Annotated in this window: 108 protein-coding genes and 1 pseudogene (2 of these 109 running past the window's edge); 64 read left to right on the top strand and 45 right to left on the bottom strand. The window is 70.3% G+C overall.

Features of this window, described 5'->3' with window-relative positions:
* The 8 genes from OG984_RS08935 to OG984_RS08900 form a co-directional block, all read left to right on the top strand.
* A protein-coding gene (locus OG984_RS08935; RefSeq protein ID WP_328531236.1) for an endo-alpha-N-acetylgalactosaminidase family protein crosses the window boundary here: on the top strand, positions 1–1,184 show its 3' end. The gene continues 2,662 nt to the left of window position 1, outside the view; only the last 1,184 of its 3,846 coding nucleotides appear in the window; the start codon falls outside the window, past its left edge; its stop codon occupies positions 1,182–1,184.
* A 38-nt stretch (positions 1,185–1,222) separates the two neighbouring features.
* On the top strand, positions 1,223–2,008 hold the full coding sequence (locus OG984_RS08930) for a DeoR/GlpR family DNA-binding transcription regulator (protein ID WP_328531235.1): 786 nt from the start codon (positions 1,223–1,225) through the stop codon (positions 2,006–2,008).
* Positions 2,009–2,061: 53 nt separating this feature from the next.
* Positions 2,062–2,982, top strand: coding sequence for an SIS domain-containing protein (locus tag OG984_RS08925; RefSeq protein ID WP_328531234.1), 921 nt, complete (start codon positions 2,062–2,064; stop codon positions 2,980–2,982).
* Positions 2,982–3,893, top strand: a complete 912-nt coding sequence (locus OG984_RS08920) for an ROK family protein (RefSeq protein ID WP_328531233.1) — start codon at positions 2,982–2,984, stop codon at positions 3,891–3,893. Before OG984_RS08925 ends, OG984_RS08920 begins: the two co-directional genes overlap by 1 nt.
* Entirely contained in the window at positions 3,890–4,801 is a 912-nt protein-coding gene (locus OG984_RS08915; RefSeq protein ID WP_328531232.1) for a 1-phosphofructokinase family hexose kinase, read from the top strand. The genes OG984_RS08920 and OG984_RS08915 overlap by 4 nt, the downstream gene beginning before the upstream one ends.
* Position 4,802: 1 nt before the next feature.
* Positions 4,803–5,654, top strand: coding sequence for a class II fructose-bisphosphate aldolase (locus OG984_RS08910; protein WP_328531231.1), 852 nt, complete (start codon positions 4,803–4,805; stop codon positions 5,652–5,654).
* Positions 5,655–5,714: 60 nt separating this feature from the next.
* A complete protein-coding gene (locus OG984_RS08905) occupies positions 5,715–9,317 on the top strand; it encodes a TIM-barrel domain-containing protein (RefSeq protein ID WP_328531230.1) in 3,603 nt (1,200 codons plus the stop codon).
* 86 nt (positions 9,318–9,403) lie between these two features.
* Positions 9,404–11,536, top strand: a complete 2,133-nt coding sequence (locus OG984_RS08900) for a hypothetical protein (RefSeq protein ID WP_328531229.1) — start codon at positions 9,404–9,406, stop codon at positions 11,534–11,536.
* On the opposite strand, the gene OG984_RS08895 is transcribed toward OG984_RS08900, so the two are convergent.
* From OG984_RS08895 to OG984_RS08880, 4 genes are all read right to left on the bottom strand, one after another.
* Positions 11,533–12,240, bottom strand: a complete 708-nt coding sequence (locus OG984_RS08895; protein WP_328531228.1) for a hypothetical protein — start codon at positions 12,238–12,240, stop codon at positions 11,533–11,535. The two genes, OG984_RS08900 and OG984_RS08895, sit on opposite strands and share 4 nt — an antisense overlap.
* Positions 12,241–12,348: 108 nt before the next feature.
* Positions 12,349–12,765 carry a GIY-YIG nuclease family protein gene (locus OG984_RS08890; protein WP_328531227.1) on the bottom strand — a complete coding sequence of 139 codons (417 nt, stop codon included), beginning with the start codon at positions 12,763–12,765 and terminating at the stop codon, positions 12,349–12,351.
* Positions 12,762–13,391: a DUF6642 family protein gene (locus tag OG984_RS08885; protein WP_328531226.1), complete on the bottom strand. Its 630-nt coding sequence runs from the start codon at positions 13,389–13,391 to the stop codon at positions 12,762–12,764. Before OG984_RS08885 ends, OG984_RS08890 begins: the two co-directional genes overlap by 4 nt.
* A 188-nt stretch (positions 13,392–13,579) precedes the next feature.
* Positions 13,580–14,236: a FadR/GntR family transcriptional regulator gene (locus tag OG984_RS08880; protein ID WP_328531225.1), complete on the bottom strand. Its 657-nt coding sequence runs from the start codon at positions 14,234–14,236 to the stop codon at positions 13,580–13,582.
* Positions 14,237–14,284: 48 nt separating this feature from the next.
* Between OG984_RS08880 and OG984_RS08875 the strand changes: the two genes are divergently transcribed.
* Together OG984_RS08875 and OG984_RS08870 are read left to right on the top strand one after the other, a co-directional pair.
* A complete protein-coding gene (locus tag OG984_RS08875) occupies positions 14,285–15,481 on the top strand; it encodes a CynX/NimT family MFS transporter (protein WP_328531224.1) in 1,197 nt (398 codons plus the stop codon).
* A gap of 85 nt (positions 15,482–15,566) precedes the next feature.
* A complete protein-coding gene (locus tag OG984_RS08870) occupies positions 15,567–16,193 on the top strand; it encodes a hypothetical protein (RefSeq protein ID WP_328531223.1) in 627 nt (208 codons plus the stop codon).
* 3 nt (positions 16,194–16,196) lie between these two features.
* On the opposite strand, the gene OG984_RS08865 is transcribed toward OG984_RS08870, so the two are convergent.
* A complete protein-coding gene (locus OG984_RS08865) occupies positions 16,197–16,850 on the bottom strand; it encodes a TetR/AcrR family transcriptional regulator (RefSeq protein WP_328531222.1) in 654 nt (217 codons plus the stop codon).
* 99 nt (positions 16,851–16,949) lie between these two features.
* Between OG984_RS08865 and OG984_RS08860 the strand changes: the two genes are divergently transcribed.
* The 3 genes from OG984_RS08860 to OG984_RS08850 are packed head-to-tail and all read left to right on the top strand — an operon-like array spanning position 16,950 to position 22,032.
* Entirely contained in the window at positions 16,950–18,434 is a 1,485-nt protein-coding gene (locus OG984_RS08860; protein WP_328531221.1) for an aldehyde dehydrogenase, read from the top strand.
* 29 nt (positions 18,435–18,463) lie between these two features.
* A complete protein-coding gene (locus tag OG984_RS08855) occupies positions 18,464–19,978 on the top strand; it encodes an APC family permease (RefSeq protein WP_328531220.1) in 1,515 nt (504 codons plus the stop codon).
* Positions 19,975–22,032, top strand: a complete 2,058-nt coding sequence (locus OG984_RS08850) for an oxidoreductase (RefSeq protein WP_328531219.1) — start codon at positions 19,975–19,977, stop codon at positions 22,030–22,032. The genes OG984_RS08855 and OG984_RS08850 overlap by 4 nt, the downstream gene beginning before the upstream one ends.
* A gap of 226 nt (positions 22,033–22,258) precedes the next feature.
* Here OG984_RS08850 and OG984_RS08845 read toward each other — a convergent pair whose 3' ends face one another.
* Positions 22,259–23,518, bottom strand: a complete 1,260-nt coding sequence (locus OG984_RS08845; RefSeq protein WP_328531218.1) for a flavin-containing monooxygenase — start codon at positions 23,516–23,518, stop codon at positions 22,259–22,261.
* Between the two features lie 169 nt (positions 23,519–23,687).
* On the opposite strand from OG984_RS08845, the gene OG984_RS08840 reads away from it, so the two are divergent.
* The 5 genes from OG984_RS08840 to OG984_RS08820 are packed head-to-tail and all read left to right on the top strand — an operon-like array spanning position 23,688 to position 28,351.
* Positions 23,688–24,137, top strand: a complete 450-nt coding sequence (locus tag OG984_RS08840; protein WP_328531217.1) for a RidA family protein — start codon at positions 23,688–23,690, stop codon at positions 24,135–24,137.
* Positions 24,134–24,802, top strand: coding sequence for a DUF1028 domain-containing protein (locus tag OG984_RS08835; protein WP_328531216.1), 669 nt, complete (start codon positions 24,134–24,136; stop codon positions 24,800–24,802). The genes OG984_RS08840 and OG984_RS08835 overlap by 4 nt, the downstream gene beginning before the upstream one ends.
* Before the next feature lie 5 nt (positions 24,803–24,807).
* The gene (locus tag OG984_RS08830; RefSeq protein ID WP_328531215.1) at positions 24,808–25,950 is read left to right on the top strand and encodes a M20 family metallopeptidase; all 1,143 of its coding nucleotides are present in this window, start codon (positions 24,808–24,810) and stop codon (positions 25,948–25,950) included.
* Positions 25,947–27,413, top strand: a complete 1,467-nt coding sequence (locus OG984_RS08825) for an aspartate ammonia-lyase (protein WP_328531214.1) — start codon at positions 25,947–25,949, stop codon at positions 27,411–27,413. Before OG984_RS08830 ends, OG984_RS08825 begins: the two co-directional genes overlap by 4 nt.
* A 20-nt stretch (positions 27,414–27,433) precedes the next feature.
* Entirely contained in the window at positions 27,434–28,351 is a 918-nt protein-coding gene (locus tag OG984_RS08820) for a LysR family transcriptional regulator (protein WP_328531213.1), read from the top strand.
* 33 nt (positions 28,352–28,384) lie between these two features.
* Here the strand turns inward: OG984_RS08820 and OG984_RS08815 are convergent, their stop codons facing one another.
* Positions 28,385–29,776: a purine-cytosine permease family protein gene (locus OG984_RS08815; protein ID WP_328531212.1), complete on the bottom strand. Its 1,392-nt coding sequence runs from the start codon at positions 29,774–29,776 to the stop codon at positions 28,385–28,387.
* Positions 29,777–29,976: 200 nt separating this feature from the next.
* On the opposite strand from OG984_RS08815, the gene OG984_RS08810 reads away from it, so the two are divergent.
* The 10 genes and pseudogenes from OG984_RS08810 to OG984_RS08765 all read left to right on the top strand — a co-directional run bounded on the left by OG984_RS08810 (position 29,977) and on the right by OG984_RS08765 (position 41,193).
* A complete protein-coding gene (locus OG984_RS08810; RefSeq protein ID WP_328531211.1) occupies positions 29,977–30,987 on the top strand; it encodes an iron ABC transporter substrate-binding protein in 1,011 nt (336 codons plus the stop codon).
* Between the two features lie 5 nt (positions 30,988–30,992).
* Positions 30,993–32,534: an ABC transporter permease gene (locus OG984_RS08805; protein ID WP_328531210.1), complete on the top strand. Its 1,542-nt coding sequence runs from the start codon at positions 30,993–30,995 to the stop codon at positions 32,532–32,534.
* On the top strand, positions 32,531–33,568 hold the full coding sequence (locus OG984_RS08800) for an ABC transporter ATP-binding protein (RefSeq protein ID WP_328531209.1): 1,038 nt from the start codon (positions 32,531–32,533) through the stop codon (positions 33,566–33,568). The genes OG984_RS08805 and OG984_RS08800 overlap by 4 nt, the downstream gene beginning before the upstream one ends.
* A complete protein-coding gene (locus tag OG984_RS08795; protein WP_328531208.1) occupies positions 33,565–36,024 on the top strand; it encodes an AMP-binding protein in 2,460 nt (819 codons plus the stop codon). Before OG984_RS08800 ends, OG984_RS08795 begins: the two co-directional genes overlap by 4 nt.
* A pseudogene (locus tag OG984_RS08790) lies at positions 36,021–36,497 on the top strand (O-acetyl-ADP-ribose deacetylase); the annotation flags it as partial. The gene OG984_RS08795 and the pseudogene OG984_RS08790, both read left to right, overlap by 4 nt.
* Complete coding sequence (locus OG984_RS08785) at positions 36,477–36,953, top strand: DUF6508 domain-containing protein (protein WP_328532341.1); 477 nt, start codon at positions 36,477–36,479, stop codon at positions 36,951–36,953. The pseudogene OG984_RS08790 and the gene OG984_RS08785, both read left to right, overlap by 21 nt.
* 549 nt (positions 36,954–37,502) lie before the next feature.
* On the top strand, positions 37,503–38,777 hold the full coding sequence (locus tag OG984_RS08780; RefSeq protein ID WP_328531207.1) for an HNH endonuclease signature motif containing protein: 1,275 nt from the start codon (positions 37,503–37,505) through the stop codon (positions 38,775–38,777).
* Positions 38,778–38,832: 55 nt separating this feature from the next.
* On the top strand, positions 38,833–39,507 hold the full coding sequence (locus OG984_RS08775) for a flavin reductase family protein (RefSeq protein WP_328531206.1): 675 nt from the start codon (positions 38,833–38,835) through the stop codon (positions 39,505–39,507).
* 78 nt (positions 39,508–39,585) lie between these two features.
* Entirely contained in the window at positions 39,586–40,845 is a 1,260-nt protein-coding gene (locus OG984_RS08770; RefSeq protein WP_328531205.1) for an extracellular catalytic domain type 1 short-chain-length polyhydroxyalkanoate depolymerase, read from the top strand.
* Positions 40,846–40,881: 36 nt separating this feature from the next.
* Complete coding sequence (locus OG984_RS08765) at positions 40,882–41,193, top strand: hypothetical protein (RefSeq protein WP_328531204.1); 312 nt, start codon at positions 40,882–40,884, stop codon at positions 41,191–41,193.
* Between the two features lie 30 nt (positions 41,194–41,223).
* On the opposite strand, the gene OG984_RS08760 is transcribed toward OG984_RS08765, so the two are convergent.
* The 4 genes from OG984_RS08760 to OG984_RS08745 all read right to left on the bottom strand — a co-directional run bounded on the left by OG984_RS08760 (position 41,224) and on the right by OG984_RS08745 (position 44,309).
* On the bottom strand, positions 41,224–42,174 hold the full coding sequence (locus OG984_RS08760) for a sigma-70 family RNA polymerase sigma factor (protein ID WP_328531203.1): 951 nt from the start codon (positions 42,172–42,174) through the stop codon (positions 41,224–41,226).
* Positions 42,171–43,379: an NAD(P)/FAD-dependent oxidoreductase gene (locus OG984_RS08755; protein ID WP_328531202.1), complete on the bottom strand. Its 1,209-nt coding sequence runs from the start codon at positions 43,377–43,379 to the stop codon at positions 42,171–42,173. The genes OG984_RS08760 and OG984_RS08755 overlap by 4 nt, the downstream gene beginning before the upstream one ends.
* 80 nt (positions 43,380–43,459) lie before the next feature.
* A complete protein-coding gene (locus tag OG984_RS08750) occupies positions 43,460–43,852 on the bottom strand; it encodes a nuclear transport factor 2 family protein (protein ID WP_328531201.1) in 393 nt (130 codons plus the stop codon).
* 37 nt (positions 43,853–43,889) lie between these two features.
* The gene (locus tag OG984_RS08745; protein WP_328531200.1) at positions 43,890–44,309 is read right to left on the bottom strand and encodes a hypothetical protein; all 420 of its coding nucleotides are present in this window, start codon (positions 44,307–44,309) and stop codon (positions 43,890–43,892) included.
* Positions 44,310–44,419: 110 nt separating this feature from the next.
* On the opposite strand from OG984_RS08745, the gene OG984_RS08740 reads away from it, so the two are divergent.
* Positions 44,420–45,133, top strand: a complete 714-nt coding sequence (locus OG984_RS08740; protein WP_328531199.1) for a polysaccharide deacetylase family protein — start codon at positions 44,420–44,422, stop codon at positions 45,131–45,133.
* Between the two features lie 12 nt (positions 45,134–45,145).
* On the opposite strand, the gene OG984_RS08735 is transcribed toward OG984_RS08740, so the two are convergent.
* Positions 45,146–46,429, bottom strand: a complete 1,284-nt coding sequence (locus OG984_RS08735; protein ID WP_328531198.1) for an endo-1,4-beta-xylanase — start codon at positions 46,427–46,429, stop codon at positions 45,146–45,148.
* Between the two features lie 102 nt (positions 46,430–46,531).
* Between OG984_RS08735 and OG984_RS08730 the strand changes: the two genes are divergently transcribed.
* Together OG984_RS08730 and OG984_RS08725 are read left to right on the top strand one after the other, a co-directional pair.
* Positions 46,532–47,644, top strand: coding sequence for an FAD-dependent oxidoreductase (locus OG984_RS08730; protein ID WP_328531197.1), 1,113 nt, complete (start codon positions 46,532–46,534; stop codon positions 47,642–47,644).
* A 31-nt stretch (positions 47,645–47,675) separates the two neighbouring features.
* On the top strand, positions 47,676–48,428 hold the full coding sequence (locus OG984_RS08725; RefSeq protein ID WP_328531196.1) for a DoxX family protein: 753 nt from the start codon (positions 47,676–47,678) through the stop codon (positions 48,426–48,428).
* A 7-nt stretch (positions 48,429–48,435) separates the two neighbouring features.
* Here OG984_RS08725 and OG984_RS08720 read toward each other — a convergent pair whose 3' ends face one another.
* Genes OG984_RS08720 through OG984_RS08710 form a run of 3 tightly spaced genes read right to left on the bottom strand, consistent with a single transcriptional unit; the run spans position 48,436 to position 50,589 of the window.
* Positions 48,436–49,083 (bottom strand): GNAT family N-acetyltransferase, encoded by a 648-nt coding sequence (locus tag OG984_RS08720; RefSeq protein ID WP_328531195.1) that lies wholly within the window; start codon positions 49,081–49,083, stop codon positions 48,436–48,438.
* Between the two features lie 40 nt (positions 49,084–49,123).
* Complete coding sequence (locus OG984_RS08715; protein ID WP_328531194.1) at positions 49,124–49,318, bottom strand: hypothetical protein; 195 nt, start codon at positions 49,316–49,318, stop codon at positions 49,124–49,126.
* Positions 49,319–49,335: 17 nt separating this feature from the next.
* Positions 49,336–50,589, bottom strand: coding sequence for an aspartate aminotransferase family protein (locus OG984_RS08710; RefSeq protein ID WP_328531193.1), 1,254 nt, complete (start codon positions 50,587–50,589; stop codon positions 49,336–49,338).
* Between the two features lie 107 nt (positions 50,590–50,696).
* Here OG984_RS08710 and OG984_RS08705 point away from each other — a divergent pair, with 107 nt between their 5' ends.
* Positions 50,697–52,163 carry an NAD-dependent succinate-semialdehyde dehydrogenase gene (locus OG984_RS08705; RefSeq protein ID WP_328531192.1) on the top strand — a complete coding sequence of 489 codons (1,467 nt, stop codon included), beginning with the start codon at positions 50,697–50,699 and terminating at the stop codon, positions 52,161–52,163.
* A 20-nt stretch (positions 52,164–52,183) separates the two neighbouring features.
* Here the strand turns inward: OG984_RS08705 and OG984_RS08700 are convergent, their stop codons facing one another.
* The 4 genes from OG984_RS08700 to OG984_RS08685 all read right to left on the bottom strand — a co-directional run bounded on the left by OG984_RS08700 (position 52,184) and on the right by OG984_RS08685 (position 55,974).
* Positions 52,184–52,840, bottom strand: a complete 657-nt coding sequence (locus OG984_RS08700) for a GntR family transcriptional regulator (RefSeq protein WP_328531191.1) — start codon at positions 52,838–52,840, stop codon at positions 52,184–52,186.
* A 166-nt stretch (positions 52,841–53,006) separates the two neighbouring features.
* Entirely contained in the window at positions 53,007–54,377 is a 1,371-nt protein-coding gene (locus OG984_RS08695) for an MFS transporter (protein ID WP_328531190.1), read from the bottom strand.
* Positions 54,378–54,547: 170 nt separating this feature from the next.
* Positions 54,548–55,267, bottom strand: coding sequence for a maleate cis-trans isomerase family protein (locus OG984_RS08690; RefSeq protein ID WP_328531189.1), 720 nt, complete (start codon positions 55,265–55,267; stop codon positions 54,548–54,550).
* A complete protein-coding gene (locus OG984_RS08685; RefSeq protein WP_328531188.1) occupies positions 55,264–55,974 on the bottom strand; it encodes a maleate cis-trans isomerase family protein in 711 nt (236 codons plus the stop codon). The genes OG984_RS08690 and OG984_RS08685 overlap by 4 nt, the downstream gene beginning before the upstream one ends.
* 95 nt (positions 55,975–56,069) lie before the next feature.
* On the opposite strand from OG984_RS08685, the gene OG984_RS08680 reads away from it, so the two are divergent.
* From OG984_RS08680 to OG984_RS08655, 6 genes are all read left to right on the top strand, one after another.
* Positions 56,070–57,065 (top strand): D-2-hydroxyacid dehydrogenase, encoded by a 996-nt coding sequence (locus tag OG984_RS08680; RefSeq protein ID WP_328531187.1) that lies wholly within the window; start codon positions 56,070–56,072, stop codon positions 57,063–57,065.
* Positions 57,062–58,483 (top strand): amidase, encoded by a 1,422-nt coding sequence (locus OG984_RS08675; RefSeq protein ID WP_328531186.1) that lies wholly within the window; start codon positions 57,062–57,064, stop codon positions 58,481–58,483. Before OG984_RS08680 ends, OG984_RS08675 begins: the two co-directional genes overlap by 4 nt.
* Positions 58,480–58,992 (top strand): DUF3830 family protein, encoded by a 513-nt coding sequence (locus OG984_RS08670; protein ID WP_328531185.1) that lies wholly within the window; start codon positions 58,480–58,482, stop codon positions 58,990–58,992. Before OG984_RS08675 ends, OG984_RS08670 begins: the two co-directional genes overlap by 4 nt.
* 66 nt (positions 58,993–59,058) lie before the next feature.
* On the top strand, positions 59,059–59,973 hold the full coding sequence (locus OG984_RS08665) for a glucosyl-3-phosphoglycerate synthase (RefSeq protein WP_328531184.1): 915 nt from the start codon (positions 59,059–59,061) through the stop codon (positions 59,971–59,973).
* Positions 59,973–60,833 (top strand): dihydropteroate synthase, encoded by an 861-nt coding sequence (gene folP / locus OG984_RS08660; protein ID WP_328531183.1) that lies wholly within the window; start codon positions 59,973–59,975, stop codon positions 60,831–60,833. The genes OG984_RS08665 and folP overlap by 1 nt, the downstream gene beginning before the upstream one ends.
* Positions 60,830–61,336 (top strand): hypothetical protein, encoded by a 507-nt coding sequence (locus OG984_RS08655; RefSeq protein WP_328531182.1) that lies wholly within the window; start codon positions 60,830–60,832, stop codon positions 61,334–61,336. The genes folP and OG984_RS08655 overlap by 4 nt, the downstream gene beginning before the upstream one ends.
* Here OG984_RS08655 and OG984_RS08650 read toward each other — a convergent pair.
* The gene (locus tag OG984_RS08650; protein ID WP_328531181.1) at positions 61,300–61,938 is read right to left on the bottom strand and encodes a TetR/AcrR family transcriptional regulator; all 639 of its coding nucleotides are present in this window, start codon (positions 61,936–61,938) and stop codon (positions 61,300–61,302) included. The genes OG984_RS08655 and OG984_RS08650 overlap by 37 nt on opposite strands.
* A gap of 114 nt (positions 61,939–62,052) precedes the next feature.
* Here OG984_RS08650 and OG984_RS08645 point away from each other — a divergent pair, with 114 nt between their 5' ends.
* Complete coding sequence (locus tag OG984_RS08645; protein WP_328531180.1) at positions 62,053–63,048, top strand: hypothetical protein; 996 nt, start codon at positions 62,053–62,055, stop codon at positions 63,046–63,048.
* A gap of 10 nt (positions 63,049–63,058) precedes the next feature.
* Entirely contained in the window at positions 63,059–63,925 is an 867-nt protein-coding gene (locus OG984_RS08640; protein WP_328531179.1) for a CHAD domain-containing protein, read from the top strand.
* Here the strand turns inward: OG984_RS08640 and vanX are convergent.
* From vanX to OG984_RS08625, 3 genes are read right to left on the bottom strand one after another with little or no spacing between them, the layout of a single operon-like run.
* Positions 63,901–64,515: a D-Ala-D-Ala dipeptidase VanX gene (vanX, locus tag OG984_RS08635; RefSeq protein WP_328531178.1), complete on the bottom strand. Its 615-nt coding sequence runs from the start codon at positions 64,513–64,515 to the stop codon at positions 63,901–63,903. The two genes, OG984_RS08640 and vanX, sit on opposite strands and share 25 nt — an antisense overlap.
* Positions 64,512–65,576 carry a D-alanine--(R)-lactate ligase gene (gene vanA / locus OG984_RS08630; RefSeq protein WP_328531177.1) on the bottom strand — a complete coding sequence of 355 codons (1,065 nt, stop codon included), beginning with the start codon at positions 65,574–65,576 and terminating at the stop codon, positions 64,512–64,514. Before vanA ends, vanX begins: the two co-directional genes overlap by 4 nt.
* Positions 65,569–66,549: a D-isomer specific 2-hydroxyacid dehydrogenase family protein gene (locus OG984_RS08625; RefSeq protein WP_328532340.1), complete on the bottom strand. Its 981-nt coding sequence runs from the start codon at positions 66,547–66,549 to the stop codon at positions 65,569–65,571. The genes vanA and OG984_RS08625 overlap by 8 nt, the downstream gene beginning before the upstream one ends.
* A gap of 222 nt (positions 66,550–66,771) precedes the next feature.
* Here OG984_RS08625 and OG984_RS08620 point away from each other — a divergent pair, with 222 nt between their 5' ends.
* The gene (locus tag OG984_RS08620; protein ID WP_328531176.1) at positions 66,772–68,106 is read left to right on the top strand and encodes a UDP-N-acetylmuramoyl-tripeptide--D-alanyl-D-alanine ligase; all 1,335 of its coding nucleotides are present in this window, start codon (positions 66,772–66,774) and stop codon (positions 68,104–68,106) included.
* Here OG984_RS08620 and OG984_RS08615 read toward each other — a convergent pair.
* A complete protein-coding gene (locus tag OG984_RS08615; protein WP_328531175.1) occupies positions 68,056–68,799 on the bottom strand; it encodes a MerR family transcriptional regulator in 744 nt (247 codons plus the stop codon). The genes OG984_RS08620 and OG984_RS08615 overlap by 51 nt on opposite strands.
* A 69-nt stretch (positions 68,800–68,868) precedes the next feature.
* Here OG984_RS08615 and OG984_RS08610 point away from each other — a divergent pair, with 69 nt between their 5' ends.
* Positions 68,869–69,342 carry a DUF6194 family protein gene (locus OG984_RS08610; protein ID WP_328531174.1) on the top strand — a complete coding sequence of 158 codons (474 nt, stop codon included), beginning with the start codon at positions 68,869–68,871 and terminating at the stop codon, positions 69,340–69,342.
* Positions 69,343–69,380: 38 nt separating this feature from the next.
* Here the strand turns inward: OG984_RS08610 and OG984_RS08605 are convergent, their stop codons facing one another.
* The gene (locus OG984_RS08605) at positions 69,381–69,956 is read right to left on the bottom strand and encodes a VanZ family protein (protein WP_328531173.1); all 576 of its coding nucleotides are present in this window, start codon (positions 69,954–69,956) and stop codon (positions 69,381–69,383) included.
* A 28-nt stretch (positions 69,957–69,984) separates the two neighbouring features.
* Positions 69,985–71,130, bottom strand: a complete 1,146-nt coding sequence (locus OG984_RS08600) for a lipid II:glycine glycyltransferase FemX (RefSeq protein WP_328531172.1) — start codon at positions 71,128–71,130, stop codon at positions 69,985–69,987.
* Positions 71,131–71,215: 85 nt separating this feature from the next.
* Here OG984_RS08600 and OG984_RS08595 point away from each other — a divergent pair, with 85 nt between their 5' ends.
* Both OG984_RS08595 and OG984_RS08590 read left to right on the top strand, forming a co-directional pair.
* Positions 71,216–71,881, top strand: coding sequence for a response regulator transcription factor (locus OG984_RS08595; RefSeq protein WP_328531171.1), 666 nt, complete (start codon positions 71,216–71,218; stop codon positions 71,879–71,881).
* 10 nt (positions 71,882–71,891) lie between these two features.
* Complete coding sequence (locus OG984_RS08590) at positions 71,892–72,977, top strand: sensor histidine kinase (protein WP_328531170.1); 1,086 nt, start codon at positions 71,892–71,894, stop codon at positions 72,975–72,977.
* 8 nt (positions 72,978–72,985) lie between these two features.
* On the opposite strand, the gene OG984_RS08585 is transcribed toward OG984_RS08590, so the two are convergent.
* Positions 72,986–73,456: an Lrp/AsnC family transcriptional regulator gene (locus OG984_RS08585; protein ID WP_328531169.1), complete on the bottom strand. Its 471-nt coding sequence runs from the start codon at positions 73,454–73,456 to the stop codon at positions 72,986–72,988.
* A gap of 119 nt (positions 73,457–73,575) precedes the next feature.
* On the opposite strand from OG984_RS08585, the gene hppD reads away from it, so the two are divergent.
* A complete protein-coding gene (gene hppD / locus OG984_RS08580; RefSeq protein ID WP_328531168.1) occupies positions 73,576–74,781 on the top strand; it encodes a 4-hydroxyphenylpyruvate dioxygenase in 1,206 nt (401 codons plus the stop codon).
* A 68-nt stretch (positions 74,782–74,849) separates the two neighbouring features.
* Here hppD and OG984_RS08575 read toward each other — a convergent pair whose 3' ends face one another.
* The gene (locus OG984_RS08575; protein ID WP_328531167.1) at positions 74,850–76,649 is read right to left on the bottom strand and encodes a bifunctional sugar phosphate isomerase/epimerase/4-hydroxyphenylpyruvate dioxygenase family protein; all 1,800 of its coding nucleotides are present in this window, start codon (positions 76,647–76,649) and stop codon (positions 74,850–74,852) included.
* Between the two features lie 82 nt (positions 76,650–76,731).
* On the opposite strand from OG984_RS08575, the gene OG984_RS08570 reads away from it, so the two are divergent.
* From OG984_RS08570 to OG984_RS08560, 3 genes are all read left to right on the top strand, one after another.
* Entirely contained in the window at positions 76,732–77,355 is a 624-nt protein-coding gene (locus OG984_RS08570; protein WP_328531166.1) for a TetR/AcrR family transcriptional regulator, read from the top strand.
* A 133-nt stretch (positions 77,356–77,488) separates the two neighbouring features.
* Complete coding sequence (locus tag OG984_RS08565; protein WP_328531165.1) at positions 77,489–78,349, top strand: shikimate dehydrogenase; 861 nt, start codon at positions 77,489–77,491, stop codon at positions 78,347–78,349.
* 73 nt (positions 78,350–78,422) lie between these two features.
* Positions 78,423–79,763, top strand: a complete 1,341-nt coding sequence (locus tag OG984_RS08560) for an MFS transporter (protein ID WP_328531164.1) — start codon at positions 78,423–78,425, stop codon at positions 79,761–79,763.
* A gap of 44 nt (positions 79,764–79,807) precedes the next feature.
* On the opposite strand, the gene OG984_RS08555 is transcribed toward OG984_RS08560, so the two are convergent.
* The gene (locus OG984_RS08555; RefSeq protein WP_328531163.1) at positions 79,808–80,755 is read right to left on the bottom strand and encodes an RNA polymerase sigma-70 factor; all 948 of its coding nucleotides are present in this window, start codon (positions 80,753–80,755) and stop codon (positions 79,808–79,810) included.
* Between the two features lie 91 nt (positions 80,756–80,846).
* On the opposite strand from OG984_RS08555, the gene OG984_RS08550 reads away from it, so the two are divergent.
* On the top strand, positions 80,847–81,686 hold the full coding sequence (locus tag OG984_RS08550) for an RCC1 domain-containing protein (protein ID WP_328531162.1): 840 nt from the start codon (positions 80,847–80,849) through the stop codon (positions 81,684–81,686).
* 1 nt (position 81,687) lies between these two features.
* Here OG984_RS08550 and OG984_RS08545 read toward each other — a convergent pair whose 3' ends face one another.
* The 5 genes from OG984_RS08545 to OG984_RS08525 all read right to left on the bottom strand — a co-directional run bounded on the left by OG984_RS08545 (position 81,688) and on the right by OG984_RS08525 (position 87,043).
* Positions 81,688–82,542 (bottom strand): phosphatidylinositol-specific phospholipase C/glycerophosphodiester phosphodiesterase family protein, encoded by an 855-nt coding sequence (locus tag OG984_RS08545; RefSeq protein WP_328531161.1) that lies wholly within the window; start codon positions 82,540–82,542, stop codon positions 81,688–81,690.
* A gap of 97 nt (positions 82,543–82,639) precedes the next feature.
* Complete coding sequence (locus OG984_RS08540) at positions 82,640–83,011, bottom strand: DoxX family protein (RefSeq protein ID WP_328531160.1); 372 nt, start codon at positions 83,009–83,011, stop codon at positions 82,640–82,642.
* Complete coding sequence (locus OG984_RS08535; protein ID WP_328531159.1) at positions 83,008–84,207, bottom strand: NAD(P)/FAD-dependent oxidoreductase; 1,200 nt, start codon at positions 84,205–84,207, stop codon at positions 83,008–83,010. Before OG984_RS08535 ends, OG984_RS08540 begins: the two co-directional genes overlap by 4 nt.
* Positions 84,208–84,304: 97 nt before the next feature.
* Positions 84,305–86,347 (bottom strand): family 20 glycosylhydrolase, encoded by a 2,043-nt coding sequence (locus OG984_RS08530; protein WP_328531158.1) that lies wholly within the window; start codon positions 86,345–86,347, stop codon positions 84,305–84,307.
* 123 nt (positions 86,348–86,470) lie between these two features.
* The gene (locus OG984_RS08525) at positions 86,471–87,043 is read right to left on the bottom strand and encodes a TetR/AcrR family transcriptional regulator (RefSeq protein ID WP_328531157.1); all 573 of its coding nucleotides are present in this window, start codon (positions 87,041–87,043) and stop codon (positions 86,471–86,473) included.
* Between the two features lie 167 nt (positions 87,044–87,210).
* On the opposite strand from OG984_RS08525, the gene OG984_RS08520 reads away from it, so the two are divergent.
* The 3 genes from OG984_RS08520 (at position 87,211) to betT (ending at position 92,665) form a co-directional block, all read left to right on the top strand.
* A complete protein-coding gene (locus tag OG984_RS08520; RefSeq protein ID WP_328531156.1) occupies positions 87,211–88,713 on the top strand; it encodes an aldehyde dehydrogenase family protein in 1,503 nt (500 codons plus the stop codon).
* 5 nt (positions 88,714–88,718) lie between these two features.
* On the top strand, positions 88,719–90,455 hold the full coding sequence (gene betA, locus OG984_RS08515) for a choline dehydrogenase (RefSeq protein ID WP_328532339.1): 1,737 nt from the start codon (positions 88,719–88,721) through the stop codon (positions 90,453–90,455).
* A 71-nt stretch (positions 90,456–90,526) separates the two neighbouring features.
* Positions 90,527–92,665, top strand: coding sequence for a choline BCCT transporter BetT (gene betT, locus OG984_RS08510; RefSeq protein ID WP_328531155.1), 2,139 nt, complete (start codon positions 90,527–90,529; stop codon positions 92,663–92,665).
* Here the strand turns inward: betT and OG984_RS08505 are convergent.
* Positions 92,646–93,215: a Uma2 family endonuclease gene (locus OG984_RS08505; RefSeq protein ID WP_328531154.1), complete on the bottom strand. Its 570-nt coding sequence runs from the start codon at positions 93,213–93,215 to the stop codon at positions 92,646–92,648. The two genes, betT and OG984_RS08505, sit on opposite strands and share 20 nt — an antisense overlap.
* A gap of 39 nt (positions 93,216–93,254) precedes the next feature.
* On the opposite strand from OG984_RS08505, the gene OG984_RS08500 reads away from it, so the two are divergent.
* Positions 93,255–93,608, top strand: coding sequence for a type II toxin-antitoxin system PemK/MazF family toxin (locus OG984_RS08500; protein WP_328531153.1), 354 nt, complete (start codon positions 93,255–93,257; stop codon positions 93,606–93,608).
* Between the two features lie 21 nt (positions 93,609–93,629).
* On the opposite strand, the gene OG984_RS08495 is transcribed toward OG984_RS08500, so the two are convergent.
* A complete protein-coding gene (locus OG984_RS08495; protein ID WP_328531152.1) occupies positions 93,630–94,025 on the bottom strand; it encodes a hypothetical protein in 396 nt (131 codons plus the stop codon).
* A 103-nt stretch (positions 94,026–94,128) separates the two neighbouring features.
* Here OG984_RS08495 and OG984_RS08490 point away from each other — a divergent pair, with 103 nt between their 5' ends.
* From OG984_RS08490 to OG984_RS08470, 5 genes are all read left to right on the top strand, one after another.
* Entirely contained in the window at positions 94,129–95,328 is a 1,200-nt protein-coding gene (locus tag OG984_RS08490; protein WP_328531151.1) for a homogentisate 1,2-dioxygenase, read from the top strand.
* Complete coding sequence (fahA, locus tag OG984_RS08485; RefSeq protein WP_328531150.1) at positions 95,328–96,527, top strand: fumarylacetoacetase; 1,200 nt, start codon at positions 95,328–95,330, stop codon at positions 96,525–96,527. Before OG984_RS08490 ends, fahA begins: the two co-directional genes overlap by 1 nt.
* Positions 96,524–96,913, top strand: coding sequence for an acyl-CoA thioesterase (locus tag OG984_RS08480; protein ID WP_328531149.1), 390 nt, complete (start codon positions 96,524–96,526; stop codon positions 96,911–96,913). Before fahA ends, OG984_RS08480 begins: the two co-directional genes overlap by 4 nt.
* Positions 96,914–96,962: 49 nt before the next feature.
* Entirely contained in the window at positions 96,963–97,493 is a 531-nt protein-coding gene (locus tag OG984_RS08475; RefSeq protein WP_328531148.1) for a pyridoxamine 5'-phosphate oxidase family protein, read from the top strand.
* Between the two features lie 91 nt (positions 97,494–97,584).
* The gene (locus OG984_RS08470; RefSeq protein WP_328531147.1) at positions 97,585–97,836 is read left to right on the top strand and encodes a hypothetical protein; all 252 of its coding nucleotides are present in this window, start codon (positions 97,585–97,587) and stop codon (positions 97,834–97,836) included.
* Positions 97,837–97,855: 19 nt separating this feature from the next.
* Here OG984_RS08470 and OG984_RS08465 read toward each other — a convergent pair whose 3' ends face one another.
* From OG984_RS08465 to OG984_RS08455, 3 genes are read right to left on the bottom strand one after another with little or no spacing between them, the layout of a single operon-like run.
* Positions 97,856–99,469, bottom strand: a complete 1,614-nt coding sequence (locus OG984_RS08465; RefSeq protein WP_328531146.1) for an AMP-binding protein — start codon at positions 99,467–99,469, stop codon at positions 97,856–97,858.
* Positions 99,470–99,479: 10 nt separating this feature from the next.
* Positions 99,480–100,613: a DUF5938 domain-containing protein gene (locus OG984_RS08460; RefSeq protein WP_328531145.1), complete on the bottom strand. Its 1,134-nt coding sequence runs from the start codon at positions 100,611–100,613 to the stop codon at positions 99,480–99,482.
* Positions 100,614–100,615: 2 nt separating this feature from the next.
* Positions 100,616–101,398 (bottom strand): SDR family NAD(P)-dependent oxidoreductase, encoded by a 783-nt coding sequence (locus OG984_RS08455; protein WP_328531144.1) that lies wholly within the window; start codon positions 101,396–101,398, stop codon positions 100,616–100,618.
* A 150-nt stretch (positions 101,399–101,548) separates the two neighbouring features.
* Between OG984_RS08455 and OG984_RS08450 the strand changes: the two genes are divergently transcribed.
* Positions 101,549–102,184 (top strand): TetR/AcrR family transcriptional regulator, encoded by a 636-nt coding sequence (locus OG984_RS08450; protein ID WP_328531143.1) that lies wholly within the window; start codon positions 101,549–101,551, stop codon positions 102,182–102,184.
* A 3-nt stretch (positions 102,185–102,187) separates the two neighbouring features.
* On the opposite strand, the gene OG984_RS08445 is transcribed toward OG984_RS08450, so the two are convergent.
* On the bottom strand, positions 102,188–103,054 hold the full coding sequence (locus OG984_RS08445) for a hypothetical protein (RefSeq protein ID WP_328531142.1): 867 nt from the start codon (positions 103,052–103,054) through the stop codon (positions 102,188–102,190).
* Positions 103,055–103,145: 91 nt separating this feature from the next.
* Between OG984_RS08445 and OG984_RS08440 the strand changes: the two genes are divergently transcribed.
* Entirely contained in the window at positions 103,146–103,685 is a 540-nt protein-coding gene (locus OG984_RS08440; RefSeq protein ID WP_328531141.1) for a DoxX family protein, read from the top strand.
* Here the strand turns inward: OG984_RS08440 and nhaA are convergent.
* Complete coding sequence (gene nhaA, locus OG984_RS08435; RefSeq protein WP_328531140.1) at positions 103,682–105,565, bottom strand: Na+/H+ antiporter NhaA; 1,884 nt, start codon at positions 105,563–105,565, stop codon at positions 103,682–103,684. The two genes, OG984_RS08440 and nhaA, sit on opposite strands and share 4 nt — an antisense overlap.
* Before the next feature lie 425 nt (positions 105,566–105,990).
* On the opposite strand from nhaA, the gene OG984_RS08430 reads away from it, so the two are divergent.
* Positions 105,991–106,704 (top strand): TetR/AcrR family transcriptional regulator, encoded by a 714-nt coding sequence (locus tag OG984_RS08430; RefSeq protein ID WP_328531139.1) that lies wholly within the window; start codon positions 105,991–105,993, stop codon positions 106,702–106,704.
* Between the two features lie 50 nt (positions 106,705–106,754).
* The gene (locus tag OG984_RS08425) at positions 106,755–107,171 is read left to right on the top strand and encodes a VOC family protein (protein WP_328531138.1); all 417 of its coding nucleotides are present in this window, start codon (positions 106,755–106,757) and stop codon (positions 107,169–107,171) included.
* On the opposite strand, the gene OG984_RS08420 is transcribed toward OG984_RS08425, so the two are convergent.
* The 3 genes from OG984_RS08420 to OG984_RS08410 form a co-directional block, all read right to left on the bottom strand.
* Positions 107,160–108,041: an NAD(P)-dependent oxidoreductase gene (locus OG984_RS08420; protein ID WP_328531137.1), complete on the bottom strand. Its 882-nt coding sequence runs from the start codon at positions 108,039–108,041 to the stop codon at positions 107,160–107,162. The two genes, OG984_RS08425 and OG984_RS08420, sit on opposite strands and share 12 nt — an antisense overlap.
* Positions 108,042–108,124: 83 nt before the next feature.
* On the bottom strand, positions 108,125–108,943 hold the full coding sequence (locus tag OG984_RS08415) for a sulfurtransferase (RefSeq protein ID WP_328531136.1): 819 nt from the start codon (positions 108,941–108,943) through the stop codon (positions 108,125–108,127).
* Between the two features lie 25 nt (positions 108,944–108,968).
* The gene (locus tag OG984_RS08410; protein ID WP_328531135.1) at positions 108,969–109,862 is read right to left on the bottom strand and encodes a LysR family transcriptional regulator; all 894 of its coding nucleotides are present in this window, start codon (positions 109,860–109,862) and stop codon (positions 108,969–108,971) included.
* Positions 109,863–109,956: 94 nt separating this feature from the next.
* Here OG984_RS08410 and OG984_RS08405 point away from each other — a divergent pair, with 94 nt between their 5' ends.
* Positions 109,957–110,652, top strand: a complete 696-nt coding sequence (locus OG984_RS08405) for a type 1 glutamine amidotransferase domain-containing protein (protein WP_328531134.1) — start codon at positions 109,957–109,959, stop codon at positions 110,650–110,652.
* A gap of 75 nt (positions 110,653–110,727) precedes the next feature.
* On the opposite strand, the gene OG984_RS08400 is transcribed toward OG984_RS08405, so the two are convergent.
* Positions 110,728–111,288 carry a MarR family winged helix-turn-helix transcriptional regulator gene (locus tag OG984_RS08400; protein WP_328531133.1) on the bottom strand — a complete coding sequence of 187 codons (561 nt, stop codon included), beginning with the start codon at positions 111,286–111,288 and terminating at the stop codon, positions 110,728–110,730.
* 158 nt (positions 111,289–111,446) lie between these two features.
* Here OG984_RS08400 and OG984_RS08395 point away from each other — a divergent pair, with 158 nt between their 5' ends.
* Positions 111,447–112,168: the 5' portion of an MFS transporter gene (locus OG984_RS08395; RefSeq protein ID WP_328531132.1), read on the top strand. 655 nt of this gene lie beyond the right edge of the window; 722 of the gene's 1,377 nt are visible here — the first part of the coding sequence; the start codon lies at positions 111,447–111,449; its stop codon lies off the right edge, out of view.

The raw sequence follows: 112,168 nt of genomic DNA, 5'->3' as shown, positions 1-112,168 counted from the left end.
GGAACGGGAAGGTCACCGACGACGTTATCAGCGGCGACTGGTCGCTCAAGTCGCACGCCGAGAACGGCGGCCTCGTCTATCGCACCGTCCCGCAGACCGTACGTCTCGAGCCCGGCCACCGCTACCGGGTCTCCTTCGACCACCAGACCGAGCGGGCCGACGACTACGAGTGGGTGACCGGCTACGACTCGGTCGCGAGCGGTGAGCCGCGCTCGGTCGAGGTCGCTGCCCGCCCGATCGGCAGGCAGGTGGAGACGGCCCGGTTCAGCGAGGAGTTCGTGGCCGGTGGCTGCGGCGACTACTGGGTCGGCCTGCGCACCGTCGACGACAGCGGGGCGAACGGCGACATCAGCATCGACGACTTCACCGTCGAGGACCTCGGCGCGGCCGCCGACCTGCCCGCCTGCGCGACCCTCGCCGTCGACGCCGGTGAGGAGAAGCTGCTGCCCGGCGCGGCCGCCGAGGTCACCACCACGCTGACCAGCGACGAGGCGTCGGCGACCGGCGCCGGGTCGATCGACCTCGACGTCCCCGACGGCTGGACAGCGGAGGCCACCACGCCGGCCGCGTTCGACTCGCTCGCTCCGGGGGAGAGCCACGCGGTGACCTGGAAGGTCACCCCTCCGGCCGATGCGGCCGAGTCGAGCCACCAGCTCGACGGGATCGCGACGTACGACATCGGAGGTGCGACGCGCACGGTGACCCGGTCGGCCACCGTGCAGACCGCACCGCCTCCGCCGACCGCGGACACCTACGCCAGCGATCTCGGCTGGATCTCGGCCACCAACGGCTGGGGGCCGGTCGAGCGCGACACCAGCGTGGGGGAGAACGCCGCCGGCGACGGCGGTCCGATCACGCTGGCCGGCAAGGTCTACGCCAAGGGGCTGGGCGCGCACGCGGTCTCGAAGGTCCGCTACTACCTGGCCGGCAACTGCGCCTCTTTCACCGCCGACGTGGGGGTGGATGACGTACAGACCTCGCGGGGATCGGTGCGGTTCTCCGTCGTCGCTGACGGGCGGACGGTCGCCGAGACCGGCACCCTCGGGCCGGCCAGCGCGACCGCGTCGATCACCGCCGACGTCACCGGCGCCGACTTCGTCGACCTGGTGGTGGGCGATGCCGGCGACGGGAACGGCAACGACCACGCCGACTGGGCCGACGCGACCTTCCACTGCGGAGGGTGAGATCTGCGTAGGCTGTCCGGGACCCAGGAAGGGGGCCCATGAGGCAACAGCGACTCAACCAGCTGCTCGAGCTGATCAGCGAGCACGGGCACGTCTCGATCGCGGAGGTGGAGAGCGCCCTCGGTGTCTCGGCGGCGACCGCCCGCCGCGACATCGGGCACCTCGCCGACCAGCGGCTGGTCACCCGGACACACGGCGGTGCCACGGCGCTCGGCTCGGCGTACGAGCTGCCCTTGCAGTACAAGATCGGCCGCCAGGCCGAGGCCAAGCGGGCGATCGCGGCCGCGGTCGCCGACCTGCTCGTGCCGGGCGAGACCGTGGCGCTCAACGGGGGGACGACGACCAGCGAGGTGGCCCGCTCGATCGGACGCCACCCCGACCTGGCCGAGGACGACAGCATCACGGTCGTCACCAACGCGCTCAACATCGCCTACGAGCTCTCGATCCGGCCCAACGTCAACATCGTGGTGACCGGCGGGGCCGCGCGCACTCAGTCCTACGAGCTGGTAGGCCCGTTGAGCGAGGGTGTGCTGTCGAAGATCCACATCGACACCGCGATCCTCGGCGTCGACGGCATCAGCACACGTGCCGGGCTCACCACGATCCACCCGGCCGAGGCCCAGATCAGCGCCGACTTCATCGCGGCCGCGCAGCGCACCATCGTCGTGGCCGACAGCACGAAGCTCGAGCACCCGACCTTCGCGCGCATCCGCGACCTCGACTGCGTCTCCATGCTCGTCACCGACCGTGCGGTGCCCGAGCCGCTCGCGAAGGCGCTGGCCGAGCACGGAGCGGAGATCGTGATCGCTGCTGAGCGAAAATGATCAGTTGGACACAAATATTGACATAAACGATCAACCCGTTGGATGATTCAGATATGACCGCATCCGCACCGACGACGCATCTCGCTGCCGAGATAGCGACCCAACCCGCCAACTGGATGGCCGCCAGGAGCACCGCCGAACACTTTGCCGACGCCCTGCCGCGGCCGGGGGAGAAGGTCGCGGTCGTCGGCTGCGGCACCTCGCTCTACATGGCGCAGGCCTACGCCGCGCTCCGGGAGGAGCAGGGCCAGGGCGTCACCGACGCCTGGACGCCGACCGAGGCTCGGATCGACCGGGGCTACGACCGGCTGGTCGCCATCACGCGGTCCGGGACCACGACCGAGGTCATCGACCTGCTCACCCGCGTCGAGGGCACGATCCCGGCATCGGTGATCTCCTCCTCGCCCGGCACCCCGGCGCTCGAGCTGGCGGAGCCGATCCTGATGCCCGAGGTGGACGAGAAGTCGGTGGTCCAGACCCGCTTCGCGACCACCGCGCTCGCCCTGTTGCGATGGCACCTCGGCCACGACCTGAGCCTGGCTGCCGAGCAGGCCCAGCGGATCATCGACGCCGGTGTCAGCGGGTTCGGTCCGGCGCTGACCGCCGACCAGCTCACCTTCGTCGGCCGCGGCTGGACCAACGGCGTGGCCCAGGAGGCGGCCCTCAAGCTGCGGGAGTCCGCGCAGCTGTGGACCGAGTCCTACCCGATGATGGAGTACCGCCACGGTCCGCTCTCGATCAGCGCTCCCGGCCGGGTCGTGTGGGCCTTCGGCGACCTGGTGCCCGGGTTCGCCGAGGACGTCGCGGTCACCGGCGCGGACCTGATCCACGACGAGGTCGACCCGCTCGCCGAGCTGGTTCGCGTGCACCTGCTCTGCGTCGAGCGGGCCCGGCGAGCCGGGCTCGATCCCGACGCGCCGCGCAACCTCACGCGCTCGATCATCCTCGGCCCGGCTGCCGCCCCTCCAGCGTGATGCCGGCGCTCGCCCTGGCCTTCGACGTCGGCGGCACCTCGGTGCGCGGAGCGGTGGTCGGCGCCGCCGACGTGGTGCTCGCCGAGTCGCGGGTGGCCACCCGGATCGGTCCGGCGGTGCTCGATGACATCGCGCGGATGGGTGAAGGACTCCTCGCCGGCCTGAGTCCGGCGGCTCGGGCGGAGGTCGCCGCGGTCGGGGTCGCCTTCCCCGGACTCGTCGACACCGAGGCCGGCATCTCCCGCAGGGCGGTCAACCTCGGTCTCGTCGACACCCTCGTGGCGGCCCCGCTCGCCGAGCACCTGGGCCTTCCGGTCACGGTGGCGCACGACACGGCCGCTGCCGCCGGTGCGATCTGGGAGGACGCGGGCTCGCCGGCCTCCGCGTTCGTGGCCGTGCTCGGGACGGGTGTTGCTGCGGTGACGTACGTCGGGGGTCGGGCGATCCTCGGCGTCTCGGGGCAGGCCGGCGAGATCGGCCACCTGGTCGTCGACCCGGCCGGACCGCGGTGCGGCTGTGGGCTGCGCGGCTGCGTGGAGGCGTACGCGGGTGCGCGCGCGATGCTGGAGAGGTACGCGTCGCGGGGCGGCGACACCAGGGTCTCCGGCGTCGCCGAGCTGGTCGCGCGGGCCGAGTACGACCGCCTCGCCGCCGAGGTCTGGTCCGAGGCGATCACCGCCCTCGCCGACGGGTTCCTCGCGGTCGGTGCTCTGCTCGCACCCGGCGAGATCATCCTCGGCGGCGGCGTCGCCGAGGCCAGGAGAGCGCTGCTCGACCCGCTGCAGGCCCGGATGCGCGAGCGGGCCGGCGTGACAGCCGTCCCGCCCGTACGTCTCTCCACCCTCGGCGGCCGCGCCGGCCTGATCGGTGCCGCCCGGCTGGCCCTGGCCGCGGTGAGGACGAACCCATGATCATCACCGTCACGCTCAACCCGGCGATCGACGTGACCTACCGGCTGCCCCGGCTGACCGTGGGCGAGGTCCACCGGGTCGCCGAGGTCACCAGCCGCCTCGGCGGCAAGGGCGTCAACGTCGCCCGGGTGCTGCACCAGCTGGCCGAGCCGACGCATGCCGTCGGTCTCGCCGACGAGGCCTTCGCCGAAGCCCTCGCGAGCGAGCTGCCCTCGACCTTCCTGCCCGAGCTCGAGGAGGTACGCCGCACCGTGGTCGTCGCCGCCGCCGAGTCGACGACCTCGCTGTGGGAGCCGGGCCGGCAGGCCGCGCCCGGCGCCGACCTGCGGCTGCTCGACCTCCTCGAGGACTGGGTCGTGGACGCGACGGCTCTCACCGTCTCCGGCAGCCTGGCGCCCGGCGTGCCCGTCGACCTTCCGGCGCGGATCGCGCGGCTCGCCGCGGCCGCCGGCGTCCCGGTGCTCCTCGATCTCGACGACGCGGCCCTCGCGGCCGCGGTCGGAACCGGCGCCGTCCTGACGCCCAACGAGGACGAGGCCGCACGCCTTCTCGGGGACGCCCCGGACGATCCCGTCGTCGCGGTGAAAGAGCTCGCCACCCGCCACGGGGGACCGATCGTGCTGACCCGGGGACGCCTCGGGTCTATCGCATGTGCCGACGGCGCCTGCTGGGAGGTGAGCCCGCCCGCCGGGATCGCCGGAAATCCGACCGGGGCCGGCGACGCCACCGCCGCGGGGATCGTCCGCGGCCTCGCCCACGGCAGGCCGTGGCCGGAGATCCTCCGCGATGCCGCCGCGCTGGGCGCCGCCGCGGTGGCGGCGCCGGTGGCCGGCGAGATCGACACCGAGACGTACGCCTCGGTCCTGGCGGGTGTCAGGGTCGAACGGATCGACCACGAGGAGCCCTGACATGCCCCTGGTACCGATGTCGCTGCTGCTCGACAACGCCCGCGGGACCGGCCGCGGGCTGGGCGCGATGAACGTCATCCAGCTCGAGCTGGCCGAGGCGATCGTGGCCGGCGCCGAGCAGGCCGGGCGCCCGGTCGTCCTGCAGATCTCCGAGAACACCGCCGACTACCGCGGCGGCCTCGCGCCGCTGCTGGGGGCCACTCTCGCGATCGCCGAGCGCGCGACCGTGCCGGTGTGCGTGCATCTCGACCACGCGACCCGGGTCGAGCTCGTCGAGGAGGCCGTCGAGCTGGGCTGTCCCTCGGTGATGTTCGACGCCTCCAAGCTCGACTACGACTCGAACGTGGCGGCCACGGCCAAGATCGCGGCCTGGTGCCACGAGCGCGGTGTCTCCGTCGAGTCCGAGCTCGGCGAGGTGGGCGGCAAGGACGGGGTGCACGCGCCGGGGGTGCGCACCCGGCCGGACGAGGCCGCGGCGTACGTCGAGGCCACCGGTGTCGACGCGCTCGCGGTCGCGGTCGGCTCCTCGCACGCGATGACGACGCGTACGGCCTCGCTCGACAACGAGCTCATCGCCCGGCTCGCCGATGCCGTCGACGTGCCCCTCGTCCTCCACGGTTCGTCCGGGGTCCCCGACGAGGGCATCGTCGCGGCGATCGTCGCGGGGATGACCAAGGTCAACATCGCGACCCATCTCAACGCGACGTTCACCCGGGCCGTACGCGCCGCGCTGGCGGACGAGACGAAGGTCGACCCGCGCAAGTACCTCGGCGCCGGTCGCGACGCGGTCGCCGGCGAGGCCGCGCGCCTGCTCGCGCTGATCGGTGGACCGAGGGTGGACCGGGCTGTGTGACCTACGTTACAGTCGCCCTCGACTTCGATTGATTCTGACTAATTAGGGCGTGATGCGATCATGTTCAATCAATCACTCAGACGGTCTCTGGTCGCGGCAGTCGCGTTGGCCGCGGGCCTGGTCGCACTCAGCCCGGTGGGCTCGGTCGCGGCCGAGGCGACGAGCGAGCTCGGCGACGTCACCGGCTTCGAGCGCGACGGCGACAGCTACACCTTCGAGTCCGGTGAGGCCGCCCTGCGGGTGACCTTCGAGGACGCCGACATGGTCCGCGTACGGCTCGCCCCGAACGGCGAGTTCGACGACCCGGCCAACGAGGACCCCACCGACCCTGGCGCTCCGGACGCCGACATCGTCGTCAAGCGCGACTACCCCGGCGGGCGGTCGCAGGTGAAGGAGAACGACGCTGCGTACGTCATCAGCAGCGGCGAAGCCGTGCTCACGGTGACGAAGCGGCCGATCACCCTGCGTCTCACCGACCCGAGCGGCCGCGTGCTGATGGCGGAGTCCTCCCCGCTGTCCTGGGACGACAAGGGCACGGCGCAGCACCTGGAGCGCGGTGCCGAGGAGCAGTTCTTCGGCGGCGGCATGCAGAACGGCCGGTTCAGCCACCGCGGCGAGACGATCAAGATCTCGCGCGACTTCAACTGGAACGACGGCGGCAACCCCAACGCGGTGCCGTTCTACGTCTCCTCCCGCGGCTACGGCGTGCTGCGCAACACCTTCGCCCCCGGCAGCTACGACTTCGGTGCGCCGACCACGACGACCCACGCCGAGCAGCGCTTCGACGCCTACTACTTCGTCGGTGATGCCAAACGCGTCATCGACTCCTACACCGAGCTGACCGGGCGGCCGGTCGCGGTCCCGATGTACGCCCTGGAGATCGGCGACGCCGACTGCTACCTCCACAACGCCAATCGCGGCGAGCGCGAGACCCTGCGCGACTCCACCGCGATCGCCGAGGGCTACGCCGAGCACGACCTGCCGCTGGGCTGGATGCTGGTCAACGACGGCTACGGCTGCGGCTACGAGGACCTGGCCGAGACCGGCGACATGCTGAACGACCACGGCGCCGAGCTGGGCCTGTGGACCGAGGACGACCTCACCGAGCAGGAGAGCGAGGTCAAGGCCGGCGTACGCGTCCGCAAGACCGACGTCGCCTGGGTCGGTCCGGGCTACCGCTTCGCACTCGACGCCTGCGAGCAGGCCCGCGACGGCATCGAGACCAACAGCACCGACCGCTCGACCGTCCTCACCGTCGAGGGCTGGGCCGGCACCCAGCGCTGCGCCGCGGTGTGGAGCGGTGACCAGTCCGGGAGCTGGGACTACATCCGCTGGCAGATCCCGACGTACGCCGGTTCCACCATGTCCGGCCAGCACCTCGCCACCGGCGACGTCGACGGCATCTTCGGCGGCAGCGCGGAGACGTACGTCCGCGACATGCAGTGGAAGATGTTCCTGCCGATGACCTATCTGATGAGCGGGTGGGCGGCCTCCGACAAGCAGCCGTGGCGCTACGGCGAGCCGTACACCTCGATCAACCGCAAGTACCTGAACCTGCACGAGCGGCTGCTGCCCTACTTCTACACGCACACGATGCGGGCGAACCGCAACGGTGTCGGCGCGGTCAAGCCGCTCTACCTCAACTACCCCGACGACCCGAAGACCTGGGGCGACGCGGTGAAGTACGAGTTCCTCGCCGGCGACGACTTCCTGGTCGCCCCGGTCTACGAGGACGCCACCACCCGCGACGGGATCTACCTGCCCGAGGGCACCTGGGTCGACTACTGGAGCGGCCGGGTCCACCAGGGACCGACCACCATCGACGGCTACAAGGCTCCGCTGGACACGCTGCCGCTGTTCGTACGCGCCGGTGCGGTCGTGCCGCAGTTCCCCGAGGGCACGCTCGACTGGCAGCGGGGCAAGAAGTCGGGCCGCCTCGACCTGGACATCTACCCGCAGGGCTCCTCGTCCTTCGTGAACTACGAGGACGACGGGCGCAGCCAGGCGCACGCCTCCGGCGAGTCCGCCACGCAGGAGTTCGAGGTCGACGCCCCCGAGCAGGGTCGCGGCCGTGTCGTGGTGCGGCTGGGCGAGGTCGACGGCTCCTACGCCGGCAAGCCGGCCTCGCGCGAGTACGGCCTCGCCGTGCATGCCGATGCCGAGCCCGGAAGCGTGGAGCTGGACGGTGAGGAGCTGCCGCAGCGGGGCTCCGCCGCCGAGCTGGAGGGAGCCGCGACCGGGTGGTTCCACGATGCCGCGACGGGCATCACGTCGGTCAAGACGGGGAAGCTGTCCACGTCGGCGGCGGCCGTGGTCTCGCTCAACGGCTCCTCGGCCGTCGGCGGCGGCCACCCGGGCGATCGCGACGTGAGCCTGGATGCCACCACCTCCGCGATCGCGGTCGCCGGTGAGGAGGCCGAGGTCAGCGCCACCTTCACCAACGACACCGGCTCCCGTGTGCAGCTCGAGTCGATCACGGCCACCGCGCCCGAGGGCTGGGACGTACGTCCGGCTGCTGGGGTCTCCGGTGGGCTCGCGCCGGGTGCCTCCCGCACCGCGACCTTCGGCGTCACCCCGCCGGCGGACGCCGAACCCGGACGCGTCCGGATCGAGGTGAGCGCGACGTACGTGACCCACCACCGGACGTACGCGGTGACCGACTCGGCCACCACCACCGTCGCGCACCCGGATCTCGCCTCGGCGTTCAACAACGTGGGGGTCACCAGGGCCGAGGACCCGGCGCCGGGTGACATCGACGGCGGAGGCAGCAGCTTCCTCGCCGGCAAGCTCGCCGAGAAGGGAGTCACGCCCGGGGCGACGGTGAGCGCGAACGGCTTCGACTTCACCTGGCCGGGCTCGGAGCCGGGCACGAAGGACAACACCGCGTCCGGCGGCGAGACCATCCGGATCAGCGGCAAGGGCAACGCGCTGGCGTTCCTGGGGACCGGCACCAGCCTGTCGGCATCGGGGAAGGCGACGGTGCACTACGCCGACGGCACCTCCTCGACGGGGACGCTGGGCTTCCCCAACTGGTGCTGCGCGGCGACCGACAGCTACGGCGCCAAGGTGGCCGTCACCACGCTCGGGAAGAACACCCCGAGCGGCCCGGCCTACCCGACCGTCTCCTACCGGCTGTTCACCAAGACCCTGCGCACCGACCCGGCCAAGGAGATCGCGGCGGTCACGCTGCCCGCCAACGCGGCGGTGCACGTCTTCGCGATGACGGTCGGTGACGAGGAGATCGTTCCGCCGGCGCTGGCGGACGGCCAGTACTCGCTCGGCAACGTCGGCTCCGGGCTCGCGCTCGACGCCGCCACGGGGGCGAGCAACGGTCAGCTGACCACCTCCGCGGTCGGGGTGGCGGCGTCCCAGAAGTGGGTGGTCACCCGGAACGAGGACGACGGGAGCTACCAGCTGAAGAACGCCGGCACCGGTCTGTGCGCCGACGTCGCCTACAGCTCGAGGACGAGCGGCGACCCGGTCGTCGAGTACACCTGCACCGGCACGCCCAACCAGCGATGGGTGATCGCGGCCGACGGTGCGGCCCTGAAGATCTCCGCCAAGCACAGCGGTCTCAGTCTGGCGGCCGGCGCCGACGGACTGGTGATCCAGCAGACCGACTCCGCAGCCGGCTCGCAGCGCTGGCGCGCCACTCCGAACTAGACCGGTGGCGGGCGACCCGGTCGCACTGCTTACATGACCCTCGATGAGCGCCGCGCTGTGCGGTGACCGAGGAGGGGCGGTGAGCGGTGCGGCCGGGAAGTCGTGGTGAGGTCGTGCTGTGCGCCGTCCTGGTGCTGATCGCCCTGGGCTGGATCGTCACCGGGCTGCGTACCGATTCCGGTGAGCTGCACGAGGCGCCGGTCGTGCTGGTCGGTCCCGACGTCGTCACCGCGCCGCTCGTGAAGCAGGTCAACGCGGTACCCGGGCACCCGTTCACGGCCGGCGGGGTCGACGACCCTGCCGAGGCGGCGGATCTGCTGGAGAGCGGCGACGTCGTCGCGGCGCTCCATCTGGACCTGTCCGGGACGCGCGACGAGCTGCGGATCGCGGCCGCCCACCGGCCCGAGCTCGCGCGGGAGATCCATGCCGAGGTCACGCGGATCGAGAAGACCCGCGGTCGGACGGTCGCGCTCGCCCCGACCGATGACCGGCACGAGGAGCGGTCGTGGGGCCCGCTCACCTTTGCGACCGCGCTGGCCGGCTTCCTGCTGGTGTGCATCGTCTCGCTCGTGTGGGGGCCGCTGGCACGTACGCTGCCTCGGCTCCTGGCCCGGCTGACCGCGCTCGCCGCCCTGGCGGTGGGAGCGGGCGTCTGGGGCTGGCTCCTCGCTGCGCCCACACCGGCAGGGGAGCGGGTGCTCACCGCATCGATCCTCGCCGCCACGGTGCTCGCCGCGGGGGCGCTGACCTTCGCCTGCGAGGTCATCGGTGGGCTGCCGGGTCTGCTTTTCGCGGCAGCGGTGATCGTCGCGGGGCCTGCACCCCTGGTCGTCGCCGGCGACCGGCTGCTGCTCTCGGGAGCATGGGCGATCGGATCCCGATGGACCATCGCCGGGGCGGCCGAGTCGCTGCTGTGGGCCGTCGAGACTCGCACCGGCATCGCTCAACCGGTGGTGACCATCGTTGGTTCCGCACTGCTCGGGCTGGTCGTGCTGGTGGCGACCCGATGGCTGGTCCGAGGCCTCGTCGCGCCCGATGGAGAACGTGTCTCGGTGAGCGGGTGGCGGACGACCCTCGGCCTGGTTCTGGTCTCGGCCACCTGCCTGACGGTGCTGGCGACCGCGCTGACCTCAGCGCTGCACGCCGAGACCGTGCCGCGACCGCTGCCCAGTCTCGCCTCGACCACCCAGTGCGTACCGTCGGGTCCCGTCGAGGACGTGGACGACCTCAACCGGATCACCAGGCTGCGGGCCGAGCCGGCCCTGCAGGGCGGTGACGTGGGGGTCAGCGCGACCCTGGCCGACGGGCGGAGCATCTGGATGTTCGGCGACACCCTGAGAGCCAAGGAGCTCCCCGGCGCAGGTTTCGTACGCAACTCGATGCTGCTCGTCGAGCCCGACTGCCTGCGCGTCGTCCTGCCGGAGTCCGGCGGCGCCATCATCCCCGACCGCGGCGACGGCGTGGGCTACTGGCCGATGTCGGTGACCACGCTCGACAAGCCCGGCTACGCGCTCGTCGTCGTGGCCGCCCAGCGGGTGCGTACGACCTCGAAGGACGTGTTCGGGTTCGAGGCGCTCGGCCCGGCGATCGCCCAGTTCGTCGTCCCGGACGGTGGCGTCCCGCAGCTGATCGCCGTGACCGACGTCGGTGCCGACGACGCGGACACCCGCCGGCCGATGTGGGGAGCCGCGGCGGCGGTGTCGGGGGAGTGGCTCTACCTCTACGGCACCGCGCGCGAGCCCGACCCGGAGCTCGGCACCGGCTTCTCGCTCCGCGTCGCCCGGGTCGAGCCGGACCACGTCGCGGACCCGGATCGCTGGACCTACTGGGACGGCGCCGGCTGGGGCCGCCGGCCGGGTGCCGCGAGCGAGCTGATCCCCGCGGCCGACGGCGTCTCCCAGACGCTGAGCGTCTTCGAGCGCGACGGTCGCTGGTACGCGTTCAGCAAGAGCGGCGAGTTCCTGGGCGACGACCTGGTCTTCTGGACCTCGCCGTCACCGACGGGACCGTTCCGGGCACAGCCTCCGGTCGGCACCCTGCCCTCCGGGGTGGCACGGGGCGAGCTGCGCTACATGCCGCTGGCCCACCCAGACATCCTCGAGGAGCCGGGCTCGGTGATCGTGTCCTACAGCCGCAACAGCACCGACTTCGGCGCGGTGCTGCGCAACCCGCTCCTGTACCGGCCGAAGTTCATCCGCGTCGATCTCCCTCGCGGTTAGCGGAGACGGCGTTTGCTGAGACGCGGGTCGCCCGCCCGGATCAGGATGTCCTGGATCGTGAAGTTGGCCGCGATCGCCTCGCGCACCTTCTCCAGGCTCTCGCGGATCGCCCGCATCTCCTCCCGCGGCTGCCGGCGCTCGAGATAGAGCCGGATGCGGCGTACCTCGTCTTCTCGGGTGGGGTTGTCCCCGCCGAGCTCTCCGCTCAGATTGCGGCACACCAGCCAGCGGGCCTCGTGGGTCGGCCGGATCTTCGGCCATCGGATCCCCTCGTCGTCGACCTCGATGCTCGTCATTCCCAGCGGGAGGTGGTCGAGGGTGAGCGCATGCGAGAGCAGGTCCAGCGCCGAGAGCTTGCGGTCGAGGAGGAAGTCGATGGTGAGAGAGGACTGGCCGTCGAGCACCTGGAGCTCCCAACGCAGGCGCTCGAGACCCTCTGCGATCACCCGGATGTCGGCGATCTGATCCGGCACCAGCCGGAGCAGCGCCCCGCGTGCGGTGGCGAGCTCGAGATCGGCCGCCCCGTCGTAGCGCTCCATCTCGGTGACGATCTGCTCCGCCCGCACGAGCACGTCGTTGATCTGTACGTAGAGCAGGAACAGGTCCGCCCCGAGCTGTGCCGCCCGGTCCCGCTCGTTCCTGCTGACGATGCCCGGGACGGCCCTGAGGACCACGTCGACGATCAGCTTGACGAACTCGATCATGCGGCGATGGTAGGGCGCTCCGCTCTCATGCGGACGGAAACGCCGCCGCAGATGCGTATGTCCGGGACGCCTGTCGATCGGTCGATCCCGTCCTTGATGTTTCGGAGGTCAGATCCGGTTCAGACTGGGCATCCAACTCTTCCGAAGTCGACCTTCCAGGGCGTCTGCCTCGTCGCGCGTCTTGCACTCGAGCCAGTTGACCTCGGTAGCTGCGAACCACGCGGTCACGACATCGACTTGCTCTGGTGTCAAGACGGTCGGTCGGCTCCGGGCGTGCTTGCGGGTGATTCCCAGCGTCGTGACCGCGATCGACGCACGAAGAGTGCTTCGGCTCAGGTCCAAGGAGGTGCTGAGGTGCTTGCCGATTCGCCTCCGCAGGTTGCTGGCTTTGCCTACGTAGACACACTCGCCGTCCTGAAACCAGGCGTACACGCCCGGTGAGCGCGGGATCTCACTGCGCGACAACGTGACGGTGGTGAAGCGGGTCGCGGATAGCAGCGTTGTCCATTCGGAGCTCGTGCTCATGGAACCAGGTCAGCTACAGAGCTCTTGCCACGTGACCAGTCCTGGCCTCGCAGGGTTCCGTCGGCAGTGATCATGACGAACTTGAGGCGCCGAGCGAGGTCGCTCTGCAGACCCATGACGGTGTTGAACAAGGTATTGGTTGTTCGCCTGGTAGGCGCGTACTCGGCAAGCGTGGGCAGAAGAAGCGTCTCGAACGCTGCTGATTCGACCCATTCGACCTCGGCGCGGTAGCCGAGCAGGGCGCGCACACCGGTTCTCTCGACGAAAGCACGCGCCTCTTTCTCGTTGAACAGCGTCAGACACGAACCCAAGTGGACATAGCACCCAACGGCGCTCTCGCCGAGGATCTCCGCGAGATCGTCGAGGCTGGTGTCGTTGCGGCTCGACCAACTCAGCCACCCTCTGTCGCCATGAGCTGCGAGATATAGAACTGGGTAGTCGTCGTATCGGGCCTGGCGCCACAGGTTGAGGTAATGCTCGACCTCACCAGTGGTCGCGACCTTTCGATGGATCACCTTGATCGCGCAGAGCCGTTCCAAGAGATCGAGGACGGGCAGGACACTGGTGCGTCTGCGCAGGTCTGCATCCCACTCGCCTTCCAGGCAGAAGACGCCATTCATCGACATCGGTCCCTCCTCCAAGTCGTGGCGACTCTAGGGGGACCGACGCGAGTCAACGTGGGTTCCGAGGCACGTACCCCGCATTCGGTAGATCGCGAGTTCTGGGACCGACCTCGATCAGAGCGAACCTGGGGAGGGCTGTCCGAACCTGGTTCGGACAGCCCTCCCCAGGTTGATCGGCATTGGTTCAGGCCTCAGCGGGCGAGTGTGTGGAGCAGGCCGGTGACGGCGGCCGCGGCGGCGTCTGGGTCCTGGGCGCGGATCGCGTCGAAGACGGCGACGTGCTCGTCGGCGATCTCGGCGGTCTCGTCGTCGAGGTGGATGGTCGCGCGCAGGGTGTCCTCGAAACCCGCATAGAGCTCGATGAGGAACGGGTTGTGGGTCGCGGTGACCACGCCGAGATGGAACTCCGCGTCGGCCGCGGCGAAGGCCTCGGCGTCGCCGGCCGCGACCGCCGCGGTACGCCGATCCATGACGGCGGTCAGCGCCCGCAGGTCGTCGTCGGAGCGTCGCTCCGCGGCCAGCGCCGCCGCCCGGGTCTCGATCGCGTGGCGAACCTCGAGGACGTGCCGCATGTCGACGCGGCCGACCTGGCGCCGCATCATCGCCGCGACCTCGTTGGCGGCGGCGACGTACGTCCCGTCCCCGCGCCGCACCTCCAGCACGCCGGTGTGGGCCAGCGCCCGCACCGCCTCGCGCACGGTGTTGCGGCTGACGCCGAGCGCCGCGGCCAGCTCGGGCTCCGGCGGGATGCGGGCGCCGACGGCCCACTCGCCGTCGGCGAGCAGCGCGCGCATGCCGTCGATCGCCTGGTCGACCAGGGAGCGAGGCGTGGTGGTGGAGAGCGGCACGATGCCGTCCTTTCATCCAATCATCCGATGTCTGGCATCCTAGGGCGTGTGACCTCCCGACTCCAGTCCCGCCCCGATGCTCCGCCGTCGAACCTGCGGTCGACGGTGTGGCTCCTGGTCGCGGTCCTGCTGGTGGCGGCGAACCTGCGCGGCGGCATCACCTCCCTCGGTGCGCTGCTCGACGGCCTCGACGGACTCTCGGCCGGGACCAGGTCGTTCCTGACCTCGCTGCCCGTGCTGTGCTTCGCCGTCGTCGGTGCGACCGGGATGACGCTCGCGCGCCGGCTCGGCGTGCATCGCGACATCGGCGTCGCGTTCGGCCTGCTGGTGGCCGGGCTGCTGGTCCGGGTGATCGGCGACCCCTGGCTGCTGCTCGTCGGCACCTTCGTCGCCTGCGCGGGCATCGCGCTCGCCAACGTACTGCTGCCGGCCGTGGTCAAGGAGGGCTTCCCGAACCGGGTCGGCGCGGTCACCGGTGCCTACAGCGCGATCATGTCGCTGGGCGCGGCGATCGCCGCCGGGGTCACGGTGCCGATCGCCGAGGCGGCCGGAAGCTGGCGGGTCGGTCTCGGCGTCTGGGCGCTGCTCGCCGCCCTGGCCCTGCTCGCGTGGGTGCCACATCTGCGCGACCACGGCCACCGCCGCGGAGCCACGACCCGGGTCTCGCTGTGGCGCGAGCCGGTGGCATGGGCCGTGACGATCCTCTTCGGCACCCAGTCGCTGTTCGCGTACGTCGTGATGAGCTGGCTGCCCAGCATCTACGCCGACGCCGGCTTCAGCCACGCGACGGCCGGGCTGCTGCTCGCGGTGAGCATCCTCGTCGGCGTACCGGTGTTCTTCCTGGCGCCATCGCTCGCGATCCGGGCATCGTCGCAGGGCCACCTGGTCGCGGTCCTGACCGCGTTCCTCGCGATCGGGTTCGCCGGGCTCTGGGTCGCACCCGTCGCCGGCGCCTGGGTCTGGGCGGTGCTGATCGGCATCGGCGGTGCGGTCTTCCCGGTCGTCCTCACCCTGTTCAGCATCCGCACCGCGACCACCGCCGGCACCACCGCGCTCTCCTCGATGGGGCAGAGCATCGGCTACCTGCTCGCTGCCGGCGGCCCGTTCCTCGTCGGGCTGCTGCGCGAGTCCACCGGATCGTGGTCGGTCCCGATCGCGCTGCTGCTGGGCATCGCGGTGGTCCAGCTCTTCGCCGGGTACGTCGCCGGCCGCCCAGTCGTCATCGGGGACCGCGCCGAGGACTGATCATCCGGCTCGCCGTGTCACGGAATGACCGACACGGCGGTCCTCTACCGCCGCGTACGTCGGCGAACCCGCAATACTGCTGGGCATGACGACAACCGCGGAGCGGACGAATCGGGTCGGACTTTCGGTGGTGGCGGCAGTGGTCGTCGCGGCGGCAGAGGCCCTGCGGCTGGTGCTGCTGAGCCGGCTCCAGTGGGAGATCGGCTATCCCGAGATCTACGCGTTCCAGGGGGTGCTGTTCACGCTGGTCTACCTGACGTACGCAGCAGTGCTGGTCTGGCGTGGACGAACGCTCCTTCGTCGGATGACGGCGCCGCTCCTCCTGCTCGTGCCGTGGTTCTTCGACTCGTTCTGGCTGATGGCGAACTTCCTCCAGGCACGCGGGTCGTTCGATCTGCCGCACGGTGAGTGGTGGCTGTGGCTGATCCGGCTCCAGATGGTGGTCACGGTGCTGTGCCTCGTGGCTGCTTGGGGCATCGCGCGCCGCCAGGGCTTCCTGTGGCTGGCCGGGCTGATCGTCCCTGCGGTGCTGATGATGGTGTGGATCACCTGGTCGGGGAGGGTCTGGGAGTCGATGGTCGGCGACACGTTCGTGACCGACCTCTTCATGATGGTGTCGAGCGTGGCCATCCCGCTCGTCGGCTGCCTGGTCTGCTGGGGGATCGAGGCGCTGTCGCGGACCGCGCGGCCGGCCCAGGTCGCGACTGCCTGACCGCTACCTCGCAGCCGGCGGATTCTTTGCGTTCTTCGGCAATTCCGGGTCGATCGGGGCGACCCGGACACCGAGCGCGGAGTGGGCGTAGCTGGCCAGCTGCTGCTCGGCGCGCTCCAGGCTGAGCGAGGAGTTGTGGGCGAGCAGGTGGAGGCCGAAGGCGTCCTCGAGGGCCACGAAGTTGCGAGCGATCGCCTCGGCCGAGTCGGTCAGCGAGAACGCGCCGGTCGCGCGTCCGACCTCGAGCACCGCGGTGTAGAGCGAGACCTCGCGGTCGAAGAGCAGCGTCATCAGGGTGGCGTGCATCGGGCTGCGGCTCGCGTTGACCGAGATCTCGTCGAGAACCTGGCTCAACAGCAGGTCCTCGCCGCGCGGAAGGCCCGAGTACATCAGGCGGCCGAGCTTCTCGGCGGGGGACAGGTCGCCTTCGATCGCACGCTGCCGGGACCAGTAGTAGCGGTCGGTCGCGGCCTGGTGAGCGGCCTCGATGAGGCCGTCGAGCTCGGGGTAGTAATAGGCGATCAGGCGCGGCGAGATGCCGGCCTCGGCGGCGATGTTCTTCATCGTGGCGCCGGCCAAGCCGTGGGCGGCGATCACGGTCAGTGTTGCCGCGGTCAGGTGTTCGCGCCGTGCGGCCTGGTCCTTGCGTCGAGCCATGCTCAACCGTAACGCGTATGTGAAATCTGTGGGCGGACGATTGACACCTGGTGTGGCGCGCCTCATATTTGCGGTGAAGCGCAAAGAAAGGACTTGCTTGTGCGTACCCACCAGGACTGGCGAGAGATCGCCGCCGAGGTCCGCCCCCGGACGCGAGCGTTCGTGGGCGGCCGTTCCGTCGACACCGCGGACGGCTCCTTCGAGAACCGGAACCCCGCGTCCGGGGCCCTGCTCGCCGAGGTCGCCGACGCCGGCCCGGCCGGGGTCGACGCCGCCGTGCGGGCGGCGCGGGCTGCGTACCAGGACGGGGGCTGGTCGCGGGCGGGAGTCGCCTTCCGGCGGGAGCGGATGCTCCGCTTCGCCGACCTTCTCGCCGACCACGCTGCCGAGCTCGCGGTCCTGGACTCGCTCGACATGGGCAAGCGGGTGGTGGACGCCTACGACCTCGACCTGCCGTTCTCGGTGAACCTGTTCCGCTACTACGCCGAGGCGATCGACAAGATCAACGACGAGGTCGCGCCCACCCCGCCGGGCACGACCGCGCTGATCCGCCGCGTCCCGCTCGGCGTCGTCGGCGCCGTCGTCCCGTGGAACTACCCGGTCGACATGCTCGCCTGGAAGGTCGCCCCGGCGATGGCCGCCGGCAACAGCGTCGTCCTCAAGCCTGCCGAGCAGTCGCCGTCCTCGGCCCTGCGGATCGCCGAGCTCGCCGCCGAGGCCGGGATCCCCGACGGTGTCCTCAACGTCGTCCCCGGCCTGGGAGAGACGACCGGCAAGGCGCTCGGCCTGCACCCGGACGTCGACGTGCTCGCCTTCACCGGCTCGACCGAGGTCGGTGCGTACTTCCTGCAGTACGCCGGCCGGTCCAACCTCAAGCAGGTCTGGCTCGAGTGCGGCGGCAAGAGCCCGCACGTCGTCTTCGCCGACGCTGAGGACCTCGCGGCCACCGCCAAGCAGACCGCCTTCGGCATCTGGTTCAACCAGGGCGCGGTCTGCTCGGCGCACTCCCGTGTCCTGGTTCAGCGCGAGGTCCACGAGGAGTTCGTCGACCTCGTCGCGAAGGAGGCGGAGGCGTACGCCCCGGGTGACCCGCTCGACCCGGCCGCCGGGATGGGCGCGATCGTCTCGCCCGAGCAGACCGACCGGATCATGCAGTACGTCGACGAGGCCAAGGGTTCCGGCGCGCGCCTGGTCACCGGCGGTGAGCGGATCACCCGCGACGGCAGCGACTGCTACGTCCAGCCGACCGTCTTCGATGGCGTCGACCCGGCCTCCACCCTCGCCCGCGAGGAGGTCTTCGGACCGGTCCTGGCGGTCACCCCCTTCGACACCGAGGACGAAGCCGTCGCGCTCGCCAACGACACCGCGTACGGCCTGGCCGCCTCGGTCGCGACCGGCAGCCTGAGCCGCGCCCACCGGCTCGCCGAGCGGATCCACGCCGGCACCGTGACCGTGAACGGCGTCGACGCCTTCAGCGCCTGGACGCCGTTCGGCGGGTTCAAGGGCTCGGGCTTCGGGCGCGACCTCTCGCTGCACGCTCTCGACAAGTACGTCGGTCTCAAGACCGTCTGGATCAACCACTGACCGCCGGCCCCACACACCAGGGACACACCATGACGCAGACCAACCAGCCGACCGCGCTCGCGGCCGAGCAGCAGTCACATCTCCGCAAGACGCTACGACGCTTCGACATCGTCTTCCTGCTCATCGCCGCCGTCGTCGGCCTCGAGACCCTCGGACAGGTCTCGCTCTACGGCGCCGAGGCGTTCACGTGGGCGCTCGTGCTCGCGGTGTTCTTCCTCGTGCCGTACGGCCTGATCTTCGCCGAGACCGGGGCGGCGTTCAGCGAGGAGGGCGGGGCCTACACCTGGGTCCGGGACGCCTTCGGCCGACCGGCCGCCGCGGTGGCGGCGATCCTCACCTGGATCACCCAGCCGGTGTGGGTCGGCGGCTCGATGGCCTTCCTCGCCGCCGAGACCGTCAGCACCTACATCACCCCGCTCGAGCACGGCTCCTTCGGTGACTACGTCTTCAAGATCGTCTTCATCTGGATCACCGTGGTCGCGGCGATCGCCAGCCTGGCCAAGGGCAAGTGGCTGCCGACCAGCGGCGCGATCCTCAAGGTCGGCCTGCTCGCGTTCTTCGTGCTGACCACGATCGTCTACGCCGCGCAGAACGGTGTCGTCGGCCTCAGCGCGGGCGACTTCAGCCCGACGCTGCTCGGCCTGTTCGGCTCGGTCCCGATCCTGCTCTTCGCCTACCTCGGCTTCGAATCCTCCAACAGTGCCGCCGGCGAGATGGAGAACCCGGCCCGCGACGTACCGGTCTCGATCTTCCGCTCCTGCGCGACCGCCGCGGTCTGCTACCTGGTGCCGATCTTCGCGATCCTGCTCGTCGTCGCCAGCGACGAGATCACCGGCATCGGCGGACTCCTCGACGCCGTCGGCACGGTCTACTCGGTCTACGGCACCGCGGCCGAGCCGCTGCTCACGCTCACCGCCGTCGTCTTCGTCTACATCCTGATGAGCCAGGGCGCCGCGTGGATGATCATCTCCGACCGGATGCAGGCGATGACCGCCGCCGACGGTGCCTTCTTCGGCGGGTTCTTCGGACGCTTCCACGAGGGCCTCGGCACCCCGGTGCGGGTCAACATGCTCTCCGGTGTCGTGGCCACGGCGTTCCTTCTCGTCGCCATGCAGGTCACCGGCGACGGTGCCTCGATCTTCGGGGTCGTGCTCACGATCTCGATCTCGACCTTCCTGCTCAGCTACCTGCTGGTGATCCCGGCCGCCATCCGGCTGCGCACCCGCTACCCCGACCGTGCGCGCCCGTTCCGGGTGCCCGTCTCCGACCGCGGCTTCGCGGTGCTCGGCTGGCTGGCCTTCGCCTGGATCCTGCTCGGGTCCTGGGTCGCCGTCTTCCCGGGCACCCTCGAGCGTCTCTTCGGCGAGACGTACCCGTTCGAGGAGATCTGGGGTGTCAGCCAGGTGACCTTCGAGGTCTTCACCCTCGGCACCCTCGGCTTCCTGCTCCTGCTGTGCGCCGTCGGGTACGCCCGGGGTGCCCGCGTCCGCGCCCAGGTCGGCGCCCCCGTCCCGTCCGTCCCGACCGAGGAGCCCACCCGATGACCGCAGCTCCGTACGACCTCCTCTTCGAGCCCGTCCAGATCGGGCCGTTCACCACCAAGAACCGCTTCTACCAGGTGCCGCACTGCAACGGCATGGGCTACCGCGACCCCAGCGCCCAGGCGGCGATGCGCAAGATCAAGGCCGAGGGCGGCTGGTCGGTGGTGTGCACCGAGCAGGTGGAGATCCACGCAACCTCCGACATTGCGCCGTTCATCGAGCTGCGGATCTGGGACGACCAGGACCTGCCCGCGCTCAGGCGGATCGCCGACGCGATCCACGAGGGCGGCGGCCTGGCCGGCATCGAGCTCGCCCACAACGGCATGAACGCGCCGAACCAGCTCAGCCGCGAGACCCCGCTCGGCCCCGCGCACCTCCCGGTCGCGCCCGACACGATCGCGCCGGTCCAGGCGCGAGCGATGTCGCTGCAGGACATCGAGGACCTGCGCCGCTGGCACCGCAATGCCGTACGCCGCTCGCTCGAGGCGGGCTACGACGTCGTCTACGTCTACGGAGCCCACGGCTACGGTGCCCCGCACCACTTCCTCTCCCGGCGCTACAACAACCGCACCGACGCGTACGGCGGCTCGCTGGAGAACCGGATGCGGCTGCTGCGCGAGCTGCTGGAGGACACGATCGAGGAGGTCGCCGGGCGCGCCGCCGTGGCCTGCCGGATCACGGTCGAGGAGGAGGTCGACGGCGGCATCACCCGCGAGGACATCGAGGGTGTGCTGCGCGAGCTCGGCGAGCTGCCGGACCTGTGGGACTTCGCCATGGGCAGCTGGGAGGGCGACTCGGTCACCTCGCGGTTCGCTCCGGAGGGCCGCCAGGAGGAGTTCGTCGCCGGGCTGAAGAAGCTGACCAGCAAGCCGGTGGTCGGCGTCGGCCGGTTCACCTCGCCCGACGCCATGGTGCGTCAGGTCAAGGCCGGCATCCTCGACCTGATCGGCGCCGCCCGCCCGTCGATCGCGGACCCGTTCCTGCCCAACAAGATCCGCGACGGTCGGCTCAACCTCATCCGTGAGTGCATCGGCTGCAACATCTGCGTCTCCGGCGACCTCACCATGTCGCCGATCCGCTGCACCCAGAACCCGAGCATGGGGGAGGAGTGGCGTCGCGGCTGGCACCCGGAGACGATCCGCGCGAAGGAGACCGACTCGCGCGTGCTGATCGTCGGCGCAGGTCCGTCCGGTCTGGAGGCCGCGCGCGCCCTCGGTTTGCGAGGCTACGACGTCGTGCTGGCCGAGGCCGGGCGCGACCTCGGTGGACGGGTCACGCAGGAGTCCGCGCTGCCAGGGCTCTCGGCGTGGGGCCGGGTCAAGGAGTACCGCGAGGCCGTCCTCGCCGACCTCCCGAACGTCGAGATCTACCGCGAGAGCCCGATGGCGGCTGCGGACATCGTCGAGTTCGGCTTCGAGCACGTCATCACCGCGACCGGCGCCACCTGGCGTACGGACGGCGTCGCCCGCTTCCACACCACTGCGATGCCGATCGCCGAGGGTGCGCAGGTGCTCGGGCCGGACGACCTCTTCGCCGGTCGGCTTCCTTCGGGGAAGAAGGTGGTCGTCTACGACGACGACCACTACTACCTGGGCGGTGTCGTCGCCGAGCTGCTCGCGCAGAAGGGCTACGACGTCTCGATCGTCACCACCGGCGCGCAGGTCTCGTCGTGGACCAACAACACCTTCGAGATCAACCGGATCCAGCGCCGCCTGATCGAGAACCGCATCACCCGGGTGACCGACCACGCGGTCGTGTCGGTCGGGGCCGGCGGTGTCCGGGTCCAGGACGTCTACGCGGGCATCGAGCGCGACCTCGACTGCGACGCCGTCGTCATGGTGACCGCCCGGCTCCCGCGCGAGGAGCTCTACCTCGACCTCCTCGCTCGCCGCGACGCCGGTGAGATCGCCTCCGTACGCGGAATCGGCGACTCCTGGGCGCCGGGCACCATCGCGGCCGCCGTGTGGTCCGGCCGCCGCGCGGCCGAGGAGTTCGACGCCGTCCTGCCGTCGAACGACGAGGTGCCGTTCCGGCGCGAGGTCACCCAGTTGGCCTGAGGCGCAACCAGCCGGCTGGCGCCCGGTGTGGAGGGGACCTCCCCTCCACACCGGGCTTTCTCGTTGGTGATCGGCCGGTGAGCTGGGTACGACGGGGAGTTCTGCAGGGGTTACGGGCTGGTAACCCCTGCAGAACTCCCCGTCGTAGGTTGGGTTCGGACAATGCCGAAGGCCCGGACCCCCGTAGGGATCCGGGCCTTCGACCGGTGCGGCTGTGCGCCTGTGATCAGCCGCGCGCCTGACGGTCGTACGCCGCGTAGCTCCGCTGCGTCGCGATGTGGCCGGCGACGTGCTTGGCGTCGTGCCAGACACCCCAGATGAAGCTCGAGCCACGGCGGGAGAGCCAGGGGAGGCCGACGAAGTAGACGCCGGGCTCGGTGGAGACGCCTCGGCGGTGGGCCGGGCGGCCGTTCTCGTCGAGCGCGTCGACTCGGAGCCAGCTGTAGTCGGTCGCGAAGCCGGTCGCCCAGATCACCGTGGTGATGCCGGCCTCGGCGAGGTCGACGGACAGCAGGGGGGTGGTCGCAGCCGAGGGGGCGGGGCCGAGATCACGGGCCGAGGGCTCCTCGGGGAGGTCGATGCCGTTGCGGGCGACGTACTCGTCGGCGGCGTCGAGGAGGGCGAGGTAGTTGGCGTCGCCCCGGGCGATGTTCTCGGCCAGGTCCTCGCGGAAGCTTAGTGTGCCGGCGTCGAACCGGTCGGTCATGCCGACGAGCTGGATCCCGCCCGCCTCGAGGGTGCGGAAGTCGACGGTGTGGCCGCCGCGGGCGCCGCTGACGGCGATGGTGACGTGTTCCGCGCCGGCGGCCGGGGTCTCCAGGTCCCACAGACCGAGGACGCCGAGCCACCAGCAGAAGTCGCGGCCGCGGTAGCTGCGCGGGGGACGGTCGTGCGGCCCGACGGAGAGGTGGACCTGGCGGCCGGAGCGCTGCAGCTCGTCGGCGATCTGGACGCCGGAGGAGCCCGCGCCGACGACGAGGACGTTGCCCTCGGGGAGCTGGTCAGGGTTGCGGTAGTCGCTCGAGTGCAGCTGCAGCTGTACCGCGTCCTCGGGGACGATCGGCGGGTAGACCGGCTTCTGGAACGGGCCGGTCGCGGCGACGACGAAGCGCGCGTCGATGACGCCGTCGGAGGTCTCCACCCGGAAGCCCGGACGGCCCTCGTTGCGGGTCACCGAGGTCACCTCGACGCCGGTCCTGATCGGAGCGGCGATCTTCTCGGCGTACGCCTCGAAGTAGGCGGCGACCTGGTCCTTGGTGGCGAACGCGTCCGCGTCGACGTCCTGGAACTCCAGACCCGGGAAGCGGTCGTGCCAGGCGGGGCCGTTGGCGACGAGCGAGTCCCAGCGCATCGTGCGCCAGCGCTCGGCGATCCGGTCACGCTCCAGCACGAGATGGGGTACGCCGTTGTCGCTCAGGTGCTCGCTCATCGCCACCCCGGCCTGACCTGCGCCGACGACGAGGACCTCGATGTCTTCGTTTGCCATGCCGAAATCCTCGGCCGCCGTCCTTGGTCATGTCCAACAGATGTTGTTGGCCTTACCCATCGGATCGGCTGATGCAAGCACGCCTGACGCCATTGCATCTGTTTCGTTGACGACAGTCCTCGGAAACATCTGTTGGACACATGCACGGGGACGAGGTGGACTGGACGTCGTGGAGACCAACAAGAGCAGCATCGTCGTCGGCGGACACACCCGGATCCGCCCGTTCAACACCAGCGTCACCTATCCCGAGCAGAACCTCGACAACGACCTGTGCCAGGCCGTCGTCGCGGGCAACACCGTCTACGTGCGCGGTCAGATCGGGCAGGACCTGGACACCAGCGAGTCGGTCGGCATCGGCGACGTCGAGGCGCAGACCGAGCAGGCGATGGCCAACATCAAGATGCTGCTCGAGGAGGCCGGTGCCGAGATGGAGCACCTGGTCAAGCTCACGATCTACATCGTCGACCCGCGCTACCGCGAGGTCGTCTACCGCACCATCGGCCGCTGGACGAAGGGCGTGCACCCGATCTCGACCGGCCTGGTGATCTCCGCCCTGGCCCGCCCGGAGTGGCTGGTCGAGGTCGACGCGATCGCCGTGATCCCGGAGGCGTCGAAGTGACCTTCTCCGTTCTCGCCACCGACGGCAAGGGCGCCGTCGGCATCGCCGTGACCTCCTCCAGCCCGGCCGTCGCCGCGCGCTGCGTCCACCTGCGCCCCGGCGTCGGTGGCGCCTCCTCGCAGAACATCACCGACCCGCGCCTGGGCATCGAGCTGCTCGACGCGCTCGCCTCGGGGCTCGACGCCCGGGCCGCACTGGCCGCGGTCACCCAGGGACGCGAGCACATCGAGCACCGTCAGCTGACCGTGCTCGGGCTCGACGGGGCCGGTGCCGCGTACAGCGGGTCCGGGTCCCTCGGTGTCCACCGCCACGTCGTCGCCCCGCAGGTCGTCGCCGCCGGCAACCTGCTGTCCGGCACCGAGGTCGTCGACGCCGTCGTGGCGGGTTTCGAGGCCGGGACCGGAGAGCTCGAGGATCGGCTGCTCGCCGGGCTCGAGGCGGGACTGGCGGCCGGCGGCGAGGCCGGGCCCCTGCACTCGGCGGGCCTCTCGGTCGTACGCGACGTCGCCTGGCGGGTCACCGACCTCCGCGTCGACTGGAGCGAGCGCCCGATCGAGGAGCTCCGCGATCTGCTGAAGGTCTGGCTGCCGCAGCGCGACGACTACGTGACCCGCGGTCTCGACCCCACCACCGCACCGTCCTACGGCGTGCCCGGGGACGAGTGACCTCGATGCCCACCACCGCGAAGCAGGACGCCGCCGCGACGGTCAGCAGCGACTCCGAGCGCCTGATCCGGCTCTCCGAGCAGCTGCACGCCCACCCCGAGACCGCCTGGGAGGAGCACCGCTCCTCGCGCTGGGTCGCGGAGTCGCTCGAGGAGGCCGGGTTCACCGTGACCCCGGCCCTCCTCGGCCTGGAGACCGCGTTCCAGGCGAGTTTCGGCAGCGGCCCGTTCCGGCTCGGCCTCTGCGCTGAGTACGACGCGCTCCCCGGCCTCGGCCACGCCTGCGGCCACAACCTGATCTCCGCGATCACCGTCGGTGCGGCCCGCGCGCTGGCCCCGCTCGCCGACACGGCGGGGCTGACCATCGAGGTCTACGGCACCCCCGCCGAGGAGGGCGGTGGCGGCAAGATCGAGCTGCTCGAGCGTGGCGCCTTCGCCGGGCTCGACCTGGCCATGATGGCTCATCCCGCACCCGTCGACGTGGCCGAGGCGGAGCCGTTCGCGGTCTCGCACTCGCACGTCGAATACCAGGGCAAGGCCGCCCACGCGGCGGCCTACCCCGAGCAGGGCGTCAATGCCGCCGACGCCTTCACCATCGCCCAGGTCGCCATCGGCCTGCTCCGCCAGCAGCTGCCGCCGACCGTACGTGTCCACGGCGTGATGACCAACGGGGGAGAGGCACCCAACGCCATCCCCGCCCGCACCGAGGGCCGCTGGTACGTCCGTGCCGAGAGCCTCGCCCAGCTCGCCGAGACCGAGGAGAAGGTCTGGCGCTGCTTCGAGGCCGGTGCCCTCGCCACCGGCGCGACGCTCACCGTCGAGCCGGAGAGCAAGCCGTACGCCGAGTTCCGCACGTTCGCGCCCGCGCTGGCGGCGTACCGGCGCAACGCCGAGGAGATCGGCCGGGTCTTCGATCCGGGCACGCCGGCGCGCCGGATGAACCGTGCCTCCACCGACATGGGCAACGTCTCCCAGGTCGTGAATGCGATCCACCCCTACGTCGGCATCAACTCCGGGAGCGCCCTCAACCATCAGCCCGAGTTCGCCGCGCACTGCGTCGGCGGGGATGCCGAGAAGGCGCTCCTCGACGCCGCCACCGCGCTGGCCTGGACCGCGCTCGACGTCGCCGAGGAGGCGGCCGGACGATGACCGCCGTCGACGCACCGTCCACCCGCACCGAGCACGACTCGCTCGGCGCCTTCGAGGTGCCGGCCACCGCATACTGGGGCGTGCACACCGCCCGCGCGCTGCGGAACTTCCCGGTCAGCGGCACCACGGTCGGCAGCCACCGCTCGCTCGTCGCCGCTCTCGGCGCGGTCAAGCTCGCCGCGGCCCGGACCAACCACGAGCTCGGCCTGCTCGACGACCGCCGCCACGCGGCCATCGCCGCCGCCGCACGGGACGTGCGTGACGGAAAGCTCGACGAACAGTTCGTCGTCGACGTGATCCAGGGCGGCGCCGGCACCTCGACCAACATGAACGCCAACGAGGTCGTCGCCAACCGCGCCCTGCAGATCCTCGGCCTGCCGTTCGGCAGCTACGACGAGATCCACCCGCTGGACCACGTCAACCGCTGCCAGTCCACCAACGACGTCTACCCGACCGCGGTCCGCCTCGCCCTCGTCGGTGCGATCGACCGCCTGGCCGAGGCGACCGAGGCCCTGGCCGACTCCTTCGCCCGCAAGGCGACCGCGTTCCGCGCCGTCCCCAAGATCGGACGTACGCAGCTCCAGGACGCCGTCCCGATGACGGTCGGCCAGGAGCTCGGTGCCTTCGCCACCACGCTGCGCGAGGAGCTGGCCCGGCTGGCCGACTCCCGCGTGCTCCTGTGCGAGATCAACCTCGGGGCCACCGCGATCGGCACCGGCATCACCGCCCACCCCGACTACCCGCGGCTCGCCGTCGCGCACCTCGCCGAGATCACCGGCCTGCTGGTGGTCGGCGCCGGTGACCTGGTCGAGGCGACCAGCGACACCGGCGCGTTCGTGCAGGTCTCCAGCGTGCTGAAGCGGATCGTCGTCAAGGCCTCCAAGATCTGCAACGACCTGCGGCTGCTCAGCTCGGGTCCGCAGGCCGGGCTCGGCGAGCTCCGCCTTCCTGCCCGCCAGGCGGGGTCGAGCATCATGCCCGGCAAGGTCAACCCGGTGATCCCGGAGATGGTCAACCAGGTCGCCTTCTGGGTGATCGGCAACGACCTCACCGTCACGATGGCGGCCGAGGGCGGTCAGCTCCAGCTCAACGCGTTCGAGCCCGTGATGGCGCACGGCCTGCTCCAGGGATTCACCTGGACCGCCGCCGCCTTCGACTCGCTGCGGGAGCTGTGCGTCGAGGGGATCACCGTCGACGCCACGAAGCTCGCCGCCGCGGCCGCCACCAACGCCGGCCTCGCCACCGCGTTGACGCCGCTGCTCGGCTATGCGAAGTCCGCCGAGATCGCCAAGGCGGCACTCGGCGGCGCCGGAGCGGTGCGCGATCTCGCTCTTGCCGCCGGCGGACTCGACCCGGCCGTCCTCGATGCACTGCTGCGTCCCGAGACGCTCGCCGACCTCGACGCGACCGGCGTGAACGGCGCGACCGGCGCGACCGGCGCGAACGGGGCGAATCGGGAGTGAGTTCCGGCAGGATGGCCCGTATGGCCGAGCCGTCCTTCACCCTGACCCAGCTGCGCTACTTCGCCGCAGCTGCGGAGCTGGGCTCCATGACCGCCGCTTCGCGGCAGCTCGTGGTCTCGCAGTCGGCCGTCTCGACGGCCGTCGCACAGCTCGAGAAGGAGCTGGGCGTCCAGCTGCTGCTGCGCCACCACGCGCGCGGCCTGACCCTCACGGCGGCCGGGGAGGAGTTCTACCGCGAGCTGCGCAGCTATCTGGTGCACACCAGCGAGCTGGTCGAGGTCGCCCGCTCCGCCGGCCAGGCGCTCGTCGGCGACCTCACCATCGGCTGCTTCACCACCCTGGGCCCGTTCGAGCTGCCGCGGCTGCTGGCCGCCTGCGAGCAGGACCACCCGGGCATCCACGTCTCGGTCCTCGAGGACGAGCACGCGGCGCTCAAGCACGCGCTGCGTTCGGGCCGCTGCGAGCTGGCGCTCATGTACGGCTACGACCTCGACGACGACATCGACCACGTCCGGGTCGGCCTAGCCGCGCCGTACGTCCTCGTCGGGAAGGGCCACCGGCTGGCCCGCCGGAAGAAGGTCGCGCTCGCCGAGCTCGAGAAGGAGCCGATGGTGCTCCTCGATCTGCCGCACAGCGGCCAGTACTTCGAGCGGCTGGTCGAGTCGGCCGGCTTCCGCCCCGAGATCCGCCACCGCAGCGCCGGCTTCGAGACCGTCCGCGCGATGGTCGCCAACGGCCAGGGGTGGTCGGTGCTCAACCAGCGTCCGGCCAGCGCCACGACGTACGACGGTGCCGAGATCGTGACGTTGGAGATCAGCGATCCGGTCGAGCCTCTCGAGGTCGTGCTGGCCTCGATGAAGGGCGTGCGCCTCACCGCCCGTGCCCAGGCCTTCGTCCGGTCCGCGGGCCGCGCAGCACGACGGCGGGAAGGCCGCTGAGGCGACCTTCCCGCCGAGGAAGTGCTGGGTGGCTCAGACCTGCGGGGCGAGCGCGACCTCGCTCGGGGCGAGCTTGCGGCCGCGTGCCAGCAGGTAGTAGATCGGCGCGGTCGCGACCAGGCCCAGGATCCAGCTCAGGTCGGCGCCGTCGAGCTTGTCCGCGACCGGCCCGGTGTAGAGCGGCGTCGCCATGAACGGGATCTGGACGAGGATGCCGATCACGTAGGCGAGGATCGCCTGGCCGTTGAAGCGGCCGTAGATGCCGCCGTCAGCCGCGAAGATCGAGTCGAGGTCGTAGTTGCCGCGGTGGATCAGGTAGAAGTCGATCAGGTTGATCGCGGTCCACGGGACCAGCACGACCAGCAGCGCGAGCACGATGTCGACGAAGTACGAGATGAAGTTGCCCGAGACGCCGATGGCGAAGTACGTCGAGGCGGCCATCACGATCAGCGACAGCACCACGCGGCTGCGTGCCGTCGGGATCCAGGTGGCGACGAACGTCTGCACGCAGGTGATGACCGAGAGCACGGTCCCGTAGAGGTTGAGCGCGTTGTGGCTGATCACCGAGAGCAGGAACAGGACGAGGAGCGGGGTGCCGAACGCGCCGGTGGTGTCCCGGACGCCGGTCATGACCTCGATGCCCGGCTTCATCGCCAGTGCGACGATCGCACCGAAGGCGAACGGCAGGATCGAGCCGAGGGTGCAGCCGAGATAGGTGGCGGTGAAGGTGGCCTTCACCCCGACGCCGGCCGGCAGGTAGCGGGAGTAGTCCGAGACGTACGGAGCGAAGGCGATCTGCCACAGCGCACCCAGCGAGACCGTGGCCAGGAAGCCGGCGGTGCTGTACCCGCCCTGCGTCCAGAAGCCCGCGGGCAGGCCGGCGACGAAGATGGCGACGGTGCCGAGCACGATGCCGATGCCGAGGACCCAGGTCGCGATCTTGTTGAGCGAGTGGATGACCTTGTAGCCGATCACCGCGATCAGGCCGGAGCCGAGCGCGCCGATGACGATGCCGGCCTCGACCGGGATCGGCTCGGCGATGCCGTGCAGCGACTGGCCGGCCAGGACGATGTTGGAGGCGAAGAAGGCCAGGTACATCACCGCCGCGATCACCACGACGATCAGTGCCCCGTACGAGCCGAACTGGCCGCGGCTCTGGATCATCTGCGGGATGCCCATCTGTGGGCCCTGGGCCGAGTGCAGCGCCATGAAGACGCCGCCGACGAGGTGGCCGACCACGATGGCGACGAGGCACCAGAAGAGGTCGAGGCCGAAGACGGTGACGCCAGCGGCACCGGTGACGACGGGCAGGGGAGCGATGTTCGTCCCGAACCACAGGGTGAAGAGGTCGCGCACCTTGCCATGGCGGTCCTCGGGCGGGACGTAGCCGATGGTGTGCTTCTCGACGACTGGTTGGTCTGGCATGTTCGTTCTCCAAAGGGTGTGAGGCGCACCACCCATGGTCGTGACCCTTACATTCCTCTGGCAAACGAATCCTTTTGGCATAAGACATCGCCAAAATCGATGCAGGTCGCCCCGCGAGCTGGTGCGAGCCGCGTGCATGGCACCCTTGCGCTCGCATTCTTAGGTAAACCTTTCTAAGGTCAGCCTTACCAAATGAAAGGATGGCCGTGAAGCCTCTCTCCGCTGTTGTGGTCTCGGTCTCGGTTGCCCTGCTCGGGGCAACGCTCACCTCCTGCTCCTCCGGCGACGCGCTGGTCGTCTACAACGCCCAGCACGAGCAGCTCATGGAGGAGCTGGTGCCGGCGTTCGAGAAGGAGACCGGCATCGACGTCGAGCTGCGCAACGGCAAGGACCTCGAGCTCGCTGCCCAGCTCGTCGCGGAGGGCAAGAAGTCGCCGGCCGACGTCTTCCTCACCGAGAACTCGCCGGCGATGGCCGCGGTCGAGCGGGAGGGCCTGCTGGCCACCCTGCCCGACGACGTGACCGCGCCGATCCCCGAGCAGTACCGACCGACGAGCAACGCCTGGACCGGGTTCGTGGCCCGCTCCACCGTGCTGGTCTACAACACCGACCAGATCACCGAGGCGGAGCTGCCCGCCTCGTTGCTCGACCTGGCCAAGCCGGAGTGGAAGGGCAAGGTCTCCTTCTCGCCGACCGGCGCCGACTTCCAGGCGATCGTCGCCGGGGTCCTGGCCACGGAGGGCGAGGAGGCCACCAGGAAGTGGCTCGAGGGGCTCAAGGCCAACGGCACCGTCTACGACGGCAACAACGTCGTGCTGGAGTCGGTCAACGCGGGCGAGATGCCGGTCGGGATCATCTACCACTACTACTGGTACCGCGACCAGGCCGAGTCCGGTGAGGTCAGCGACAACTCCAAGCTCCACTTCTTCGGCAACCAGGACCCCGGTGCCTTCGTCAGCGTCTCCGGGGCGGGCGTGCTGGCCTCGGCGAAGCACAAGTCCGATGCCGAGAAGTTCGTCGGCTATCTCACCGGCAAGACCGGCCAGCAGGGCCTGGCCGACAGCTACGCGCTGGAGTACCCGCTGAACCCCGAGGTCCAGCTCGACCCGCCGGTCAAGAAGTTCTCCGAGCTCGCGCCGCCCGCCGTGGCGGTCTCCGACCTCGACAGTGCTGCGGTGGTCGACATGATGACGGAAGTCGGTTTCCTCTGAGCAGCGTGCATCTCGGCACGTTGGACACCGTCCGGTACGGGCGGTGGCTGGTCCCGGTGCTGGCCGGCGCGATCGTCGCGGCCTGCCTGATCCCGGTCGGGTACGTCCTGTGGTCGGCCGCGTCGGTCGGCCCCTCCGAGGCGTACGACTTCCTGGTCCGGCCGCGGATCGGGGAGCTGCTGTGGAACACCGGACGGCTGGTGGTCGCCGGGGTCCTGCTCTCCGTCGTGTTCGGCGTCTGCGGGGCGTGGGTGGTCGAGCGGACCTCGCTGCCCCTGGCCGGATGGTGGCACGGCGCGCTGTGTGCGCCGCTGGCCATCCCGGCCTTCGTCAACGGCTACGCGTGGGTGGCGACCACCCACGCGGTGCAGTCCTATCCCGGGACGGTGCTCGTCGTCTCGCTGTCCTACTACCCGCTGGTCTACCTGCCCACGGTGGCCGCGCTGCGCCGCCTCGATCCCTCCCTGGAGGAGGTCGCGGCGGCGCTCGGCCGACGGCCGCGGGAGATCTTCTGGCGCGTGGTGCTGCCGACCCTCGCCCCGGCCGTCCTGGGCGGTGCGCTGCTGGTCGGGCTGCACCTGCTGGCCGAGTACGGCGCCCTGCAGCTGCTCAACTATCCGACCCTGACGACGGCGATCCTGCAGCAGTACGGCACGGCCTTCAACGGTCCCGCCGCGACCCTGCTGGCCAGCGTGCTGCTGCTGGCCTGCCTCGGGCTGCTCGCCCTGGAGATGCTCGTGCGCGGGCCGGCCCATCGCGCCCGGGTCGGCAGCGGCACCGCCCGCCCGGCGCCGAGGACGCGGCTCGGCCGCTGGACCGCGCCGGTCATGGTGGGGCTCGGACTCTTCGTGGCGCTGGCCGTCGGTCTTCCCGCGGCCAGCCTGGTGCGCTGGCTGGTCCGGGGCGCCTCGGCCGAGCTCGACCTGACCCGGCTGCTCCCGGCGGCCGGCACCAGCATCGGTCTCGCCGCCGTCGCCGGCCTGGTCGCGACGGCCGCGGCGCTCCCGGTCGTCTGGCAGGCGGTGCGCCACCGGTCCAGCTGGTCGCTGGGTGTCGAGCGGGCGGCGTACACCACCAGCGCGCTGCCGGGCGTCGTGGTCGCGCTGGCCCTGGTCACCGTCGCGATCGGTTGGCTGCCCGGGGTCTACCAGACCCTGCCGCTGCTGGTGGCGGCGTACGTCATCCTGTTCCTGCCGCGGGCGCTCGTCGCGGTGCGCGGGGTGCTGGAGCTGGTGCCGCCGCGGCTCGAGGAGGTCGCGCTGAGCCTGGGCCAGAGCCGGGCCGGGGCGATGCGGCGGGTCACGCTGCCGCTGCTCCTGCCTGGGCTGGCCACGGCCACCGCGCTCGTCGCGCTCGCGGTCTCGACCGAGCTGACCGCCACGCTGCTGCTGGCCCCGATCGGGACCACGACGCTGGCCACCGAGTTCTGGAGCGAGGCCTCCGCGGTCGCCTACGGGGCCGCGGCGCCTTACGCGCTCGCGCTGGTGCTGCTCGCGATCCCGGCGACGGTGCTGTTGGGACGTTCGTCGAGAGGATTGGCACGATGACGGTGGCACTGCAGGTGAGCGGGCTGCGCGCCGGACACAGCCGGCGCCAGGTGCTCGACGGGCTCGACCTGACCGTCGAGGACGGCGTGACCGCCGTGCTCGGGGCCTCCGGCTGCGGCAAGACCACCTTGCTGCGCTGCGTGGCCGGGTTCATCACGCCCACCGCCGGGGAGATCCGGATCGGCGGGCGCTCCGTCGCGGGGCTGGCGCCGCGGCGCCGCGGGATCGGGTACGTCCCGCAGGAAGGCGCGCTCTTCCCGCACCTCGACGTGGGCGGCAACATCGCCTTCGGGCTGGGGCGCTCGGTGTCCCGGGCCGAGCGGCAGGAGCGGGTGGCCGAGCTTCTCCGGCTGCTCGAGCTGCCCGCGGAGCTGGCCGACCGGCATCCGCACGAGCTCTCCGGCGGCCAGCAGCAGCGGGTCGCGGTGGCCCGTGCGCTCGCACCCCGGCCGGGTCTGGTGCTCCTCGACGAGCCGTTTTCCTCGCTCGACGCGGGGCTGCGGGAGGAGTCGGGGCGCGCGGTCGTGCGGGCGCTGCGTACGGCTGGCGCGGCAGCGCTGCTGGTCACCCACGACCAGGGCGAGGCGCTCTCGCTGGCCGACCAGGTGGCCGTGATGTCCGCCGGGCGCTTCCTGCAGGTCGGCTCCGCGGTGGACGTCTACCTGACCCCCGAGCATCCCACGGTGGCAGCCTTCCTCGGCTCGGCGACGCTGCTCCCCGGCGAGGCCGCCGGTGACGGGCGCGTCGACTCGCCGCTCGGCGAGGTCAGGCTCGCGGCGCCGCTGCCGGCCGGGCCGGTGACGTTGGTCGTGCGCTCCGAGCAGGTGCAGGTCTCGGCCGATGCCACCTCGGGGACCAAGGGCGTGGTCGAGGAGGTCTCCTTCTTCGGCCACGACGCCACCATCCGGGTGCGGCTGAGCGACGACGTACGCGTGACCGCCCGGGTCCCGGGCACCGGGATCCCGGACATCGGCGCCACGGTCTCGCTCGAGGTCCTCGGGCCGCTGGTCGGCTATCCCGGGGATGAGCGATGAGCTCGACGATCGCCACCGGGACCCATCTGCTCCTGAAGGGGCGGCCGGGGGATCCGGCGGTGATCACCGCCGAGTCGACCCTGACCTACGCCGAGCTGGAGCAGGCGGTGACGGACCGGGTGGCTGCGTACGGTCCCTCGCACGGGGTCGTGCTGCTCGAGGCCGGCAACGACCTGGACTCGGTGATCGGCTACCTGGCCGCGCTCGCCGCTCGGCGGCCGGTGCTGCTGACGCCGCCGGGCAGCGACCTCGGTGAGCTCCGGGCGCGCTACCGGGCCGCGTTCGAGGGCTCGGCGGAGCTCCACCCAGATCTCGCCCTGCTGCTGTCGACCTCGGGGTCGACCGGGTCGCCGAAGCTGGTCCGGCTCTCCCGGGACAACCTGGCGGCCAACGCGGCCAGCATCGCGGCCTATCTCGGGCTCACCTCCGCCGACCGGGCGATGAGCTCGCTGCCGCTGCACTACTGCTACGGCCTCTCGGTACTCAACTCCCACCTCAGCGCCGGGGCCGCGGTGATCCTCACCGACCTCTCGGTCGCCGACGAGTGCTTCTGGGACGTCGCCGCCCGCAACGGCGCCACCTCGTTCGCCGGGGTGCCCTACACCTTCGACCTGCTCGACACCTCGGGCTTCGCCGAGCGCTCGCTGCCGTCGCTGCGCTACATCACCCAGGCCGGCGGCAAGATGCCGCCCGAGACGGTCCGTCGCTATGCGGCGCTGGGGGAGTCTCGTGGCTGGGACCTGGTCGTGATGTACGGCCAGACCGAGGCCACCGCCCGGATGGCCTACCTCCCGCCGGACCTGGCCGCGAGCCGGCCCGAGGCGATCGGCATCCCGATCCCCGGCGGGCACTTCCGACTCGATCCTGTCGACGGTGTGGGCGAGGGCGTCGGCGAGCTGGTCTACACCGGGCCGAACGTGATGATGGGGTACGCCGAGAGCGTCGGCGACCTCGCCCGCGGTCCCGAGCTCACCGAGCTCCGCACCGGCGACCTCGCCCGTCAGGCCGACGACGGGCTGTGGGAGATCACCGGTCGGCGCAGCCGGTTCGGCAAGGTCCTCGGGCTGCGCCTCGACCTCGACCGGATCGAGTCGGAGCTCCGTCCTGGGGCGGTCCGCGCGGTCGCGCCGGGTGGCCGCCTGCATCTGTTCACCGCCGATCCAGCGTCAGTGGGTCGGCTGCCGGAACGCGTCGGCGGCATCGTGGCACTGCCGCGCGCGGCGGTCCAGGTCCACCGGATCGACGAGGTGCCGCGTACGCCGAACGGGAAGGTCGACTACGCCACCCTCAACGCCTGGGCGAGCGTGGCCGACGCGGCCGGGCCGCCGGACACCGGGTTGGCTGCGGGTGCGGACGCCGAGGCGCTGCGTACGGTCTACGCCACGGTGCTGGGGCGGCCCGACGCGACCGTGTCCGACAGCTTCGTCTCGCTCGGCGGCGACTCGCTCTCGTTCGTCGAGATCGCGACCCAGCTCGGCGAGCGGCTCGGCACGCTGCCCACGGGCTGGCAGCACCGCAGCATCACCGAGCTCGCGGCGAGCGCGCGGAGTCCGCGGCGCTGGCTGCGGCCCGTCGAGATCCCGGTGCTGCTGCGCGCGGTGGCCATCGTGGCCATCGTCGGCAGCCACGCGGACGTCTGGACCCTCCTCGGCGGCGCGCACATCCTGCTCGCGGTGGCCGGCTTCAACCTCGCCCGGTTCGGGCTCACCGCTGCGACACGGACTCTGCGCGCCCGTCGGCTGCTCCGGGGCGCGGCGGCGGTCGCCCTCCCGGCCGGTCTCTGGGTCGCCGCGGTGGCCCTGGTCAGCGACCGTTACCACTGGCCGACCGCGTTGGGGCTCAACCAGGCGTTCGGCAGCGACGGGTGGACGCGTGACTGGCAGCTGTGGTTCCTGGAGGTCATCACCTGGTCCTTCGCCGGGCTCGCCCTCCTGCTCCTGGTGCCCGTCCTGGACCGGTGGCAGCGGCGTCACCGGTTCGCCTCCGCTGTCGTGGTGGTCGGTGCAACCCTCGCCGTGCGGTACCTGTGGGTCGGCCTCGAGGCCGGCGCGACCGAGCGTTACACGATCGGCTGTGTCCTGTGGTGCGTGGCGCTGGGGTGGGCAGCGGCCGAGGCGGAGCGGCCGTGGCAGCGTGTCCTCGTCTCGGTGATGGTCGTGGTGGGGACGTACGGGTTCTTCGGGGATCCGGTCCGCGAGGCGACCGTCGCTCTCGGCATCCTCGTCCTGCTGGTCCCGTGGCCCGCCCTGCTGCCCTGGCCGCTGTCCCGGGTGACCGCCGTGCTCGCCGCCTCGTCGCTGTGGATCTACCTCGTCCACTGGCAGATCTATCCGGGGCTCGAAGCCGCCGGGCTGGGGTGGCTCGGCGTCCTCGCCTCCCTGGCTGCCGGGGTGGCTGTCGCGCTCGGGCCTGCCGCATGGGTCGCTCGAGCCCGGGTCGCTAGATTGACCGCGTGAGGATCACGGTCGTACGCGGGGACATCACCGAGCAGCCGGTCGATGCGGTCGTCAACGCCGCCAACTCGTCCTTGCTGGGCGGGGGAGGAGTGGACGGGGCGATCCACCGGCGCGGCGGCCCGGCGATCCTCGAGGAGTGCCGGCGGTTGCGGGCGGGACATCTCGGCGGCGGCCTGCCGGTCGGACAGGCGGTCGCGACGACGGCGGGGAACCTGCCCGCGCGGTGGGTGATCCACACGGTCGGCCCCGTGTTCGGCGACTACCAGGACAACGTCGGTCCGCTGGCCTCGTGCTTCCGCGAGTCGCTCCGGATCGCCGACGAGCTCGGAGCGCGCACCATCGCGTTCCCGGCGATCTCCACCGGCGTCTACCGCTACCCGCTCGAGGAGGCCGCGTACGTCTCGCTGTGGACCCTCGCCCGGACGCCGACCTCCGTCGAGGAGGTGCGCCTGGTGCTCTTCGACCAGAAGGCGTACGACGCCTTCGACCGTGCCCGCGAAGCCCTCGACCCGTCGGACGCCCAGATCGAGGCCGAGCTGCGGGGCGTGCCGGAGCAGAAGTGGCGTGAGCTCTTCGAGGTCGCCGACGGCCTGACGGCCGAGGACCGCGAGTTCACCTGGGGCGGTGGCGAGAAGAACGATGCCGGCGTGATCCAGTGGCCGTATCCGAAGTACAGCGACCGGCTGCGCCAGCTCTACGTCGCGCTCCCGAGCGCGAACGCCGACTGGATGAAATGGATGAACGGCAACCCGCTGCGCACCGAGCCTGCTCGCCTCGCCGCAGCGCCGGTCGCCGACGCTGCGCGGCTGGCGACTGTCTATGTTCGGGGTGAGCGGTTCAACGACGGGGTCTTCGGGCGTGCGTTCCAGGACGGCTCCATGGACGCGATCATCGCTCGGCTGCGTACGTGGGTCGACGCCGAGCGCTGAGATCATGACTCTTGTCTCGGGACGAGGTTTGGCGCGGCGCTCCGAGTGATGCCTTCGTGGTCGAGCTTGTCTGCTCCGGTGGTCGAGCTTGCCTGCTCCGGTGGTCGAGCTTGTCGAGACCACGTGTCGCGGACCAGCGATGCCCCGGTGGTCGAGCTTGTCGAGACCACCCTGTGCGTAACCGTTCTTCGTGGCGGATCTGGGCCGCCGACCCTTTCCTGAGGGTCTTCTCGATCTGCTCCGGCGTCAAGGACGGGCCTTCGGCCCGCCGGCTTCGCCGGCCGCTTCGCGGTCCTGGACTCCGGACCAGATCGAGAAAAGATCTGGCTGGCTATCGGGGCGGCGGCCCGGGTGTGGCGCAGCGAGATTCTTGTACGGGATCGGGATGCTCCGGGTGTAAGGGTGGCCCTTCGGGCCACTTACCGTCCACAGGAACGACGATGTTTGCTGACCGCGAAATGGGCTTTGACCTGGGGAAATAGGTGGATCGATCGGCCTGGAGGAGGTAGAATGAGACCCATCACAGCACACCTCTGAAGGAGGATCGTGATGAGTCTCGGGCGCGAGATCGACCACTGGGGAGCCAACCCCGGCGACGCGATCGACGCTGCCTTGAGCGCTATCGAATCCTCCCTCCAGGACCTCTTCGCGAGTGACCCTGTCTATTGGCGGACTAGTCAGAAGAAGGACGTGCTCGAGCGGTTGGAGAAGCTCCAGGCCCAGCAGGCTGCGTTGAAGCTGCGGGTGCTCGCATCGGCTGGTGACATCGCTGAAGAGACCGGCGCGAAAGACGCCTCGGGGTGGATGCGGGCCGAGCTGCTCGTCGACACGGCGGTGGCCCGCTCGCAGATCAAGCTGGCTGCCAGTGTCGCGAAGTACGAGTGCGTCGCCGTCGGGCTGGCTGAGGGTGTGGTGTCCCTGGACAAGGCTCGGGTGATCACCACGGCGCTGGACAAGATCGGCGCTGATCCGGTCGCCAGTGCCGAGGACCTGATCCTGGCCGAGAAGCTGCTGGTCGACCACGCCACTAGGTTGACCGCCCACGAGCTGCGGATCGTCGGGCGACGGATCCTGGCCGAGATCGACCCCGCCCGGTTCGAGGACGCCGAAGCCAAGGCACTGTTGGCGGAGGAGGAGCGTGCCCAGCAGAAGACCGGCCTGCGGGTGTGGGACAACCACGACGGCACGATCGGGTTCGACGGTGTTCTGCCGGTCTCGGTCGGGATGCGGTTCAAGCGGTTGGTCGAGGCCTACGCCCAACCCCGCAAACAACAACTCCTCGACAAGCAGGCCCCGTTGCCGCCGTGGGAGCGGTTGATGGGTCAAGGCTTCGCCCGGCTCCTGGAGACCATCGACCCGGCCGCCCTGCCCCGCCACGGCGGGGATGCCACCACCATCAACGTGGTGATCAGCCTCGAGGAGCTCCGCAAAGACCTCGGGATCGCGACCCTGGGCTACGACGAGGCCAACGGCACCACCATCAGTGCGGCCGAGGCCCGCAAGCTGGCGTGCAACGCCACCATCATCCCCTGGGTGCTGGGCGGAGACGGCGAGGTCCTCGACGCCGGCCGATCCAGCAGGCTATTCCAGCCCATCCAGCGCAAAGCGCTCCGGCTGCAGCACAAGTGCTGCCAGGCCGAAGGCTGCGACATGCCACCCGAATGGTGCGACGCCCACCACCTCGACCCCTGGGCAACCGGCGGCACGACGAATCTCAAGAACGGCGCCCTCCTGTGCCCACATCACCATCGCCTGGCGCACAGCCCTGCCTATGTTCATGAGCGGTTGCCGGACGGCACCATCCGATTCACTCGCCGCCCCTGAGTGCTCCGTCGGATACCCGCCGGAAGTGTCCGGTGGCTCGCCCTAGGTTCTGGGCATGGGTACGCATGTGGACATCGATCCGGCCATCCTCTACTTCGGCACGCCGGTGGTGGTGCTTTCGACGCTCAACGAGGACGGCAGCACGAACCTGATGCCGATGTCGTCGGTGTTCTGGTTGGGACGTACGGCGGTCCTCGGGATGGGGGCCTCGTCGCAGACGGCGCGCAACCTGAGGGAGCGGCCCGAGATCGTCCTCAATCTTCCCAGCGTCGACCTGGTGACCCAGGTGGACCGGCTGGCGCTGACGACGGGCAATGCGGCGATGTCGGCGGCGAAGGCGGAGCGTGGGTACGTGCACGTGGCTGACAAGTACGCGCACGCCGGGCTGACCGCGTACGGATCCGACACGGTGCTGCCGACGTCGGTCGCGGAATGCCCGGTGCACATCGAGGGGACCATCTCGGCGATCCACGAGCTCGGGGAGCCGAAGCTGCTCGCCGTGGAGGTCGCGGTGACGGCGGTGCGGGTCATGCCTCGTACGCCTCGAGGGTCATCCCAACCGGATCGATCCGGATCGGTGGCGGCCGCTGGTGATGAGCTTCCAGCAGTTCTACGGGCTGGGGGAGCGGGTCCACCCGTCGCGGTTGGCGAGCATCGACGAGGAGCTCTACCGCTGACCGGCGCCGGATCGATACATCCGGGCGGCGGAATGTGGGTCGGGTCGACATAGACCTGTGGCGGGCGCCACATCTACCGTCGATCTGCCCGCCGGGAGGCGGCGGGCGGGTCTCGCTCAGGAGGATCGGTCATGCGTCTCGGGTCACGGATCTCATCCAGGTTCAAGCACCGACGGATCGGTGCGGCGCTCGCGGGCCTCGGCCTGGTGCTCGCCGGTGGAGCGGCGCTCGCGGTCGCGCCCTCCGTAGAGCCTGCGGCGGCCGCAGGCACGTGGACGGCACGGACGGCGGGCGGCATGACCACCCAGCTGTACGTCCCCAGCACCCCTCCGACGCTCGGCACCGGGCGCGCGCTCATGGTCAGTCTGCACGGCTGCGTCCAGACCTCGGCCAACCTGCGCGACGGCGGCAACTGGACGGCGACCGCCGACGCCCGCGGCATGGTCGTCGCGGTCCCCGCGGCCCCGAACGGCGGCGTCATCCTCGGCTGCTGGGACTACTACGACAGCAACCACTCCCGGACCTCGCCGAGCCGGCATGATGACAACCTGCTCCAGCTGGTCAGCGACCTGCTCGCGGATCCGGCGCTGGACATCGACCCCGATCAGGTCTATCTCTCCGGGCTGTCCTCCGGTGGTGGCGAGACGATGGTGATGGGGTGCCTCGCGCCCGACGTCTTCGCCGGGATCGGGATCAACGCCGGACCGTCGGTCGGGACGACCTCGGGGCAGATCGGGTCCGTGGCGGTGACCCAGTCCCAGGTCACCAACACCTGCCGGACCTTCGCCGGCTCCGCCTCGTCAGGTTTCGGCAGCCAGGTCACCTCGGTGATCTACGGCTCCAACGACACCACCGTCGCGCCCGGCTACAACACCCTGAACGCTCAGGTCATGGCCGGGATCTACGGTGCCTCCTCGCAGTCGTCGTTCTCGCTGTCGGGCCTGGCCGGCAACAACACCGCCGGCTCGGGCACGCTCTGGTCGGACGGCAGCGGCCCGCGGGTCTCGCTGATCCAGAACACCGGCATGGGACACAACTGGCCGGCCGGCGGTGGCCCCGGTGGCTCCTACATCACGACGAACTCGATCGACTACCCGGCGTACGTCACGGACTTCTTCTTCGACAACAACCGCCGCGTCGATCGGAGCACCGAGCCGACCGACCCGCCGACCGAGGAGCCCACCGACCCGCCGACCGAGCCCGGCCTCTACTGCGGCTCGGCGACCAACGCCCAGCACCAGGCCGCCGGGCGAGCCCACTCCTACGGGACCAACCCCTACAACCCGTACTACGCCGATGTCTCGGAGGACTACATGGGCCAGGGCGACGCCACCGTGACGACCCTCCAGGAGTCGGCGGGCGGCCGCTTCGACGTGGTCACGACCTGCTGACGTAGGCTTCGTCTCCCGACGAGAACGAGGTGCAGCATGACAGCGAGCAGGTCCGCTCGGGAGCGGAAGGCAGCCTCGCAGGCCGGGCCGCTGGCCACGGTGAAGATCGATCTCGACGCGCAGGATCAGTTCGTCTACAAGATCACGTGCACGGAGTGCGTCGTCCGGGACAGGATCAAGTGGGCGACCTATCGTGCCGGTGAGGACAACGGCTTCATGGCGGCGATGGACCGATGGATCTTCCACCTCACGCAGAAGCACCCCGAGGCGGACGCGCCGTGCCTGAAGTTCCTGCCCGAGGCGCAGCAGCGGCAGCAGGAGCGGCGGGAAGGGCGTTCAGCAGGCTGACATGATCGACGTTGTCGACAGATCGCGGAGTCACCACTCGGCGATGATCGGCGAGTCGTGCTCCTGCTGCCTCCATACGGCGTCGATGTGTGCCAGCCGCTGGGGGGAGGCGATCCCGCGTACCGTGGAGATCTTCCCGCTGAGGACGTCGAACGCGACGACTCCGGCGACGCGGTCGTCCACGACGGCCAGGATCGCGGGCGCGCCGTTCACGAGTGCGTAGTGGATCACCGGCACGCCGCCGGCGATTCGCCGTTTCGCGGGCGACGGCCGGAAGCCTGCTCGGGCGATGGCTGCGACCTTGCCAGGAGTGTCGTAGCGCAGGATCCGCTCGCTGAGGCCGGCTCCATCGGTGATCGCGGTGGCATCGTCGGTGAGCAGCGTCACCAGTCGAGCGGTGTCGCCTGTCGACGCCGCCTCGAGGAATGCCTCGACGGTCCGGCGGGCCGATGCCGCATCGACGTCGACGAGCCCGCGGCGTCGGCCGGCAGCCACTCGTCGTCGAGCTCGATGCAGGTGCTGCTGGCTCGCAGCCTCGCTGATCTCCAGGATGTCGGCAATCTCGGCGTGGGTGTACGAGAAGGCCTCACGAAGGACGTAGACGCCGCGCTCGACGGGCGCGAGCCGCTCCATCAGCGCAAGCACGGCCAGCGAGACCATCTCGCGCTGCTCGACCGTCTCGGCGGGACCGAGCATCGGGTCGCCGTCGAGGACGGGCTCCGGCAACCAGGCGCTGGCGCGCTCCTTGCGCTTGTGCGCCGAGCGCAAGCGATCGAGGCTGAGGTTGGTGACGACCTTGGCCAACCACGCCTCGGGCACCTCGATCCGCTGGCGGTCGGCCGTCTGCCACCGAAGGTAGGCGTCCTGAACTGCGTCCTCGGCGTCGGACGCCGATCCCAACAGGCGGTACGCCAGCGAGGCCAGCCGGTCACGGCTGGCCTCGAAGCGATCCGCATCGAAGCGGTCGATGACGTCGCTCACGCTGCGACACGCTCCGCGACCGGCTCCGACGAGGTCGCCAGGCGCAGCCGGCGCCGGGGCAGACCGAAGGTGGGGTGCGCGACGGCCCACAGCGCGATCCTGAGGACGGCTGCCTTGAAGCGTACGGCCCGACGGCCGCCCACATACCTGGGCTTGGGTCGTCCCTGCTCGTCGACCATCTGCAAGATGGCGTCCTTCCGTCCGAGACTGATGTGGTTGCCGGGGTAGACGAGCTTTGTGGTCGGGATGTCGCGACCGGTGAGCTCGCCGATGATCGCCTCGATGGCCTGACGGCAGGTGTAGCCGGCCGATCCGCACGACATCGGTAGCGGCTTCCCGTTGTCGCCGATCGCGTGCGCGCTGTCTCCGACGGCGTAGACGTTGGGGTGCGAGGTCGACCGCATCATCCGGTCGACGACGATCTGGCCCGAATCGGTGACGTCGAGGCCACTGGCAGCGGCGATGGGGCTGACCGCGAACCCTGCCGTCCACGCGGTGGCGTCAGCAGGCAGCACCGTGCCGTCGGAACAGAGGACGCGGGTGTCCTCGACGGACTCGACCCGCGCGTGCTCGACCACGGTGACCCCCAGCCGGTCGTAGGTCCGGTGCAGATGGCGCCGGGCACCGGCCGAGAGCCGGGCGCCGAGCTCACCGTGGGCGACCAGGGTCACCGCCAGCTCCGGCCGGGACTCGGCGATCTCCGCGGCCGTCTCGATGCCGGTCAACCCGTCGCCGACCACGACCACCTCTCCGCCCCGTCCGCTCCTGCTCAGCGCCTCGAGGCGACGACGGAGCCGGAGCGCGGCCGGCCGGCTCGCGATGTCGAAGGCGTACGTGTCCGCGCCGGGCACCTGGAAGGCGCCGCTGCTGCCCAGCGCGTAGACCAGGGTGTCGTACCCGATCTCCTCACCGCCGTCGGCGTCGGCGACACCGACGATCTGACGGGTCGGGTCGATGTCGAGGACTCGTGCCAGACGCAGGTTGATTCCGGTCCCGGCGAAGACGTCGGTGAGCTTCGGCGCCTCGACCTCCTGTCCGGCGGCGAGCTGGTGCAGCCGCAGACGCTGGACGAAGTCCGGTTCGGCGTTGACGACGGTGATCTCGACGTCGTTCGGCGACAGCCGGCGGGCGAGGATGCCGGCTGCGTACGCTCCGGCGTAGCCGGCTCCGAGCACGACGAGGCGGTGTCTGCGTGACTCGTTCATGGCGATGCTCCTTCTCTCTGATGTGCAGGCGAGAGATGAGCGAGGAAGCGGGCTGTTTCCTGACACCCGAGCAGTGTGATCTAGGACACATTCGCCTCGGCGGTGGCCTTGATCTCCTCGAACTGTGCGCCCATCCGGGCGGCGAGGGCCTCGGCGGCCCGCAGCGGGCGGACCATCACCTTGAAGTCGACGATCTTCCCCTCCTCGTCGTAGGTGAGGAAGTCGCAGCCGTTGAGGTCGAGGCCGTCGACCTTGGCGGTGAACTCGTAGGCGTGGTGGGCGCCGTCGTGGATCTCGCGTACGTAGGTGAAGTCCTCGAACACCTTCACGACCGCGCGCAGGATCGCGGCGGTGATCGCCCGGCCGGGGTAGGGCTTGAACGCGACCGGGCTGGTGAACACGACGTCGTCGGCCAGCATCGACTCGACGGCGTCCATGTCCTTTGCCTCGATCGCCTCGCGGAAGGTGGTCATCTGTGGCTTCCTCCTGGGTCGGTTGGTGGAAGAGAGCCTAGAGGGACGGCGGATGCGGCGTGCCGTTCCTCACCGTCCCGCCGCCGTTGCCGAGCGCGTAGCCGATGCCGATGCCCACCGCGGCAGGGACGAGGACGAGACCGGTGAGGAACGGGGTCAGGCTCCAGAAGTCGCTCCACAGCACGCCGAGGTCACGATCCCCTTCGAACCAGATCCGGATCGGGCCGCTGAGGCCGACCGCGCCGGCGACCAGCGCCCACCGCACGAACACGGGCGCGAGACGCTTCGCGTGGAATCCGTCCCACAGGCCCCAGAGTCCGGAGACGGTGAGCAGCAGCGCGAAGTAGAGCAGGCCGGCGCCGATGGTGGCGTCGTCGGTACGGAAGAGGATGTCTGTTGCGACCGAGAACAGGACGCTGCCGCCGACCATCGCGGCCAGCCGTACGAAGAGCTTCATGTCTTCAGGATCCTGGATCGAAGGCACGAGGCGCATGAGCGCGGGTACTCAGGTCCGGGGGAACGGCTCGGGGCTTGACAGCCGCCGAGAGGGGAGCCAAGGTCACGACGGTGGAAGCGAGCAGCGACCGGCAGACCAGCCGGGACCCCGGCTTCGTGCCGGGAGGCGCGGTCCGTGCGACGACGATGCCGCTCGCCGCAGCCAGGGGCACGGGCAAGATGGCCGCCCTCACCATCGACGACGGGCCCAACCCCGGCGAGACCGATCGCTTGCTGGACATCCTCGCGGCCCACGAGGTGACCGCGGTGTTCTGTGTCATCGGCCAGAACATCACCGCCACCGGCGGCGCCGACATCCTGAGGCGCATCGTCGCCGAGGGCCACACGCTGTGCAACCACTCCACCTCCTACGCCGACATGGGCACCTGGACACGCTCCCAGGTCGAGCGGGATCTCTTGGACAACCTCGCGACGATCCGGGAGGTGCTGGGAGACCCGGCTCAGGAGGTGCCCTACTTCCGGGCGCCGAACGGCAGCTGGGGTGCCACCGGAGAGGTTGCCGCGTCCCTCGGTATGCAGCCGCTCGGGCTGGGCAACGTGATCTTCGACTGGGACGGCAACGACCTCTCCGAGGAGACCCTGACGAACAACCTTCGTGCGGCGATCCAGCCCGGCGCGGTGGCCCTGGCCCACGACGGGGGCGGCAACCGCGAGAACACCGTCCGCGCGGTCGCGACGGTGCTCCCGGAGAAGCTCGCCGAGGGCTACATTTTCACCCTGCCTCGGGGCGGCGTCCCGGACGCGGACTGGACGCCGGAGCCGTAGACCGCCCGGCCGTCACCGCGTGACGGTCACCTCGGTTCGCGAGCTGCCTGGCTCGAGCTCGAACGCCGCGGTCGAGTCCTCGACGCTGACCCGGTAGTCGCCCGCCCAGCCTTGCACCTTCACGCGCCCCTCGGAGTCGGTGCGTAGGTGCGTCGGCCCAGTCCACCACTCCTGCTTCACCAGGCGGTGGAGCGCGTCGTACGCCGGTTTCGGTGTGCCGTCGGCGCGCACCAGCCCCGCGGGTGCTCCGAGCCAGGACCCGAGGTCCGTGAGGCCCCAGTAGGTGACCGCCTCGACCGACGGGTGGGAGAGCAGGGTGCGGTAGTGGCGTACGAGCTCGTCGGCCTGCCGCTCCTCGCCCTCGGGAGTCGAGGGCCAGCTGGGCACCTGGTGGTCGTTGAGGTCCTCGATGTCGGCCGGCATCAGGTCGCCGGAGAGGAGCGTCGTCTCGCTGAGGTGGAGCGGGAGGCCGAAGCGGGCGAACCGCTCAAGGACCTCCAGGGTCCGCTCCTCACCCCAGTAGCCCTGATGCATGTGGCTCTGCAGCCCGATCGCGTCCACCCGGATCCCCGCCTCGAGCACGCCTTCGATGAGGCACTCGTAGGCCGTGGACATGTTGAAGTCGTTGAGGACGAGACGTACGCCGGGATCGGCGTCCCGCGCCTCGTCGAAGGCCAGGCGTGCCATCGGGATGCGGCCGAGCTGCCGGCACAGCCGGGTGATGGCGTTCTCGCGCTCCTCGTTGTCGAAGACGGGCATGATCACCAGCTCGTTGATCGCGTCCCAGGTCTCGACCAGCCCGTCGAACGCGGTGACCTCGCGGTGGATCCGGGCGCGGAGTACCTGCTCGACCTCCTCGGTCGGTGCGTCGAGGAGCCAGGCGGGGGAGAGGGTGTGCCAGGCCAGCGGATGCCCCTTGAGGGACACTCCGCGGTCGCGGAACCAGCGTGCCGCGGTGAGAAGTCGCTCGGTCTCCGGCTCGCCCCGTACGGGCTCGAAACCCGACCAGTAGAACGGGAGCGTCGCCGTGTTGAACACCGCCAGCCAGAGATCCACGAGCCGCTCGGCCGTCTCGGGGTCGGCGCCGCCGAAGACCGCGCCTGGAGCCTCGGCCGTGTCGGCGTTGGCGAGACCGATGAAGTCGAAGCCGATGTTGCCGAAGGCGAAGGCGTGGCGGGTCTGCTCGACGACCACCTCGGTGTCGGCGTAGGCGCTGCCGTCGGGGCGGCGCAGCGTCAGCATCGTCTCGTGGGAGCGGTGGCGGAGAGTGGGGTCGGGGGAGAGCAGCTGGTTCACGGGAGACCTTCGGGGGTGAGGTTACGCGGGTGTAAATCGTTATCGACAACGATTGAAGAGCGCAAGGGTTTGCTCGAGCAGAGGTCGGCTAGATTGCGCGTCATGAGTGGATCGACGAGCAACCGGAGTGCCCTGGTGGTCGGTGCGGGGATCGGCGGGCTCACCGCAGCGCTCGCGCTGTCGCGGACGGGTTGGCAGGTGACCGTCCTGGAGCGGGCTCCGGAGCTCGGCGAGGTCGGTGCCGGCCTCTCGATCTGGCCGCGGGCGTGGGGGATCCTGTCCGACCTCGGGGTCGCCGACCGGCTCGTCGACGGGACCCGCCCGGCGATCCAGGCGGGGTTGCGCCGACCTGACGGGCGCTGGCTGGTGAAGGTGCGTGCCGATGCCGTGGAGCGCACCCCGGTCATGGTGCATCGGGCGCGGCTGCACTCGGCGCTGGTGGCGACGCTGGCGGAGCGCGACGGGGTCGAGGTACGCACCGGGGTGGCCGTCACCGGCCTGGCCGGCCTCGACGACTTCGACTCCCGTGGCCCGGCCGATCTGGTGGTCGCCGCCGACGGCATCCGCAGCGTGATCCGGAAAGAGCTGCACCAGCGGGAGGACGTACGTCATGCCGGCTACACCGCCTATCGCGGCGTCACCGCGGAGCCGGTGCCGGGCGAAGCCTCGAGCACGGGCGGAGAGACCTGGGGGACCGGGGTGCGGTTCGGCCACGTCCCGCTGGTGGACGGCCGGACCTACTGGTTCGCAACCGCCAACCGGCCCGCCGGGGAGACCAGCGGCGATCACTACGCCGACGTCACCGCGTTGGTCGGTGACTGGCACGACCCGATCCCGCAGCTGCTGGCCGCGACCCCTGCCGGCGCGGTCATCCGTGGCGACATCTGCGACCTGCGGCTCCCGCTGAGGCGGTTCGACCACGGCCGCGTCGTGCTGCTCGGCGACGCCGCGCACGCGACCACACCCAACCTCGGCCAGGGCGCCTGCGCCGCCATCGAGGACGCCGCCGTCCTGGCCGCCCAGCTCGCCGGTCACGCTCGCATCGACAGCGCGCTGGTCGCCTACGACCGCACCCGGCGCCCCGCGACCCAGCGGCTGGTGCGGGCCTCCCGGCTGGTCGGTGCGCTCGGCCAGATCGAGAACGGGCCGGTCGTGGCTGCCCGCGATGCCGGCCTCGCCGGGCTGGGGGCGATCGCGGGGCTGCTCAGCAGGTAGCCGTCACAGGCATGGGGCGACCGGTGTCTGGATGACCATGACGGCTACCTATCTCGCTCTGACCTTCGTCGCCTCGGTCGCCGCCCTCGGCGGGGCGGTCCTCAATCTGACCGGCCACCGGATACCTGTGACCGAGGCCCAACGGCTCTCGGTGCCGTTGGAATGGTTGAGCTTCCCGATCGGGGTGTCCTACGCGCTGGGCTTCCTCGGTCTGCTGGTCGGCGTGGCGGTGCCGGCGGTCGGGATCGTCGCGGCCGCCGGGTTCGTGGCTTTCTTCGTGCTCGCGATCGGCGCGCACCTGCGGGTGGGCGACCGGAGCCTGGGGCGCGCCGGGGCCGGTCTCGCGCTGGCGGTGGCCACCCTAGTCGTCACCGGGATGTACGCCGCGGGGCAGGACGATCTCGGCGGGGCCGTGTCGGCGTACGTCAGTGATCTGCCGGACCCGTGGTGGCCGGTCGTGCTGCTCGCGGTGATCCAGATCGGCGACGCGGTGATGTGCTTCAAGCCGGTCGGGTTCATCGCCCGGTGCTTCACCGATGTCGGGCTGCCGCGGGCGCTGTGGCCGGTGATGCCGTGGGTCAAGGTCGCCGCCACCGTCGGTCTGGTCGCCGGGCTGTGGGTGCCGTACGTCGGTGCGCTGACCAGTGCGGCCCTGATCGTCTACTTCGTGTGTGCCGTGGCCGCACACATCCAAGCCCGGGACATCGGCCGCAACCTCTTCCTCAACGCCACGCTGTCGCTGGTCCTGTGCATGGCCGTGTTCGTGTTCTGCTTCCTGCGCTGAGCCGTGTCTAGGCCGCACCGAACAGGGGCAGGCACGGCTCCACGCCGCTGACTTCGACGCCGCTGCGGTCGTTGCGCTCCCACCGTTCCCGGCCGAGCCGGAGGCGGTGGGAGACCAGCACCTCGCCGTCGCGTACGTCGCGCGAGATGCCGTCGGGCTCGTAGCCGAGCTTGCTGGACACCCCGACGGAAGCGGCGTTGTCGGGGAAGGCCTCGGAGGTGGCGTAGGCGGTGCCGAGGATGTCGAAGGCCAGGGTGAGCGCGCCGAGACGGGCCTCGGTGCCGAAGCCGCGGCGGTGGTGGGGCAGGCCGAGCCAGGAGGTGGTGCTCACCTCGCGGCGCTCGGCGAACTCGGTCGCCGAGACCCACACGACGCCGATCGGACGTGCATCGAGGAAGACGGTGAGGCCGAGGCTCCAGTCGCCGGGCCGCCACTCGGCCCGGCTGCCCCAGGCTCCGCGCAGCACGTGGCGGGCGCGTTCCAGCGGCGGCTGCTCCGCCCAGGGCGTCAGGAACGGCCGTTCGTTCGGCTCGTGCACGCCGTCCGCCGCGACCTGGGCCAGGCGCGCGAGCTCGTCGTCGGTCGGCAGCCGCAGCTCCAGCCGCGGGGTCCGGATCACCAGGCCGAACAGCGGCCACACCTCGGTCAGGGTCATCGGGCCATCATCGAGACTGGCCGGTGCCGCGGGCAACCGCTTATCCCCGCTCGGCGGCGCCGGCGTCCCGCACGTACTCGAGAAGGTCGGGAGCCGCCGAGGTGTAGCGGTCGACCTCCTCGCCGCTGTCGCAGGTGCACAGCACGATGGTGACCTCGCCGGCACGTGGCCAGATCGCCTCCCAGGTCGCGCCGGCCTGCTCCCAGCGGAGCAGTCGCTCGAGATCGTCTGTCATCGTTCTGGGTCGGGTGGTCAGCCGAGGACGGCGTCGACGGACTGGGCCCAGAGGCCGGCGGCCTCGTCGATGTCAGTGGAGTCGACCACCAGGGCCGGGATGAACCGCACGACCTGGCCCCAGGCGCCGCAGGTGAGCAGCAGCAGGCCGCGCCTGGCCGCCTCCTGCTGGGCCGCGGCGGCGGTGGCGCCGTCGGGCTCGCCGTCGGGCGTGCGGAACTCGTTGCCGAGCATCAGCCCGAGGCCGCGTACGTCGGTGATCGCCTCGTGCTTGCTCGCGACCTGCTCCAGGGCGGAGCGGAGCTCGGCGCCGCGCTCGGCGGCGTTCTTCACCAGGTCCTCCTCCTCGATGACGTCGAGGGTGGCCAGGGCCGCCGCGCACGCGACGGCGTTGGCACCGTAGGTGCCGCCCTGGGAGCCCGGCCAGGCCTTCGACATCAGCTCCTCGCTCGCCGCGATCGCGGACAGCGGGAAGCCGGAGGCCAGGCCCTTGGCGGTCATGATGATGTCGGGCCGGGAGTTGAAGTGGTCGTGTCCCCAGAACTCGCCGGTGCGGCCGAAACCGGTCTGGACCTCGTCGATGACGAGCAGGATCCCGTGCCTGTCGGCACGCTCGCGCAGACCGTCGAGGAAGGCCCGGTCAGCGGGTACGTAGCCGCCTTCGCCGAGGACCGGCTCGACGAGGAACGCGGCGGTGTCGGCCGGAGCGCTCTGGGTCTGCAGGGTGTAGTCGAGCTGGCGCAGCGCGAACTCGGTCGCCTGCTCCTGCGGCCAGCCGAAGTGGGGCGCGTCGGGGAAGGGGGAGACCACGACGCCGGGCATCAGCGGGCTGAACCCCGCGCGGAACTTGGTGCCCGAGGTGGTCATCGAGGCGGCTGCGACGGTGCGGCCGTGGAAGCCGCCGTGGAAGACGATGATGTTGGGCCGGCCGGTGGCCTGGCGGGCCAGGCGGACCGCGGCCTCGGCCGCCTCCGAGCCGGAGTTGGCGAAGAAGAGGCTGTCGAGGCCGTCGGGGAGCACGGACCCGAGCCTGTCGACCAGGTCGAGGAGCGGTCGGTGCCTGACCGTCGTGTACTGCCCGTGGATCAGCTTGGCGATCTGGCGCTGCGTCGCCTCGACGACCTTCGGATGACTGTGGCCGGTGCTGGTCACGCCGATGCCGGCGGTGAAGTCGAGATAGCGGCGATCGTCCTCGTCGAAGAGCTGGACGCCTTCGCCGCGAGCCGCCACGACCGGAGTTGCCTGCTTGAGGACGGGGGAGAGCTTGGCCACCGTGGACTCCTGTCGATTGTTGACAATCTGACCCGCTACTACACTAGGCCAGCGTCCGCCGGCTGTCAGCCGGACGGCCGGATGCCGACCTGGGAGGCTGATGCGTGATGGGCGGAGAACCGAACGAGGCACGGGTCGTGGCAGAGGTGCCGAAGGGGCTCCTTGTCGCAGGTCAGTGGGTGGATGCCGGCGACGGCGGCACCTTCGACGTACTCGACCCGTCGACGGGGGAGGTGCTCTGCGCGGTCGCCGACGCGACCGCCGAGGACGGGCGGCGCGCGCTCGATGCTGCCGCGGGTGCGCAGAAGGAGTTCGCCGCGACCGCGCCGCGGGCCCGGGCGGACATGCTCATGGCCGCCTTCGATCTCCTGCACGAGCGCATCGAGGACCTCGCGCTGCTGATGACCCTCGAGATGGGCAAGCCGCTGGCCGAGGCGAAGGGCGAGATCGCGTACGCCGCGGAGTTCTTCCGCCACTTCGCCGAGGAGGCCGTGCGGATCGAGGGCGGCTACCAGACCGCGCCCGCCGGCGGCTCCCGCTTCCTGATCACGAAGCAGCCGGTCGGCCCGGCGCTGCTGATCACCCCGTGGAACTTCCCGATGGCGATGGGGACGCGCAAGATCGGGCCGGCGATCGCGGCCGGCTGCACCAGCATCATCAAGCCCGCCCAGCAGACGCCGCTCTCGATGCTGGCGCTGGGGGAGATCCTGCGTGAGGCCGGTGTGCCCGACGGGGTCGTCAACATCCTGCCGACGACCCGGCCCGGGGAGCTGACCGAGCCGCTGCTGAGCTCCGGGGTGATCCGCAAGCTCTCCTTCACCGGATCCACGGCGGTCGGGCGGGTGCTGCTCGCCCAGAGCGCGGAGAAGGTGCTGCGTACCTCCATGGAGCTCGGCGGCAACGCCGGCTTCGTCGTCTTCGAGGACGCCGACATCGACGAGGCGGTCGCGGGTGCGCTGGCTGCGAAGATGCGCAACACGGGGGAGGCGTGCACGGCCGCCAACCGGATCTTCGTGCAGCGCTCGGTCATCGACGAGTTCGGCGAGCGGCTCGCCAAGGCGATGTCCGAGCTGCCCGTCGGCCGCGGGGTCGAGGAAGGCGTACGCGTCGGGCCGCTCATCGACGAGACCGCCAGGGAGAAGGTGCAGACCCTCGTCGACGACGCGGTGGCCGGTGGCGCGCGGGTGCTGACCGGAGGCACCGCCCCGGACGGGCCCGGCTACTTCTACCCGCCGACCGTGCTGACCGGCGTGCCGGTCTCCGCGCGGATGGCCAGCGAGGAGATCTTCGGCCCGGTCGCGCCGCTGACCCCGTTCGACACCGAGGACGAGGTCGTCGCGGCGGTCAACGACACGGAGTACGGCCTGGTGAACTACGTCTTCACCAACGACCTGCGCCGTGGGCTGAGGGTCGCCGAGGCGCTCGAGTCCGGGATGGTCGGGCTCAACCAGGGTGTGGTCTCCAACCCCGCCGCGCCCTTCGGTGGCGTCAAGGCCTCGGGGCTGGGGCGGGAGGGCGGGCGTACCGGGATCGAGGAGTTCCTCGAGACCAAGTACGTCGGGATCGCGATGTGACCGGGACCTGATCCGGGCGGCTAGACGTAGCCCGGGTCGTTGTCCTCGGCGTGGATGAGGCGCCGTAGCGCCTCGTCCATGTGCTGCTCGACGCGCTTGAGGGTCAGCTTCACGTCGCCGGCCTCGATGGCGTCGACGATCTGGTTGTGCTCCTCGACGAGCTCGAGCGGCTGCTGGTAGGTGCCCTCCAGCGCGGTCAGGCACATCCGGGTCTCGACGATCAGGGTCTGGTGCATCCGGGCCAGGCGTCGGCTCCCGGAGCACTGCACCAGCACGTCGTGGAAGTGGAAGTCGGCGTCGCTCAGCGCCGCCGGGTCACCCAGCTCGAGGGACTTGGTCATCGCCTCGCAGGCCGCGCGGAGCTCGCGCAGCGCCGCGGGAACCTGCGCCCGGGCGATCATCGTGGCGGCGGCACCCTCGACCGCGGCCCGCGCCACGTAGATGTCTCGGATGTCGGCTTCGTCGAGCTCGATCACGAAGAGCCCACGGTTGGGCTCGCTGCGGAGCAGGCCCTCCTGGACCAGGCGCTGCATGGCCTCGCGCAGCGGCCCGCGGCTCACGCCGAACTGGGCCGAGAGCGCGGTCTCGCTCAGCTGCGCACCGGGCTGCAGGGTGCGCTCCATGATCGCCGTGCGCAGCTGGCGAGCGATGACCGAGGCAGTCGACTCTCTGTGCACGGGTTCGAAGCTCGATGTCACTGTCAACGTGGTCTCCGATGGGTCACCGAGAAAGAGTTCTGATTGTTGACAATCATTGCATGTGGCCACGCATGCGGGGCGGAAAGACCAGCGAGCGGGCCGGGCACGAATGACGCGCCCCGGCCCGCTCGTCAGCAGTCGCCGATCAGAGGGTCTGGGCCTTGTCGAGCTCGGCGAGCTCGGCCTCGGACTCCGGCGTACCCGGGATCTCGGTGCCCCGGATCGACTTGCCCGCCGTCTCGACGACGAAGAACAGCGCGATCAGACCGACCACCGATCCGGCGATCATGTAGTAGGCCGGCATCAGCACGTCGCCGGTGGCGCCGATCAGCGCGTTGTTGACGTACAGGGCCGTGCCGCCGAAGGCGGCGGTGGAGATGTTGTAGCCGATCGCCATCCCGCCGTAGCGCACCTGCGAGGGGAACATCGCCGGGAAGGTCGCCGAGATCGTCGCCAGCTGGGCGACGTAGACGATGCCCAGCACGGTGAACCCGAGGACGGCCGGCCAGAAGCCCTGGCCGATCAGGAGGAGCATCGGGACCGACAGCACGATCAGCCCGATGAAGGAGCCACCCCACATCGGCTTGCGGCCGACCCGGTCCGAGAGTGCTCCGGCGATCGGCAGGAAGATCAACATCGCGATCTGCCCGAAGATGACCAGCAGGTCGGCGTCGGCGCTGCTGAACCCGGCTTCCTCCTGCAGGTAGGTCGCCATATAGGCGAGGAGGGTGTAGTTGGCGATGTTGAGCGCGGCGACCAGGCCGATCAGCGTGAGGATCGGCTTCCAGAACAGCGCGAAGAGGTCCTTCAGCGCGGCTCCCGCACCGCCCTCGACGGCGTCCTGCGTCTCGAGCTCCTGGAAGACCGGGGTCTCCTCGAGCCTGGTCCGGATGTAGAGGCCGATCAGGCCGATCGGACCACCGATCAGGAACGGGATACGCCAGCCCCACTCGGTCATCGCCGCGTCGCCGATGATCGACTCGGTGGTGAAGACGACCGCGATGGCGGCGGTGAAGCCGACGATGGTGCCGAACTCGAGGAAGCTGCCGTAGAACCCGCGCTTCTTGTCGGGTGCGCACTCGGCCATGTAGGTCGCGGCGCCGCCGTACTCGCCGCCGGTCGAGAATCCCTGGATCACGCGGAGAACCACGAGCAGGACCACGGCCCAGATGCCGACCGAGTCGTACGTCGGCAGGCAGCCGACCAGGAAGGTGGCGGCCGCCATCAGGATGATCGTCATCGCGAGGACGCGCTGGCGTCCGATGCGGTCGCCGAGCGGGCCCCAGAAGAGGCCGCCGAGCGGTCGCAGGATGAACGAGATCGCGAACGTCAGAGCCGTGCCTGCGAAGCCGTACTCCGGGAAGAAGTTGGCGGTGATCTCTGTCGCGACATAGGCGAAGGCGCCGTAGTCGAACCATTCGGTCGCATTGCCGACCGCTGAGCCCGTGATGGCTCTTCGGAGCTTCGACTTGTCGGGTTGTGCCTCGTCGGAGGGGATGGTTGGGGTTCCGGACATTTCTTCTCACCTATTCGGTGTGATTGATGGCTGGGGACCGCTTTTGACCCGCAGTGTCGACAGTAGGTTTGTCAACAATTCTCGTCACGTTAGCGCTGTCTATGCGCCCTGGCTAGGGCGCGGCGATGGTGACGCAGGGTGGGGCGGGAGGTTTACATAAAGCCGCGAGGCTACCCGAACAGTGCTCCGAGCCGTGGCAGGGGGCGGGGGCTCCCGGCGAGTCGCAGGCCCTCCCAGACGGTCACCTGGTTGGCCGTCAGCACGGGTTTCCCGACGGCTTTCTCCAGCGTATCGATGCAGGTCAGCGTGTGCACCGCCGTGTCGGGTACGAGGACGGCCTCGGCCTCGGGAACGTCGACAGCCACGGTCATCTCCAGGACCGCATCCGGGCCCAGGCGGCCTGCGTCGACGGCGGTGAAGATCCCGCTGGCGCCGAAGGAGACGACCTCGATCCCACCCGCCGCCAGGAAGGTGCGGAAGTGTCGGGCCAGATCCTCGGGATAGGAGGCGGCGACAGCGACCTTCCCGAGCCCGAGCGCCCGGGCCGCCTCGACGAACGCGATCGAGGTCGACGAGGCGGGCACGCCCAAGCGCTCGCTGATCGCGGCCGCCTGGGCCGCGGCGCCGTCCCGGCCGTAGACGAAGCTGCCGGACGTGCATGCCCACATCACCGCGTCGGGGGAGTGGACCGCGATCGCGTCGGCGCCCTCGGCGAGCCTGGCCGCGGAGCCGGTGTCGAGCAGAGCCTCGACGGTGTGCTCGTCGCGCCCCATGGAGGTGTGGACGAGCGGTAGCCAGATCGCACCGCCGAGCGCGTTCTCGAGCGCGGGGAAGTCGTCCTCGGCCGCGTAACCGGGATAGAGCAGCCCGACGACCGGCGGCCGGGTCACGAGGCGTGCCCCCACAGGCGCTCGGCGGTCGGCGGGGTGCGCCCGACCAGCCGGAGCGCAGCCTCCATGGTCGCCCGGTTGGCCGAGACGACCGGCTTCCCGAGGTCGGCCTCGAGCCGGCCGATGATGGCGTACGTCGCCAGATTGGTGCACGAGACGACGACCGCCTCGGCCGCGTCGGTGTCGGCTGCCCGCACCAGCTCCAGCGTGGCCTCGTAGGGAACCTCCCAGATGTGGTGGCTCAGCCCGAGGTCGCCCGCGCTCACCACGGCGATCCCGGCGTCGGCGAGGAAGCTGGCGAACCGAGCGGCGAGCGTGGCGTCGTAGGGGGTGGCGACCGCGACCCGCGAGACGTGCAGTGCGGCGAGCGACTCCAGCACGGCACCGGAGGTGGTGACCGCGGGAGCACCGCCGGCGCGGCGCATCGCGGCGGTCAGCCGGCGTTCGCCGTGCCGGCCGTGGACGAAGCTGCCCGAGGTGCAGGCATAGACGTAGACGTGGGGCTCGGCGGCCGACAGGTCGCGCACGGCCTGCTCGACGACCGCGGTCTCGCTGATCTCCTCGGCCATCTCCAGGGTGACCGCACGGTCGGTGAAGGGCGTCCGGTTGAAGAGCAGAGTGGTGTCGGCCGGGGCCCAGCGCCACAGCTCGTGGTCGAGCACCATGTCATGCGGAACTACCACGGCGATGCGTACCGTCGGGGACATCGCACCTCGCTAGGATTGTTGACAATCTGCAAACTGCCCTCCTAGCGTAGTCTCGGATTGTTGCGGAGGTGTGTCGATGCGACGGAGGATTTTTCTTGGAGACGTCCCGGCGCCCCGCGATCACGATCCTCTGCCCGCCTGACGGCGGAAGACCCACCGGGATGGAGAGTGTCGAGGCCGCCGCCGAGGTCACCTACACCGATGCCGCCGGTCTCGCCGACGCGCTCCGCGGAGCGGAGGCGCTCCTGCTGTGGGACTACTTCTCCGAGGCCGTCCGCGACGCCTGGCCGAGCGCCGACTCGTTGCGCTGGATCCACGTCGCCGCCGCTGGGGTCGACAAGCTGCTCTTCCCCGAGCTGGTGGACTCCGACGTCGTGGTCACCAACGCCCGCGGCATCTTCGACCGGGCGATGGCCGAGTTCGTGCTCGGCTCGATCCTGGCCGTGGCCAAGGACATCCACCACAGCCACGACCTGCAGGCCGCCCGCACCTGGCGTCGCCGCGAGACCCGGCTGATCAGCACCGAGACCGCGCTCGTCGTCGGCACCGGCGCGATCGGCCGTGAGACGGCCCGGCTGCTGCGTGCGGTCGGGATGGACGTACGTGGCGCCGGTCGCAGCGCCCGCGGCGGTGATCCCGACTTCGGCGAGGTCGTCGCGAGCGTCGACCTGACGGCCCATGTCGGCTGGGCGGACCACGTCGTCGTGACGGCGCCGCTGACCGCCGAGACCCGGGGTCTGATCAGCAAGGACGTACTCGCGGCGATGAAGCCTGGCAGCCATCTCGTCAACGTCGGCCGCGGGCCGATCGTCGACGAGGAAGCGCTCGTCTCGGCGCTCCGGGACGGCCCGCTCGAGGCGGCGTCGCTCGACGTCTTCGAGGTCGAGCCGCTCCCGCACGACAGCCCCCTCTGGACCATGCCGGGAGTCGCGGTCTCGGCCCACATGTCCGGCGACTACGAAGGCTGGCGGGAGGCGCTGGCGCGTCAGTTCGTCGACAACGCCGGGCGCTGGCTGAGCGGTGAGCCGCTGCTGAACGTCGTCGACAAGCAGCACGGCTTCGTCGTCGCGGAGAAGGGGGAGCAGGCATGACCGAGCCCGGCCTCAGCACCCTGACCGCTGCCGAGCTCGTGGCCGGTTACCGCTCGGGTGCCTTCACGCCGCTCGACGCAACCCGGTCGGTCCTCGACACGATCGAGGAGCGCGACCCTGCGGTGAACGCGTTCGTCCGCGTCGAGCCGGACGGGGCGCTGGCGCAGGCGACCGCGTCCACCGAGCGGTGGCGTGCGGGGCGTCCGCTCGGCAGTGCAGACGGCGTACCGACCTCGGTCAAGGACATCCTGTGGACTGCAGGATTGCCGACAATCCGCGGCACCTGGCTCATCGACGAGGCCGGGCCCTGGCCGGAGGACGCGCCCGCCGTCGCGCGGCTACGTGAGGCCGGTGCCGTGATCACCGGGAAGACGACGACTCCGGAGTTCGCCTGGAAGGGCGTCACCGACTCGCTGCGCCACGGCTCGACCGGCAACCCCTGGGACCCCGGTCTCACCTCGGGCGGCTCCAGTGGCGGCGCCGCCACGGCGGTCGGCCTCGGCATGGGCCCCTGGGCGCTCGGCACCGACGGCGGCGGCTCGGTCAGGATCCCGGCATCGTTCACAGGCACCGTGACGATCAAGCCGACCTACGGCCTGGTGCCGCTCTACCCGGCCAGCCCGTTCGGCACGCTCTCCCACGCCGGCCCGATGACCAGGACGGTGCGAGACGCCGCCGCCCTGCTCGACGTGATCGCCGGCTTCGACTCGCGCGACTGGTCCGCGATGCCGACACCCACGGCCTCCTTCCTGACCGGCCTGGACGGGGGAGTCGAGGGGCTGCGGGTCGCGTTCTCGCCCACGCTCGGGTACGTGAAGAACGACCCCGAGGTCGAACGGCTGGTCCGCGCGGCGGTCGCCGTCCTGGAGTCCGAGGGGGCTGTGGTCGAGGAGATCGACCCCGGCTTCGCCGACCCGGTCGAGGCCTTCGAGGTGCTCTGGTTCTGCGGCGCCGGCAAGGTCATCGACGCCTACCCGGCCGGCGCGATCGACCGGATCGACCCGCTGCTGCGCGAAGGCATCGAGACCAAGGGCCGTGGCTCCGCCGCCGACTACCTCGATGCCACCGCCGTCCGGATGGACCTGGGCCGGCTGATGGGGCGGTTCCACGAGACGTACGACCTGCTGGTCACGCCGACGATGCCGATCACCGCCTTCGAGCGGGGCCTGCAGGCGCCGCAGGGGTGGCCCTCGCAATGGTGGCCGAGCTGGACGCCCTACACCTATCCCTTCAACATGACCCAGCAGCCGGCGGCGAGCGTGCCGTGCGGCACCACCGACGCCGGGCTGCCGGTCGGACTCCAGATCGTCGGCGCCCGCCACGACGACGCCCGAGTGCTGCGAGCGGCGCGGGCGTACGAGCGCGCCAGCGGTGAGCTGTTCGCCCGACCTGTCGACAATCCTCGAGGAGCCCGATGAGCCGCTACATCACCGTCACTCTGGAACGACGAGGGGTCTCCTGCCTCGCACGGCTCCTCGACGAGGAGGCACCACGCACCGCGGGCGCCGTCTGGGACGCGCTGCCGCTCAGCGGCCAGGTCTTCCACGGCAAGTACGCCCGCAACGAGATCTACCACCTGGTCCCAGCCTTCGCCGCGAAGGAGCCGGGCAAGGAGAACACCACGGTCACGCCGATCCCCGGGGACCTGTGCTACTTCGCGTTCTCCTCCGACGACCTCGGCAACCCGTCCTACGGCTACCCGGAGGACCGCGGGCCCGGGGCGATGACCGAGATCGTCGACCTCGCCCTCTTCTACGGCCGCAACAACCTGCTCATCAACGGCGACCAGGGATGGGTGCCGGGCAACGTCTTCGGCACCGTCGTCGACGGTCTCGAGGAGATGGCGCAGGCCTGCCAGGACGTCTGGATGAACGGTGCCACCGACGAGGTCCTCACCTTCGCGCGCTCGCACGAGGACGCGCCCTAGGCGACTGGGAGCCGGACGGATCGGGTATCGGTCAGGTGTCTGGGTTTCCGTCGATAGGGTTTGGGCATGTCTTGGTTGGAGCGCAACACCCATCACTGGGACGACTGGTCGCTGGCCGAGCTCGTCGAGGCGAAACAGGGGCAGCGGGTCAGCCTCGTGGTCCCGGCGCGTAACGAGGCCGCGACCGTCGGCGACCTGGTCACCACCCTGCGCACCAGCCTGATGGAGACCTCCGACCTGGTCGACGAGCTCGTCGTCATCGACTCCGACTCCTCCGACGAGACCGCGCGGATCGCCTCGGACGCGGGCGCCGACGTCTACGCCTCGGCCGAGATCCGGCCCGATCTCGGCTCCTACCCCGGCAAGGGCGAGGCGATGTGGAAGTCGCAGTTCGTGACCACCGGCGAGCTCATCGTCTTCATGGACGCCGACCTGACCGACTGGGACACCCATTTCGTACGCGGCCTGGTCGGCCCCCTTGTCAACAATCCGACGATCGAGCTGGTCAAGGGCTTCTACCGGCGCCCGGGGGAGCACGGTCTCGACGGCGGCCGGGTCACCGAGCTCGTCGCCCGCCCGTTGCTGGCCCTGCACCGCCGGCCGCTGCGCGACCTGATCCAGCCGCTGGCGGGGGAGTGGTCGATCCGCCGCTCGCTGTTCGAGCGGCTGCGGGTCCCGACCGGCTACGGCGTGGAGCTGGCCGCGCTCGTCGACACCCTGGACACCCGGGGGATGGACGCGATCGCGCAGGTCGACCTCGGCCAGCGGGACCACAGCCACCAGGATCTCTTCGACCTCGGCCTGATGGCGACCCAGATCGTGGGCATGATGTCGCGTCGCCTCGGCACCGGTCCGGCGGGCGACGACGTCGAGATGCGGCAGTACATCCCGATCGACGGCTCCACCAAGGTGCTCGACCGGAGCGTGAGCCTCCTGGAGCGGCCGCCACTGAGTGACGGCCCGGGCGGTATGGTCGCCTGATGCTGCGCCTCGGACGACACGACTTCGGCGATGACGAAGCGCTCATGATGGCGATCGTCAACCGCACCCCGGACTCGTTCTTCGACAAGGGAGCGACCTGGGCCGAGGACGCGGCCTTCGAGCGCGTACGTCTGGTCGCCTCCCAGGGCGCTGAGATCGTCGACATCGGCGGGATCAAGGCGGCCCCTGGCGCCGAGATCGACGTCGCGGAGGAGAAGGCCCGGGTGGTCGACTTCGTCGCCCGGGTGCGTGAGGAGTTCCCGGCGCTGGTGATCTCGGTCGACACCTGGCGCGCCGAGGTCGGCGACGCGGTGTGCGCGGCCGGTGCCGACCTGATCAACGATGCCTGGGGCGGTGCCGACCCGGAGCTCGTCGATGTCGCGGCCGCCCACGGTGCCGCGATCGTCTGCACCCACACCGGCGGTGTGACGCCGCGGACGAGGCCCTACCGGGTCGAGTACGACGACGTCGTCCGCGACGCGATCGACTCGACCCTGGCCTACGCCCAGCGCGCCCTCGACGCCGGCGTGGCCAAGGACTCGATCGTGATCGATCCCGCCCACGACTTCGGGAAGAACACCTTCCACTCCCTGGAGATCACCCGCCGACTGGGAGAGATGGTCGAGACCGGCTGGCCGGTGCTGGTCTCGCTCTCCAACAAGGACTTCGTGGGGGAGACCCTCGACCTGCCGGTCGGTGAGCGTCTCCTCGGCACCCTGGCCGCGACGTCGGTCTGCGCGATGGCCGGGGCACGCATCTACCGGGTCCACCAGGTCATCGAGACCCGGCAGACCGTCGACATGGTCTGGACGATCGCCGGACGCCGTCGTCCGGCGCGAGCGATCAGGGGGCTGCAGTGACGCGAGTGGCGCTGGTTCCAGGATGCCTGGCCCTGCTGCCGGAGTACGCCTCGCTCGACGACCCCGTCGACGAGCTCCGCTCCGCCTGCCTGGCCGCGGTGGCCTGGCTGGGCGAGGACGTACGCGTGATCGCCGGTGCGCAGGGCGCCCGCGTCGCCGCGGCCCTGCTGGCCGAGGTCGGTGCGGTGCCGGTGACGGACGAGGAGGCGGCGTACCTCATCGTCGGGAACGGCTCGGCCCGCCGCAGCGAGAAGGCGCCCGGCCACCTCGACCCACGAGCCGCCGACTTCGACGACGTGCTCGGCAAGGCGTTGGCCGCGCCCGATCCCGAGGCGCTCGGCGCGCTCGATCTCGGCCTGGCCGAGGAGCTGTGGGCCGACGTCGGCCCGATCGTGGAGGCGGCCGGCCTGCTGCGTGGCGTCGGGACGGTGGCGGTCGACTACGACGACGACCCCTACGGGGTGCGTTACTGGGTGGCCCGCTGGGCGGCTCGGGCCGGGTAGTCCAGCAGGTCGGTGAGACCGGCGGCGTAGACCTTCGGGGTCACGTCGCCCAGCATGAGCCGCTGCAGGATGAAGCCGGGCAGCAGGCCGGTGAGGACCATCGCGATGCCCTCGGGATCGGCGTCCGGGCGGAACCGGCCGGCCGCGATGGCGGCCTCGGCGTAGGTGCGCCAGGCGCCGCGGATCCGCCGCGCCTCGGGCGCCATCAGCTCGCGGACCTCGGGGTCACGGGCGGCCTCGGCCCAGGTCTGCAGGGCGATCTTGGGGAGGTCGACGCCGAGCTCCTCGGAGAGGTCGAGGAGGTGCTGGGTCGCGGCCTCGATCGCCAGCTCCGGCGGGGGAGCGGCCGCTCCGGAGGCCGGATCCGGGGTGAACCGGGTGATCGCCTCTGCGATGGTCGTCAGGCCTGACTCGGCGATCGCACGGATGATGTCGCTCTTGCCGCGGAAGTAGGTGTAGACCGAACCTGCGGACAGGCCGGACTCCTTGACGACCGCGGCCATCGTCGTCTTGTGGAAGCCGTCACGCTCCACGCAGCGCAGCGTCGCCGCGATGATCTGCTGGCGCTTCTCGGCGCGGTGCTCCTCGCTGATCTTCGGCATGGCGGAAGCATACCTCAAAAGAAAACGAACATTCATTCTTGATAAATCCGGCGAGACGGAGGAGAGTGACCCTCAAAGAGAATGAACATTCGTTTTTTTAAGAAGGAAGCCGATATGCCCAAGTCAGTGAAAGCCGTGATCGGGGTCAGCCTCGGTCTGGTCACCTTGCTCACGCTGCTCATCTCCGCGTTCGCCTGGCCCACCAGCGAGCTCGAGCCGAGATCCCTGCCGTTGGTCGTCGCCGGCCCCGAGGCCGCGGTCACCCAGATCGAGACCCAGCTGGCCGCCAACGCGGGGGAGGACGCCTTCGACATCACTGCCGTCGCCGACCGTGAGGAGGCGGTGGATGCGATCGAGGACCGGGAGGCGTACGGCGCGATCGTCGTCGGTCCCGCGGGCCAGGAGGTGCTGGTCGCCTCGGCCGCCAGTGCCAACGTCGCCCAACAGCTCACCCAGATGGCCGCCGCCATGGGTGCCGAGACCGGCACCCCGCCCCAGGTGACCGATGTCGTGGCCAGCGCGGAGGACGACCCGCGCGGCGTCGTCTTCGGTGCCTCGGCGCTGCCGCTGGTCATCGGTGGCATCATGGCCGGCGCCATCACCTCTCTGGTGCTGACGCGCACCCGCGACCGGGTCGCGGCCGCCTTCCTGATCGCGATCGGTGGCGGTCTCGCGATGACCGGCGTGGTCCAGGGCTGGCTCGGCGCCCTGGAGGGCAGCTACCTGGCCAACGCCGGCGTCGTCGCCCTCGGCATCCTCGCCGTCGCGCTCCCGATCGTCGGGCTGCGGCACCTCATCGGCACCGCAGGCGTGGGCATCGTCGCCCTGCTCATCCTGCTGGTCGGCAACCCGCTCTCCGGGATCACCTCCGCACCGGAGATGGTGCCGTTCGGCTGGCTCGGTCAGCTGATGCCCCCGGGCGCGGCCGGGTCGGCGCTGCGCGGCTTCTCCTTCTTCGACGGCGCGGGCACCGCCACGCCGCTCATCGTCCTGGCCTGCTGGGCCGGGGTCGGCCTGCTCCTGACCGTGCTCCCGCACCGCGAGAAGGGCAGCGCCGAGGCCGAGAGCACCCAGCGGACCGAGCGTGACCTGGACGCCGTGGCACGGTAGTAATAGAGGGATGAGTCATCCACACGAGCCGGTCGGCGAGTGGTGGCGCGACCAGGTGGCCGCGCTCCACCGCTGGGGCCGGCTCGTGCTGCGTGACGAGGAGGACTCGGTCCACCAGATGCGCGTGACCGTACGCAGGATGCGCAGCGTCCTGGCGACCTACCGCCCGTTCCTCGACCCGGAGCAGACCGAGCCGCTCCGCGACGAGCTGAAGTGGCTGGGTGCCCTCCTCGGAGACGTACGCGACGCCGAAGTGCTCCGCAAACGGATCCGCCGCTGGGCGGCCGAGCACGGTCCGGCACCGTCCGGTGTCGACGCGCTCCGGGCCGCCCTGGCCGAGCGCCAGGCCGTCGGGCGAGCCCGGCTCCTGCCGGAGCTGGACGGCGAGCGTTACCGCACACTCGTCGCGGCGCTGGCTGCGACCGACGGCTTTCCCTGGTCGGACGGGGCGCCGGGCAGGAAGGGGCTGCGCAAGCGCGTCCGCAAGAGCTGGCGGCGCCTGGAGTCCGCGGTCGAGGCCGCCGAGTGCGCCGCTGATCCCGGTGAACGACGCCTGCAGCTCCACGAGGCGCGCAAGAAGGCCAAGCGCACCCGCTATGCCGCGGAGTCGCTGCGAGAGGTCTTCGGCAAGGACGCCGAGCGCCTCGCCGATGCCACCAGGTCGATCCAGTCGACCCTCGGTGATCTCAACGACTCCGTGGTCACGATCCGGGCGATCGAGGAGCTCCCGGAGCGCGACGACACCCTCCTCCAGCTCCTCCATACGGAGATGACGGCGGCCGACGACGCCGAGGAGCGGTTCGCCCCCGTCTGGAAGAAGGCGAAGCGCTCCAAGGTCCGTGGCTGGCTGGATCAGCCGACCGGGAAGTCGAAGTAGGTCTCCGGGTAGGGCTCCTGGATCAGCGAGTAGTGCCACCACTCGTTCTGGTAGCGACTGAATCCGCACGACTCCATCACCGAGCACAGGTGCGACCGGTTGCGTGCTGCGGCCTCCGAGACACCGGCCGCGCCGTGGTGGGAGATCTCGTCCATCAGGTCGTGGTCCCCGCCCATGTCGAGCAGCGCGCCGGTGGCCAGGGAGAAGAGGGTCAGGTCGACGGTGCTGCCGCGGCTGTGGCCGGACTTGGTGGCGACGTATCCCTTCTCGAACATCTCCGGACGGGTGATCGCGGGGTAGTGGATCCGCTTGCGTTCGTCGTCGGCCGAGGCGGGTTCCTCGGCCCAGCGCAGGAACGCGTCGACCGCGCGCTGGGGGCGGTAGCCGTCCCACAGCAGGATCCCGAAGCCGAGAGCCGCGGCCTTGTCCCGTGCCTGGGCGAGCGCGGCGCACAGCTCGCGGGTCCCGACGATCCGGTTGACCAGGTAGCCGTCGACCGGCTTGCCGGTGAAGTTGTCCCAGGTGGCGTACTTGCTGTCCCAGCGGATGCCCGGCACCAGCTCGTCGACGAAGGCGAAGCCCTCCCTCATCGGACCGTCTCCTCCAGCGCGAGGGCGATCGCGCGGTCGAGGAGCTCGGCCATCGAGATCCCGGCCGCCGCCATCATCCGCGGGTAGCGGCTGTAGGAGGTGAGCCCGGGCAGGGTGTTGACCTCGTTGAGCACCACGGTGCCGTCGGCCTTCAGGAACATGTCGACCCGCGCCAGGCCCCGGCATCCCAGCGCGCGGTAGACCCGCTGCGCCTCGGTCCTGACCAGCTCCCGCGCCTCGGCCGGGATGTCGGCGGGCACGATGAAGGTCGCGTTCTCAGAGCCGGTCTCGGGGGCGTCCTCCTGGTGGATCTTGAAGAAGCCGTGCGAGAGCGCGACGTGGTCGACCTCCCCGGTGACCAGCTCGGAGCCGTTGCCGAGGATCGCACAGCCGATCTCCTCGGCCACGACCCCCTCCTCGATGAGCACCTTCTCGTCGTACTGCCTCGCGGTCGCCACCGCCTCGTCCAGCTCCGCGGCCGAGCTCACCTTGCTGACCCCGAAAGACGACCCGGAGCGGGCCGGCTTCACGAAGACCGGATAGGGGAGTTCGCCGGGATCGCCAATAGTCTGCACTGTGTCGCCGGGGAACAGCGTCCAGCACGCCGGCGTCGCGATACCGGCCGCGGCGACGACCGTGTAGGCCAGCGACTTGTCCATGCACAGCGCCGAGCTCTGCACGTCGCAGCCGACGTACGGGATCCCGGAGAGCTCGAAGAGCCCCTGGGGCGCGCCGTCCTCGCCGAGCTTGCCGTGCAGGACCGGGAGCACGACATCGAGCCGAATGGTCTCGTAGCTGCCGCCGTGGTCGTCCTGGTCGAGGACGAGCAGCCCGTGGACGCTGCGGTCTGGGGAGAGCACCACCGGGCGGTGGGCGCCGTCCTCCCAGCTGGCCTCAGGACCGTCGCACAGGCGCCAGTCACCGCTCTTCGTGATGCCGATCCAGTAGGCCTCGTAGGTGTCGGTGTCGAGATGCCTGGCGACCTCTTGCGCCGACTTCACCGAGACGGGGTGCTCCTCGAAGACGCCACCGAAGATGATGCCGACCTTGACCTTAGACATGCTGAAACCTGCTTTCGAATTCTCGACAGTTCACGATGGAGTTCTCGACCGTGTCCATGAGGGCATGGTCGGTGAAGTAGGCGATGTGGGGGCTGACCAGCACATTCGGCAGCTCCTGGAGCCGGGACAGCCAGTCGTTGGGGAGCTCGCGTCCGCGGAGGTCGGCGTAGAAGATGCCGTCCTCGCCCTCGATGACATCCAGGGCCGCGCCACCCAGCCGGCCGTCCTCGAGCGCCGCGACGAGTGCCGGCGTCTCGATGAGCGCGCCACGACCGGTGTTGACGACGTACGCTCCGGGCCGCATCCGGTCGATGCGGCGCCGGTCGAGCAGGTGGTGCGACTCCTCGCTGAGCGGCGTGTGGAGCGTGACGATGTCGCTGCGCTCGACCAGGGTGTCGAGGTCGACGTGCTCGACCCCGTCGACGGCGGACCGGGGCCGGATGTCGTAGGCGAGCACGTGGCAGCCGAAGCCGAGCAGCCGGTCGACGACGGCCGCGCCGATCCTCCCGGTCCCGACGACACCGACGGTCAGGTCGCGAAGCTCGCGCCCCCGGGCGGTCGGCGGTCGGTAGTCGTGCGCGTCCGTGCGCCGGACCATCGCCTTCGCCTGGCGCACCGCCATGAGCATCAGCATCAGGGTGTAATCGGCGACCGAGTCGGGTGAATAGGAGACGTTTCCGACGGTTATCCCGATGCTCGCGGCGAAGTCGACATCGATGTGGTTGAAACCGACGCTTCGCGTCGAGATATACCGAACCCCGAGCCTTTGCAGAGCGAGGAGGGTCTCGTTCGATATCGGCGACTTGTGGCTGACGCTGATGCACCGGTCGCCGCGGGCGAGATCGGCGTTGTCCTCGCGGACCGGCTCGGTGGTGGTGGTCAGCGAGACGCCGTGGGCGGACGCCAGGGAGTCGAAAAGTCGGCCCTCATCAGGGGCGCAGCCATAGACCGTGATCCCGACGGTCGGCGAGATCGCGGGGTGCGCCGTCGGCTCGGTCGGCGCCGTCAGGGTCGGCTCGTGGTAGATCATCGAGGCCAGCAAACCGAAGGTGCGGTTGCGACTCCGTATGGAATTTCCGATATGCCGACGATAGGTAGAACACGAGGCCGGCTGGAGTTATCGTGCGCATATCGATTAGCGGATACACGCCGGCAACAAGGGATTTCCAAGACTGAGGGGATGATTCCCCTCAGCTTGGACGAAATAGCCTCGTTGGTCGGCGGGAAGGTCATCGGCGACGGCTCGGTGACGGTCAGCGCCCCGGCCGTGATCGACGGTCGCGGGGCCGACCCGGGCGGCCTCTTCGTCGCGTTCGCGGGCGAGCACACCGACGGCCACGAGTACGCGCCACAGGCCGCCGAGGCCGGCGCCGTCGCTGCCCTCGGGTCGCGCCCGACGGCGTTGCCGACGGTCGTCGTCGACGACGCACGGGCCGCGCTGCAGCGGCTGGCCGCCCATGTCGTCGCCCTGTTGCGCGACCAGCTCACCGTGGTCGCGGTGACCGGATCCCAGGGCAAGACCAGCACCAAGGACATGATCGAGGCGGTGCTGTCGAGCGCCGCACCGGCCGTCGCGACCTCAGGCTCGTTCAACAACGAGCTCGGCGTACCGCTCACGATGCTGCGCGCCGACGCCACGACGAGGTTCCTGGTGCTCGAGATGGGTGCCCGGCACATCGGCGACATCGCCGAGCTGACCGGCCTGGTCGCGCCCGACATCGCCGTGGTGACCAACGTCGGCCGGGCCCACCTGGGCGAGTTCGGGTCGCGCGAGGCGATCGCCGTCGCCAAGAGCGAGCTGGTGCGCGGGATGGCGACCGGCGGTACGGCCGTGCTCCATGCCGACGACCCCCGGGTGCTCGCGATGCGTGACCTCACCACCGGTCCGGTGCTCACGTTCGGGGCCGGCGAGCGGGCGGACGTGCACGTGCGCGACCTCGCCCTGGACCGGCTCGGCCGGCCCTCGTTCAGACTCCGGAACGACGGCACCACGGTCGTCGTCACGCTCCCGTTCGTCGGCGCCCACTGGGCGCTCAACGCCGCGGCGGCCGCGGCGGCGGGGCTGGCCGCCGGCGTCCGGCTCGGCCAGGCCGCGACCGCGCTCGACACCGCGTCGATCTCGAAGTGGCGCATGGAGCTGCGTGCCCTGTCCAACGGTGCGACGCTGATCGACGACTCCTACAACGCCAACCCCGAGTCGACCCGCGCCGGCCTCGACGCCCTCGCCTCGATCGAGGCCAGGCGTCGCATCGCCGTCCTCGGCGAGATGCTCGAGCTCGGCGAGGCGAGCCGCGAGGCGCACCACGAGGTCGGGACGTACGCCGCCACCCGGGCCGACCTGGTCCTGACCATCGGCGAGGCCGCCGCCGTCATCGCGGACGGCGCGGGGACGAAGGCGGTGGCGCTGCCCGACAACGCCGCCGCGATCGACTGGCTGCGCAGCCACCTCGCACCCGGCGACGTCGTGCTCGTCAAGGCCTCACGTGGAGCCCGGCTCGACCAGGTCGCCGCGGCGCTCGTCTCGGGATGACTCGATGATCACCGCCAGCAGGGTTCCGGCCCGGAGAAGGGCGAGCGTGCGCTGCGCGATGGTCGCGAGTCGCGCGTCGAGCGCTGTGATCGTGTGGCTCACCTCGTCGAGCTCTCGGACAGCGGTGATCGCGGCCTGTACGTCTGGGATGCGGTAGCCACCTGCTCGAAGGGCGGCGGTGATGCGTGCTTCGCGGATGGCGGTGAGCGGGTAGCGGCGCGCGGTACCTGCCGGGGTGGTGACCCGCTCGGGGGCCACCAGACCAGCCTTCTCCCAGAAGCGGAGCGTCGATGCCCTGACGCCGAGGGCCTGGGACAGCTCCGTGATGGTCATCGAGTCGCTCTCGACGGGTTCCGCCTCCGTGCTCGCCTCGGAACGGATCGATTCCAGAGCGTGACGGGCCGCGAGCGCCTGCGCGCGCTCGTCGTTGAGCCTCGCGTGGAACCCGCAGATCAACGCTGCCCCCTGCCCGGCCGGCACGGTGCGGAGGTCCCGCATCGCGGTGCGGGCGTCGACCGGCCCTATCGCCTCCGCGAGACCGCGGTACGCACGAAGTGCGCTGACATGCGCGGCGGAGAACTGGCGATAGCCGTTGGCCGACCTGGTCGCCGCCGGGATCACGCCCTGCGCCTCCAGGTCGCGCACCTGCTGCACCGAGTATCCGGACGCTGCCGCCAAGGCGGCGGTGTTCATGTGTCGGGTTGATTCGGTCGCTCGGTTCACCAGAACCCTCCATAAGCACTTCAAGCTCACACTTGAACCATGAGTATGGATGACATCCTTCAGACCATCCGAGCTTTCGACGGCGTCCTCGAACTCGCACCCACCGAGGGCAGCGGATTCCCGGAGATCGCCTGGGGCGACCACTTCTTCTACTTCGCCCCCGACGGCCGGGTGCCTCAGCGCGAGCAGCCCTACGCCACCGTCGTGACGAAGAACTACCCTGGCGACACCCTGTGCGCCCTCGACCGTCCCGATCGCTGGCGGCTGAACATCCACGTCGGGACGGACGCCTTCATCGAGCTCACCGGCGAGCATCCCCGGGCCGAGGCGACGCCCCGCGACTACGCGGTCACCGACACCGTGCTTCCGCACCCGCTCTACCGCCCACAGGGATGGGTGTCGATCGTCAACCCTGCCGCCGCCACTCGGGAGCTGGCAGCCCAGCTCCTTCGCCGAGCACACGAGGATGCCAAGCGCCGCACCGAGCGCCGCAAGCTCGATGCGGGGGAATGACGCCCCGCTCGGCCGAAGGCATGGCTGCCCGGTGGCGGTCACACAGACCGCACGAGCTCCTTGCTGCGAGCCGGGCTCGGCGGCGGCGAGGAGCGCCGGCGGCGCCACCACGGCCACGACAGGATCGCGGCGGCGGTGGCGCCTCCGGCGTTGAGGATGACGTCGTCGACCGAGGAGACGCGGCCGAGGGGCAACAGGTGCTGCATCACCTCGATGGACACCGACGCCGCGCCGGCCAGGACCAGGACCCGCCACACCGAGCGGAGCGCCGGGAAGCGGATGGGGCCGAAAAAGCCCAGCGCGGCGAAGATCAGCAGGTTGCCGATCAGCCCGATCGGGCCCATCGTCGCCATGTCCTCGAAGGGAACCAGGCTCACGTTGCCCGACAGGATGCCGTTGTTGCCGGGCAACAGGGTCAGCAGCACACCCGGCACGGTGCCGTAGACGATGGCGACCTCCGCCAGCGAGTGGCGCCACGCCCGGGGCCACGCCACCCCGAGCGCCCGGCGTAGCACCGCGAGCACCGGCACGGCCAGCACGGCCACCGGAAGAGCCAGCATCGTCAGGACGACGACCCCCGTCTCGGTCAGCGAGCCTGATTCGTTCACGATCATCCGATTCCCCAATCCTTCGTCATGCTGCTCAGCGCCCTCGCCGTCTCATGTAGAGGTCGAACGCCCGGTAGAGGATCGGCCGCAGGGGCAGATCCCACTCGCCGACGTACCTCACCGCCCTGCCGCCGGTGCCGACCTTGAACTGGATGAGTCCTACGTGCGGGTCGTCGGCGGACAGGGTCGGGGTGATGCCCCGCAGGTCGTAGACGTCGCACCCGGCGGCGAGAGAGTCCCGGATCATCGCCCACTGACAGGCGTTGGAGCCGCGTACGTCCCGCTTCTCGGTCGAGGAGGCGCCGTAGACGTACCAGGCGTGGCCGCCGACGCGGACGTAGATCGTCGCGGCCACGAGGTCGCCGTCGTGGCGGGCGAGGTAGAGCGTGATCCGCCGTTCTCCGTCTTCAGGGGAGTCCTCCGCGGAGAGCGCGGTGAACATCCTCTCGAAGTAGGCCAGCGGCCGCGGCGTGAAGTGGTCGCGCTCGGCGGTGTGCACGTAGAGGTCGTGGAAGGCCTTCAGGTCCTCGCCGCCGGTGGACGTGGTGACCTCGACGCCGGCCTTGGCGGCCTTCTTGATGTTGCGCCGCCACAGCTGGTTCATGCCCCGGAGCACCTCGTCCTCGGAACGGGCGGTTCCGTCCAAGCGCCGCAGCGGGATCTCGTACGTGAACTGCGGCTGCCCCGCCCCGAACCCGTCCTCGGGGTTCTGCGGGATCCAGCCGGAGTCGCGGAGATACCGCGTCACCTCGGCGCCGGCCCGGTCGGGCCCGCCGGGGAGGTCGGTGAGCCGGGCGACCCCGGGGTCGGCGATGCCCTCCTTGACCTGGGTCGCGTCCCACGTGTGGGTGGGCACCGGCGGCGCCACCCGGATCGCGAACGCACCCTGGGACCGCAGGTAGGAGACGAGCGGCGGGAACCAGACGGTGAGCCCGCCGGACCAGTCGATGTCCGGGCCCCACGGCAGGTAGGCCAGGGTGTGGCCCAGCCGCGGTACGGGCCGGTGCAGCACCAGCCCGGTCCCGGCGAGCCGGTCGCCGGCGTACCAGCCCAGCGACTCGCTGCGCCACTCGGTCTTCACGTCGGCCCAGGCCGGGGTCTGCAGGAAGCTGACCGAGCGGCGCGACCTGATGTGATCGAGGTGCTCGGCGGGGCTGATCGGTCGGACAGTGAAGGTCACCGTGCCAGTGAACCCGAGGCGATGTCGTCAGGGCGTATGGCATTTCGGATACGTCGGCGATATGTCGTCCACCTAGGATCGGAGCATGCGGGTGCTGGTGGTCGAGGACGAGCCGTTGATGGCAGGGGCGATCCGGGACGGGCTGCGGTTGGAGGCGATCGCCGCTGACATCGCCGGCGACGGCGACACGGCCCTGGAGCTGTTGAGCATCAACGCCTACGACATCGCCGTGCTCGACCGCGACATCCCCGGGCCGTCGGGGGACGAGGTCGCCAAGCGGATCGTGGCCTCCGGCACCGGGATGCCGATTCTGATGCTCACCGCGGCCGACCGGCTCGACGACAAGGCCTCCGGGTTCGAGCTGGGTGCCGATGACTACCTGACCAAGCCGTTCGAGCTGCGCGAGCTGGTGCTCCGGCTGCGCGCCCTCGACCGGCGCCGTGCCCACAGCCGGCCACCGGTGCGGGAGATCGCCGGCCTGCGGGTCGACCCGTTCCGCCGGGAGGTCTACCGCGACGGCCGCTACGTGGCGCTGACCCGCAAGCAGTTCGCGGTGCTCGAGGTGCTCGCCGCCGCGGAGGGCGGCGTGGTCAGCGCCGAGGAGCTGCTGGAACGGGCCTGGGACGAGAACGCCGACCCGTTCACCAATGCCGTACGCATCACCGTCTCCGCCCTGCGCAAGCGGCTCGGCGATCCCGCGATCATCGCGACCGTGCCCGGTGTCGGATACCGGATCGATGTCGGTTCCTAGACGCCCGGGGATGAGCGTCCGGCTCAAGCTGACGCTCAGCTATGCCGGGGTCATCGTGGTCACCGGGGTCCTGCTCCTCGCCGTCGTCTGGGTGTTCCTGCTGCGGTACGTCCCCGACGGGGTGTGGCTGGAATGGCCGCAGCAGGCCGGGCGACCGGGCGCGCCCTTCGTCCCCAACCGCTCCGACCTCGAGCGTGCGTTCGCGCCGCGGGCGGCCACGATGATGGGCTTCCTGGTCGTGTTCGGGCTGGTGGGAGGATGGATCCTCGCCGGCCGGATGCTCGCGCCGCTGAGGAAGATCACCGAGGCCACGCGTACGGCCGCGACCGGATCGCTTTCGCACCGGGTCGATCTCGACGGCCCCGGTGACGAGTTCCGTGAGCTCGCCGACGCCTTCGACAACATGCTGGAGAAGGTCGAGTCGCAGGTGGCCGAGCAGCAGCGGTTCGCGGCCAACGCGTCCCACGAGCTGCGCACCCCGCTCGCGATCACGCAGACGCTCCTCGACGTCGCCGGCAAGGACCCGAACCGCGACGTCGACCAGCTCATCGACCGCCTCCGGCTGATCAACTCCCGAGCGATCGACCTGACCGAGGCGTTGCTGGTGCTCAGCCGTGCCGACCAGCGTTCCTTCGTCCGTGAGCGGGTCGACCTGTCCCTGGTCGCCGAGGAGGCGGTCGAGACGCTGCTGCCGCTGGCCGAGCAGCGCGGCGTACGGATCGAGGTCACCGGTGACCAGGCTCCGGTCAGCGGCTCCCCGGCACTGCTGCTCCAGGTGGCGACCAACCTGATCCACAACGCCGTCGTCCACAACCTGCCCGAGGACGGGTCCGTGTCGGTCGCCGTCACCGCCCGGGAGAGGAGCGTGGTCCTCACCGTCGCGAACACCGGCGAGGAGCTCTCCCGCGAGCTCGTCTCGACCCTCACCGAGCCGTTCCAGCGGGGCACGCAGCGCATCCACGTCGACCATGCCGGCGTCGGGCTGGGCCTGGCGATCGTCAAGAGCATCACCCGTGCCCACGACGGCAACCTCGCCGTCCTCGCCCGGCCCGGCGGCGGGCTGCGGGTCTCGGTCGAGCTGCCCAGGGCCTCCTGACGCGTCGGTCAGCGCGGCGCGGCTCCGGTGCGCAGCAGGTCGAGGGTGCGCGGCTCGATGAGCGTGGAGAGGGCGACCACGCTGGTCGACCGGACGACGGCGTGGGACTGGTCGATGCGGACGAGCACCTCCTGGAGCTTCGCGTGCGACCCGGTCGCGACCTTGCAGAAGACGTCGAAGGAGCCGGTGGTGACGTACGCCTCCAGCACCTCGGGGATCTCGGCGAGGTCGCGGCGTACGTCCTCGAGGGCTCCCTGGGAGATCTCCAGGGTCACGAACGCCTGGACGGCGTGGCCGGCCGCGGCGGGGTCGATCGTCGGCGCCCAGTCGCGGATCACGCCGGCCTCGGCCAGCTTGCGCAGCCGGCTCTGCACGGTCGCGCGGGCGACACCGGCGACGCGGGAGAGCTCGAGGTCGCCGACGCGGGGATGGGCGTGCAGCGTCTCCAGGAGAGTGACGTCGAGGTCATCGAGGTTCATGGCTCGATGGTAGCCAAATTGTCTAGCGAGAAGCGGTAATGGCTGGTCCGATCTGACAGATTGACCAGTGCTCAGTGATCAACTTGTTTGGTGTGACTCGGCACACTTGACTTGCCCGCATGACGCTTGCAGACACCCTGACCAACCAAGAGAAGCTCGCCGGACTCGGCCTGGCCGAGCTGGAGCAGCTCGTCGGCCTGGTGGCTTACGACGACACCTCTGACCCGTTCCCGGTCACCGGCTGGGACGCGGTCGTGTGGGCCGTCGGCAACGCCACCCAGACCGCCCACTTCTTCCAGAGCGCCTTCGGCATGGAGCTCGTCGCCTACTCCGGCCCGGAGACCGGCAACCGCGACCACCACTCCTACGTGCTGCGCAGCGGGGGAGTGCGGTTCGTGATCAAGGGCGGCGTCGCGCCCGAGAGCGAGATCATCGCCCATCACGCCCGTCACGGTGACGGCGTCATCGACATCGCCCTCGAGGTGCCCGACGTCGACCGCTGCATCGCCCACGCTCGCTCCGCCGGTGCCACGGTGCTCGAGGAGCCCCACGACGTGACCGACGAGCACGGCACCGTACGCATCGCCGCCATCGCCACCTACGGCGAGACCCGCCACACCCTGGTCGACCGCTCCGGCTACGACGGCCCCTACCTGCCGGGCTACGTGACCCGCACCTCGACGCTGAAGAAGCCCGAGGGTGCGCCCAAGCGCCTCTTCCAGGCGCTCGACCACGTCGTCGGCAACGTCGAGCTCGGCAAGATGGACGAGTGGGTCGACTTCTACGGCCGCGTCATGGGCTTCACCAACATGGCCGAGTTCATCGGCGACGACATCGCGACCGACTACTCCGCGCTGATGTCGAAGGTCGTGGCCAACGGCAACCACCGGGTGAAGTTCCCGCTCAACGAGCCCGCGATCGCCAAGAAGAAGTCGCAGATCGACGAATACCTGGAGTTCTACCAGGGCCCCGGCGCCCAGCACCTCGCACTGGCCACCGGCGACATCCTGGCCACCGTCGACGCGCTGCGTGACGCCGGCATCGAGTTCCTCAACACCCCCGACTCCTACTACGAGGACCCCGAGCTGCGCGCCCGGATCGGTGAGGTGCGCGTACCGATCGAGGAGCTGCAGAAGCGCGGCATCCTGGTCGACCGCGACGAGGACGGCTACCTGCTGCAGATCTTCACCAAGCCGATCGGCGACCGCCCCACGGTCTTCTTCGAGCTGATCGAGCGCCACGGCTCCCTCGGCTTCGGCAAGGGCAACTTCAAGGCCCTCTTCGAGGCCATCGAGCGCGAGCAGGAGCGCCGCGGCAACTTCTGACCGCCGAATCTGTAGTTGTGGGCGACGAAACTGTGGTTTCGTCGCCCACTTCTACGGTTTCGGCGGGGTCAGCCGGCTTGGCTGACCAGGCGGACCGGTGCGTTGCCGGCGCCGTAGCCGTCGTAGCGCTGGCGGCGCTCGACGAGCTCGAAGAAGACCTCGCCGACGGTCTCGGTGTAGCAGTGCAGGTACTCGCCGTCGGCGTCGCGGTCGTAGAGGAGATCGAGGTCGCGCAGAGTGGCGACGAGATCGTCGGCGAGACCGAAGCGGGCGACGAGGTCGTCGTAGTAGTTGCCCGGCACCTTCAGCGGCCGCAGTCCCCGCTCGCGGGCGGCCGCGACGACGCCGATGACGTCGTGGCAGGCGAGCGCGATGTGCTGTGCCTGGCCCTGCTGCTCGGTCGGAAGCAGGTTGAGCGGCAGACGTACGCCGCCGGCCGGTGAGCTCATCACCTGGCTGCGCACGAGGCCGGCCGGGCCGGCGACCTCCTGGGTCGGCTGCGGGGTCAGCGACAGCACGCTGGTGTAGAAGAGGACCGCCTCGTCGAAGCTGTGCCACGGCTGGACGAGGTTGACGTGGTCGATCCGTGCGTCGTGTCCGTCGGGACGCGACACCCCGCCGTCGCGATGTCCTGAGCTTGTCGAAGGGAACTCGCCGATCCAGTCCTGCGCGTGGGAGAGGAAGACCTCGGTGCCGTCGGGCGAGGTGAAGGCGCGCAGCGCCTGCTCGCCCGCGTACGTCCGGCGATGGACCGGCGGTGCCATCAGCCGGGTGGCGCGCTGGGCGGCCGGGTCGGAGTCGGCGACGTCGAAGCCGACGGCCGCGATGTGCGGCTCGGGGGAGGCGCTGGGTACGTCGTTGCACACGACGCGGGCCGAGCCCCAGGTCCACAGGCGCACCTGCTTGCTACGGTGGCGGCCGCCGAAGTCGAAGCCGAGCTGCTCGAGCAGCACCTCGACGCCGGAGGTGTCCGACGCCTTGATCTCCACGAAGTCGAAGGCCTCCGGCGCGGTCACCTCGGGCAGCCGGGGGAGCGGACCCGCCTCCTCGCCGAGCAGCTCGGCAGTGCGGTCGGCGAGCCAGCGCAGCGATCGCTGGGCCTGGCGAGCGGTGCGGACCGGATCGGTCTGCCGGAAGGTGTCGTTGAAGACCTCCAGCGAGAGCGGTCCGGCGTAGCCGGCACGGAGCACGTGGCCGAGGAAGGCCGGCAGGTCGAAGCTGCCCTCGCCGGGGAAGAGCCGGTGGTGGCGGCTCCAGGAGAGCACGTCCATGCTGAGCGCGGGCGCGTCGGCGAGCTGCAGGAAGAAGATCTTCTCGGCAGGGATGTCCTCGATCTGCTTGGGGTCGTGGCCGCGCGAGAGGATGTGGAAGCTGTCCAGGCAGATGCCGACGTTGGGATGGTCGGCGAGCTCGACGATCCGCCACGAGCGCCGGTAGTCGTCGACGAACCGGCCCCAGGCCAGCGCCTCGTACGCCAACCGGATGCCGTACGTCGCCGCGAGATCGCCCAGCCGACGCAGCTGCCCCGCGGAGATCTCGTCGTCGTCCACGGTCGCGGTGCCGACGTTGCTGCAGACCAGCATCAGATCGATCCCGAGCCGCCGCATCAGCCGGAACTTCGCCTCGGCCCGGTGCAGCACGTCGCCGAAGGCCGACTCGTCGACGCCCTCGGCGTCGCGGAAGGGCTGATAGAGGTCGAGGGTGAGTCCGAGCCGGTCGGCCAGCGCCCGGATCTCCTCCGGAGACTGCGGTGCGGCGATGAGGTCGGGCTCGAAGATCTCGATCGCGTCGAAGCCGGCCTCGGCCGCGGCGTACATCTTCTGGACGAGGCCGCCGCTGAGGCAGACGGTGGCGATCGCGGTGCGCATGGTTCTCCGTTCGTGGCTAATGTACGAAACGGTACATTCATTGCCACGGGTTGGGAAGCGGGTCGTGCTCTAGGCTCGGGGCATGGTTCAGTCGCGTGATGCCGAACGCACCCGGTCCGAGCTGCTCGAGGTCGCGACCGAGGTCTTCTCGGAGCAGGGCTATTCGGGTGCCCGGGTCGACGAGATCGCCGAGCGCACCCGCACCACGAAGCGGATGATCTACTACTACTTCGGCGGCAAGGAGGGGCTGTTCCTGGCGGTGCTCGAGGCTGCCTATCGCCGGATCCGCGAGCTCGAGCAGAGCCTGCATGCCGGTGATCTCGAGCCGGTGGACGCGATCCGTCGGATCGCCGAGCTCACCTTCGACCACCACGTCAACCATCCCGACTTCATCCGCCTCGTCTCCGTCGAGAACATCCACCGTGGCCGGCATCTGGAGAAGGTCGAGTCGCTGCGCGAGCTCGGCGCTCCGGCTGCGACCGTCCTCGACGAGGTGCTCGCGCGCGGTCGCGCCTCCGGCGAGCTGCGCGCCGACGTCGATGCCGTCGACGTGCACATGATGATCAGCGCCTACTGCGTCTTCCAGGTCGCCAACAGTGCCACGTTCGGCTTCCTGTTCGGGCGCGACATGCTCGCCCCTGACGTACGCGAGCGCCACCGCCGCATCCTCGGCGACATCGTCGTCGGCTGGCTCACCGCCCACTGATCGCCAACCCAGAAGAGCCCGTTCCCGCGCTGCAGGGACGGGCTCTTTGCTGTGTGGGGGTTGACGAGTCGAGGTGTGATGTGATGCCCTTCACTCTCGTAACGTACTAGTTCGTACATTAAGGATCGCCCAGATGAAGTCTTCGTTTCTCGTCGGCCTGATCGGCGCGGGAGTCGGCCCCTCGCTGAGTCCGGCGCTGCACATGCGCGAAGGGTTCGAGCACGGGTTGTCGTACGTCTACAAGACGCTCGACATCACCGAGCTGGGCGTCCCGGCCGAAGGCGTGGGCGACCTGATGAGGGAGGCCCGGCGCCTCGGCTTCGACGCGCTCAACATCACCCACCCATGCAAGGAGCTCGTGATCGAGCACCTCGACCGGCTCGACGAGACCGCGGCACGGCTCGGCGCGGTCAACACCGTGGTCTTCACCGACGAGGGCGCGGTCGGCTACAACACCGACACGACCGGGTTCGGCCACGCGCTGCGCACCGGGATGCCGGATGCGCCGCTCGGCACCGTGGTGCAGCTCGGTGCGGGCGGGGCGGGCTCGGCCGTCGCGCACGCGCTCGTCAGCCAGGGCGTCGACCGGCTGGTCATCGCCGACATGGACCTCGACCGTGCCCAGGCGCGGGTCGAGGAGATCCGGCGCCACCACCCGGACAGCGCCGTCGAGGCGAGCCACGTCGACAAGCTGGCCGCGCTCGTGCCCGACGCCGACGGACTGGTCAACTGCACCCCGATGGGCATGGCCGACCACCCCGGCACGCCCCTGGACACCAGCCTCCTCCGCCCTGACCTGTGGGTGGCGGACATCGTCTACCGGCCTCTGGACACCGCGCTGCTGCAGGCCGCGCGTGAGGTCGGCTGCCCGACGCTCCACGGAGGCAAGATGGCGGTCTACCAGGCCGTCGACGCCTTCCGGCTGATCACCGGCATCGACCCCGATGCCGAGCGGATGCTCGCCCACCTGCGCGAGCTGGCCGCGGCCGGCTGACCCCTGAACACCTCATCCACCCCCCCCACAGCCCCGCGGTCAGGACCGCGGGAGAGACCCCGAGGAGGACCCGATGGCGGGACCTGACATCGACAGCACCGAGAACCAGGAAGGCAAGACCCCGGTCCGGGCCGCGCTTGCCAGCTTCATGGGCAGTGCCGTCGAGTACTACGACTTCTTCGTCTTCGGCTCTGCCGCAGCGCTGATCTTTCCGCACGTCTTCTTCCCCAGCGCCGGTGACGCCGCACTGGTCATGTCGTTCGCGACCTTCGCCTTCGCGTACGTGGCCCGGCCCGTCGGTGCGGTCTTCGTCGGCCACTTCGGTGACCGGATCGGCCGCCGCAAGGTGCTGCTGTTCACCCTCCTGCTGATGGGTGGCGGCACGTTCCTGATCGGCTGCCTGCCGTCGTACGACCAGGCCGGCTGGATCGCGCCCGCACTGCTGGTGTTCTGCCGCCTGCTCCAGGGGCTCTCGGCCGCTGGCGAGCAGGCCGGCGCCAGCTCGCTCACCCTCGAGCACGCCCCCGACGACAAGCGCTCCTTCTACACCTCCTGGACGCTGACCGGGACCCAGGGCGGCCAGATCCTGGCCGCGCTCGTCTTCATCCCGGTGGTCGCACTGCCGGACGAGATCAAGTACGGCATCGGCTGGCGCATCCCGTTCTGGCTCTCCGCCATCGTGGTCGTGGTGGCGTTCTTCATCCGCAGCCGCCTCAACGAGACCCCGGAGTTCGAGGAGGCCAAGGCCAACAACGAGGTCGCCAAGCTGCCCCTCGCGGTGCTGCTGCGCGACCACTGGGCCGACGTGCTCCGGGTCATCTGCTGCGCCTTCATCGCAGCCGTCTCCACGGTCTTCGGCAACCTGGCCATCGCCTACGGCGTCGCGGTCGGCATGGTCGACTCGATCACGCTGTGGTTGGTCGTCGCGGCCAACCTGGTCGCGCTGTTCACCCAGCCGATGTTCGGGCGGCTCGCCGACCGGATCGGGCGCAAGCCCGTCTTCATCTACGGGGCCGTGGCCAGCGCGGTCATGATGCCGTTCTACCTGCTCTCGATGAGCCAGGGCAGCGAGCTGCTCGTCTTCGCGCTCGCCATCGTCACCTTCTCGTTCGGCTACGCGGCCGCCAACGCCACCTGGCCCTCCTTCTACGGGGAGATGTTCTCCACCCCGGTGCGCTTCTCCGGCGTCGCGATCGGCACCCAGATCGGCTTCATGCTGGCCGGTTTCACGCCGTCGATCGTCACCGCTCTCGGCGGCGTGAAGGAGGGCGGCTGGGTCGTCACCGCCGGCTACACCGCGGTCGTCTGCCTCGTCGCGTCGATCGCGGCGCTCACCGCCCGTGAGACCAAGGACGTACGCACCGCCGACCTCGGGCTGCGGACGTCGCCGACCCCGCAGGGCGCTGTCGCCTGACTCCGACGCCGCTGGTCGAGCCGCTCGCGGCTCGACCAGCGGCGTCACCGCTCGCGGCGGTGGCGGTTGCGGCGGCGTACGACGTCCTTGAGATCCGCGACCGGGCCGAGGTGGCCCAGCTTCTCGGGGTTGGTGACGGAGCGGATCCGCTGGATCTGGCCGTCGAGGATGTCGAGGGTCCAGGTGCCGAGGATGGCGCCGTCGGCGTCGCGCAGGATGGCGCCGGGCTCGCCGTTGAGCTCGCGCTGCTCCAAGCGGGCACCGATGGCGAGGAGCGGGGGCACGGCGGCGACCAGGATGCGCGCCGCCTTCTCCGCGCCGAACCGCCCGCCGACGCCACCGGCGATCCCACCGCCGTCGTTGACGGTCTCGACATCGGCGGCCAGCAGCGCCTGGAGCTGGTCGAGGTCGCCGTCCCGCAGCGCGTCGAAGAACCGAGAGGCCAGCTCGACCCGCTTGCGCCGGTCGGCCTCGAAGCGCGGCTTGCCGTCGTCCATGTGCCGGCGGGCACGCGAGGCGAGCTGGCGGCAGGCCGCCTCGGAGCGGTCGACCGCGGCCGCGATGTCGGCGAAGCCGAAGTGGAAGACCTCGCGCAGCACGAAGACCGCTCGCTCGAGCGGGCTGAGCCGCTCGAGCAGCAGGAGTGCGGCCATCGACACCGAGTCGGCCAGCTCGGTCGCGCGCTCGGGGCTGGCGTAGAGGTCCTCGCGCTCGCCGGCGCGGGAGTCGGTCGGCAGCGGCTCGGGGAACCACGGCCCGACGTACGTCTCCCTCCGCACGCGCGCGGAGCGGAGCACGTCGAGGGAGATGCGGGTGACGACGGTCGAGAGGTAGGCCTTGAGTGAGTCGGGCTGGGTCGAGGTCGACTCCAGGCGCAGCCAGGTCTCCTGCACCGCGTCCTCGGCCTCGCTCACGCTGCCGAGGATGCGGTAGGCGATCGAGAACAGCAGCGGGCGCAGCTCCTCGAACTCGATCTCGGTCTCAGGTGTCACGGTCGTCCTCCCTCGGGTCACATCTTCCACCCTGGGACGAGGCAGCGCCCGGGACTGTGACATCGGCCGGCATGGGTTCCAGACTGCTCTCGTGGGTCATCTGATCGCGGCCGGGCCGCGCCACTCGCTCGGGATCTCCATGGACGGCACTGTCGTCGCCGCCGGTGCGGGAGCGTCGGGGGAGTGCCGAACAACGACGTGGGCCGATGTCATCGGCGTGGCGGCAGGGAACGTGCACACGGCCTCCAACACCGGACGCTCCCACAGCGTCGGGCTCCGGTCCGACGGCACCGTGGTGGCGACGGGCTGGAACAACGAGGGCCAGTGCGAGGTGAGCTCTTGGAGTGAGGTGACCGCGGTCGCGGCAGGTTGGCGTCGCACGCTGGGTCTGCGTGCCGACGGGACGGTGCTCGCCGCGGGAAGGCTCGCCGAAGGCGCCGGCGAGGTGGGCTCGTGGCGCGAGATCGTCGCGCTGGCGTGCGGCGACTGGCACTCGGTGGGCCTCCGCGCGGACGGGAGCGCGATCGCCGTGGGGAACGGCCGCCGCGGGCAGTGCTCCGTCGGCGGATGGACCGACCTCACCGCCATCACCGCCGGCTACCTTCACACGGTCGGTCTGACCGGCGCGGGCCGCGTCCTCGCGGTGGGAGACCGCACCGGCGGCGCCTGTGACGTCGAGGCCTGGAGAGACGCCGTGGCAGTGGCCGCCGGGAGCTACCACACCGTCGCCGTCACCGCCGACGGCCGAGCCCTGGCCGTCGGGGGCAACGACGCCGGCCAGTGCGATGTCGCCGGCTGGCGCGAGATCGTCGCGGTGGCCGCCGGTTCCAGGCACACGCTCGGACTTCGGGCAGACGGGTCGGTCGTCGCCACCGGGAGCAACGAGCACGGTCAGTGCGACGTCGCCGGATGGCCGCCGATCCGGCGGTGAGCTACCGGTTCTCGGTCAGGAAGGCGTCGAGGGCGGCGAGGTCGTCGGTGTTGATGTGGTCGACGCCGGCCGCGAGCAGCTCGGTCCAGACCGCCTCCCGAGCCGGACCGTCGACGTCCGGGGTCGCCCAGAAGCGCACCCGGTAGCCCTGCGCGTGGGCATGGTCGACGATCTCGTGCAGCTTGCGGCGCTCGGCCTCCGGCATCGGGCCGACGCCCTGCCAGGTGAACACCTTGGTCCAGTTGTCGCTGACCAGCGGCATCAGCGACGCCGGCATCCCGGAGCGGAGATCGCCCATCCGACCGTCGTAGAAGCTGAGCCGTCGGGTCGCGCTCCGCATCGTCTCCAGCGGCCGGTCGCCGCTGATCACGGCCTCGACGGGACCATCCTTGACGACGCCGTTCTGGTAGCGGGTGAAGAGCTCCTCGTAGGCGGCGAGCTCCTTCTCGATCGCCGCGTACGTCGCCTCGCCGGTGTTCTTGATGTCGATCAGGAGCTGGAAGGTGCCGTCGTAGCCGGGGTGGACGTCGCGCCCCTTGCCCTTGACGAGCTCCTTGAGCGGGGCGAGGTAGAGACCCTCCAGGGTCCGCGCCGGGTCGAGATCGACCGCGTCGTGCGCCACCAGGAGCTCGCCGTCGACCAGCCACACGTCGGCCTCGACGCTGGTGAAGCCGTGCTCGAGCGCGTCGAGCAGCGGGCGCTCGTGCTCGTAGTCGTTGTGCGCGTGCGCCTGCGGGTGCGGCGTACCGAGCTCGGCGGTCGTACGCGTGGAGTCGGTCGTGCCCGCCGCGGCGGCGGGGGAGAGGAACGCCGCCGCCGCGAGCACAGCGGTCAGGGAGCGGACGAAGGTACGCATCGGGATCTCCTTCGGTGAGGGTGGACCTCAACCTGTCCGCACCGCGTGATCCCGTGGCGACCGCCGTACGACCCCAGCCTGAACTCCTCCCGAAGGGCTAGCCGAGGCAGACGAAGAGGGCCAACCCGGCGTACGCCAGGTTGACCACGCCCCGAGTGATGACGCCGCCGGTGGTGTCGCTGGCTCGGGTCGCGCGGGAGGTGTGGCGGAGGTCGTCGAGGTGGACGAGCGTGTAGGCGAGGAACATCAGCATCGCCACGCCGGCCGCCCAGGTGCGGGTGGCCGGGACCAGCAGACCGATCCCGATCACCACCTCGGCGACCCCCGAGGTGTACACCGTCGCCCGCTTCGCCGGCCACCACTCCGGGACCAGCGGTTCCACCTTGGCGGGGGTCACCAGGTGGGCCACCCCGACGACGATGACGAACGCGGCCAGGAGCCAGGCGACGATGGTGACGGCCAAGCTCACCGGCTCCGCTCCGTCAACGGCGTGACGGCGGCCGCCTGAACCCGTCCGGCGCGCGAACGATCCTTGAAGCCGAACGCAGATCCCGGGCGACGTGCCTCCATCGACAGCGCCCAGACCGTGCTGCGGCAGACCAGCTCCTTGATCTTCGCCGCCGGTACGCCCCGGACCCGTCCGGCCACCGCGGAGTCGTCGCGACGAGCGAGGTTCACCAGGCCGCGCTCGCGGCCGATACTGATGCACTGACCCACGAAGCCGATGCTAGTGGCCTCAGGGGTCCCGCCGGCCAGTCGTGTGAGCACTGTCTCGCCGGCCAACGGCCCGAGCTGGTTGGCCGCCTGGCAGCTCATCCGGTACGCCATCCCCGACGGTGCCGCGGCGTCGCCGGTCGCGATGATCCGGTCGTCGTCGACGCTGGTCAGGGTCTCGTCGGTGACCAGCCGGCCGAGCTCGTCGGTGGACAGCCCGCTCGCGCGAGCCAGGTCCGGTGCGGCGAAACCGGCGGTCCAGATCGTCACCGCGCTGGGCAGCTCGCGGCCGTTGTCGAGGCGTACGCGGCCGTCCATGACCTCGGCCACCCGGGCTCCCTCGACGATGCCGACTCCTAGGCGTCGCAGGTCGCGCTCGGCCACCGCCCGGCCCTTCTCGTGCAGCCACGGACCGAGCCTGTCCCCGCAGATCAGAGCCACGTTCCGGCCCGACTCGGCGAGCTCGGAAGAGACTTCGATACCGGTCGGTCCGCCGCCGACGACGATCACCGGGGCATCGGTCGGCGTCGCGTCCAGCGCCGCCTTCAGCCGGGTCGCCTCCTCGAAGGTCGAGACCCCGAACGCGTGCTCCGCGGCGCCGGCGACCTGGGTCGTGCCGGCGCTGCCGACGGCGTAGACCAGGTAGTCGTACGTCATCTCCTGCCCGCTCCCGAGTGCGACGGTCCGCGGGCCCGCGTCGATGGAGACCACGGTGTCGACCACCAGCTGAACGCGCGGGCTGAGCACGTCGGCGTAGGCGACCACGGCCTCCGAGGTCCCGCCGGCGGCCAGCTGGTGCAGCCGGATCCGCTCGACGAACTGGTCGCGCGGGTTGACCAGGGTGATGTCGATGTCGTCGCGCTTGGTGAGCCGGTTGGCGGCCATCACGCCGGCATATCCGCCGCCGACGACCACGATCCGGCTCCTGCTGGAGGTTCCTTGGTTGCTCATACCCTCAAGACACCCCTCCAGCGAGGTCTGTGACATCGGGAGGTGGTGAAGCCGGGAGTGAGCCACAGGTCACTCTCGGCTTCACCACCTCCACCGGTCAGGAGACCTTGATGGTGAACCTCGCCCTCGAGCCGTCGGAGGCCGTGATCGTGCCGCGATACGTCCCCGGGGAGTCGTACGCATGAGCAGCCGTCACCGCATAGACCCCGGCAGCGTGGAGCGAGTCCCGGGGTTCGGACGTGGTGAACCGTGCGGGGACCGGAGCCGACCCGTCGCCGAAGTCGACCGTCGCGGTGAGGGGTGCGGTCAGCGACGAGCCACCGGTGCTGTCCGCGTCGTCGACCTCGTCGACGGTGACCGCGGTCCCGTCCGTCTTGGTCCCGGGGGCGGCGAGCAGTCCGACCGACACCGATCCGCCCGATCCGCCCGATCCGACCGACAGCGCAGCATCGGTCCCCGCCAGCGCCGTCGACCAGGCGATCTGCGGCCCGTCGTAGAAGTTGGTGCCGGCGGCGGCCAGTCGCGGACCGACCGAGGCGAGCCGCGCCGCGAAGTCAGACGGCGAGCGCAGCGACTCGGCGGTCCAGCCGGCCTCCCCGTGCGCGAGGATGCGCGGGAAGATCATGAACTCGGCCTGATCCACGCCCCGGATCGTCTCGGACCACAGCGGCGCCTCGGTGCCGAGGATGTGCTCGTCCCCGACGCCCGCGATGACCTCCTGCGGGCTCCAGTCGTAGTAGTGCGCGACGTCGCAGTCGCCCGAGCACGCCCAGGAGAGCCCGATCGGCGTCTTCGGGTGGTACTTCATGTCGAGGTAGGACATGTTGCCCGGCGAGACGAGCAGCTTGGCGCCGTCCTCGATGACGGCGCGTTTCGCGTGCTCGGTCGTGCCGGCCCAGTACTGAACACCATCACCCGCGGAGAGCCCGGACTCGGCGTACTCGTTCCAGCCGATGGTCTTCTTCCCGAGTCCGTGGACGATCGCGAGCGCCCGCTCGACGAACGCCACGTAGCCTTCGTGGCCATAGCGCTGCGTCATCGCATGCGACTCGTCCCCGCCGACGTGGAGGAACTCCGACGGCGTGAGCGCAGCGAGCTGCGAGAAGACGTGCTCGATGAAGGTGTAGGTCACCTCGGAGGTCGGATCGAGGTAGGAGTAGCCGACGTCGATGGTCCCGTTGTGCGGCGCCACCGGCTCGTCCTCGGTCGCCGGGTGGCTCGACCCGGCGGTGTTGAGCTGCGGGATCGCGGCCAGGGCGGCATTCGTGTGGCCGGGGATGTCGATCTCGGGGATGATCTCGATCTCGCGCTCGGCGGCATACCGCACCAGCGAGCGGTAGTCGTCCTGGGTGTAGAACCCGGTGTGACCGTCGGCGCTCTGATACGGGTTGCCGAGCACCGCGGTCGCGCCCGAGACCCGGGTCAGCGCCGTGTAGTCGATGTCGTCACCGGGCGCCCGGCCGGAGTTGGTGATGTCGATCCGCCACCCCTGGTCGTCGGCCAGGTGCAGGTGCAGCACCGAGATCTTGGCCGCCGCCGCGGCGTCGATGACCTGCTGGACCTCGTCGACCTCAAGGAACGAGCGGGCGACATCGAGCATGAGTCCGCGATAGCTGAATCGCGGGGCGTCCACGATCGAGACCGCCGGCACGGTCCAGGTCGTGCTGACGCGCGAGGGAGACGCGGCGAACGCCGGCAGCAGCTGCCGAAGCGTCTGGGTGCCGTTGAACAGCCCGTGGCGACTTGCTCCGGTGACCCTGACCCCCTTGGCCGTCGAGGAGATCCTGTACGCCTCCGGGTTGCCCTCGACCTCGTCGAACCCTGCCTCGGGGTCGACCGTCAGGACCACATCGCGAGAGGTCGGCCTGCCGGTGACCACCGGGAGGCCGAAGCCGGTCGCCGGGCGCAGCTCGGCGGCCAAGAGGTCGCCCACCTCGCCGGCGTCCGTGCCGCGGGCGACGATGCGGGACTGCCCGGTCAGGACGAAGTCGGGCCCACCCTTCGCGCTCACCTGGAGCGGCTTCGGCACCAGGCCTGGCACCGGAGTCTCGGCCTCGCCCAGGCGTTCCGCCCGGGGTTGAGCAGTGGCGGATGACGTGGTCGACGCGGCGATGAGCACGGTGGCGACGCCGACTGCCAACGCCGCTGTCAGAATTTGGATAGGGCCCGAACGAATCATGCGCATGCCTCCATCGACGGCGAACTCGGTCAACCATCGAGAGTAACGGCGTCGGCGCCGCAGCGTTGCGGAAACCAGCGATCGTCAGGCCAGAGCCGCGACGGCGTCCGCCAGATCGTCGACGGACCGGGCACGCTCCGGGAGGCTGCCGTCGGGAGCCTGGCTGAGCTGGAAGCCCATGAAGGCGGCGTCGATGACGTTGGCTGCCCGTTCGGCGACGGCGGGATCCACCCCGGACTTGGTCAGATGCGCGATGAGGCAGGCGATCCACAGGGCGTTGGCATCGCGGACCGCCGAGACGTACGGCTCCCTGCCGAAGAGGCCGAGCGCGGCCGCCTCCACATAGATCCAGCTGCACCGGTCGCCCTCCATCACCGACCAGAGGTCGTGGACGGCGGAACGCAGGTCCTCGGAGGGCTCGAGCGCGGCGACCGCGGCGACCGACCGCTCGTTGGAGGTGCGGAGGACGTCGGCGACCAGCTGGTCCTTGGTGCCGAAGTGGTAGAGCAGGACCCGGTTGCTGGTGCCCAGCTCGGCCGCCAGCGGCCGCAGGCTCAGGCCGATCAGGCCGTTCGCGTGGACGTAGTCGGTCGCCAGCTCGGCCCAGGCGGCGCGGCGCTGCGGATCTTTGGCGGGCGCGGTGCCAGCGGTCGTCATGCGGCGACTGTAACAACCGGAGGCGCCATTTGTATCACCTGCAACAAATTTGTACCACCTGCAACAATTTTGTCCGCCAAGCCCTTGACCTGGCCCTTCGCGTCCGCGCAGGATCATCTGCAATTCACCCGTGGTTGCCTTCCGGGCAACCCGACGCCGGAGGTTGCATGAGCCAGATCTACATCGACGGGCGCTGGTTGCCCGCGCAGTCGGGCGACCAGCGGGAGATCCGCTGTCCCGCAGACGGCGCGGTCGTCGGAACCGTTGCGGAGGCTGGAGCCGAGGACACCCGGGCCGCGATCGCCGCGGCACGGAACGCCTTCGACAGTGGCGTGTGGCCGGCGACGCCCGCGCGGGAGCGGGGCGACCTGCTGCTGAGGGTCGCCGACCTGCTCGAGCGGGACACCGCGATCATCGCCCGGGCGGAGTCGCTCGACACCGGGAAGCGGCTGGTCGAGAGCGAGTACGACGTCGCCGACGTGGTCTCTGTGTTCCGCCACTTCGGACACGTCGCCACCGAGGACGCCGGCCGCGTGATCGACACCGGGAACGCGAGCGTGAAGAGCCGGATCGTGCACGAGCCGGTGGGTGTCTGCGGCCTGATCACGCCGTGGAACTACCCGCTGCTCCAGGTGGCGTGGAAGGTCGCGCCGTGCCTGGCCGCGGGCAACACCTTCGTGCTCAAGCCGAGCGAGATCACGCCGCACAGTGCGATCCACCTGATGAAGGTGCTCGAGGAGGCGGGGCTCCCGGCGGGTGTCGGCAACCTGGTCCTCGGTGAGGGGCCGACCGCGGGCGCACCGCTGTCCGAAGACCCCCGCATCGACCTGGTCTCCTTCACCGGTGGCCTCGCCACCGGGAAGCGGCTGATGACCAACGCCGCCGCGACGGTGAAGAAGGTCGCGCTCGAGCTCGGCGGCAAGAACCCCAACATCGTCTTCGCCGACTCCGACCTCGAGACGGCCCTCGACTTCGCGCTGACCGCGGTCTTCCTGCACTCCGGGCAGGTCTGCTCGGCCGGGGCGCGGCTGATCATCGAGGAGTCGATCAAGGACCGCTTCGTCGACGAGCTGGTCGCGCGCGCCGAGCAGATCCGCCTCGGCGGCCCCTTCGACGAGCATGCCGAGACCGGCCCGCTGACCAGCAGCGCCCACCGCGACAAGGTCGAGGCGTACGTCGCCAAGGGCCTGGCCGAGGGCGCCACCCTCCGCACCGGGGGCAAGCGTCCCGACGACCCCGCGCTCGCCGACGGCTTCTACTACCTGCCGACCATCCTCGACGACTGCACCACCGACATGTCGGTCACCCAGGACGAGTCGTTCGGCCCGGTCCTCACCGTCGAGACCTTCACCGACGAGGACGACGCCGTCCGGATCGCCAACGACTCCATCTACGGCCTCGCCGGCGCGGTCTGGACCAGCGACGCCGGCCGCGCGGAGCGGGTCGCCGCCCGGCTGCGTATGGGCACGGTCTGGATCAACGACTACCACCCCTACGTGGCCCAGGCCGAGTGGGGCGGCTACAAGCAGTCCGGCATCGGGCGCGAGCTCGGCCAGGCCGGGCTGGAGGAGTACCGCGAGACCAAGCACATCTGGCACAACATCGACCCCAGCCCGCAGCACTGGTTCGCCCCGTCCGCCCCGAGCGCGGGCACCGCAGAGGAGAAGTGAAGAAGATGACCCAGACGTACGACTTCGTCATCATCGGCGGCGGATCGGCCGGATCGGCGCTCGCCAACCGGCTCAGTGCCGACCCCTCGACCAAGGTGCTGGTGCTGGAGGCCGGTCACAGCGACTTCAAGATCGACCCGTTCATCCACATGCCGGCGGCGCTGCCGTTCCCGATCGGCTCCAAGCTCTACGACTGGGGCTACGAGTCCGATCCCGAGCCCCACCTGGGCGGCCGCAAGGTCTACCACGCCCGCGGCAAGGTGCTCGGCGGCTCGAGCTCGATCAACGGGATGATCTTCCAGCGCGGCAACCCGATGGACTACGAGCGCTGGGCGGCGGACCCGGGGATGGAGAGCTGGGACTACCGCCACGTGCTCCCGTACTTCAAGCGGATGGAGAGCCGTTTCCTCGAGGACGGCACCTCCGGCGCCGACCAGTGGCGCGGCGGCTCAGGGCCGCTCCACCTCGAGCGCGGACCCGCCTCCAACCCGCTCTTCTCTGCGTTCTTCGAGGCCGCCCAGGAGGCCGGCTACCCGCTCACCGACGACGTCAACGGCTACCGCCAGGAGGGCTTCGCCCCCTTCGACCGCAACGTGAAGAACGGCCGCCGCTGGTCGGCCGCCCGGGCCTATCTGCACCCGGTGATGAACCGTCCCAACCTCACCGTCGAGACCTTCGCGCACGCCACGAAGATCCGCTTCGACACCGCCGGCGACGTCCCGCGGGCGACCGGCGTGGACTACGTACGCGGCGTCGGCCGCGCCCGCAAGGCGCACTCGGTCCGGGCCAAGGAGATCATCTGCTGCGGTGGCGCGATCAACACGCCCCAGCTGCTCCAGCTCTCCGGTGTGGGGGAGGAGTCGCTGCTGCGCTCCCACGGCATCGACGTCGTGCACAACCTTCCCGGGGTGGGGGAGAACCTGCAGGACCACCTCGAGGTCTACATCCAGTACGCCTCCAAGCAGCCGGTCTCGATCGCACCGGGTCTGGTCTGGCACCAGCGGCCCAAGATCGCCTGGCAGTGGCTCTTCCAGAAGAAGGGCCTGGGGGCGACCAACCACTTCGAGGGCGGCGGGTTCGCGCGGTCCAACGAGGACGTGGACTGGCCCAACCTGATGTTCCACTTCCTGCCGATCGCGATCCGCTACGACGGCTCGATGGCGCCCGGCCAGGAGAAGGGCCAGCACGGCTACCAGGTGCACATCGGCCCGATGTACGCCGACACCCGCGGCCATGTCCGGATCAAGTCCGACGACCCGTTCGAGCACCCCTCGATGCTGTTCAACTACCTCTCCACGCCCAACGACCGCCGCGAGTGGGTCGAGGCCGTGCGGGTGGCGCGCAACATCCTCAACCAGCCCGCCTTCGCGCCGTTCAACGCCGGAGAGATGTCCCCGGGGCCGTCGGTGGAGACCGACGAGGAGATCCTCGACTGGGTCCGCAAGGACGCCGAGACGGCGCTGCACCCGTCCTGCACCGCGGCGATGGGCACCGGCGAGATGTCGGTGACCGACCCGACCTCGATGAAGGTGCACGGCACCGAAGGCCTGCGGGTCGTGGACGCCAGCGTCTTCCCGTACGTCACCAACGGCAACATCTACGCCCCGGTGATGATGGTCGCGGAGAAGGCCGCCGACCTGATCGCGGGCAACACCCCGCTGGCACCCTCGGACGCTCCCTACTACCGCCACCGCGACGACTCGCCGCTGTGGCCGGCGGGAGACCCGCGCAACCAGATCTGAAACCCGATCGTGACCCAAGTCGGCGCCGGGCGGACTAGCCTCCCGGGCACCCGAACCGGAGGAGACAGCTCATGCCGGAGACAATCGATCCGCCGCGTACGCCCTTAGGCGAACCCGCTGCGGCCCCAGACGAGATCCCCACGACGAAGCCGGAGCTGAACAAGACCGTCTTCTTCGGCTCCGCCGGGGTGGTCGTCGCGTTCACGCTCTTCGCGTTGCTCGCGCCTGATACCGCGGGCACCGCGATCGGGCACGTCGTCACCTGGATCTCGGACTATTTCGGCTGGTGGTACTTCGCGCTGGCCGCGGCACTGATCGCGTTCGTGCTGTTCATCTGCCTGTCCCGCCACGGGCGGGTCCGGCTCGGTCCGGAGGAGTCCAGGCCGGAGTACTCGATGTTCACCTGGACCGCGATGCTCTTCGCGGCCGGCATCGGCGCCGACCTGATGTTCTACTCCGTGGCCGAGCCGGTCTCGCAGTACCTCACCCCGCCCACGGGAGAGGGCGGCAACGTGGCGGCTGCCGAGCAGGCCGTGACCTGGACGCTGTTCCACTACGGCCTGTCCGGCTGGGCGATGTACGCCGTGATGGGCATGGCGCTGGGCTACTTCTCCTTCCGCCACGGACTGCCGCTCTCGATCCGGTCGGCGCTCTATCCGATCTTCGGCAAGCGGGTCCACGGCCGGCTCGGTGACGGCATCGACCTGGCCGCAGTCCTCGGCACCATCTTCGGCATCGCCACCTCGCTCGGCATCTCGATCGCGCTGCTCAACGCGGGTCTCAACGTCCTCTTCGGCATCCCCGAGGGCCGCGCCGCTCAGGTCGGCCTGGTCGTGGTCGCCGTCCTGCTCGGCACGGTCTCGGCGGTCTCCGGGGTCGACAAGGGCATCCGCCGGCTCTCCGAGCTCAACGTGCTGCTCTCGCTGGCGCTGATGCTCTACGTGCTCTTCTCCGACAACACCGCGTTCCTGCTCAACTCGCTGGTGATGAACCTCGGCGACTACCTGGTGCACCTGCCGGGGATGAGCTTCGACACGATGCCGTACGCCACCGCCGAGAACCCCGACGTCGGCGTCTGGAAGAACCTGTGGACCCTCTTCTTCTGGGCCTGGTGGGTCGCCTGGTCGCCGTTCGTCGGCCTGTTCCTGGCGCGGATCTCGCGCGGTCGGACGATCCGACAGTTCCTGGTCGGCGTGATGATGATCCCGTTCGGCTTCATCCTGCTGTGGGTCACTATCTTCGGCAACAGCGCGCTGGGCCGGATCCGCGGTGGCGACGCCGAGTTCGGCGAGCTCACCAACGGCAACTACGCCCAGGGCTTCTACGCCTTCCTCGACAACTACCCGGGCGCGATCGCGCTGGTCGCGCTCGCCACCCTGACCGGGTTCCTCTACTACGTCACCTCTGCCGACTCCGGTGCGCTGGTGATGGGCAACTTCACCTCGCGCCTGCCGCACCCGATGGCCGACTGCTCGATCCCGGTCCGGATCTTCTGGTCGTTCGCGATCGGCGCGCTGACTCTCGCCCTGATGTTCGCGGGCGGTGACGCGTGGCTGACGACGCTGACCAACGCCACGATCATCATGGGGCTGCCGTTCTCGATCGTGCTCGCCCTGGTCGCCGTCGGGCTCCATCGATCGCTACGGCTGGAGTCGTTCAAGACCGACAGCGCACGGTACTCCCTGCCGGCCGCCATCTCATCGGCCCGCCTGGCCGGGGCGGCCGACGGCGGCGTACGTCCCTCGCTGTCGCAGCGGCTGCGCCGCTCGGTCACCTACCCGACCGCGCGGGACACGGAGCGGTTCATCGAGAGCGTCGCGACGCCGGTCCTGGAGGAGGTCGCCGCCGAGCTCTGCTCCCACGGGCTCACCTCGGAGGTGTCGGAGACCAAGGCCGTACGCGGCGTCCACGGTGTCCAGCTCCACACCGAGCTCGAGGACGCCCCGGCGTTCGTCTACAAGCTCACCCCGCAGCCCTGCCCCGCACCGACGTTCGCCGTCGGCCGCGTCTCCGGCGAGTTCTACTTCCGCACCGAGGTCCACCTCGCCGAGGGCACCCAGGGCTACGACGTCAACGGCTACTCACGCGACCAGCTGATGGGTGACGTCCTCGACCAGTACGAGCGTCACCTCTCCTACCTCCATCTCGTCCAGCAGGAGCAGCTGCCGGCCGACGTGACCGCGGAGGAGGTCAGCGGAGCAGATCGATGAGGTCGATCTTGACCGGGAACGGAACCGCGACGTCGAGGCGGTCGCGGAAGATCCCGGTCGCCACGTAGGCATGGGTGAGGTCGTCGCGCTCGTAGACATGGATCGCGGGCGCGCCGTCCTCGTTCTCGATGCGCCAGTAGTGGGAGATCCCCGCCTCGGCGTACTTCTGCGGCTTCACCGCCCGGTCGCGATGCTCGGACTCCGGGGAGACCACCTCGACCACGAGAACCACGGAGTCGGCGTCGTAGAACGAGGCCTGGTCGGAGATCCGGGTCGTGCTCACCAGCACGTCCGGCTCCGGCCGGTTGCGCCGGTCGAGCACGACCGTCAGCTCCCGGTCCACCTCGAACCCGTTGGGCGCCTGCGCCGTCAGCGCGTTGGTGAGGGCCGTGACGAGCCGACTGTGCCAGCGTCGCTGCGGTGACATGTTGAAGACCAGGACTCCATCGATGAGTTCGGTATGACGCGGCGCCTCGACGAGCATGTCGAGGTCTTCGGAGTACCAACCCTCCTCACGGGGAGGGTGCATCCAGTCGGGCAACGCGGTCATGGTTCGAGGATAGCCTGCCGTCGTGAGTCAGGAGGACATGTGCAACGGGGCGAGATCTGGTGGGTGGAGTTCGACGAGCGACGGCCGGTCGTGCTGCTGTCAGGAGACGACCCGTCCGGGATCCAGGTGATGCAGGTCGTCGCCCCGGCGGGTGTCGACATCACCGGTCTGGGCGTCGAGGTGGCAGTGGGCGCACCGGAAGGACTGCCTTTCGAGGGCGTGCTCCGGGTCGCGCTCCCGCGTCCCGGCGTCACCCCGTGCACGTGGCTGACCAGGTTGTCGCGGGACGACCTGATCGAGCGAGCGGGCGCCCTGTCCTCCGCGAAGCTCGGCGAGATCGACGCCGCCCTCCGGCTGGCGGACCCCGAGGGAGCAGCCGACACCACAGGGTGACGACGGGACCTGAAGACGGGCTCAGCCGAAGTCGATGAGCCGCCCGTCCTCGTGCATCACACAGCCCCGCCCGATCCAGGCAACGGCGTGCTCCTTGTCCCCGACAGCGATGTAGGAGTAGCTGGGCGGCACCCAGACGAGCTCGTAGTCGACGTCGCCGAGCGCCTCCTCGGTGGCCCGGACGGCCTCGTCGGAGGGGTCGAGGGTGCGTACGGCCTGCTCGACGGAGTCGAAGTATCTACGGCCGTCCTCGGAGAGCTCCTTGGCGCACCAGGCACACGTGCCGAGGGTCTCGATCTGGGCCGGAGTGGCCATGACCGGGGCGTCGAGGCTGAGGAGCTGGGGGCAGGCCCGGACGTGCAGGAGACGACCCGTCGCGTGCGCCACGAAGAGGGTCTCGGGGGTCTCGGAGGGCATCCAAGGAGCCTAGGGGAGCAGAGGTATGCCCCGGGAGGTACCCGGACGAAGTCAGGACGTTCGGCCCCGGTGGTGTGGTCCAGGTCACGTACGATCCGAGGGTATGGCGCACTACCAACAGCGCGGGCACATCCCGCCCAAGCGGCACACCCAGCACCGCGACGGAGAAGGGAATCTCTACTACGAGGAGCTCATGGGCGAGGAAGGGTTCTCCTCGGACTCCTCCCTGCTCTACCACCGCCACATCCCCTCGGCGGTGACGGACGTACGCATCTGGGAGCTGCCCGACCACGGCACCACCCCCAACCACCCGCTGCGCCCGATGCACCTCGGTCTGCACGACCTCTTTCCCGGCGAGGACTGGAAGAGCGCAGATCCGGTCACCGGTCGAAGGCTGGTGCTCGGCAACGGCGACGTGCGCCTGCACTACGCGGTCGCGGGGGAGACCTCACCGCTCTACCGCAACGCGATCGGCGACGAGTGTGTCTACGTCGAGTCCGGGACCGCTGTCGTCGAGACCGTCTTCGGCGACCTGATGGTGGGGGAGGGCGACTACGTGGTGATCCCGCGCGCCACCACGCACCGCTGGGTGCCGGTCGGCGACGCCCCGCTGCGGGTCTACGCGATCGAGGCCAACTCCCACATCGCCCCGCCCAAGCGCTACCTCTCCCGGTTCGGCCAGTTCCTCGAGCACGCTCCCTACTGCGAGCGCGACCTCCGGCTCCCGACCGACCCGCGGGTGATCGCCGGGGAGGAGGTCGAGGTCTACATCAAGCACCGCGGCCCGGGAGCCGGTGGCATCGCCGGCTCGGTCCACGTCACCCCGCACCACCCGTTCGACGTCGTCGGCTGGGACGGCTGCCTCTACCCCTACGTCTTCAACATCGCCGACTACATGCCGATCACCGGCAAGGTGCACCAGCCACCGCCCGCCCACCAGGTCTTCGAGGGCAACAACTTCGTGATCTGCAACTTCGTGCCGCGCAAGGTGGACTACCACGAGCTCGCGGTGCCGGTGCCCTACTACCACTCCAACGTCGACTCCGATGAGGTCATGTTCTACGTCGGTGGCGACTACGAGGCCCGCAAGGGATCCGGGATCGGCGTCGGCTCGATCACCCTCCACCCGGGCGGCCACGCCCACGGTCCCCAGCCGGGCGCGACGGAGCGCAGCCTGGGCGCGGAGTTCTTCGACGAGCTCGCGGTCATGGTCGACACCTTCCGGCCGCTCGAGGTCGGTGAGGCCGGCGCCGCGGTCGACGACGGCAAGTACGCCTGGACCTGGGCAGGGGGCCGCCGGTGATGTCGTGGCTGGACATCGGTGACGGTCAGTTCGGCCTCGAGGCGCTTCCGTACGCCACCTTCCGCACCGCAGCGGATCCCGCCCCGCGACTCGGGGTGCGGATCGGTGACCTCGTGCTCGACGTCTCGGCAGCGGCCGAGCACCTTGCCGCGCTGTGCAAGGGCGGGCTCGACAGCCTGCTCGCGGCAGGCCCGGAGGCCTGGGCGCAGGTGCGCGCGGAGGTGACCCGGCTACTCGGCGACCCCGGGAGCGAGGCCGAGGTGCGCCCGCACCTGGTGCCGATCGAGGACGCCGAGCTGCTGCTGCCGTTCACGGTGGCCGACTACGTCGACTTCTACGCCTCCGAGCACCATGCCTCCAACGTCGGGAAGATCTTCCGCCCCGACTCCGAGCCGCTGACGCCCAACTGGAAGCACCTGCCGATCGGCTACCACGGCCGCTCCGGCACGGTGGTCGTCTCCGGCACCGACGTGGTCCGGCCGACCGGGCTGCGCAAGACCCCCGACGGGCTCGTCGACGGCCCCTCGATCCGGCTCGACATCGAGGCCGAGCTCGGGTTCGTGGTCGGCGTCGGCTCGGAGCAGGGGACCCCGGTCCCGCTCCGCAAGGCAGCCGACCACATCTTCGGGATCACGCTCCTCAACGACTGGTCGGCGCGCGACATCCAGGCCTGGGAGTACGTGCCGCTGGGTCCGTTCCTCGGCAAGTCGTTCGCCACCTCGATCTCACCCTGGGTCCTTCCGGTCGCGGCGCTGGAGGCGGCACGTGTCCGGCCTCCGGAGCGAGACGTTCCGCTGACGGGCTACCTGGACGACTCGACGCTGGACCCCTGGGGCCTCGACCTCGCGCTCGAGGTGCGGCTCAACGGGACGCTGGTCGCCGAGCCGCCGTACGCCGCGATGTACTGGACAGCCCCGCAGATGCTTGCGCACCTGACCGCCAACGGCGCCTCGCTGCGCGTCGGCGACCTGTTCGCCAGCGGCACGATCAGCGGCCCGGAGCCGGGCCAGCGCGGCTCGTTCCTCGAGCTCAGCTGGTCGGGCGCCGAGCCGTTCACGCTGGATGACGGGTCGGTGCGTACCTTCTTGGAGGATGGCGACGAGGTCACCATCACCGCCACCGCGCCCGCGCCGAGCGGCAGCAGGATCGCCCTCGGCGAGGTCAGCGGCCGGATCCTGCCAGCCAAGGAGCGCCCATGACGACGGTCTACGAGTTCACGCCCCGCTACTTCGAGATCGACCAGCAGGGGGTGATGTTCAACAGCTGGTACCTCGGCTACGTCGACGAGGCAATGAACCATTTCATCGACGCCCGTGGGGTGCCCTACGCCCGCTGGCAGGAGCTGGGGGTGGATGCCCACCTCGCCCACGCCGACCTCGACTGGAAGGTCGGCATCGGCTTCGGCGACCGGGTCCAGGTGCCGGTGCGCACCACCCGGGTCGGCACCAAGAGCTTCACGCTCGAGTTCGAGTTCCGCCGGGGCGAGGAGGTCGCCTGCGCCGTGTCCGTCGTCTACGTGATCGTCGCGACCGACGGATCGGGCACCACCGCCATCCCGCCGGAGATCGTCGCCGCGATCGGCTAGCGCAAGAACGGTCAAGCGGTCCCAGGGTGCTCGGTGTGAGACTCCTCGTGTGCACGAGACAGACGAAGAGATCGCCGACCTGCAACGCCTCCTGGACGCCTCGATCGGCCGCGCGAGCGGCCATCTGACCGGCATCGTCAACGATGACCAGCGCCTGAACGCCCGTCAGCTCGTCACCGAGCTGACCGGCATGAAGGTGCTGGTGCTGGCCACCGTGACCGCTCGCGGCGAGCCGCGGACGAGCTGTGTCGACGGCCACTTCCTGCACGGTCGTTGGCTGTTCGGGACCTCGCCCACCGCCATCAAGGCCAAGCACATGCTGGCCCGTCCGGCAGTCAGCGCGACCCATGTCGACGGTGAGCGCATCGGCGTCTTCACCCACGGACTGGCACACGTGGTCTCGGAGGGGGCTGAGTTCGAGGCCCACAACGCCTACTTCACCGAGTTCTACGGCTCCGACCCGCAGACCTGGGAGGGGCCCGGCGTCGTGTACGCCACCATCGAGCCGACGTGGATGGTCGCGTACGCCGCGGAGCCCTCGGCGTTTCCGGAGCAAACGAACGCAGACGGAAGGTATTGACAGAAAACGGTGAGTGATGGGGGACTTTTCTGACAGCGGCGAGGCGGAACGTGGTGGGTGTCCGATCCGAACACCCACCAAGGAGATCATCATGAAGCTCATCCGCATCGCCGCCGCCGCCCCGCTCGCCGCCGCCCTGATCGCCGGGGGTGCCCTGGCGAGCTCGGCCTCGGCAGCCACCGATGAGGACGGCTGGGAGTACACCGGCCGCGACTTCTACTGGCAGGACGACTGTGCGGCCGCCGGCCAGCAGATGTGGTACGCCGGGCAGATCGAGAAGTGGCGCTGCGACGGCTCCGAGTCGCCGTTCGACGACTACTCGCTGTTCGTCGTGTGGCGCTGATCGATTACGGCTCAACGCTTTACGGCCGAGTCGGCGCATCCGCCCCCTCTCGCTCGCTTCGCTTCGCGAGGCACGGGGGCAGATGCGCCGACTCGGCACCACCGGCAAGGCTTTTCTTGATCTCGGTCTTGAGCACCTTGCCGACCTTCGAGCGCGGCAGGTCCGGCCAGACCTCGATCTGCTTGGGGGTCTTGACCGCGCCGATGCGCTCCTTGACGTACGCCTTCAGTTCGGCGACGTCGACCTCGGCGCCTGGCCGGGGGAGGACGACGGCGGTGACACGCTCACCCCACTTCTCGTCGGGCAGCCCGACCACCGCGCAGTCGGCGATCGAGGGATGCGTCATCAGCGCCTGCTCGACCTCGGTGGAGTAGACGTTGAAGCCGCCGGTGATCACCATGTCCTTGGCGCGGTCGACGATGTGCAGGAAGCCGTCCTCGTCGAGGAAGCCGATGTCGCCGGTGTGGTGCCAGCCGTGCGCGCTCGCCTCGGCGGTGGCCTCGGGGTTGTCGAGGTAGCCGCGCATGACCAGGGAGCTGCGTACGACGATCTCGCCCCGCTCCCCGGAGCCGAGCAGCGTGCCGCGCTCGCCCATGATCGACACGGTCACCAGCGGCGCCGGACGACCGGCCGAGGAGAGGCGCTCGGTGGCGACCGTCCCGTCGGCGTGGAAGTGGTCGGCGGGCGACATGGTCGCGATCATCATCGGCGCCTCGGTCTGGCCGAACAGCTGCGCCATCACCGGACCGATCCGGGTCAGCGCCTCCTCCAGACGGGTCGCCGACATCGGCGCCGCTCCGTACCAGAAGCAGCGCAGCGACCTCAGGTCGGTCGACGACAGCGCCGGATGGTCCAGCACCAGGTAGATCAGCGTCGGTGGCAGGAACGTGTGGGTGACGTGGTGACGCTCGATGTGCTCGAGGAACGCGCCCACGTCCGGCGTACGCATCACCACGATCGTCCCGCCCAGGCACAGCACCGGGAAGCACAGCACCCCGGCGGCGTGGGTGAGCGGTGCGAGCGCGAGATAGGTCGGGCGCGTCGGCGCCCCCGGCCACGGGTAGGCCATCAGCGTGATCGCCGACATGATCTCCAGGTTGGTGCCGGTGAGCATGACGCCCTTGGGTCGCCCCGTGGTCCCGCCGGTGCCGACGACCATGGCCAGGTTGTCCTCGACCTCGACGGGCTCGAACCCGTCGGGGGAGCCGAGGAAGTCGTCCCAGCCGATCGCCCAGTCGTGGGTCGCGTCGAGGCAGACCAGGGTGGTCAGGTCCGGGAGGTCGCCACGGATCTGGTCGACCAGGCCGGCGAAGGCCGACTGGAAGATCAGCGCCGAGCAGCCGAACAGGTCGAGGAGCTCCCGGTTCTCCGCCGCCTCGCTGCGCGGGTTGATCGGGCACCAGACGCCGCCTGCGCGGCTGATCCCGAAGACGGAGGCGAAGGCGACCGGGTCGTTGGCCGAGAGGATGGCGACCTTCGCCCCCGGCGCGACGCCGCGGGCCTGGAGGCCCGCGGCGACACGTACCGAGAGATCGACGACCTCGGCGTACGTCCAGGTGTCCTCGCCGCAGACGAGACAGGGCGCGTCGCCTCCGAGCGAGGCGCCCTTGTCCAGGTAGTCGACGAGCCGCATCGGCGCCCCCTCAGCCGCGCTGCCGGGTGACGACCGGCTCCGAGACCAGCCCGAAGGCCTGCAGCTGGCCGAGGAGCTCGCGGTGGCCGAACGCCTGGCAGCCCGAGGCGAAGCCCACCCGGCGGGGCGGCTGCTGCAGCAGCGAGTAGGCGACGTACGCCTGCAGCAGCCCGGTCTGCTTGTAGTTCTGGTTGCCGTGGATGACGCAGTGCGCGCGGCCGAGCGGACCGGAGGCGTGCACCGAGTCGAGCGACTTGTTGAGCCGCGGGTTCTCGCGCGGCGGCATCTGGTTCATCACCTGGGCCGCGGTGGCGGTCAGCGCCTCGTCGCGCTGCTCGGGGTCCATGTCCTTGGTCGCCTCCAGCGCGCCCGCGACGATCTGCGGCACCCCGTTCATCAGGGCGGCGTTGAAGACTCCGCCCTGCGCCTTGCAGCTGGCCACCTTCGGGTCGCGCCGGTACCAGACCGGGTGCGAGGTGCCTCCCCACGGCAGCGAGAGCGCGAGCTCGTGCTGACCTGGCACCACGAGCGGGACCAGCCCTGCGGTCGGGTCGAACTCGACGTACGCGTTCTGCTCCAGGTAGTGCGCCTTCGAGGTGGCCGCGTTGACCAGGATCGTGCGGGTCGAGGCGATGGTGGGGGAGCCGCCCCAGAAGACCGCGATGTCGAGGGTGTCGAGGCCGGGCTGCTCGAGGCAGATCTCGGCGGCGATCTCGCCGGTGGTGTACATCTGCGCGATCCCCGGCGCGAGCAGCAGCCCCTTCTCCGCGTAGTCGGCGCCGTACTTCTCGTCGCAGGTGATCAGCCAGTCCTGCTCGCCGGTGGTGTCGGTGTAGTGGACCCCGGCGGCCAGGGCGGCCTCGACGACCTCCGGCCCGTACTGGGAGAACGGGCCGACGGTGTTGAGGACGACGCGCGCGCCGGTGAGCAGCTCGGTGAGCGCCTCGACGGTGTGCTCGACCTCGGCGATCTCGTAGTCGGCGGTCTCGATGCCTGGGACATGGGAGGTCATCGAGTCGACCAGCTTGTCCTTGGAGCGGCCGGCGGCCACGAACGGCACCCCGAGCTCGCGCAGGTATTCACAGACCAGCCGGCCGGTGTAGCCGGAGGCGCCGTAGACGACGACGGGCTTGTTGTCACTCATGGTCACATCCCCATTCCACCGTCGACCGGAAGGCCGACTCCGTTGATGAACTTCGCCTGGTCCGAGGCGAGGAAGACGACCGCGTCGGCCATGTCCTCGACCGTGCCGAGGCGTCCCGACGGGGTCAGCTCGACGACGCCGCCGACGGCTGCCTCCGGAGACTCGAAGAGACCGAGCTGGGCGACGTCGTTGGCCAGCCCGGCACCCATCTCGGTCGGAACCAGTCCGGGGTAGATGCAGTTGACGCGTACGCCGTAGCCGAGCTTGCCGCTCTCCATCGCCGCCACGCGGGTCAGCCGGTCGACGGCGCTCTTGGTGGCCGAGTAGACCGAGATGCCGGGGAAGGCGATGGTCGCCGCGACCGAGGCGACGTTGACGATCACGCCGCCGTTGCCGGCGACGCCGCCGGGCCGCATCGTCCGCAGCCCGTGCTTGAGGCCGAGGGCGGTGCCGAGCACGTTGACCTCGAGCATCTTCTTGATGTCGGCGGGGTCGAGCTCGGTGACGAGGCTGGTGATCTCCACCCCGGCGTTGTTGACCAGGATGTCGAGCCCACCGAGGCCGTCGACGGCCGCGGCCGCGCCCGCCTCCCAGGAGGCGTCGTCGGTGACGTCGAGGTGCACGAAGGTGCCGTCGATCGACTCGGCCACCTTCGCGCCCTGGTCGTCCTTCACGTCAGCGACGGCCACCTTGGCACCGGCCGCTGCGAGAGCTCGGGCCATTCCCTCGCCCAGGCCTTGGGCACCGCCGGTGACGAGTGCTGTGCGTCCACTCAGATCGGTCATCTGTGACTCCTTCGTCGCTGTGATGTCGCTGTGATCGGGCTCACAGACAATCGCGAATCTTGACGAGTGTCAAGATTTCTCTTGACGATTGACCAGAAAATGGTCCGGATGGCACCGGAAGGCGTGCGAGAGGGGGTATCGTTGCGGCCCATGACCCAGGTCGCCGCTCCGAAGGCGTCTCGCCGCACGCCCGCCGACAAGCACGACGAACGCCGCAAGGCGCTCGCCGAGTCCGCGCTGCGTACGTTGGGGGAGCTGGGCTACGCGCGGGCCAGCCTGCGCGAGATCGCCAACAACTCCGAGTTCAGCCACGGCGTCGTGCACTACTACTTCAACGACAAGCTCGAGCTGATCGTCTACTGCGTGCGCTACTACAAGGAGACCTGCGTCCACCGCTACGACGGCGTGGTGGCCGAGGCGACCTCACCTGACGACCTCGCCGAGCGGTTCGGCGACAAGCTCGTCGAGACGATCGTCGAGGAGGCCGCGATGCACCGGCTCTGGTACGACCTGCGCTCGCAGTCGATGTTCGAGGAGAGCCTGCGCGAGGCGGTCACCCAGATCGACCAGAGCCTGGAAGACATGATCGCGCGGATCGTGGACCGCTACGCCTCGCTCGCCGGCGCCGAGCCCGCGATCGCCGCGCCGGTGGCCTACGGGATGTTCGACGGCATCTTCCAGCAGGCGCTGCTGGGCCACCTCAACGGTCGCGACGGCGCCCTGGAGGACCTGCGGACCCAGGTCGTCGGGCTGATGCCGATGTTGCTCGCCCCCTCGAACGCCTAGGGCTCAGACCACCATCGCCACCACGGCCGCGGCGGCGAGGACCGTCGCGGTGACGCGTACCCTCCCGATCGGCTCGCGCAGGACAAGCGCCGCGGAGAGCGCGACCCAGATCAGGCTCGAGCTGCGCACCGCCGCCACCAGCGAGACCGGGGCGTGCAGGGTGGCGTAGAGGCTGAGGACGTACGAGGTGGGGATCAGCACTGCCAGCACGGCCACGGTCCGCGCGTGGATCCGGAGCTGGCGCAGCCCCTCGGCGTACTTGCCCCGCACGATCACGCTCCACAGCGCCACCTGGATCACCGTGCCGACCGCGTAGTAGGCGATCGGGTCGAGGCCGCGCTCGACGACCGCCCACCCGTCGTAGGTCGTGTAGCCGGCGATCGAGACCGCGATCCACGCCGACCACAGCAGCGGTTTCGCCTGCAGTGAGCCCCGGGTGCGGACGGTCTCGAAGAGCAGCGCCCCGACCGCCGCCGCCATTAGGAGTACGCCACCCCATTGCGCCCAGCTCAGCCACTGCCCGAGCACGACCATGCCGGTGAGCGCCACGACCACGGGTGCGAGACCGCGGGAGAGCGGGTAGATCTGGCTGACGTCGAAGTCCTGGTAGGCGACCTGGACCAGACCCATGGTCAGTGCGTGCATGGCGGTGCTGCCGAGCGAGAGCAGGAGGAGCTCGCCCGTGACCGCGATGCCGTGGCCGCGCACGATCATCACCACCGCAGTGACCGTGACGACCAGGCAGCACTCCACGATCGCCACCGCCCACAGCGCCTGTCGGCCGGCGGGGGCGATGGTCTTCGACGCCGTGTTCCAGGCGGCGTGGGCGACCGCCGAGCCCAGGGCGAGGGTGACTCCGAGCAGCAGCATCCGGGTGAGCCTACGGTGTCCCTTCGTGCATCGTGCCCGGCCTCCTCCTAGGCTGGGCCGACCAGTCCCACAACAGCTAGGAAAACCCCTGATGGACCCCGTCGACCTGGCCCTGATGCTGCTCCGCCTCGCCGTGGGCGGAACGATGATCGCCCACGGCGTCAACCACTGGCGCGGGGGCGGCAAGATCGCCGGCACCGCCGGCTGGTTCGAGAGTCTCGGACTGCGTCACGGCAGGCTCCAGGCCTGGGCCAGCGTGGTGACCGAGATCGGTGCCGGTGTCCTGCTGATCCTGGGTCTGATCACCCCGCTCGCCGCGGCCGGCGTGGTCGGGGTCATGCTCGTCGCCGCCCTGCTCGCGCACCGGCCCAACGGGTTCTTCGTCTTCAAGGAGGGCTGGGAGTACGTCATGATCCTGGCCGTCGTCGCGGTCGTGCTCGGCGTCACCGGCCCCGGGACGATCTCGCTCGACTCCGCTCTCGGCATCGTCTACGACGGCTGGATCGGCGGCGCGGTGGCGCTCGGCGGCGGTGTGCTCGGCACCGCCCTCCTCCTCGCCGCCTTCTGGCGGCCGAAGCGTCAGGACGCGCGGGCCGAGGACGCCGAGCCGGCCGGCGACACGGACGCCTAACGACGCGAGCGCATCCCCAACCGCGCGGACTCACCGGTGGCGGCGCGCTCCAGCTCGGCGATGAGCGTGCGGGCGTCGTAGCGGCCCTCGTGGCGGTGCGACCCGACGAAGAACGTCGGGGTGCCGCGGGCGCCGCTGTCGTTGGCCGAGGCCATGTCCTCGCGGACGTGCTCGGCCAGCGCCGGATCCTCCAGGTCGCGGAGGAACTGCTCCACGTCGAGCCCGAGGACACCGGCGTAGCCGGCCAGATCCTTGTGCTCGAGCTCGTTCTGATGGTCGAAGAGGTGCTTGTGCATCTCCCAGAACCGGCCCTGCCGTGCGGCGGCCTCGGCGGCGACCGCGGCCAGCTCGGCGTGCGGGTGCTGCGGGAGCGGGAGGTGGCGTACGACGTAGCGGATCCGGGGCCCGAAGTAGTCGCGGACCTCGTTGGCGGTGCCGGTGGCGCGGGCGCAGAAGGGGCACTCGTAGTCGAGGTACTCGAGCAGGGTCACCTCGGCGTCCACGTCGCCGTAGATGTGGTCGCGCTCCGGGTCGACCGGGGTCGCGAGCACCTTGGGCAGCGCCGCGTCGCGCTGGCCGAGGAAGCGCGCGGAGAGCTGGAAGATCAGCCAGCCGAGGGCGGAGGCGAGGACGACGGAGAGGAGCACGCCGACGACCGCGTCGCGCTGCAGCGTCTCGGAGTCGAAGGCGAGGGTGGTGATCAGCAGCGCGACGGTGAAGCCGATGCCCGAGAGTGCCGCGCCGCCGAGGACGTGGCCGCCGCCGACGCCCTGGGGCAGCCTGCCGAGGCGCAGCCGGGTGGCCACGAGCGCTCCGCCACCGATGCCGAGGGTCTTGCCGAGGACCAGGCCAGCGACGACACCCCAGGTCACGGGCGAGCTCAGTGCCTCCCCGAGCACGCCGTCGCGAAGGTCGACGCCGGCGTTGGCGAAGGCGAAGACCGGCACGATGAGATAGCTCGTCGGCACGTGCAGCGACTCCTGGAGCCGCTCGTTGACCGAGATCGTGCGGGTCAGCTCGTCGCGGGTCTCGCGCTGCAGCGTGGGCAGCGGCGACTGCCGGAAAGCCCGGAACCGAGAGGTCGCAACCTCCATCTGGGCCCGGGTCGGCTCGGCGGCCGGCACCAGGAGCCCGGCCAGCATCCCCGCGATCGAGGCGTGCAGGCCGGCCCCGAGGGTGGCCACCCAGGCGATCAGCACGAGCAGTACGTAGGGCCCGGCCCGCCACACCTTGACCCGGTCGAGCACGAAGATGCCGACCAGCGCGAGCCCGGCGACGACCAGCGGTCCGACCTCGAGGTGGTCGGTGTAGGCCACCCCGATGACGCTCACCGCCACGATGTCGTCGATGACGGTCAGCGTGAGCAGGAAGATGCGCAGCTGCGTCGACACCGCCGGCCCGACCAGCGCGAGCATGCCGAGCAGGAACGCGGTGTCGGTGCCGATCACGACGCCCCAGCCGCGTGCGGCCTCGCCGGAGGGGTTGAGCAGCAGGTAGATCAGCGCGGGCAGGGCCAGTCCGCCCGCCCCGGCGATCAGCGGCACCACCATGCGGCGGCGGTCGGTGAGCTCGCCGACGGCGAGCTCGCGGCGTACCTCCAGGCCGACGACGAAGAAGAAGACCACCATCAGGCCGTCGTTGACCCAGTGGTGCAGGTCCATCGAGAGCCCGACGTCGCCGAACCGCACCGAGACGACCGTCTCCCACAGGTGCTCGTAGCCGTGCGACCACGGTGAGTTGGCCCAGGCCAGCGCGAGCAGCGAGGCGATCACCAACAGCGTGGCGCTCGTCGACTCCAGATGCATGAAGTGCCGCAGCGTGGTGCCGAGCTGTCCGGTCAGGTCGTCGTCACGCCGGCACTTGGTCTGCTGTTTCCCCACGGAACAAGGGTAGGCGGCTCGCGGGTCCCCGGGGTCACCTGGCCGAGTCTCGGGCGCGGTCCGGCGGAGCACGGAGGATCCAAGCTCTGACGAGTCGAGCGGGTCAGGCGAAGATCATGTGGCGGTCGCCACAGGCGTTACACGGATATCCAACAGATGCGTGACCTGTCACCCACATCGTCGTTAGCACCTGTGACGGCGGGTAACAGCCGGATGACAGCGCAGACGCAAGTGGCGCGACCCGGTGCTCAGTCGTACATGGGGGCTTCCGGTGTACGTGTCCGGGTGTTGACGGGCACAAACACACACATCGTGGACATAGCCCGATCGAACTATGTCCAATAGGCCCTATGGCTCATATTTTGTAGAGGATAAAGTCCTTTCAAGTCTTCCTTGAAAGTCCGGACGGGAGTTAGATGGGCAACATGACAACTAGGCGTTCTCGGCCCGGCCGCCCTAGGCATGTTCCCGACTCAGGTACGACCTCACCGCGAGACCAGATCCTGGATGCCGCATCGCGGCTGTTCGTCTCCCAGGGTTTCGCGGCGACGTCTACTCGCGAGATCGCCGACATGGTCGGCATCCGCCAGGCATCGCTCTATTACCACTTCGCGGGGAAGGACGAGATCCTCGGCGAGCTGCTCCGCCGGTCGGTCCGTCCGACCACGGACAAGGTGGAGAAGATCCTCAACCGCGTGCCACCGCTCGACTTCGAGACCGCGCTCTACCTGCTGGTCCTCGTCGACGTACGCACCCTCGCAGACGTGCCGCACAACGTCGGCATGCTCTACCAGCTGCCCGACGTGGCCAAGTGCGAGGTCTACGACGAGTTCCGCAACGAGCACGCCGAGCTGGCCGCCCACTACGCGGACCTGGCCAGCGAGGTCGCCTCGAAGACGGTGCGCTCGACGGTCAGCCGCAAGCAGCTGGGTGACCTGCTCATCCAGCAGGTCGAGGGCGTGATCAACATGCGCACCGAGGACCCGGACCGCAAGATCCCGTGCCGCGAGGCGTGGGCCATCGCCGCGACCTGCCTGCGGATCTGCGACGTGCCGCAGGAGAAGATCGACGCGGCCGCACCGATCGCCATCGACCTGCTCCCGCAGTTCATCGACGAGAAGGTTGCCGAGCCGGTCTGAGGCGCCGAAACCCGGTGGACTCAGGTCCACGGGTGGGTTTCGATGTGGGTATGGCCCTCTTCGTCTCGCACACGACCATCGACTGCCACGACGCGTACACGCTCTCGGAGTGGTGGAAGAAGCTGCTCGGCTACGTCGACGTGGACGGCGACCCGAACCTCCCCGGTCACGAGGAGTGCATGATCCTCGACCCGGAGACCGGCCACCGGCTGCTGTTCATCGAGGTGCCCGACGAGGAGCTGCCCGCCAAGCGGATCCACCTCGACCTGCGCCCGCGCACCGGCACGCGTGACGAGGAGGTGGAGCGCGTGCTGGGCCTGGGAGCGACGTTGGTCGCCGACCACCGCGGGAAGTACGGCCCCGGGAGCGGCTGGGTGATCTTCGCCGATCCCGAGGGCAACCCGTTCTGCGTGCTGCGCTCCGAGGCCGAGGTGGCAGCCCAGGAGGCGCAGGCGTCAGGCTCCTAGCCGGAGCAGTTCGAACATGCTGGAGAATCCCTGATCGCCGTGGCCCTCGGCGATCCGGCGGTCCATCAGCGACTTCACCTCCCGCATCCGCACCGCCTCGACGCCGGTCGACTCCCGGTGCCCGATCAGGTCGTCCATCAGCGCGGCCTGCACGTCGAGGGAGCCGAGGTCGGGGCCGTACGTCCCGCTCTTGATCGCGCCCGCCATCAACCGCAGCAGACCGGCGTAGCCGTTCAGGGATCCCGCGACCCGTTCGGTGAACGCCTCCAGGTCCATGCCCTCGGCCTCGACCAGGCTGAGCGTGTGCAGGAATCCGATCAGGAACTCGTAGCCGACCGCGACCTGCGCGTTGAACTCGACGGCGGCGAAGCCGGCGCCGGGCCCGTGGTAGGTCAGGGAGCCGAGCTCGGCGAGCGCCGGCTCCACGGCGTCGAACGTCTCCCGGTCACCGCTGAAGGCCAGTGAGATCCTGGACGTGCCGACGTCGGGCGGGTCGCCCATGACCTTCCCGTCGACGTACGCAGCCCCGTGCTCGACCGCCCAGGCCGCGTTGGCCCGCGCCTGTGCCGGTGAGCCGCTGGTCAGGCTGACCAGCGTGCGTCCCGCCGCGGCGGCGCCGACGGAGTCGAGGACGTCCTCGACCGCGATGTTGTCCAGCAGGCTGAGGACCGTCAGCGGGCTCGCCGCCACCGCCTTCGCCGCGGTGGAAGCGACCTTGGCGCCAGCCTCGGCGAGCGCCTCGGCCTTGTCCGCCGTCCGGTTCCAGACCGTGGTCCGATAGCCGCGCTCGAGATATGCCCGCGCGACCGCCGATCCCATGTTGCCCATCCCGATCACGGTGACGGCCGGTCGGTCGTTGATGTCCGTCATGATCTCAACTCCATCTCTCGTGGTGTGCTGCCATCCTGAAAGATGAAGTTGACTTGAGGTCAAGGGTGTTCGTTGGCCACGGCTCAGCCGGTCGCGACCGGGAGGTCGTGGTTGCTCCACTGGCTCCAGGAGCCCGGGAAGAGCGCGGCGTCGTAGCCGGCGATCGCCAGGGCGGCGACCTGGTGGGCGGCGGTGACGCCCGAGCCGCAATAGGCGGCCACGGGGGCACCGGCCTCGACCCCGAGGGCGTCGAAGCGGGCGCGGAGCTCCTTCGCGGGCAGGAAGCGACCGTCGGCGGCCAGGTTGTCGACGGTGGGCGCGGAGAGGGCGCCGGGGATGTGCCCGGCCTTCGGGTCGACCGGCTCGACCTCGCCGCGGTAGCGCTCTGCGGCGCGGGCGTCGAGCAGAACACCCTGGTACGCCTCGACGTGCTCGAACGGCAGCACGGGCAGGTGTCCGGCAGTGAGTGTCACCGTGCCGGGATCGGGCACCACGTCGGCGGTGGTCAGCGGGTGGCCCGCGGAGGTCCAGGCGCCGAGTGCGCCGTCGAGGAGACGTACGTCGGCAATGCCCGCCCAGCGCAGCAGCCACCAGGCGCGGGCGGCCGAGGTGTTGCCGACGGCGTCGTAGGCGACCACGCTGTCGCCCTCGGAGATGCCCCAGCGGCGAGCGGCCGCCTGCAGGTCGGCGAGCTCCGGCAGCGGGTGGCGTCCATCGGTGGGCTCGCCGTGCCGGGCCAGCTCGGTGTCAAGGTCGACGTAGACCGCGCCGGGGATGTGGCCCTCGAGGTAGGACTCGTGTCCGGGCGGGCCGCCGAGCTGCCAGCGTACGTCGAGGAGGACCGGGGGCCGGTCGGAGGCGAGCTCGGTGGCGAGCTCGTCGGCGCTGATGAGTACGTTCACAGGGCCGATTCTTTCAGGAATGCGGTCAGGTGCTCGCCCATCCGGCGGCTTCGGCGCCCAGATGTCGGCAGACGTGGACGATGGCCGGTGACGGACTGGTCCCGGTGACGAGCCAGAGGGTGTTGAGCGGACCGAGCCTGGGTTCGTGGAGACGTACGACAGTGCCGTCGGCGAGTGCTCCGTCGACCAGGTAGCGGGGCAGGACCGAGGCGCCGACCCCGGCGACGACGGCGCGGAGGATGCCGCGCAGGTCGGGGAGGACGAGCGCGGTGCGGTTGGTGGGGCGCTCGTCGAACTCGGTGAGCCAGTAGCGCCTGATGATCGGGAGGTCGGGGGAGTAGGCCGCCAGCGGGACCGCGGCGAGTGCGCGCACCGGGTCCTGCGCCAGCTCGGTGGGATCGATCCGCGCCGCGATCGCCGGGGCCGCGACCAGCAGGAACTCCTCATCGACAAGTGCGGTCGACCGCAGCCGCTCGTCGCCGGGGCGTACGGAGGAGACGACGAGGTCGAGACGTTCGCAGGCGAGGTCGTCGAGGAGATCCTGGGCGAGGCCGGTGGCCACCGACACGTCGAGCCCGTCGCGCACCAGAGGCGCCAGCGCGGGCACGATCCGGGCAGCCATCACGTCGGCCGCGCCGCCGATCCGGACGCTCGCGGGGCCGATCGGGGGCTCCGTGCCGACGGCGCTGCGGAGCTGGTCGACCAGCGGGGTGATCCGGGCGGCGAGAGCGTCGGCCCGCTCCGTCGGCACCAGTCCGGTCCGCGAGCGCTCGAAGAGGGTCTCGCCGAGCTCGTGTTCGAGCTTGCGGATCCGGGCGGTCACCGCCGGCTGGGAGAGGTCGAGCCGACGCGCCGCGGCGCTGATCGAGCGCTCCCGGTAGGCGTGCGCGAACGCTTCCCAGAGATCGAGCGAGGTCATAGAAATCATTATGACCTCCCGGCTGGCGTCGGGAGTGAGGCGGAGCAGAGTCGTCGTTAGGTCATCACCAAACCACAACTTGGAGGAACAACTCGTGACACGCGTACTGATGGTCGTCTCGGCGGCCGACACCCTCGTCCTCGCCGACGGCAGCGAGCACCCGACCGGCTACTGGGCCGAGGAGGTCGCCGCCTCCCACGAGACGCTCGCCGGAGCCGGCGTCGAGATCGACATCGCCACTCCGGGCGGCCAAAAGCCCACCGTCGACGCGCTCTCGCTCAGCGAGCAGGGCGGCGTCCAGCCCGAGGACGCCGAGCGCTTCCGTGCCTACCTCGCCACCCTCGAGGAGCAGCTGGCGAACCCGCTCTCGCTCGCCGACATCGACTCGTCGGCGTACGACGCCGTCTACATCCCCGGCGGCCACGCCCCGATGGCGGACCTGGTCGAGGACCCAGCGCTCGCCGCGATCCTGACCGCCACCGACTCCGCCGGCCGCCCGGTCGTGGCGCTGTGCCACGGCGTCGCCGGTCTCCTGGCCGCCACGGGGGAGGGCGGCTGGCTCTTCGGCGGGCGCCGGATGACAGGGTTCACCGACACCGAGGAGCAGCAGGGCGGCTACGGCGACAGCATCCCGTTCTCCGTGGAGCAGCGGATGCGCGCTGCCGGCGGCATCGTCGAGACCGGTGAGCCGTGGAGCGACACCGTCGTCGTCGACGGCACCCTGATCACCGGCCAGAACCCGCAGTCGAGCGTCTCGACCGCGAAGGCGCTCCTGGAGCGGCTCGGCTGATCACACCTTCACGACGACTGCGGCCCGGCGGCCGCGTGGCTCCTCGCCGCGCGGTCCCGGGCCGTAGTCGATGTCTCAGGAGGCGACCTCGCCGTCGGCGTCGAAGTCGGCCTCGATGATGGAGCGCTCGAGCTTGCTGAGCAGCCGGGCGAGCTCGTCGCGCTCCTCCCGGGTGAGGTGGTGGAGCAGGGCGTTCTCCGCACGCAGGTGGTCCTCGATGGCGCGATTGATCAGCTCGAGGCCCTTGTCGGTGAGCTGGGAGTAGACGACGCGCCGGTCCTCGGCGTCGCGCTGGCGGGTGATGAGCCCGGCCGCCTCCAGGCGGTCGAGCCGGAAGGTCACGCCCGCCGAGGAGAGCAGCGAGCCGCTCGCGAGATCGCGACCGGCCTTGCGGTAGGGCGCGCCCGCGCGGCGCAGTGCGGCCAGGACGTCGAACGAGGCGGAGTTGAGGTCGTGACGGCCGAAGACCTGGGTCAGGACCGACTGGTAGCGCAGGTAGATCCGGTGGACCCTCCCGAACAGCGCGATGGGAGAGGGGTCGAGGTCGGGGCGCTCGTGTGTCCACTGGGAGACGATCGCGTCGACCGCGTCATCGCCGCCCGAGGGCTGATTGACGCCGGATCCGGTGTGACTCATGGTCGCAGTGTACGAGTCGGCTCGGGCTCGGCGAGACAGGAAGTTAACACGAAGGGGGTTGACGGCGGATCGTGATCCACCGCACACTCTTAGGACTTAACGATTAAGCACTTAGCAATTATGCCTGTCGAGTGCTGTGAACCGAAAGTTCCCCTCACATGGTCAACATCACCCCGGTGCCGCCGGCTGTCACGGCGGAGCAGATCAGTGCCAGGCTCGAGCGACTTCCGCTCTCGCGCTGGCACGTCAAGACCCGCGTTCTGGTCGGCGTGGCCACCTTCTTCGACGGTTTCGACCAGCTGATGATCGCCTACGCGCTGCCGGTGCTCATCCCGTTCTTCGGACTCGATCCCGGCATGATCGCCTGGACAATCGCCATCGGCGGCATCGGGATGCTGCTCGGCGCGCTGGCCGGTGGCTGGTTGGCCGACAGGGTCGGCCGAGTCCCGGTCCTCATCGGGTCGCTGGTGCTGTACGCGGTCATGAGCCTGCTGATGGCAGGTACCTCCACGCTCTGGATCTTCCTGGTGCTCCGGTTCGTCCAGGGCTTCGGCCTCGGTGCGGAGGTCCCGGTCGCGGCGACGTACATCGGCGAGATCACCCGCGCCCACCGCCGCGGTCGCTTCGTGCTGCTCTACGAGCTGATCTTCCCCGCCGGCCTGGTGGCCTCGGCGCTGGTGGCGGCCTGGGTCGTTCCTGCCTTCGGGTGGCGCTGGCTGTTCGCGCTGGGCGCCATCCCGCTGATCTTGGTGCCGTTCATGCGTCGCGTCCCCGAGTCGCCCCGCTGGCTCGCCGCACGCGGTCGACTGGACGAGGCCGACCAGGCGACGCGCCGGATCGAGGCGGAGGTCGCCGCGCAGAAGGGGGAGCTGCCCGCCCC

It is taken from the genome of Nocardioides sp. NBC_00368 (assembly GCF_036090055.1).
GTDB lineage: Bacteria > Actinomycetota > Actinomycetes > Propionibacteriales > Nocardioidaceae > Nocardioides.
Note: the sequence above shows the minus strand (reverse complement) of the source record. Positions and strands in the feature narration are given on the sequence as shown.

What these genes read in the sequence shown, in the direction of transcription:
- OG984_RS08820 (WP_328531213.1), top strand. Translation starts at nt 27,434, where the DNA reads ATGGCCGAGCCGTCCTTCACCCTGACCCAGCTGCGCTACTTCGCCGCA.
- OG984_RS08870 (WP_328531223.1), top strand. Translation starts at nt 15,567, where the DNA reads ATGACGACAACCGCGGAGCGGACGAATCGGGTCGGACTTTCGGTGGTG.
- OG984_RS08705 (WP_328531192.1), top strand. Translation starts at nt 50,697, where the DNA reads ATGGGCGGAGAACCGAACGAGGCACGGGTCGTGGCAGAGGTGCCGAAG.
- OG984_RS08745 (WP_328531200.1), bottom strand. Translation starts at nt 44,309, where the DNA reads ATGAAGCTCTTCGTACGGCTGGCCGCGATGGTCGGCGGCAGCGTCCTG.
- OG984_RS08920 (WP_328531233.1), top strand. Translation starts at nt 2,982, where the DNA reads ATGCCGGCGCTCGCCCTGGCCTTCGACGTCGGCGGCACCTCGGTGCGC.
- OG984_RS08605 (WP_328531173.1), bottom strand. Translation starts at nt 69,956, where the DNA reads ATGATCGTGAACGAATCAGGCTCGCTGACCGAGACGGGGGTCGTCGTC.
- OG984_RS08845 (WP_328531218.1), bottom strand. Translation starts at nt 23,518, where the DNA reads ATGGCAAACGAAGACATCGAGGTCCTCGTCGTCGGCGCAGGTCAGGCC.
- OG984_RS08445 (WP_328531142.1), bottom strand. Translation starts at nt 103,054, where the DNA reads ATGCTGCTGCTCGGAGTCACCCTCGCCCTGGGCTCGGCGGTCGCCCAC.
- OG984_RS08460 (WP_328531145.1), bottom strand. Translation starts at nt 100,613, where the DNA reads ATGAGTGACAACAAGCCCGTCGTCGTCTACGGCGCCTCCGGCTACACC.
- OG984_RS08755 (WP_328531202.1), bottom strand. Translation starts at nt 43,379, where the DNA reads ATGAACGAGTCACGCAGACACCGCCTCGTCGTGCTCGGAGCCGGCTAC.
- OG984_RS08410 (WP_328531135.1), bottom strand. Translation starts at nt 109,862, where the DNA reads ATGACCTCGCTCGATCTCTGGGAAGCGTTCGCGCACGCCTACCGGGAG.
- OG984_RS08505 (WP_328531154.1), bottom strand. Translation starts at nt 93,215, where the DNA reads ATGACCGCGTTGCCCGACTGGATGCACCCTCCCCGTGAGGAGGGTTGG.
- OG984_RS08495 (WP_328531152.1), bottom strand. Translation starts at nt 94,025, where the DNA reads ATGCCCTCCGAGACCCCCGAGACCCTCTTCGTGGCGCACGCGACGGGT.
- OG984_RS08910 (WP_328531231.1), top strand. Translation starts at nt 4,803, where the DNA reads ATGCCCCTGGTACCGATGTCGCTGCTGCTCGACAACGCCCGCGGGACC.
- OG984_RS08765 (WP_328531204.1), top strand. Translation starts at nt 40,882, where the DNA reads ATGACAGCGAGCAGGTCCGCTCGGGAGCGGAAGGCAGCCTCGCAGGCC.
- OG984_RS08720 (WP_328531195.1), bottom strand. Translation starts at nt 49,083, where the DNA reads ATGACCCTGACCGAGGTGTGGCCGCTGTTCGGCCTGGTGATCCGGACC.
- OG984_RS08905 (WP_328531230.1), top strand. Translation starts at nt 5,715, where the DNA reads ATGTTCAATCAATCACTCAGACGGTCTCTGGTCGCGGCAGTCGCGTTG.
- OG984_RS08400 (WP_328531133.1), bottom strand. Translation starts at nt 111,288, where the DNA reads ATGAGTCACACCGGATCCGGCGTCAATCAGCCCTCGGGCGGCGATGAC.
- OG984_RS08915 (WP_328531232.1), top strand. Translation starts at nt 3,890, where the DNA reads ATGATCATCACCGTCACGCTCAACCCGGCGATCGACGTGACCTACCGG.
- OG984_RS08645 (WP_328531180.1), top strand. Translation starts at nt 62,053, where the DNA reads ATGCCCAAGTCAGTGAAAGCCGTGATCGGGGTCAGCCTCGGTCTGGTC.
- OG984_RS08525 (WP_328531157.1), bottom strand. Translation starts at nt 87,043, where the DNA reads ATGACGACCGCTGGCACCGCGCCCGCCAAAGATCCGCAGCGCCGCGCC.
- OG984_RS08730 (WP_328531197.1), top strand. Translation starts at nt 46,532, where the DNA reads ATGAGTGGATCGACGAGCAACCGGAGTGCCCTGGTGGTCGGTGCGGGG.
- OG984_RS08595 (WP_328531171.1), top strand. Translation starts at nt 71,216, where the DNA reads ATGCGGGTGCTGGTGGTCGAGGACGAGCCGTTGATGGCAGGGGCGATC.
- OG984_RS08490 (WP_328531151.1), top strand. Translation starts at nt 94,129, where the DNA reads ATGGCGCACTACCAACAGCGCGGGCACATCCCGCCCAAGCGGCACACC.
- OG984_RS08570 (WP_328531166.1), top strand. Translation starts at nt 76,732, where the DNA reads ATGGTTCAGTCGCGTGATGCCGAACGCACCCGGTCCGAGCTGCTCGAG.
- OG984_RS08520 (WP_328531156.1), top strand. Translation starts at nt 87,211, where the DNA reads ATGAGCCAGATCTACATCGACGGGCGCTGGTTGCCCGCGCAGTCGGGC.
- OG984_RS08585 (WP_328531169.1), bottom strand. Translation starts at nt 73,456, where the DNA reads ATGAACCTCGATGACCTCGACGTCACTCTCCTGGAGACGCTGCACGCC.
- OG984_RS08890 (WP_328531227.1), bottom strand. Translation starts at nt 12,765, where the DNA reads ATGAGCACGAGCTCCGAATGGACAACGCTGCTATCCGCGACCCGCTTC.
- OG984_RS08440 (WP_328531141.1), top strand. Translation starts at nt 103,146, where the DNA reads ATGGACCCCGTCGACCTGGCCCTGATGCTGCTCCGCCTCGCCGTGGGC.
- OG984_RS08465 (WP_328531146.1), bottom strand. Translation starts at nt 99,469, where the DNA reads ATGCGGCTCGTCGACTACCTGGACAAGGGCGCCTCGCTCGGAGGCGAC.
- OG984_RS08865 (WP_328531222.1), bottom strand. Translation starts at nt 16,850, where the DNA reads ATGGCTCGACGCAAGGACCAGGCCGCACGGCGCGAACACCTGACCGCG.
- OG984_RS08640 (WP_328531179.1), top strand. Translation starts at nt 63,059, where the DNA reads ATGAGTCATCCACACGAGCCGGTCGGCGAGTGGTGGCGCGACCAGGTG.
- OG984_RS08825 (WP_328531214.1), top strand. Translation starts at nt 25,947, where the DNA reads ATGACCGCCGTCGACGCACCGTCCACCCGCACCGAGCACGACTCGCTC.
- OG984_RS08455 (WP_328531144.1), bottom strand. Translation starts at nt 101,398, where the DNA reads ATGACCGATCTGAGTGGACGCACAGCACTCGTCACCGGCGGTGCCCAA.
- vanA (WP_328531177.1), bottom strand. Translation starts at nt 65,576, where the DNA reads ATGTCTAAGGTCAAGGTCGGCATCATCTTCGGTGGCGTCTTCGAGGAG.
- folP (WP_328531183.1), top strand. Translation starts at nt 59,973, where the DNA reads ATGCTGCGCCTCGGACGACACGACTTCGGCGATGACGAAGCGCTCATG.
- OG984_RS08775 (WP_328531206.1), top strand. Translation starts at nt 38,833, where the DNA reads ATGGGTACGCATGTGGACATCGATCCGGCCATCCTCTACTTCGGCACG.
- OG984_RS08590 (WP_328531170.1), top strand. Translation starts at nt 71,892, where the DNA reads ATGAGCGTCCGGCTCAAGCTGACGCTCAGCTATGCCGGGGTCATCGTG.
- OG984_RS08885 (WP_328531226.1), bottom strand. Translation starts at nt 13,391, where the DNA reads ATGTCGATGAATGGCGTCTTCTGCCTGGAAGGCGAGTGGGATGCAGAC.
- OG984_RS08725 (WP_328531196.1), top strand. Translation starts at nt 47,676, where the DNA reads ATGACCATGACGGCTACCTATCTCGCTCTGACCTTCGTCGCCTCGGTC.
- OG984_RS08450 (WP_328531143.1), top strand. Translation starts at nt 101,549, where the DNA reads ATGACCCAGGTCGCCGCTCCGAAGGCGTCTCGCCGCACGCCCGCCGAC.
- OG984_RS08925 (WP_328531234.1), top strand. Translation starts at nt 2,062, where the DNA reads ATGACCGCATCCGCACCGACGACGCATCTCGCTGCCGAGATAGCGACC.
- OG984_RS08575 (WP_328531167.1), bottom strand. Translation starts at nt 76,649, where the DNA reads ATGCGCACCGCGATCGCCACCGTCTGCCTCAGCGGCGGCCTCGTCCAG.
- OG984_RS08770 (WP_328531205.1), top strand. Translation starts at nt 39,586, where the DNA reads ATGCGTCTCGGGTCACGGATCTCATCCAGGTTCAAGCACCGACGGATC.
- OG984_RS08650 (WP_328531181.1), bottom strand. Translation starts at nt 61,938, where the DNA reads ATGCCGAAGATCAGCGAGGAGCACCGCGCCGAGAAGCGCCAGCAGATC.
- betA (WP_328532339.1), top strand. Translation starts at nt 88,719, where the DNA reads ATGACCCAGACGTACGACTTCGTCATCATCGGCGGCGGATCGGCCGGA.
- OG984_RS08565 (WP_328531165.1), top strand. Translation starts at nt 77,489, where the DNA reads ATGAAGTCTTCGTTTCTCGTCGGCCTGATCGGCGCGGGAGTCGGCCCC.
- OG984_RS08855 (WP_328531220.1), top strand. Translation starts at nt 18,464, where the DNA reads ATGACGCAGACCAACCAGCCGACCGCGCTCGCGGCCGAGCAGCAGTCA.
- OG984_RS08430 (WP_328531139.1), top strand. Translation starts at nt 105,991, where the DNA reads ATGACAACTAGGCGTTCTCGGCCCGGCCGCCCTAGGCATGTTCCCGAC.
- OG984_RS08930 (WP_328531235.1), top strand. Translation starts at nt 1,223, where the DNA reads ATGAGGCAACAGCGACTCAACCAGCTGCTCGAGCTGATCAGCGAGCAC.
- OG984_RS08895 (WP_328531228.1), bottom strand. Translation starts at nt 12,240, where the DNA reads ATGATCGAGTTCGTCAAGCTGATCGTCGACGTGGTCCTCAGGGCCGTC.
- betT (WP_328531155.1), top strand. Translation starts at nt 90,527, where the DNA reads ATGCCGGAGACAATCGATCCGCCGCGTACGCCCTTAGGCGAACCCGCT.
- OG984_RS08810 (WP_328531211.1), top strand. Translation starts at nt 29,977, where the DNA reads ATGGCCGTGAAGCCTCTCTCCGCTGTTGTGGTCTCGGTCTCGGTTGCC.
- OG984_RS08750 (WP_328531201.1), bottom strand. Translation starts at nt 43,852, where the DNA reads ATGACCACCTTCCGCGAGGCGATCGAGGCAAAGGACATGGACGCCGTC.
- OG984_RS08715 (WP_328531194.1), bottom strand. Translation starts at nt 49,318, where the DNA reads ATGACAGACGATCTCGAGCGACTGCTCCGCTGGGAGCAGGCCGGCGCG.
- OG984_RS08675 (WP_328531186.1), top strand. Translation starts at nt 57,062, where the DNA reads ATGACCGAGCCCGGCCTCAGCACCCTGACCGCTGCCGAGCTCGTGGCC.
- OG984_RS08670 (WP_328531185.1), top strand. Translation starts at nt 58,480, where the DNA reads ATGAGCCGCTACATCACCGTCACTCTGGAACGACGAGGGGTCTCCTGC.
- OG984_RS08685 (WP_328531188.1), bottom strand. Translation starts at nt 55,974, where the DNA reads ATGTCCCCGACGGTACGCATCGCCGTGGTAGTTCCGCATGACATGGTG.
- OG984_RS08420 (WP_328531137.1), bottom strand. Translation starts at nt 108,041, where the DNA reads ATGACGGACATCAACGACCGACCGGCCGTCACCGTGATCGGGATGGGC.
- OG984_RS08545 (WP_328531161.1), bottom strand. Translation starts at nt 82,542, where the DNA reads ATGCGTACCTTCGTCCGCTCCCTGACCGCTGTGCTCGCGGCGGCGGCG.
- OG984_RS08815 (WP_328531212.1), bottom strand. Translation starts at nt 29,776, where the DNA reads ATGCCAGACCAACCAGTCGTCGAGAAGCACACCATCGGCTACGTCCCG.
- OG984_RS08850 (WP_328531219.1), top strand. Translation starts at nt 19,975, where the DNA reads ATGACCGCAGCTCCGTACGACCTCCTCTTCGAGCCCGTCCAGATCGGG.
- OG984_RS08560 (WP_328531164.1), top strand. Translation starts at nt 78,423, where the DNA reads ATGGCGGGACCTGACATCGACAGCACCGAGAACCAGGAAGGCAAGACC.
- OG984_RS08610 (WP_328531174.1), top strand. Translation starts at nt 68,869, where the DNA reads ATGAGTATGGATGACATCCTTCAGACCATCCGAGCTTTCGACGGCGTC.
- OG984_RS08695 (WP_328531190.1), bottom strand. Translation starts at nt 54,377, where the DNA reads ATGTCCGGAACCCCAACCATCCCCTCCGACGAGGCACAACCCGACAAG.
- fahA (WP_328531150.1), top strand. Translation starts at nt 95,328, where the DNA reads ATGTCGTGGCTGGACATCGGTGACGGTCAGTTCGGCCTCGAGGCGCTT.
- vanX (WP_328531178.1), bottom strand. Translation starts at nt 64,515, where the DNA reads ATGAGGGAGGGCTTCGCCTTCGTCGACGAGCTGGTGCCGGGCATCCGC.
- OG984_RS08795 (WP_328531208.1), top strand. Translation starts at nt 33,565, where the DNA reads ATGAGCTCGACGATCGCCACCGGGACCCATCTGCTCCTGAAGGGGCGG.
- OG984_RS08535 (WP_328531159.1), bottom strand. Translation starts at nt 84,207, where the DNA reads ATGAGCAACCAAGGAACCTCCAGCAGGAGCCGGATCGTGGTCGTCGGC.
- OG984_RS08830 (WP_328531215.1), top strand. Translation starts at nt 24,808, where the DNA reads ATGCCCACCACCGCGAAGCAGGACGCCGCCGCGACGGTCAGCAGCGAC.
- hppD (WP_328531168.1), top strand. Translation starts at nt 73,576, where the DNA reads ATGACGCTTGCAGACACCCTGACCAACCAAGAGAAGCTCGCCGGACTC.
- OG984_RS08480 (WP_328531149.1), top strand. Translation starts at nt 96,524, where the DNA reads ATGACGACGGTCTACGAGTTCACGCCCCGCTACTTCGAGATCGACCAG.
- OG984_RS08425 (WP_328531138.1), top strand. Translation starts at nt 106,755, where the DNA reads ATGGCCCTCTTCGTCTCGCACACGACCATCGACTGCCACGACGCGTAC.
- OG984_RS08615 (WP_328531175.1), bottom strand. Translation starts at nt 68,799, where the DNA reads ATGAACACCGCCGCCTTGGCGGCAGCGTCCGGATACTCGGTGCAGCAG.
- OG984_RS08800 (WP_328531209.1), top strand. Translation starts at nt 32,531, where the DNA reads ATGACGGTGGCACTGCAGGTGAGCGGGCTGCGCGCCGGACACAGCCGG.
- OG984_RS08470 (WP_328531147.1), top strand. Translation starts at nt 97,585, where the DNA reads ATGAAGCTCATCCGCATCGCCGCCGCCGCCCCGCTCGCCGCCGCCCTG.
- OG984_RS08780 (WP_328531207.1), top strand. Translation starts at nt 37,503, where the DNA reads ATGAGTCTCGGGCGCGAGATCGACCACTGGGGAGCCAACCCCGGCGAC.
- OG984_RS08665 (WP_328531184.1), top strand. Translation starts at nt 59,059, where the DNA reads ATGTCTTGGTTGGAGCGCAACACCCATCACTGGGACGACTGGTCGCTG.